The 111420-nt window shown below is 71.1% G+C and carries 111 protein-coding genes and 5 pseudogenes; 55 read left to right on the forward strand and 61 right to left on the reverse strand.

Features of this window, described 5'->3' with window-relative positions; all coding sequences use genetic code 11:
- From GEV07_08490 to GEV07_08505, 4 genes are all read left to right on the forward strand, one after another.
- Nucleotides 1–116, forward strand: a 116-nt coding sequence (locus GEV07_08490; GenBank protein ID MQA02741.1) for an IS982 family transposase, incomplete at its 5' end; no start/stop codon positions are given.
- A 213-nt stretch (nucleotides 117–329) separates the two neighbouring features.
- Nucleotides 330–659, forward strand: a complete 330-nt coding sequence (locus tag GEV07_08495; GenBank protein ID MQA02742.1) for a hypothetical protein — start codon at nucleotides 330–332, stop codon at nucleotides 657–659.
- A 37-nt stretch (nucleotides 660–696) separates the two neighbouring features.
- The gene (locus tag GEV07_08500) at nucleotides 697–1854 is read left to right on the forward strand and encodes a methyltransferase domain-containing protein (protein ID MQA02743.1); all 1158 of its coding nucleotides are present in this window, start codon (nucleotides 697–699) and stop codon (nucleotides 1852–1854) included.
- Nucleotides 1838–2335, forward strand: coding sequence for a DUF1348 family protein (locus GEV07_08505; protein MQA02744.1), 498 nt, complete (start codon nucleotides 1838–1840; stop codon nucleotides 2333–2335). Before GEV07_08500 ends, GEV07_08505 begins: the two co-directional genes overlap by 17 nt.
- A 122-nt stretch (nucleotides 2336–2457) precedes the next feature.
- On the opposite strand, the gene purE is transcribed toward GEV07_08505, so the two are convergent.
- Genes purE through GEV07_08520 form a run of 3 tightly spaced genes read right to left on the reverse strand, consistent with a single transcriptional unit; the run spans nucleotide 2458 to nucleotide 5288 of the window.
- A complete protein-coding gene (purE, locus tag GEV07_08510) occupies nucleotides 2458–2967 on the reverse strand; it encodes a 5-(carboxyamino)imidazole ribonucleotide mutase (GenBank protein MQA02745.1) in 510 nt (169 codons plus the stop codon).
- Nucleotides 2964–4106, reverse strand: coding sequence for a 5-(carboxyamino)imidazole ribonucleotide synthase (locus GEV07_08515; GenBank protein MQA02746.1), 1143 nt, complete (start codon nucleotides 4104–4106; stop codon nucleotides 2964–2966). The genes purE and GEV07_08515 overlap by 4 nt, the downstream gene beginning before the upstream one ends.
- Before the next feature lie 27 nt (nucleotides 4107–4133).
- Entirely contained in the window at nucleotides 4134–5288 is a 1155-nt protein-coding gene (locus GEV07_08520; protein ID MQA02747.1) for an acyl-CoA dehydrogenase, read from the reverse strand.
- Between the two features lie 152 nt (nucleotides 5289–5440).
- Between GEV07_08520 and GEV07_08525 the strand changes: the two genes are divergently transcribed.
- Nucleotides 5441–5932 (forward strand): GtrA family protein, encoded by a 492-nt coding sequence (locus GEV07_08525; GenBank protein ID MQA02748.1) that lies wholly within the window; start codon nucleotides 5441–5443, stop codon nucleotides 5930–5932.
- Here GEV07_08525 and GEV07_08530 read toward each other — a convergent pair.
- The 10 genes from GEV07_08530 to GEV07_08575 form a co-directional block, all read right to left on the reverse strand.
- A complete protein-coding gene (locus GEV07_08530; GenBank protein MQA02749.1) occupies nucleotides 5929–6300 on the reverse strand; it encodes a hypothetical protein in 372 nt (123 codons plus the stop codon). The genes GEV07_08525 and GEV07_08530 overlap by 4 nt on opposite strands.
- A gap of 23 nt (nucleotides 6301–6323) precedes the next feature.
- Nucleotides 6324–7595, reverse strand: coding sequence for a HAMP domain-containing protein (locus GEV07_08535; GenBank protein MQA02750.1), 1272 nt, complete (start codon nucleotides 7593–7595; stop codon nucleotides 6324–6326).
- Between the two features lie 16 nt (nucleotides 7596–7611).
- Nucleotides 7612–8280, reverse strand: coding sequence for a response regulator (locus GEV07_08540; protein ID MQA02751.1), 669 nt, complete (start codon nucleotides 8278–8280; stop codon nucleotides 7612–7614).
- 136 nt (nucleotides 8281–8416) lie between these two features.
- Complete coding sequence (locus tag GEV07_08545; GenBank protein ID MQA02752.1) at nucleotides 8417–9925, reverse strand: acyl-CoA carboxylase subunit beta; 1509 nt, start codon at nucleotides 9923–9925, stop codon at nucleotides 8417–8419.
- A 144-nt stretch (nucleotides 9926–10069) separates the two neighbouring features.
- Entirely contained in the window at nucleotides 10070–11938 is a 1869-nt protein-coding gene (locus GEV07_08550) for a hypothetical protein (protein MQA02753.1), read from the reverse strand.
- 4 nt (nucleotides 11939–11942) lie between these two features.
- Nucleotides 11943–12725 carry an enoyl-CoA hydratase gene (locus GEV07_08555; protein ID MQA02754.1) on the reverse strand — a complete coding sequence of 261 codons (783 nt, stop codon included), beginning with the start codon at nucleotides 12723–12725 and terminating at the stop codon, nucleotides 11943–11945.
- 23 nt (nucleotides 12726–12748) lie between these two features.
- Nucleotides 12749–13258: a PH domain-containing protein gene (locus GEV07_08560; GenBank protein ID MQA02755.1), complete on the reverse strand. Its 510-nt coding sequence runs from the start codon at nucleotides 13256–13258 to the stop codon at nucleotides 12749–12751.
- A 61-nt stretch (nucleotides 13259–13319) separates the two neighbouring features.
- Complete coding sequence (locus GEV07_08565) at nucleotides 13320–14129, reverse strand: biotin--[acetyl-CoA-carboxylase] ligase (protein MQA02756.1); 810 nt, start codon at nucleotides 14127–14129, stop codon at nucleotides 13320–13322.
- Nucleotides 14130–14131: 2 nt separating this feature from the next.
- Entirely contained in the window at nucleotides 14132–16723 is a 2592-nt protein-coding gene (locus GEV07_08570) for a phosphoenolpyruvate carboxylase (protein MQA02757.1), read from the reverse strand.
- A gap of 95 nt (nucleotides 16724–16818) precedes the next feature.
- A complete protein-coding gene (locus GEV07_08575; protein ID MQA02758.1) occupies nucleotides 16819–17922 on the reverse strand; it encodes an alpha/beta hydrolase in 1104 nt (367 codons plus the stop codon).
- 134 nt (nucleotides 17923–18056) lie between these two features.
- Between GEV07_08575 and GEV07_08580 the strand changes: the two genes are divergently transcribed.
- Nucleotides 18057–19697: a methylmalonyl-CoA carboxyltransferase gene (locus GEV07_08580; protein MQA02759.1), complete on the forward strand. Its 1641-nt coding sequence runs from the start codon at nucleotides 18057–18059 to the stop codon at nucleotides 19695–19697.
- A gap of 28 nt (nucleotides 19698–19725) precedes the next feature.
- Nucleotides 19726–19962, forward strand: a complete 237-nt coding sequence (locus GEV07_08585; protein ID MQA02760.1) for an acyl-CoA carboxylase subunit epsilon — start codon at nucleotides 19726–19728, stop codon at nucleotides 19960–19962.
- 10 nt (nucleotides 19963–19972) lie between these two features.
- On the opposite strand, the gene GEV07_08590 is transcribed toward GEV07_08585, so the two are convergent.
- Complete coding sequence (locus GEV07_08590) at nucleotides 19973–20611, reverse strand: hypothetical protein (protein MQA02761.1); 639 nt, start codon at nucleotides 20609–20611, stop codon at nucleotides 19973–19975.
- Nucleotides 20612–20797: 186 nt separating this feature from the next.
- On the opposite strand from GEV07_08590, the pseudogene GEV07_08595 reads away from it, so the two are divergent.
- From GEV07_08595 to GEV07_08620, 6 genes and pseudogenes are all read left to right on the forward strand, one after another.
- Nucleotides 20798–21417, forward strand: a pseudogene (locus GEV07_08595) (septum formation inhibitor Maf).
- A 55-nt stretch (nucleotides 21418–21472) separates the two neighbouring features.
- Complete coding sequence (locus GEV07_08600; protein MQA02762.1) at nucleotides 21473–21895, forward strand: hypothetical protein; 423 nt, start codon at nucleotides 21473–21475, stop codon at nucleotides 21893–21895.
- On the forward strand, nucleotides 21892–22200 hold the full coding sequence (locus tag GEV07_08605) for a transcriptional regulator (GenBank protein MQA02763.1): 309 nt from the start codon (nucleotides 21892–21894) through the stop codon (nucleotides 22198–22200). The genes GEV07_08600 and GEV07_08605 overlap by 4 nt, the downstream gene beginning before the upstream one ends.
- Before the next feature lie 90 nt (nucleotides 22201–22290).
- Nucleotides 22291–24042, forward strand: coding sequence for a biotin/lipoyl-binding protein (locus tag GEV07_08610; GenBank protein MQA02764.1), 1752 nt, complete (start codon nucleotides 22291–22293; stop codon nucleotides 24040–24042).
- A gap of 227 nt (nucleotides 24043–24269) precedes the next feature.
- Nucleotides 24270–25625 carry a hypothetical protein gene (locus tag GEV07_08615; protein ID MQA02765.1) on the forward strand — a complete coding sequence of 452 codons (1356 nt, stop codon included), beginning with the start codon at nucleotides 24270–24272 and terminating at the stop codon, nucleotides 25623–25625.
- Between the two features lie 15 nt (nucleotides 25626–25640).
- Nucleotides 25641–25967, forward strand: coding sequence for a hypothetical protein (locus GEV07_08620; GenBank protein MQA02766.1), 327 nt, complete (start codon nucleotides 25641–25643; stop codon nucleotides 25965–25967).
- A gap of 6 nt (nucleotides 25968–25973) precedes the next feature.
- Here GEV07_08620 and GEV07_08625 read toward each other — a convergent pair whose 3' ends face one another.
- Entirely contained in the window at nucleotides 25974–27356 is a 1383-nt protein-coding gene (locus GEV07_08625; protein MQA02767.1) for an NAD(P)H-quinone dehydrogenase, read from the reverse strand.
- Nucleotides 27357–27513: 157 nt separating this feature from the next.
- On the opposite strand from GEV07_08625, the gene GEV07_08630 reads away from it, so the two are divergent.
- The gene (locus GEV07_08630) at nucleotides 27514–27954 is read left to right on the forward strand and encodes a gamma-glutamylcyclotransferase (protein MQA02768.1); all 441 of its coding nucleotides are present in this window, start codon (nucleotides 27514–27516) and stop codon (nucleotides 27952–27954) included.
- 3 nt (nucleotides 27955–27957) lie between these two features.
- Here GEV07_08630 and GEV07_08635 read toward each other — a convergent pair.
- Nucleotides 27958–29167 (reverse strand): annotated as a pseudogene (locus GEV07_08635) (M20/M25/M40 family metallo-hydrolase).
- A pseudogene (locus tag GEV07_08640) lies at nucleotides 29167–30405 on the reverse strand (MFS transporter). Before GEV07_08640 ends, GEV07_08635 begins: the two co-directional pseudogenes overlap by 1 nt.
- A gap of 112 nt (nucleotides 30406–30517) precedes the next feature.
- Here GEV07_08640 and GEV07_08645 point away from each other — a divergent pair.
- From GEV07_08645 to GEV07_08655, 3 genes are all read left to right on the forward strand, one after another.
- Entirely contained in the window at nucleotides 30518–31222 is a 705-nt protein-coding gene (locus GEV07_08645) for an FCD domain-containing protein (protein ID MQA02769.1), read from the forward strand.
- A 68-nt stretch (nucleotides 31223–31290) separates the two neighbouring features.
- Nucleotides 31291–32115, forward strand: a complete 825-nt coding sequence (locus tag GEV07_08650; GenBank protein MQA02770.1) for a purine-nucleoside phosphorylase — start codon at nucleotides 31291–31293, stop codon at nucleotides 32113–32115.
- The gene (locus GEV07_08655; GenBank protein ID MQA02771.1) at nucleotides 32018–33820 is read left to right on the forward strand and encodes a phospho-sugar mutase; all 1803 of its coding nucleotides are present in this window, start codon (nucleotides 32018–32020) and stop codon (nucleotides 33818–33820) included. The genes GEV07_08650 and GEV07_08655 overlap by 98 nt, the downstream gene beginning before the upstream one ends.
- Before the next feature lie 355 nt (nucleotides 33821–34175).
- On the opposite strand, the gene GEV07_08660 is transcribed toward GEV07_08655, so the two are convergent.
- Entirely contained in the window at nucleotides 34176–34844 is a 669-nt protein-coding gene (locus tag GEV07_08660; protein MQA02772.1) for a hypothetical protein, read from the reverse strand.
- Nucleotides 34845–34901: 57 nt separating this feature from the next.
- Here GEV07_08660 and deoC point away from each other — a divergent pair, with 57 nt between their 5' ends.
- Both deoC and GEV07_08670 read left to right on the forward strand, forming a co-directional pair.
- Nucleotides 34902–35849 carry a deoxyribose-phosphate aldolase gene (gene deoC, locus GEV07_08665; GenBank protein ID MQA02773.1) on the forward strand — a complete coding sequence of 316 codons (948 nt, stop codon included), beginning with the start codon at nucleotides 34902–34904 and terminating at the stop codon, nucleotides 35847–35849.
- 128 nt (nucleotides 35850–35977) lie between these two features.
- On the forward strand, nucleotides 35978–36490 hold the full coding sequence (locus GEV07_08670) for a hypothetical protein (GenBank protein ID MQA02774.1): 513 nt from the start codon (nucleotides 35978–35980) through the stop codon (nucleotides 36488–36490).
- Nucleotides 36491–36499: 9 nt separating this feature from the next.
- Here the strand turns inward: GEV07_08670 and GEV07_08675 are convergent, their stop codons facing one another.
- Together GEV07_08675 and GEV07_08680 are read right to left on the reverse strand one after the other, a co-directional pair.
- Entirely contained in the window at nucleotides 36500–36694 is a 195-nt protein-coding gene (locus GEV07_08675; protein MQA02775.1) for a DUF397 domain-containing protein, read from the reverse strand.
- Entirely contained in the window at nucleotides 36691–37542 is an 852-nt protein-coding gene (locus tag GEV07_08680) for a helix-turn-helix domain-containing protein (GenBank protein ID MQA02776.1), read from the reverse strand. The genes GEV07_08675 and GEV07_08680 overlap by 4 nt, the downstream gene beginning before the upstream one ends.
- A gap of 142 nt (nucleotides 37543–37684) precedes the next feature.
- On the opposite strand from GEV07_08680, the gene GEV07_08685 reads away from it, so the two are divergent.
- The 6 genes from GEV07_08685 to GEV07_08710 all read left to right on the forward strand — a co-directional run bounded on the left by GEV07_08685 (nucleotide 37685) and on the right by GEV07_08710 (nucleotide 44273).
- The gene (locus GEV07_08685) at nucleotides 37685–37948 is read left to right on the forward strand and encodes a hypothetical protein (protein ID MQA02777.1); all 264 of its coding nucleotides are present in this window, start codon (nucleotides 37685–37687) and stop codon (nucleotides 37946–37948) included.
- Nucleotides 37949–38170: 222 nt separating this feature from the next.
- Nucleotides 38171–39607: an aldehyde dehydrogenase family protein gene (locus tag GEV07_08690; protein ID MQA02778.1), complete on the forward strand. Its 1437-nt coding sequence runs from the start codon at nucleotides 38171–38173 to the stop codon at nucleotides 39605–39607.
- Nucleotides 39597–40478 (forward strand): aldehyde dehydrogenase family protein, encoded by an 882-nt coding sequence (locus tag GEV07_08695; GenBank protein MQA02779.1) that lies wholly within the window; start codon nucleotides 39597–39599, stop codon nucleotides 40476–40478. Before GEV07_08690 ends, GEV07_08695 begins: the two co-directional genes overlap by 11 nt.
- A gap of 91 nt (nucleotides 40479–40569) precedes the next feature.
- Entirely contained in the window at nucleotides 40570–41760 is a 1191-nt protein-coding gene (locus GEV07_08700; protein ID MQA02780.1) for a hypothetical protein, read from the forward strand.
- 838 nt (nucleotides 41761–42598) lie between these two features.
- Nucleotides 42599–43963, forward strand: a complete 1365-nt coding sequence (locus GEV07_08705; GenBank protein MQA02781.1) for an MFS transporter — start codon at nucleotides 42599–42601, stop codon at nucleotides 43961–43963.
- Nucleotides 43964–44087: 124 nt separating this feature from the next.
- Entirely contained in the window at nucleotides 44088–44273 is a 186-nt protein-coding gene (locus GEV07_08710) for a PspC domain-containing protein (protein MQA02782.1), read from the forward strand.
- Nucleotides 44274–44276: 3 nt separating this feature from the next.
- Here the strand turns inward: GEV07_08710 and GEV07_08715 are convergent, their stop codons facing one another.
- The 9 genes from GEV07_08715 to GEV07_08755 form a co-directional block, all read right to left on the reverse strand.
- A complete protein-coding gene (locus tag GEV07_08715; GenBank protein MQA02783.1) occupies nucleotides 44277–44636 on the reverse strand; it encodes a cupin in 360 nt (119 codons plus the stop codon).
- A gap of 39 nt (nucleotides 44637–44675) precedes the next feature.
- Nucleotides 44676–45941, reverse strand: a complete 1266-nt coding sequence (locus GEV07_08720) for a thymidine phosphorylase (GenBank protein ID MQA02784.1) — start codon at nucleotides 45939–45941, stop codon at nucleotides 44676–44678.
- Nucleotides 45942–45954: 13 nt separating this feature from the next.
- Nucleotides 45955–46347 (reverse strand): cytidine deaminase, encoded by a 393-nt coding sequence (locus GEV07_08725; GenBank protein MQA02785.1) that lies wholly within the window; start codon nucleotides 46345–46347, stop codon nucleotides 45955–45957.
- Between the two features lie 2 nt (nucleotides 46348–46349).
- On the reverse strand, nucleotides 46350–47678 hold the full coding sequence (locus GEV07_08730) for an ABC transporter permease (protein MQA02786.1): 1329 nt from the start codon (nucleotides 47676–47678) through the stop codon (nucleotides 46350–46352).
- The gene (locus GEV07_08735; GenBank protein MQA02787.1) at nucleotides 47678–48847 is read right to left on the reverse strand and encodes an ABC transporter permease; all 1170 of its coding nucleotides are present in this window, start codon (nucleotides 48845–48847) and stop codon (nucleotides 47678–47680) included. Before GEV07_08735 ends, GEV07_08730 begins: the two co-directional genes overlap by 1 nt.
- A gap of 85 nt (nucleotides 48848–48932) precedes the next feature.
- On the reverse strand, nucleotides 48933–50528 hold the full coding sequence (locus tag GEV07_08740; GenBank protein ID MQA02788.1) for an ATP-binding cassette domain-containing protein: 1596 nt from the start codon (nucleotides 50526–50528) through the stop codon (nucleotides 48933–48935).
- A gap of 91 nt (nucleotides 50529–50619) precedes the next feature.
- The gene (locus GEV07_08745; GenBank protein ID MQA02789.1) at nucleotides 50620–51702 is read right to left on the reverse strand and encodes a BMP family ABC transporter substrate-binding protein; all 1083 of its coding nucleotides are present in this window, start codon (nucleotides 51700–51702) and stop codon (nucleotides 50620–50622) included.
- A 228-nt stretch (nucleotides 51703–51930) separates the two neighbouring features.
- Nucleotides 51931–53184 (reverse strand): amidohydrolase, encoded by a 1254-nt coding sequence (locus GEV07_08750; GenBank protein ID MQA02790.1) that lies wholly within the window; start codon nucleotides 53182–53184, stop codon nucleotides 51931–51933.
- A gap of 159 nt (nucleotides 53185–53343) precedes the next feature.
- Nucleotides 53344–54921: a methylmalonyl-CoA mutase gene (locus GEV07_08755; GenBank protein MQA02791.1), complete on the reverse strand. Its 1578-nt coding sequence runs from the start codon at nucleotides 54919–54921 to the stop codon at nucleotides 53344–53346.
- 70 nt (nucleotides 54922–54991) lie between these two features.
- Here GEV07_08755 and GEV07_08760 point away from each other — a divergent pair, with 70 nt between their 5' ends.
- Both GEV07_08760 and GEV07_08765 read left to right on the forward strand, forming a co-directional pair.
- Complete coding sequence (locus GEV07_08760) at nucleotides 54992–56473, forward strand: D-alanyl-D-alanine carboxypeptidase (GenBank protein ID MQA02792.1); 1482 nt, start codon at nucleotides 54992–54994, stop codon at nucleotides 56471–56473.
- 166 nt (nucleotides 56474–56639) lie between these two features.
- Nucleotides 56640–57089 carry a lamin tail domain-containing protein gene (locus GEV07_08765; protein ID MQA02793.1) on the forward strand — a complete coding sequence of 150 codons (450 nt, stop codon included), beginning with the start codon at nucleotides 56640–56642 and terminating at the stop codon, nucleotides 57087–57089.
- 21 nt (nucleotides 57090–57110) lie between these two features.
- On the opposite strand, the gene GEV07_08770 is transcribed toward GEV07_08765, so the two are convergent.
- Genes GEV07_08770 through trpS form a run of 3 tightly spaced genes read right to left on the reverse strand, consistent with a single transcriptional unit; the run spans nucleotide 57111 to nucleotide 59881 of the window.
- Nucleotides 57111–58322 carry a hypothetical protein gene (locus tag GEV07_08770; protein ID MQA02794.1) on the reverse strand — a complete coding sequence of 404 codons (1212 nt, stop codon included), beginning with the start codon at nucleotides 58320–58322 and terminating at the stop codon, nucleotides 57111–57113.
- Nucleotides 58323–58346: 24 nt separating this feature from the next.
- Nucleotides 58347–58853 (reverse strand): 2'-5' RNA ligase family protein, encoded by a 507-nt coding sequence (locus GEV07_08775; protein MQA02795.1) that lies wholly within the window; start codon nucleotides 58851–58853, stop codon nucleotides 58347–58349.
- Between the two features lie 2 nt (nucleotides 58854–58855).
- Nucleotides 58856–59881, reverse strand: a complete 1026-nt coding sequence (trpS, locus tag GEV07_08780) for a tryptophan--tRNA ligase (protein MQA02796.1) — start codon at nucleotides 59879–59881, stop codon at nucleotides 58856–58858.
- A gap of 201 nt (nucleotides 59882–60082) precedes the next feature.
- On the opposite strand from trpS, the gene galK reads away from it, so the two are divergent.
- A complete protein-coding gene (gene galK, locus GEV07_08785) occupies nucleotides 60083–61246 on the forward strand; it encodes a galactokinase (protein MQA02797.1) in 1164 nt (387 codons plus the stop codon).
- Nucleotides 61247–61307: 61 nt separating this feature from the next.
- Here the strand turns inward: galK and GEV07_08790 are convergent, their stop codons facing one another.
- Complete coding sequence (locus tag GEV07_08790; protein ID MQA02798.1) at nucleotides 61308–61844, reverse strand: hypothetical protein; 537 nt, start codon at nucleotides 61842–61844, stop codon at nucleotides 61308–61310.
- 310 nt (nucleotides 61845–62154) lie between these two features.
- Here GEV07_08790 and GEV07_08795 point away from each other — a divergent pair, with 310 nt between their 5' ends.
- Nucleotides 62155–62991 carry an aldo/keto reductase gene (locus GEV07_08795; protein ID MQA02799.1) on the forward strand — a complete coding sequence of 279 codons (837 nt, stop codon included), beginning with the start codon at nucleotides 62155–62157 and terminating at the stop codon, nucleotides 62989–62991.
- 9 nt (nucleotides 62992–63000) lie between these two features.
- Here GEV07_08795 and GEV07_08800 read toward each other — a convergent pair whose 3' ends face one another.
- Entirely contained in the window at nucleotides 63001–63945 is a 945-nt protein-coding gene (locus GEV07_08800) for a methyltransferase domain-containing protein (GenBank protein ID MQA02800.1), read from the reverse strand.
- Between GEV07_08800 and GEV07_08805 the strand changes: the two genes are divergently transcribed.
- Entirely contained in the window at nucleotides 63845–65503 is a 1659-nt protein-coding gene (locus tag GEV07_08805; GenBank protein MQA02801.1) for a BCCT family transporter, read from the forward strand. The genes GEV07_08800 and GEV07_08805 overlap by 101 nt on opposite strands.
- Nucleotides 65504–65505: 2 nt before the next feature.
- Nucleotides 65506–65967 (forward strand): Hsp20 family protein, encoded by a 462-nt coding sequence (locus GEV07_08810; protein MQA02802.1) that lies wholly within the window; start codon nucleotides 65506–65508, stop codon nucleotides 65965–65967.
- Between the two features lie 185 nt (nucleotides 65968–66152).
- On the opposite strand, the pseudogene GEV07_08815 reads toward GEV07_08810, so the two are convergent.
- The 11 genes and pseudogenes from GEV07_08815 to GEV07_08865 form a co-directional block, all read right to left on the reverse strand.
- Nucleotides 66153–66929: pseudogene (locus GEV07_08815) on the reverse strand (ABC transporter permease subunit).
- The gene (locus tag GEV07_08820; GenBank protein ID MQA02803.1) at nucleotides 66779–67714 is read right to left on the reverse strand and encodes an ATP-binding cassette domain-containing protein; all 936 of its coding nucleotides are present in this window, start codon (nucleotides 67712–67714) and stop codon (nucleotides 66779–66781) included. Before GEV07_08820 ends, GEV07_08815 begins: the two are co-directional and overlap by 151 nt.
- Nucleotides 67711–68232 (reverse strand): TetR family transcriptional regulator, encoded by a 522-nt coding sequence (locus GEV07_08825; protein MQA02804.1) that lies wholly within the window; start codon nucleotides 68230–68232, stop codon nucleotides 67711–67713. The genes GEV07_08820 and GEV07_08825 overlap by 4 nt, the downstream gene beginning before the upstream one ends.
- A 93-nt stretch (nucleotides 68233–68325) precedes the next feature.
- Entirely contained in the window at nucleotides 68326–68934 is a 609-nt protein-coding gene (locus GEV07_08830; GenBank protein ID MQA02805.1) for a peroxidase-related enzyme, read from the reverse strand.
- Nucleotides 68935–69009: 75 nt separating this feature from the next.
- Nucleotides 69010–70224 carry an NADP-dependent isocitrate dehydrogenase gene (locus GEV07_08835; GenBank protein MQA02806.1) on the reverse strand — a complete coding sequence of 405 codons (1215 nt, stop codon included), beginning with the start codon at nucleotides 70222–70224 and terminating at the stop codon, nucleotides 69010–69012.
- A 49-nt stretch (nucleotides 70225–70273) separates the two neighbouring features.
- Nucleotides 70274–71230: a malate dehydrogenase gene (locus tag GEV07_08840; protein MQA02807.1), complete on the reverse strand. Its 957-nt coding sequence runs from the start codon at nucleotides 71228–71230 to the stop codon at nucleotides 70274–70276.
- Between the two features lie 127 nt (nucleotides 71231–71357).
- Nucleotides 71358–71699, reverse strand: a complete 342-nt coding sequence (locus tag GEV07_08845) for a DUF3017 domain-containing protein (GenBank protein MQA02808.1) — start codon at nucleotides 71697–71699, stop codon at nucleotides 71358–71360.
- A 93-nt stretch (nucleotides 71700–71792) separates the two neighbouring features.
- The gene (locus GEV07_08850; protein ID MQA02809.1) at nucleotides 71793–72914 is read right to left on the reverse strand and encodes a citrate synthase; all 1122 of its coding nucleotides are present in this window, start codon (nucleotides 72912–72914) and stop codon (nucleotides 71793–71795) included.
- Nucleotides 72915–73299: 385 nt separating this feature from the next.
- Nucleotides 73300–73908 carry a pentapeptide repeat-containing protein gene (locus tag GEV07_08855; protein MQA02810.1) on the reverse strand — a complete coding sequence of 203 codons (609 nt, stop codon included), beginning with the start codon at nucleotides 73906–73908 and terminating at the stop codon, nucleotides 73300–73302.
- Entirely contained in the window at nucleotides 73905–74552 is a 648-nt protein-coding gene (locus GEV07_08860) for a hypothetical protein (protein MQA02811.1), read from the reverse strand. Before GEV07_08860 ends, GEV07_08855 begins: the two co-directional genes overlap by 4 nt.
- Nucleotides 74553–74578: 26 nt before the next feature.
- The gene (locus GEV07_08865; protein ID MQA02812.1) at nucleotides 74579–75304 is read right to left on the reverse strand and encodes a maleylpyruvate isomerase family mycothiol-dependent enzyme; all 726 of its coding nucleotides are present in this window, start codon (nucleotides 75302–75304) and stop codon (nucleotides 74579–74581) included.
- Between the two features lie 119 nt (nucleotides 75305–75423).
- On the opposite strand from GEV07_08865, the gene GEV07_08870 reads away from it, so the two are divergent.
- The 4 genes from GEV07_08870 to GEV07_08885 all read left to right on the forward strand — a co-directional run bounded on the left by GEV07_08870 (nucleotide 75424) and on the right by GEV07_08885 (nucleotide 80394).
- Nucleotides 75424–76146, forward strand: coding sequence for an AIM24 family protein (locus tag GEV07_08870; protein ID MQA02813.1), 723 nt, complete (start codon nucleotides 75424–75426; stop codon nucleotides 76144–76146).
- 182 nt (nucleotides 76147–76328) lie between these two features.
- On the forward strand, nucleotides 76329–77648 hold the full coding sequence (amt, locus tag GEV07_08875; protein MQA02814.1) for an ammonium transporter: 1320 nt from the start codon (nucleotides 76329–76331) through the stop codon (nucleotides 77646–77648).
- Nucleotides 77645–77983, forward strand: coding sequence for a P-II family nitrogen regulator (locus GEV07_08880; protein MQA02815.1), 339 nt, complete (start codon nucleotides 77645–77647; stop codon nucleotides 77981–77983). The genes amt and GEV07_08880 overlap by 4 nt, the downstream gene beginning before the upstream one ends.
- On the forward strand, nucleotides 77917–80394 hold the full coding sequence (locus tag GEV07_08885) for a [protein-PII] uridylyltransferase (GenBank protein MQA02816.1): 2478 nt from the start codon (nucleotides 77917–77919) through the stop codon (nucleotides 80392–80394). The genes GEV07_08880 and GEV07_08885 overlap by 67 nt, the downstream gene beginning before the upstream one ends.
- A 17-nt stretch (nucleotides 80395–80411) precedes the next feature.
- On the opposite strand, the gene GEV07_08890 is transcribed toward GEV07_08885, so the two are convergent.
- The 7 genes from GEV07_08890 to GEV07_08920 all read right to left on the reverse strand — a co-directional run bounded on the left by GEV07_08890 (nucleotide 80412) and on the right by GEV07_08920 (nucleotide 86741).
- Entirely contained in the window at nucleotides 80412–81203 is a 792-nt protein-coding gene (locus GEV07_08890) for an ABC transporter permease (protein MQA02817.1), read from the reverse strand.
- Nucleotides 81200–82063, reverse strand: a complete 864-nt coding sequence (locus GEV07_08895; protein MQA02818.1) for an ATP-binding cassette domain-containing protein — start codon at nucleotides 82061–82063, stop codon at nucleotides 81200–81202. Before GEV07_08895 ends, GEV07_08890 begins: the two co-directional genes overlap by 4 nt.
- Nucleotides 82064–82086: 23 nt before the next feature.
- Nucleotides 82087–82941: a DUF4097 family beta strand repeat protein gene (locus GEV07_08900; GenBank protein ID MQA02819.1), complete on the reverse strand. Its 855-nt coding sequence runs from the start codon at nucleotides 82939–82941 to the stop codon at nucleotides 82087–82089.
- Between the two features lie 39 nt (nucleotides 82942–82980).
- Complete coding sequence (locus tag GEV07_08905; GenBank protein MQA02820.1) at nucleotides 82981–83490, reverse strand: toxin-antitoxin system HicB family antitoxin; 510 nt, start codon at nucleotides 83488–83490, stop codon at nucleotides 82981–82983.
- Between the two features lie 128 nt (nucleotides 83491–83618).
- Nucleotides 83619–84530 (reverse strand): hypothetical protein, encoded by a 912-nt coding sequence (locus GEV07_08910; GenBank protein MQA02821.1) that lies wholly within the window; start codon nucleotides 84528–84530, stop codon nucleotides 83619–83621.
- Between the two features lie 46 nt (nucleotides 84531–84576).
- Complete coding sequence (gene purH, locus GEV07_08915) at nucleotides 84577–86136, reverse strand: bifunctional phosphoribosylaminoimidazolecarboxamide formyltransferase/IMP cyclohydrolase (protein ID MQA02822.1); 1560 nt, start codon at nucleotides 86134–86136, stop codon at nucleotides 84577–84579.
- Complete coding sequence (locus tag GEV07_08920; protein MQA02823.1) at nucleotides 86133–86741, reverse strand: phosphoribosylglycinamide formyltransferase; 609 nt, start codon at nucleotides 86739–86741, stop codon at nucleotides 86133–86135. The genes purH and GEV07_08920 overlap by 4 nt, the downstream gene beginning before the upstream one ends.
- Nucleotides 86742–86903: 162 nt before the next feature.
- On the opposite strand from GEV07_08920, the gene GEV07_08925 reads away from it, so the two are divergent.
- Nucleotides 86904–87356 (forward strand): hypothetical protein, encoded by a 453-nt coding sequence (locus GEV07_08925; GenBank protein MQA02824.1) that lies wholly within the window; start codon nucleotides 86904–86906, stop codon nucleotides 87354–87356.
- Here the strand turns inward: GEV07_08925 and GEV07_08930 are convergent, their stop codons facing one another.
- On the reverse strand, nucleotides 87357–88598 hold the full coding sequence (locus GEV07_08930) for a hypothetical protein (GenBank protein MQA02825.1): 1242 nt from the start codon (nucleotides 88596–88598) through the stop codon (nucleotides 87357–87359).
- A gap of 86 nt (nucleotides 88599–88684) precedes the next feature.
- On the opposite strand from GEV07_08930, the gene cpt reads away from it, so the two are divergent.
- Nucleotides 88685–89206, forward strand: coding sequence for a chloramphenicol phosphotransferase CPT (cpt, locus tag GEV07_08935; protein MQA02826.1), 522 nt, complete (start codon nucleotides 88685–88687; stop codon nucleotides 89204–89206).
- Between the two features lie 75 nt (nucleotides 89207–89281).
- On the opposite strand, the gene sucD is transcribed toward cpt, so the two are convergent.
- Together sucD and sucC are read right to left on the reverse strand one after the other, a co-directional pair.
- On the reverse strand, nucleotides 89282–90163 hold the full coding sequence (gene sucD, locus GEV07_08940) for a succinate--CoA ligase subunit alpha (GenBank protein ID MQA02827.1): 882 nt from the start codon (nucleotides 90161–90163) through the stop codon (nucleotides 89282–89284).
- Nucleotides 90160–91347 carry an ADP-forming succinate--CoA ligase subunit beta gene (sucC, locus tag GEV07_08945; GenBank protein MQA02828.1) on the reverse strand — a complete coding sequence of 396 codons (1188 nt, stop codon included), beginning with the start codon at nucleotides 91345–91347 and terminating at the stop codon, nucleotides 90160–90162. Before sucC ends, sucD begins: the two co-directional genes overlap by 4 nt.
- 218 nt (nucleotides 91348–91565) lie before the next feature.
- On the opposite strand from sucC, the gene GEV07_08950 reads away from it, so the two are divergent.
- Complete coding sequence (locus GEV07_08950; GenBank protein ID MQA02829.1) at nucleotides 91566–91991, forward strand: DUF1707 domain-containing protein; 426 nt, start codon at nucleotides 91566–91568, stop codon at nucleotides 91989–91991.
- On the opposite strand, the gene GEV07_08955 is transcribed toward GEV07_08950, so the two are convergent.
- Both GEV07_08955 and pcrA read right to left on the reverse strand, forming a co-directional pair.
- Nucleotides 91988–92419: a methylmalonyl-CoA mutase gene (locus tag GEV07_08955; protein ID MQA02830.1), complete on the reverse strand. Its 432-nt coding sequence runs from the start codon at nucleotides 92417–92419 to the stop codon at nucleotides 91988–91990. The genes GEV07_08950 and GEV07_08955 overlap by 4 nt on opposite strands.
- A 51-nt stretch (nucleotides 92420–92470) precedes the next feature.
- Nucleotides 92471–94843, reverse strand: a complete 2373-nt coding sequence (gene pcrA / locus GEV07_08960) for a DNA helicase PcrA (protein MQA02831.1) — start codon at nucleotides 94841–94843, stop codon at nucleotides 92471–92473.
- A 131-nt stretch (nucleotides 94844–94974) separates the two neighbouring features.
- On the opposite strand from pcrA, the gene GEV07_08965 reads away from it, so the two are divergent.
- The 5 genes and pseudogenes from GEV07_08965 (at nucleotide 94975) to GEV07_08985 (ending at nucleotide 98584) form a co-directional block, all read left to right on the forward strand.
- A complete protein-coding gene (locus GEV07_08965) occupies nucleotides 94975–95661 on the forward strand; it encodes a PIG-L family deacetylase (GenBank protein ID MQA02832.1) in 687 nt (228 codons plus the stop codon).
- Nucleotides 95662–95765: 104 nt separating this feature from the next.
- Nucleotides 95766–96860 carry an amidohydrolase family protein gene (locus GEV07_08970; protein ID MQA02833.1) on the forward strand — a complete coding sequence of 365 codons (1095 nt, stop codon included), beginning with the start codon at nucleotides 95766–95768 and terminating at the stop codon, nucleotides 96858–96860.
- Nucleotides 96850–97227 (forward strand): Rieske 2Fe-2S domain-containing protein, encoded by a 378-nt coding sequence (locus tag GEV07_08975; protein ID MQA02834.1) that lies wholly within the window; start codon nucleotides 96850–96852, stop codon nucleotides 97225–97227. The genes GEV07_08970 and GEV07_08975 overlap by 11 nt, the downstream gene beginning before the upstream one ends.
- Nucleotides 97228–97252: 25 nt before the next feature.
- Nucleotides 97253–97659 (forward strand): annotated as a pseudogene (locus GEV07_08980) (SAM-dependent methyltransferase).
- 142 nt (nucleotides 97660–97801) lie between these two features.
- Nucleotides 97802–98584 carry an alpha/beta hydrolase gene (locus GEV07_08985; GenBank protein MQA02835.1) on the forward strand — a complete coding sequence of 261 codons (783 nt, stop codon included), beginning with the start codon at nucleotides 97802–97804 and terminating at the stop codon, nucleotides 98582–98584.
- 5 nt (nucleotides 98585–98589) lie between these two features.
- On the opposite strand, the gene pip is transcribed toward GEV07_08985, so the two are convergent.
- Nucleotides 98590–99534, reverse strand: coding sequence for a prolyl aminopeptidase (pip, locus tag GEV07_08990; GenBank protein ID MQA02836.1), 945 nt, complete (start codon nucleotides 99532–99534; stop codon nucleotides 98590–98592).
- Nucleotides 99524–100285 (reverse strand): helix-turn-helix domain-containing protein, encoded by a 762-nt coding sequence (locus tag GEV07_08995; protein ID MQA02837.1) that lies wholly within the window; start codon nucleotides 100283–100285, stop codon nucleotides 99524–99526. Before GEV07_08995 ends, pip begins: the two co-directional genes overlap by 11 nt.
- Before the next feature lie 71 nt (nucleotides 100286–100356).
- Here GEV07_08995 and GEV07_09000 point away from each other — a divergent pair, with 71 nt between their 5' ends.
- The 10 genes from GEV07_09000 to GEV07_09045 all read left to right on the forward strand — a co-directional run bounded on the left by GEV07_09000 (nucleotide 100357) and on the right by GEV07_09045 (nucleotide 107745).
- Complete coding sequence (locus GEV07_09000) at nucleotides 100357–101520, forward strand: aminotransferase class I/II-fold pyridoxal phosphate-dependent enzyme (GenBank protein MQA02838.1); 1164 nt, start codon at nucleotides 100357–100359, stop codon at nucleotides 101518–101520.
- A 77-nt stretch (nucleotides 101521–101597) separates the two neighbouring features.
- Nucleotides 101598–102353 carry a UTRA domain-containing protein gene (locus GEV07_09005; protein MQA02839.1) on the forward strand — a complete coding sequence of 252 codons (756 nt, stop codon included), beginning with the start codon at nucleotides 101598–101600 and terminating at the stop codon, nucleotides 102351–102353.
- A complete protein-coding gene (locus GEV07_09010; GenBank protein MQA02840.1) occupies nucleotides 102350–103279 on the forward strand; it encodes a hypothetical protein in 930 nt (309 codons plus the stop codon). Before GEV07_09005 ends, GEV07_09010 begins: the two co-directional genes overlap by 4 nt.
- Complete coding sequence (locus GEV07_09015) at nucleotides 103276–104127, forward strand: BtpA/SgcQ family protein (protein ID MQA02841.1); 852 nt, start codon at nucleotides 103276–103278, stop codon at nucleotides 104125–104127. The genes GEV07_09010 and GEV07_09015 overlap by 4 nt, the downstream gene beginning before the upstream one ends.
- Nucleotides 104124–104846 (forward strand): hypothetical protein, encoded by a 723-nt coding sequence (locus tag GEV07_09020; GenBank protein MQA02842.1) that lies wholly within the window; start codon nucleotides 104124–104126, stop codon nucleotides 104844–104846. The genes GEV07_09015 and GEV07_09020 overlap by 4 nt, the downstream gene beginning before the upstream one ends.
- Nucleotides 104839–105027 (forward strand): hypothetical protein, encoded by a 189-nt coding sequence (locus GEV07_09025; GenBank protein ID MQA02843.1) that lies wholly within the window; start codon nucleotides 104839–104841, stop codon nucleotides 105025–105027. The genes GEV07_09020 and GEV07_09025 overlap by 8 nt, the downstream gene beginning before the upstream one ends.
- 118 nt (nucleotides 105028–105145) lie before the next feature.
- On the forward strand, nucleotides 105146–105916 hold the full coding sequence (locus tag GEV07_09030; GenBank protein MQA02844.1) for an ATP-binding cassette domain-containing protein: 771 nt from the start codon (nucleotides 105146–105148) through the stop codon (nucleotides 105914–105916).
- Nucleotides 105913–106971, forward strand: a complete 1059-nt coding sequence (locus GEV07_09035; protein ID MQA02845.1) for an ABC transporter permease — start codon at nucleotides 105913–105915, stop codon at nucleotides 106969–106971. Before GEV07_09030 ends, GEV07_09035 begins: the two co-directional genes overlap by 4 nt.
- 121 nt (nucleotides 106972–107092) lie before the next feature.
- Nucleotides 107093–107479 (forward strand): substrate-binding domain-containing protein, encoded by a 387-nt coding sequence (locus GEV07_09040; protein MQA02846.1) that lies wholly within the window; start codon nucleotides 107093–107095, stop codon nucleotides 107477–107479.
- A complete protein-coding gene (locus tag GEV07_09045) occupies nucleotides 107401–107745 on the forward strand; it encodes a substrate-binding domain-containing protein (protein MQA02847.1) in 345 nt (114 codons plus the stop codon). Before GEV07_09040 ends, GEV07_09045 begins: the two co-directional genes overlap by 79 nt.
- Before the next feature lie 42 nt (nucleotides 107746–107787).
- Here GEV07_09045 and GEV07_09050 read toward each other — a convergent pair whose 3' ends face one another.
- Nucleotides 107788–108453: a response regulator gene (locus GEV07_09050; GenBank protein ID MQA02848.1), complete on the reverse strand. Its 666-nt coding sequence runs from the start codon at nucleotides 108451–108453 to the stop codon at nucleotides 107788–107790.
- Nucleotides 108446–109648 carry a PspC domain-containing protein gene (locus tag GEV07_09055; protein MQA02849.1) on the reverse strand — a complete coding sequence of 401 codons (1203 nt, stop codon included), beginning with the start codon at nucleotides 109646–109648 and terminating at the stop codon, nucleotides 108446–108448. The genes GEV07_09050 and GEV07_09055 overlap by 8 nt, the downstream gene beginning before the upstream one ends.
- A 47-nt stretch (nucleotides 109649–109695) precedes the next feature.
- Here GEV07_09055 and GEV07_09060 point away from each other — a divergent pair, with 47 nt between their 5' ends.
- Together GEV07_09060 and GEV07_09065 are read left to right on the forward strand one after the other, a co-directional pair.
- Nucleotides 109696–111057, forward strand: coding sequence for a PspC domain-containing protein (locus GEV07_09060; GenBank protein MQA02850.1), 1362 nt, complete (start codon nucleotides 109696–109698; stop codon nucleotides 111055–111057).
- The gene (locus GEV07_09065; GenBank protein MQA02851.1) at nucleotides 111047–111253 is read left to right on the forward strand and encodes a hypothetical protein; all 207 of its coding nucleotides are present in this window, start codon (nucleotides 111047–111049) and stop codon (nucleotides 111251–111253) included. The genes GEV07_09060 and GEV07_09065 overlap by 11 nt, the downstream gene beginning before the upstream one ends.
- Nucleotides 111254–111420 lie beyond the last annotated feature (167 nt).

The raw sequence follows: 111420 nt of genomic DNA on the forward strand, positions 1-111420 counted from the left end.
CCACCGGAGTCTTCACCCGCATCGCCCAGCGACTCCTCGCCCTCACCTCCGGCATCTGGACCAACTGGACCACCGGCGTCACCAGCAAACGATCACTAACCGCCTACGACCACTGACCAAGGAATCAACCATCTAGGGGCGACGTCGCCGCCGCGGACCTCGCGGCGCGCCGCCTCGCCGCCGTCGCCGAGCAGACCGGGAATCGCCGGGCGACCGGCCGGGCGTGGTCCGGCCGCGCGCGGGTGCTGGTCGCGCGGGGGGAGCGCCACGAAGCGGTCGTGGCACTGGAAACGGCCCTGGATGCCCTGTCCGTCTCCGCTCCCGGCGCGATGGAGACAGCGCACGCACACCTGGACCTGGCGCGGTTACGCGTCGACGACGCGCCCGCGGCCCGGCCGGCCAATGCCGCCGCCGCACTCCTGCGCGTCCTCGGCGACCGCAGCCGCGTGGGTGCCAAGGGCGGCGGCGTGTTGACCGGCCGTGAGCAGGAGGTCCTCCGGCTGGTCACCCAGGGGCTCACCAACGCCGAGATCGGCGGGCGGCTCTACATCTCGACCAAGACGGCCGGGAACCACGTCAGCAACATCCTCACCAAACTCGGGGTGCGCAGCCGCGTCGAGGCAACTGCCTACGCCGCCTCGTACCCCGTCGAGAAATAGGGAACGTTCCCCATGCTCGGCATCGGTTGCTGGTCGCATGCTCGAAGCTCAACCGAACGATCCATGGAGCAGAGGAACGGTCATGACAACCACTGACACCTCACAAGTCGACGAGCACACGCTCGAACAGCAGACAGGTGCGTTCGTCGAACGCGTCTTCGGGTCACTGAACGGCGCCTTGGACCTGTACGTGATCGACATCGGCGTGCGGCTGGGCCTGTACGAGGCGCTGTCAGCTGGTCCGGCAACCTCGTACGAGCTAGCCGAACGCACGGGGTGCGCAGAACGGTACGTCCGCGAATGGCTCGAGCAGCAGACGGTCAGCGGCGTCATCGAGGTGGCGGACGCCACCGCGGACGCCGCCGACCGGAAGTACGCGCTGCCGCTCGCGCACCAGGAGCCGTTGTGCGACCACGACAGCCCGGCCTTCGTCGGAGCTCTCGCAGGTTGCGCGACCGAGCTCGGCCCGGCCGTCACCTGGCTGGCGAAAGCGTTCCGTGACGGCGAAGGCGTTCCCCTCGAGCGCTATGGCGAGAGCTTCGTACGGCTACAGGGCGCGATGACCAGGCCGATGTACACCCACGCCCTGACGGAGGTCTGGTTGCCTGCCCTCGCGGACATCGACGCGCGCCTGCGCGCCGACCCGCCCGCCAGGATCGCCGACCTCGCGTGCGGCGTCGGGCTGGCCGCGGTCGCCATGGCGAGGCACTACCCGGCCGTCACCGCCGACGGGTTCGACAACGACGAGACGTCGATCGCGATCGCCAGACACAACGCCGCCGAGGCCGGTGTCGCCGACCGGGTCAGGTTCCAGGTGCGGAACCTGTCCGACAACGGCACCGACGACGGAGTGTACGACGTGGTCACGATTCTCGAGGCGGTCCACGACATGGCCAGACCGGTCGACGCCCTGCGCGCGGCCAAGGGCATGCTCGCGGACGGCGGCAGGCTGATCGTCGCCGACGAGCACGCTGGGGACAGCTTCGCCGAGCCTGGGCCCATCGACGGGTTCCTCTACGCGGTGAGCATCCTTGCCTGCCTGCCCCAGTCCATGGCCGAGCAGCCCTCGGCAGCCATCGGGGCCGTCATCCGGCCATCCACCATGTCCGCCCTGGCCGCCGAGGCGGGGTTCTCCGCCACCACCAACCTGCCCATCGAGGACGACTTCTGGCGGTTCTATGAGCTCGTCCGTTGACTCCGACGAACCGTCCCGCCGGACCGCGCTCACCCGCGCGGTCCGGTTACGCCTCCCCCACACGTCTGCGGGCGGGGAGAGGCTCATGATGACCTGGGACGAGGCGACCGAACTGGTCAAGTCGGTGGAGGCCGCGTTCGGCGCCGCCGACCTGGCGGCGATCGCCGAAGGGTTCACCGAGGACGCCGTTGCCCGCTTCGCCGACTTCCCCGAGCTGCGCGGCCGTGCCGCGATCATGGAGTTCCTCACCGCCAGGTTCGCCCGCACCAAATGCTACCGGCTGACGAAGACGCCGCGCGTGCTGATGGGCGACCTGCTCGCGAACAGCTGGGACGCGAGCTGGGAGGATGCGAAGACGGGCAAGGCCATGCTCGGCCGCGGCACCGAAATCTGGCAGCTACGCGACGGGAAGGTCGCCGTGTGGGACGCCACCTTCAACGCATGGGAGGAAGGCGGACCACCGACCACCCCGGTGATATGAGCGCCGACCCGCGTCACCCGGCCTGGCGCCGGCACCTCGTCCCACGTGCCGTAACCGGCCGTCCGCCGATGCCTTGTCCAGATCGATCGCCGGCGCGTCGGAGATCCTCGACGACCCGAGCGCTAGCCGTCGGCGAGCTCGTCGCGCAGCCGGGCGCCCTTCGCCTCCGCCGCGGCCTTCAAGTCCGCCTGGAAGTCGACCATCCTGGCCCGTAGCTTCTGGTCCGCCGCGGCGAGGATACGCACGGCGAGCAGGCCGGCGTTGCGGGCGCCGCCTACGGAGACCGTCGCGACCGGCACCCCGGCAGGCATCTGCACGATGGACAGCAGCGAGTCCATGCCGTCCAGGTGCGCGAGCGGCACCGGCACGCCGATGACCGGCAGCGGGGTCACCGACGCGAGCATGCCGGGCAGGTGCGCGGCGCCGCCGGCGCCCGCGACGAGCACCTGCAGGCCGCGGTCCGTCGCCGTCGCGCCGTACTCGATCATCTCCCGCGGCATCCGGTGCGCGGAGATCACGTCGACCTCGTACGGCACCTCGAACTCGTCCAGGGCCTCGCCGACGGCGCTCATCACCCGCCAGTCGGAGTCGGACCCCATCACCACGCCGACCACCGGCGTACCTTCGCTCATCCGTCCCCCCTGAGGTAGTCGCATGCATCCTTGGCTCGCGCGCGGACGTCGTCGAGGTCGTCGCCGACGGCGGTCACGTGGCCGATCTTGCGGCCAGGCCGCACCTCCTTGCCGTACAGGTGCACCTTCACCGCCGGGTCCTTGGCCAGCACGTGCACGTACCTGTCGTAGACGTGCGGGTCGGCGCCGCCGAGCAGGTTGGCCATCGCCGTGTACGGCGCGACCGGTGCCGGTGACCCGAGCGGGAGGTCGAGCACCGCGCGCAGGTGCTGCTCGAACTGCGACGTGCGCGCGCCGTCGATGGTCCAGTGCCCGGAGTTGTGCGGCCGCATCGCCAGCTCGTTCACCACCACCCCGTCGGCGGTGTCGAACAGCTCCACCGCGAGCACGCCGACGACGCCGAGCTCGCCGGCGATCCGCAGGGCAAGCTGCTGCGCGAGCAGCGCGTGGTCCTCGGCCAGGCCGGGCGCCGGCGCGAGCACCTCGACGCAGATGCCGTCGCGCTGCACGGTCTCCACCACCGGGTACGCGACCGCCTGCCCGTGCGGCGAGCGTGCCACCAGCGCGGCCAGCTCGCGGCGGAACTCCACCCGCTCCTCGAGCAGCAGCGGCACCTCGGGCAGGTCGGCGAGGTCGTCCGGGCCGTCGAGCACCCACACCCCCTTGCCGTCGTAGCCGCCGCGTGGCGTCTTCGCGATCACCGGCCAGCCGTGCTCCTCGGCGAACGCGCGCACCTGCTTGTCGGCCGCACCAGGGTCGGCGTTCGCGTAGGCGGGGCATGGGATGCCGAGCGGCGCCAGCCGGTCGCGCATCACCTGCTTGTCCTGGGCGTGCAGCAGCGCCGCGGACCCCGGCCGCACCAGGTGTCCGTCCGCCTCGAGCGCACGGAGGTGCTCACCAGGCACGTGCTCGTGGTCGAACGTGACCACGTCACAGCCGGCGGCGAACCCGCGGAGGTCGGCCAGCGACGTGTGCTGGCCGACGGTGACGTCGCCGCAGACGAGCACCGCACCGTCGGACGGGTCCGCGGCGAGCACCCGGAAACCCACGCCGAGCGGGATGGCCGCGGCGTGCGTCATCCGCGCCAGCTGACCGGCGCCGACCATGCCGACCGAGGGGAAACCAGAGGGACTCTGCACAGCCCGAGCCTAGCGACGCCGGGTCGGTCAGGAGAGGCCGAGGTCGCGGGCGATCAGTATCCGCTGCACCTCGCTCGTGCCCTCGCCGATCTCCAGGATCTTCGCGTCGCGCCACATCCGGGCGACGGGGAACTCGTTCATGAAGCCGTACCCGCCGTGCACCTGGGTGGCTTCCCGCGCGTTGGTGACCGCGCACTCGGACGCGTGCAGCTTCGCGATCGCCGCGGCCCGCTTGAACGGCTCGCCGCGCAGCATCAGCTCCGCCGCCCGGTAGTACGCCAGCCTGGAGGTGTGCGCACGCACCTCCATGTCGGAGATCTTGAACTGCATCGCCTGGTACGCCCCGATCGGCTTGCCGAACGCCTCGCGCTGCTGCGCGTACTTCAGTGACTCGTCCACGCAGCCCTGCGCCAGCCCGGTCGACAGGGCCGCGAGCGCGATCCTGCCCTCGTCGAGGATGCGGAGGAACTGGGCGTAGCCGCGGCCGCGCTCGCCGAGCAGGTTCGCCGCGGGCACCCGGCAGCCGCTGAACGCGAGCTCCCTGGTGTCGGACGCGTTCCAGCCGACCTTCGAGTACCGCTGGCCGACGGTGAACCCGGGTGTGCCCGAAGACACGATGATGCTCGAGAGCTCCTTGCGGCCGTCCGCGTCCACGCCGGTCACGGCGGTCACCGTCACCAGGCCGGTGATCTCCGTGCCGGCGTTGGTGATGAACGCCTTGCTGCCGTTGATCACCCACTCGTCGCCGTCCAGCTCGGCGGTCGTGGCGGTCGCGCCGGCGTCCGAGCCGCCGCCCGGCTCGGTGAGCCCGAAGCCGCCGAGGATCTCGCCGCGGCACAGCCGCGGCAGCCAGGTGCGCTTCTGCTCCTCGGTGCCGAACCGGTAGATCGGCATGGCGCCGAGCGAGACGCCGGCCTCGACGGTGATCGCCACCGAAGAGTCGACCCGCGCCAGCTCCTCCAGCACCAGGCACAGGGCGAAGTAGTCGCCGCCCATGCCGCCGTGCTCCTCGGGGAACGGCAGGCCGAACAGGCCCATCTCGCCCATCTGCCTGACGATGTCGAGCGGGAACTCGTCGCGCTCGTAGAACTCGGCTATCCGCGGCGCCACCACGTCGCGGGCGAACTCCGCGACGGTCGCACGCAGCGCCTCGTGTTCGGCGTCGAGTCGGTAGTCAAGCACGGGATCCTCCGCACGTAGGACGGCTTCGTACCCGGGTCACGGGCACCACGCCGGACGCTACACCCACCCGGCACCGGCCGACCGTTAGCCTTGGGCCGGTGGCCAGCAGCGCTGAGGGGGCCGAGGGCGCCCACGACGACCCGCGGTCCGGCATCCTCGGGAAGGCATACCGCCGGTTCCGGCAACTCCTGCACGAGGCAGCGAAGTTCGGCACCGTCGGCGCGGTCGCCTGGGTGGTCGACACCGGCGTGTTCAACCTGCTCTACGGGCTCGGCCCGCTCACCGCGAAGGTGCTGGCGACCGCCGTGGCGACGACGTTCGCCTTCGCCGGCAACAGGTTCTGGACGTTCCGGCACCGGAAGAACTCCGGGCTGGCGAAGGAGTACTTCCTCTTCTTCGTGTTCAACGGCATCGGCCTGCTGATCCAGATGCTGGTGCTCGGCCTGAGCTACTACTGGCTCGCCGACATCTGGCCGGACATCTTCGGCACCCGGCTGGCCAGCAACATCGCGAGCAACGTGGTCGGCGTCGGCCTGGCCACGCTGTTCCGGTTCTGGTCCTACCGGCGCTGGGTGTTCCTACCGCCGGACGCGCCTCCGGTGGACCCGCACTCCGGCCTGCCGACCCGCGACGACGACCGCTAGCCGCGGGCCACGACCCGCCGGCCGCGGCGCAGGGCGGCGACCCCGACCGCGGTGAGCGCCCAGAAGCCGCTGGCCGGCATCGCCGCGGCGCATGCCAGGCCGGTCGCGGTGAGGGCGACGCCCGCCGCGCGCTGGGCGGCGTGGTCGTCGTTCGCCTCTGCGGACCGCAGCAGCCGGCCGCCCAGCCAGAGCGCCGGCGCGGGCGCGAGGAACCAGAACGCCGTCGCCCGGCCGCCACGGTCGGGCACGGCGTTCACCACTCCGGCACGCGCGATCTCCGCGAGCTCGGTGCGGTAGAGCGCTACCCCGACCCCGACGTGCACGGCGCCGACCACCTGCAGCCACCATCCGGGCGAACGTACGTCCATGCCCCGACGGTAAGGCAACGCGCTCACGCCGGGCCGCCCACGACCCGCCGTGGCGCGGGCTCGTCGCGGATCGGGCGGAGGAACAGTGCGAACCGCGCCGGGCGTTCCCGCGCAAGCAGTAGCCGGCCGCCGTCGGCTTCGGCCAGCGACCTGGCCAGGGCGAGGCCGAGCCCGGTGCCGTGGCCGCCTGAGACGTGCTTGTCGAAGACCTGCTGGCCGAGCCCGGGCGGCACCCCCGGCCCCTCGTCGGTGACCTCGACGACCACCGACTGTGCCGTGGACGACACCCTTACGGTGGTCGTGCCGTCGCCGTGCACCAGGGCGTTGTCCAGCAGCGTCGCGATGACCTGCGACAACGTGGACGCCGAGACACGCGCCCGCAGCCCGCGGTCACCGGCGATACGCAGCTCCCGGTTGCCGCGCCGGAACGCCGGCTCCCACTCGGCGCGCTGCTGGTCGACGACGTCGTCGACGAAGACCGGCTCCATCACCTCGTCGCCGCCCGACCGTGCCGCGGCCATCAGCTGCTCGACCACGTCGGCCAGCCGGCTCACCTGCGCGAGCGCCGCCTGCGCCTCCTCCTGCACCACGTCAGGGGTGTTGGCGGCGCTCTCGATCTCCTCCAGCCGCATCGACAGCGCCGCGAGCGGCGTACGCAGCTGGTGCGACGCCTCGCTGGCGAAGGCACGCTCGGCCTGCAGCAGCTTGGCGATGCGCGCCGCGCTCTTGTCGAGTACCTCGGCGATGCGGTCCACCTCGGCGGTGCCGTAGTGCCTGCGGGCGGGCAGCGACTCCCCCGAGCCCAGCCGGTCCGCACGCCAGGCCAGGTCGCGCAGCGGCCACGCCAGCCGGCGGGCCTGCAGGTACGCCAGCCCGACGGTGACCCCGACGGCGAGCACGCCGATCGCCGCGACGACCAGCACGCCGAGGATGCTCGTACGCTCCACCACCGCACGGGGCGTGGCGACCGTCACCAGGATGCCGTCCGTGGTCCTGGCCTGCGCGGTGAGCTGTGCGCCGGAGACCCGCGGGCCGACCCTGATCACCCGCCCGTTCGGGTAGCGGATGATCGCCCGCACGTCCTCCTGGGTCTTCGGGATGTCGCTGGACGTAACCCGCTCGTCGCGCTCGGCCCTGATCTGCACCGACGTCGCGATCGCGTCTGCCGTACGTTGCAGTCGCCGCACCGTCTCGTCGTGCACCAGCCGGTACGCGGCGACGGCCAGCGGCACACCGAACACGGTGACGGCCACCAACGAGAGCACGAGGGTCGAGACGACGAGGCGGCGGCGCATCGAGATCAGCGGGCGGTCAGTCTCGCTCGAACCGGAAGCCGACCCCACGGACCGTGGTGATGTAGTGCGGGTCGGTAGCGTCGTCACCGAGCTTGCGGCGCAGCCAGGAGATGTGCATGTCCAGGGTCTTCGTCGACCCCCACCACTTGCTGCCCCACACCTCCTGCATGAGCTGGTCGCGGGTGACGACCTTGCCCGCGTCGCGCACGAGCACGCGCAGCAGGTCGAACTCCTTCGTGGTGAGCACCAGTTCCGCGTCGCCGAGCCAGGCGCGGCGGCTGTCGCTGTCGATCCGGACGCCGTGCACCTGCGCGTGCTCGCTGGCGCCGCGGCGCAGCAGCGCCCGCACACGGGCGAGCAGCTCAGCCAGCCGGAACGGCTTCGTCACGTAGTCGTCGGCGCCGGCGTCCAGCCCGACGACCGTGTCGACCTCGTCGGCACGCGCCGTCAGCACGAGGATCGGCAGATCGCGCCCTTCGGCACGCAGCTTGCGGCAGACGTCCAGCCCGTCGAGCTCGGGCAGCCCGAGGTCGAGCACGAGCAGGTCGACGCCTGCGTCGTGTGCGGTATGCAACGCCTCGACGCCGCTCTCGGACACGTCGACCTCGTACCCCTCCCGCCGGAACGCGCGGGTCAACGGCTCCGCGATCGACGCGTCGTCTTCGGCCAGCAACACCCGTGTCATGAGGAGGCCTCTCGCGTGAGCATCGTAGCGAGTACGCTACCCGGCGCGCGCGAGCCAGGCGCAGGTGAGCGAGGAGCGGAGCGCGGGAGGCCGACGGGAAGCACAGTCATACGACGATCGTACGCCCGTCGGCCGGTCAGACCGGTGTGACACCGTGTCGGCGGCGGGAGAAGGTGCGGTCCTTGCCGCCGCTGGCGGCGTACCTGCGCACCAGCTCGCCGCGTAGCCGCGAGGCGGGGAGGACGTCGTCGACCACCAGCTCGCTGGCCAGCCGCACCACGTCGATGTCGTCCTCGTACTCGCTGCGGAGGCTGGCGACGTAGTCGGCGCGCTCCTGCTCGTCCTCGATCGCCTGGATGCGGTTGAAGTAGACGGCGTTTACCGCCGCCTCCGCCCCCATCACCGCGATCTTCGCCGTCGGCAGCGCGATGGTGGCGTCCGGCTCGAACCCGGGGCCGCACATGGCGTAGAGCCCGGCGCCGTACGCCTTCCGCACCACCACGCAGATCTTCGGCACGGTCGCCTCACTGATCGCCGTGATCATCTTCGCGCCGTGCCTGATGATGCCCTGCCGCTCGACGGCGGTGCCCACCATGAAGCCGGGCACGTCGGAGAGGAACAGCAGCGGGATGTTGAACGCGTCGCACAGCTGGACGAACCTGGTCGCCTTGTCCGCGGAGTCGACGAACAGCACCCCGCCCTTGAACATCGGGTTGTTCGCCACGATGCCGACCGGCTGGCCGTCCAGCCGGGCGAACCCGACCAGCAGCTCCTTCGCCCACTGGGCGTGGATCTCGAAGAACGAGCCGTCGTCGACCAGCCCGCGGACGAACCTGCGCATGTCGTACGCCTGCCGGTCGTCGGCGGGCACCAGGGCGTCCAGGTCGACCTGCTTCGGCTCCGCGGCCGGCGCGCTCGGCGGCTGCTGCGTCCAGTTCGAGGGCAGGTACGACAGGTAGCCGCGGACGAACTCGATCGCGTCCGCCTCGTCCTTGGCCAGGTGGTGCCCGCAGCCGGAGACCGAGCAGTGCACCTTCGCGCCGCCCATCTCCTCCAGCGTGGTCTTCTCCCCGACGACCATCTCCACCATCCGGTCGCTGCCGAGGTACATCGACGCATTGCCGTCCACCATGGCCACCACGTCGCAGAACGCGGGGATGTACGCGCCACCTGCGGCGGACGGGCCGAACAGGGCGCACACCTGTGGCACCGAGCCGCTGGCCCGCACCTGGGTGTGGAAGATCCGTCCCGCACCACGCCTGCCGGGGAACATCTCCACCTGGTCGGTGATGCGCGCACCTGCGGAGTCGACCAGGTAGACCATCGGCATGCCGCCCCGGTACGCGGTCTCTATGATCCGGACGATCTTCTCCACCGTCCGCGCGCCCCAGGAGCCGGCCTTGACGGTGGAGTCGTTCGCCATCAGGCACACCGGGCGGCCGCCGACGGTCGCAGTCCCAGTGACCACCGCGTCGGCGGGCAGGTCACCGGCGAGCACGTTCGCGTACACGCCGTCCTCGGTGAACGAGCCCTCGTCGACCAGCAGCCGGATGCGTTCCCTGGCGAACAGCTTGCCCTTCGCCGCGTTCGCCTCGTGGTACTTCGGTGCACCGCCGGCGAGGACCCGGTCGCGCAGCTCGTCCAGGTGCGGGTGTCCCGGCTCGTCCGGCGCCGGCGTGGTGCTGTCGTCGATCGTCACGTCAGCGAGGTTACCCGCAGAGGCAAGTGGCCACCGTCACACTAGCCAACGCGGCTGTCGAGGAAGCACCAGCGCCAGTGCTCACCGCGCTCAGCCGAGCCCATCACCGGGTGGCCGGTCTCGGTGAAGTGCGCGGCCGAGTGCCTCCCAGGCGACGAGTCGCAGCACCCGACGTGCCCGCAGCTGAGGCAGGCGCGCAGGTGCACCCAGTCGTCGCGGCCGTCGTGGCGGCAGGCCTCGCACTCGCGCGGCTCGGCGTCCGGCACCTCGACCGGCGCGACCTGCAGATGCTCGCAGGTACGGGCCTGCGGGCCCGGCAGCACGTCCTGGTGGCCCTCGGCCTCCGACTCGACCGGGTCGGGCAGCAGCGACTCCTCCAGGTCGAGCCGGTGCTGCAGCTCGCGCAGCAGCTCCTCCTCGAGCTCCCCGGTGTCGCGCAGCTCGACGAACACCTCCCGCTCGGCCGCCACGATCTCCCTGCGCAGCCGCTGGTACGTCTGCATGGGGGTCTCCGCCTGCTGGTCGCCGAGCTGCTCCCAGGCGGAGAACGCGCGCAGGTCGAGCTGCTTGTGCATCAGCTGCACCAGCCGCGGCGGCAGCCCTTCCTCCTCGCCGATCTCCTCGATCCTGCGCTTGGCGGCGTCGGTGGCCCGCTGCTGCGCCTGCGCGACCTGGAAGGCGTCCTGCCGGCGGGTCGGGCGCCTCGACGCCGACCCGCCGGATCAGCGCAGGCAGCGTCAGCCCCTGCAGCCCGAGCGTGCCGAAGATGACCACCATGGTCGCCAGCAGGAACAGGTCGCGGTGCGGGAGGTCGAGCGGCAGCGTCTGCGCGGCCGCGAGCGACACCACACCGCGCATGCCGGCCCAGGAGATCACCGCGAGCCCGCCCGGCTTGGGTCGTTCGCTGCGCGTCCACGGCAGCACCCGCGCGACGTACACCAGGCCGAACACCCACAGCGGGCGGACGACGAGCACGGTGAGCAGCACGACACCCGACAGCAGCGCGACCGTCGACCAGGGGCTGGTCACCCCGGCCACGATGCTGGTGAGCTGCAGCCCGACGAGCGCGAACACCACGCCCTCGAGCAGCAGCTGGCTGGTCGCCCACACCCCGTTCTCGGTCAGCCGCGCGGCCGGCGACTGGTCGACCGGCGAGCGGTGCGCGAGGACCAGCCCGGTCACCACCACCGCGATGACGCCGGACAGCGTCGCCTCCTCGGCGGCGACGTACACCGCGAACGGGGTCAGCAGCGAGAGCCCGGTGGTGAGCAGCGCCGACGTCATCCGCGCGCGTACCCAGCTCAGCAGCAGACCGGCGACGGTGCCGAAGGCCAGCCCGCCGACGGCCGCGACGAGGAACTGCAGCACCGTGTCGCCGAGCGCGAACGTTCCACCGACGGCCGCTGCGATGCTCACCCGCAACGTCACCAGCGCGGTGGCGTCGTTGAACAGGCTCTCGCCCTCGAGGACGGTCACCAGCTTGCGCGGCAGCCCGGCACGCCTGGCCACCGCCGTCGCGGCCACCGCGTCCGGCGGGCCGACGACCGCCCCGAGCGCAATCGCGGCTGCCCACGACACGTCGGGGACGATCAGGTGCGTCACGACACCGACCGACAGGGCAGTCACGATGACCATGCCGACGGCCAGCATGCCGATCGGGCGACGCAGCTTCTGGACGCCCAGATACGAGTTGCCGCGCGCGGCGGCGTAGAGCAGCGGCGGCAGCAGGACGAACAACACCAGGTCGGGGTCGAGCTGGAATGCCGGCACCCCGGGGACCAGCGAGACGGCCACCGCGACGCCGACGATCAGCAGCGGCGCGGAGAACCGGATCCGCTGGGCGAGCGCCGTGATGGCGACGACGCCGATGCCGACGGCGATCACCGCGAGCAGCGTGCTGACCGTGGTGGACTCCCTGTGACCGCCGCCCTCCGCCGCGAGCTGCACTACCCCGGACACGAGGTCACCCCGGCCACTGCGGCGCGCGCTTCTCGTTGAACGCGCGCACGCCTTCCACCCGGTCGGCGGAGAACGCGGTGTCGCGCCAGGCGGCGTCCTCCAGCTCCAGCCCGGCCGACAGGTCGACGTCGTAGCCCAGCCGCATCGCCCGCTTGGCCGCGCGTACGCCAACCGGGGAGTTCTTCGCGATCTGCTGCGCCAGCTCGAGCGCCGTGTCGCGGTGCTCGACTGCCGCCGTGCGCCGGTCGACCAGCCGCAGCCGCTCCGCCTCGGCCACGCCCACCCGGCGGGCGGTGAACACCAGGTCGGCGGCGCGGGACCAGCCGACCCTGCGGGTCAGCAGCTGGGTGCCGCCACCGCCGGGGATCACGCCCACCGACACCTCGGGCAGACCGACGACCGCGGTCTCGTCGGCGACGATCAGGTCGCACGACAGGGCGAGCTCGAAGCCGCCGCCGAGGGCGTAGCCGTGCACCGCAGCGATGGTCGGCACCGGCAGACCGAGCAGGGCGCCGAACGCGGCGCGGAACACCGGCCGCTGCGCACGTAGCTGCTCGTCGGTGTACGAGTTCCGCTCCTTCAGGTCGGCGCCGACACAGAACGCCTTCTCCCCGGACGAGGTGAGCACGACCGCGCGCACGGCGCGGTCGTCGGCGAGCTCGCGGCACACCCGGGCCAGCTCGTCGGCCATGGCCGTGGACAGCGCGTTGTGCGCCTCCGGCCGGTCGAGCACTACCTCGGCGACGTGCGGGCCGGCGGCGCCGGTGCGGCAGGCGATGTGTGTCATGCCGCCGAGAATAGCCGCGCGCGTCAGTACGACTCCTCCTCGTCGGCGTCGCTGTCCAGGGCGGCCGGGTCGAGCAGGGTGTAGATGTCGCGCTGGACGGTCTCGACCGAAGGGACGTTGGTGAGCACGGCCTGGCCCTGCTCGCCGGCCGACTCCAGGATCAGCGTGCCGGTGCGCAGCATCCGCTGCCACAGCGTGTGCCTGAACGCGACGTCGGTGACCCTGGCCAGCGGAATGTCGCGCCCGCTCCTGGTGAAGATGCCCTCGCGGATCAGCACCCGCCGGTCGGTGAGCGTGTACGTGGTGGTGTACCAGCGCAGGAACGGGCGGAGCACCCAGAGCAGCACGACGAGCAGACAGATGACGGCGATGGCGGCGCGCATCCAGGTCTCCGGCAACACGGCGGCCAGGAACCCGCCGGCACCGACGCACACGAGGAACAGGAACACCGGACCGACCAGCACCTGCCAGTGCGGGTGCAGCTGGTGGTAGATCTGCTCACCGGGCGCCAACCGCCTGTCGACCTTCGCCATGCCCAGATCGTCCCACGTGAGCACGGCCCCCACCGCACGTAGCGACCCCGGCGCGCCGTGGTCAGGGTGGGGTGGGGCGGACGTGTACGACGTCGCCGGCGGCCAGCTCGTGCTCGCTGCCGGCGGGGTCGGTGACGAGCAGGGCACCGGACGGTGCGACGTCGATGGCGGTGCCGTCGAGCACCTGGTCCCCGGGGAGCTGCACCCGCACCGCCCGGCCGAGCGTGACGCACCGCTGCCGGTACCGGTCGAGCAGGCCGCTGGCCGTGGCGTCGCCGGCCGCTCGGCGCCACGCCACGTACTCCGCCGCCAGCCGGTCGAGCAGCGCGGCCAGCAGCGCCGTCCGGTCGACGTCGGCGGCGCCGGCGAGCAGCAGCGACGTCGCCGTGTCCACGGGCAGCTCGTCGGCACGCAGCGAGACGTTCAGCCCCATGCCGAGCACCAGCGCGCCGCCCACCCGCTCCGCGAGGATCCCGGCGACCTTGCGGTCGCCGACCAGTACGTCGTTCGGCCACTTCAGCCCGGCGCCCTGCGGCAGCACGTCGGCGAGCGCGTCCACGGCGGCGACGCCGGCGAGCAGCGGCAGCCACGGCCACCGGTCCACCGCCACGTCGGCTGGAGCGAGCAGCACGCTGAACGTCAGCGCCGAACGCGGCGGCGCCTGCCAGGTGCGGTCCAGCCGGCCGCGGCCGCGTTCCTGGAACTCCGCGACCTGGATGAGCCCCTCCGCCTCGGTGCCGGCGACGGCCGCGAGGTCGGCGCTGGTCGACGCCGTGCTCGGCGTGACGCGCACCGCACGCCACAGCGCCCCGCCGCGCACGATCGCGGCCGTCAGCTCGTCGGCGCGCAGCGGCGCCCGCTCGTCGCCCATGGTCAGCCGGTGTTCTGCAGGCCGGCCGCCACCCCGTTCAGGGTGAGCTGCAGCAGCCGCTCGTAGCCGGCGTGCTCCTCGTCGGTGGGCTCGCCCAGGCGCAGGGCGCTCAGCGCGCGCAGCTGCAGGTGCGACAGCGCGTCGACGTACGGGTTGCGCAGCTGCACCGCCCGCGACAGCACCCGGCTCGCCTCCAGCAGCCGGGTGCTTCCGGTCACCTGCAGCACCCAGTCGACGGTGCGGTCGTACTCGGCGAGGACCTGCTCGGTCAGGTCGGGCCGGTCGCCGAGCGCGAGGTAGCGGGCGGCGATCTTGCGGTCGGTCTTCGCCAGGCTCATCTGCGCGTTGTCGAGCAGCGACCGGAACAGCGGCCACTGGGCGTACGCCTCCCGCAGCTGCGGCAGGTCGTCCGCGGCGGCGAGGCCGCTGCCGAGGCCGTACCAGCCGGGCAGGTTGATCCTGGCCTGCGACCAGGCGAACACCCACGGGATCGCCCGCAGCCCGGCGAGGTCCTGCGCGGCACCGGCGCGCCGCGACGGCCGGGAGCCGATGCGCAGCGAGCCGATCTCCGGCAGCGGGCTGACGGCGGCGAACCAGGCCGCGAACCCGTCCGCGTCGACCAGCGCCTGGTACGTCTCGTGCGCGGCGGCGCTGATCCGGTCGGCGAGCCCGCGGAACCGCTCGGCCGCGTCGATCGCACGCCGCTCCACCTCCTCGGTGGACGCCATGAGCACGGCCGACGACACCTGCTCGATGTGGCGGCTGGCGATCGCTGCGTTCCCGTACCTGGCGAAGATCACCTCGCCCTGCTCGGTCACCTTGAACGTGCCGGCCACCGAGCCTGGCGCCTGCGCGAGCACCGCCCGGTTGGCCGGGCCGCCGCCGCGGCCGAGCGCGCCGCCGCGACCATGGAACAGCGCGAGCCTGATGCCGTGCTTGCTCGCCCACGCGGCCAGCGCGCCCTGCACGTCGTACAGCAGCAGCGTCGCGGCCACCGGGCCGATGTCCTTGGCGGAGTCTGAGTAGCCGAGCATCACCTCGAGCCGCGCTCCGGTCGCGTCCAGCCGGCGGCGGACGGGCGGCAGCTGCACGACCTCGCTCAGCACCTCGACGGCGCCGCGCAGGTCGGCGCCGGTCTCGAACAGCGGCACGACGTCGAGCACCGGCGGCCGGCCGCTGGTTGCGTGGTCGGCGAGCTCGTAGACGGCCGCGACGTCGTCCGCGCGGCGGGTGAAGCTGACCACGTAGCGGCGGCAGGCCCGCACCCCGAAGCGCTCCTGCACCCAGGCAACGACGCGCAGCGTCTGCAGTACCTCCTCGGTCTGCTCGCTGAGCTCGCCGCCGGCGCGCACCTCGGCCAGCGCCCGCTCGTGCACCTCGCTGTGCTGCCTGATCTCCAGCTCGGCGAGGTGGAAGCCGAACGTACGCACCTGCCAGACCAGGTGCTGCAGCTCGCCGTACGCCAGCCGCACCGCGCCCGCGGCGGCCAGCGACTCCTGCACCAGCGCCAGCTCGGCGAGCAGCTCGTCGGCATCGCGGTACGCGAGGTCGAGGTCGCGCTCCCTGGTCGCCCGGATCCGGCGCGCGGCGATCAGCAGCGCCTGCCGGTGCGACTCGCTCGGGGACCGCTTGGCCAGCTCCGCCATCCGGTCCGGGTACGCGGCGCGACTGCGCCTGAGTAGCGCACGCAGCTGGTCGGACGGCGGCGTGGTGGCGTCGCCCGCGGTGAGCGTGCGGCCGAGCCGGGTCGCGGCGTTCTCCAGCGCGCGCAGCACGTGCTCCGCCTGGATCAGCGCCGCCTCCCTGGTCACCTGCGCCGTGACGTGCGGGTTGCCGTCCCTGTCGCCGCCGACCCAGCTGCCGAGCCTGAGGAACGGCGGCGCGAGCGCCGGGCGCCGGCCCGCGTCGTCCGGCGAGAGCGCGGTGTCGAGGCCCCGGTAGAGCACCGGCACGGTGCGGAACAGCGTCTCGTCGAACACCGCCATCGCCGTACGCACCTCGTCGAGCGGGTCGGGCTGGCTCTGGCGCAGCAGCGCCGTGCGCCACAGCCCGTCGACCTCCTCGTACAGCCGCCGACTGGCCTCGGCCGCCTCGCTGCCGGTCGGCCCGGCCGCGTGCAGCCTGGTGAGCTGCTCGCCGACCCGGCGGATCGCCGCCACCACGGCCCGTCGCCGCGCCTCGGTCGGGTGCGCGGTGAGCACCGGGTGGAACCACAGGTCACCGAGCAGCGCCGCGACGCGCTCGCCGTCGTACTGCTGCTGCAGCGTCGTGACCGTGGCGGCCAGCGACTCCGGCACCGGCTCGCCGGACCGGTCGCGTTCCGCGATGGTGCGGGCGCGCTGGTGCTCCTCGGCGAGGTTGGCCAGGTGGAAGTAGCAGGTGAACGCGCTCGCGACCTGCTCCGCGCGGGAGATCGGCCACGACTCCACCAGCCGCCTGGCCTCCCGTTCGGCGGCCGGGTCGGAGTGTGCGGCGATCACCGCGCGGCGCAGCCGCTCGACGTCGTCGAGCAGGTCGGCGCCACCCTGCTCGCTGATCACACGCCCGAGCGTGTCGCCGAGCAGCCGTACGTCGCGGCGCATGGCCTCCGGCATCTCCAGCCGCGCCGCGTCACGCACGTCGCTGGGGCGCTGCACATCCTCCGCGGGGTCCGACACGTGCTGCAGCCTAACGAGCGGGCCACCCTCGGTCAGGGCTGCGGGTGCACCTCGGGGAAGCGCTCGCTCGGCCCGTCGAGCAGCGAGCCGCCGGCGCCGCGCAGGTGGCGGTCGAGGAACGCCCCGACGTACGCACGGGTGATCGCCGTGGTCCGCGTACCCGGCAGCGGCGCCGCCGGGTCGGTCAGCCCCATCTGGTCGGCGAGCACCGCGGTGTCGGTGAACGACAGGTGCCCGGTGTCCTCGACCGTGAACCAGTACTTCGCACCGTGCAGCCGGGCCCAGGCAGTGTCCCAGCTCTCGTCGTCGCCGCCGGGACGGTGCCGCTGGGTGCCAAGCATGAGGAACGGCTTGCGCAGACCGGCCGCCGGCAGCGGGTCGAAGAACGTGCCGTCGAGGTTCACGCCAGCGTCGATCCGGTCGTCCGCGGCGAGCGCCGTCGCGGCGGAGGCACCGCCGATCGAGTGCCCGACCATGGCGACCCGGTCGGCGTCGACCAACCGGTTACGGGTGAGCCGGTCGAGCACCAATGACATGTCCGCGGCCCGCACCGGCGGGACCGCGGTCGCCTCGCCCACCTCGCAGGCGACGCAGGTCTTCAGCCCGCTGGGGAACGAGGTGCCCGACGACTCGTACGCGTGGTCGACTGCGGCCACCAGGTAGCCCCGGCTGGCGAGGCCGGTGGCGAGGCCGGTGAGGGTGGCGCGCGGCAGCGTGAACCCGGGCGAGAGCAGCACCAGCGGACGTCCACCTGGCCTGGGCAGCGGCGGTACGCCCGCGGTGGCGTGCGTGCGGGTGCCGGTCAGCACGTCGTCCGGCAGGTCCTCCGGGATGGGCGAACCCTGGTCACGCTGGAAGTCGAGGAACGCCTCGGACTCCGCCGCGGTCACGTACTCGACGGACGCACCGTGCGGCACGGCTGTCGGGTACCACATGGTGACCATCAGCTCCCGGTTCCCTGACACCGGCCGCCAGGGGTCCGTGCGCGCCTCGTCGACGAGGTGGAACGCGGTGGCGCCGACCGAGTGCCGGCCGATGGGCTCGGGCAGCGCCAGCCGCGGCGTCGTGCTCGCCGCGGCGGCTGGCGCGGCGCAGAGGGTGAGGCCGGCGACCAGGCCGGCGACGAGGATTCGCATGCTCAGCAATCTAGGTACGGCGGCGGGCCGCGCACATCCGCCGACCGTCGGGTGCCGCGTACGACTTTCGGCAGTACCGGGGAAGTGGCCGACGTCACCCGGATCGCGGTCGTGGCACTACTAGGCTGACCGGCATGGCGGAACCGCATCCGGAGGCACCGAGCCCCGGCACCACGGAACGACCAGACGCCGGTGACCTCGACGTCCACACCTCGGCCGGCAAGCTCGCCGACCTCGAACGGCGGCACGAGGAGGCCGTGCACGCCGGGTCGGCGCGCGCGGTGGAGAAGCAGCACGCGAAGGGCAAGAAGACCGCGCGCGAGCGCATCGCCATGCTGCTCGACGAGGGCTCGTTCTTCGAGCTGGACGAGCTGGCCAGGCACCGGTCCACGAACTTCGGCCAGCAGCAGAACCGGCCGTACGGGGACGGCGTGGTGACCGGCTACGGCACGGTCGACGGCCGCCCGGTGGCGGTGTTCGCGCAGGACTTCACCGTCTTCGGCGGCAGCCTCGGCGAGGTGTTCGGCGAGAAGATCGTCAAGGTCATGGAGCACGCGCTGAAGACCGGCTGCCCGATGATCGGCATCAACGACTCAGGCGGCGCCCGCATCCAGGAGGGCGTGGTCAGCCTCGGCCTGTACGGCGACATCTTCTACCGCAACGTCAAGGCCAGCGGCGTCGTACCGCAGATCTCGCTGGTGATGGGGCCGTGCGCCGGGGGTGCGGTGTACTCGCCGGCGATCACCGACTTCACCGTGATGGTCGACCAGACGTCGCACATGTTCATCACCGGGCCCGACGTTATCAAGACCGTCACCGGCGAGGACGTCGGCTTCGAGGAGCTCGGCGGCGCGCGTACCCACAACGAGCGAAGCGGCAACGCGCACTACCTGGCCAGCGACGAGGACGACGCGGTGGAGTACGTGCAGGCGCTGCTCGCGTACCTGCCGAGCAACAACATGGACGACGCGCCGAGCTACCCCGCGGACGCGCCGCTCGAGGTGACCGCCGAGGACACCGAGCTGAACACACTGGTGCCAGACTCGGCCAGCCAGCCGTACGACATGCACACGGTCATCGAGCACGTGGTGGACGACGGCGAGTTCCTCGAGGTGCAGGCGCTGTTCGCGCCGAACATCGTGGTGGGCTTCGGCCGGGTGGACGGGCAGAGCGTCGGCGTCGTCGCGAACCAGCCGATGCAGCTGGCCGGCACCCTGGACATCGACGCCAGCGAGAAGGCCGCGCGCTTCGTGCGCACCTGCGACGCGTTCAACATCCCCGTGCTCACCTTCGTGGACGTGCCCGGCTTCCTGCCAGGCACCGACCAGGAGTGGGGCGGCATCATCCGCCGCGGCGCGAAGCTGCTGTACGCGTACGCCGAGGCGACCGTGCCGAAGGTGACGGTGATCACCAGGAAGGCGTACGGCGGGGCGTACGACGTGATGGGCTCCAAGCACCTCGGCGCGGACGTCAACCTGGCCTGGCCGACCGCACAGGTCGCGGTGATGGGCGCGCAGGGCGCGGTGAACATCCTGTACCGCGGCCGGCTCGGGCAGGCGGCGCAGGAGGGCGGCGACGTCGAGGCGCTGCGGCAGGAGCTGATCACGGATTACGAGGACACCCTCGCCAACCCGTACGTCGCCGCAGAACGCGGGTACCTGGACGCCGTGATCCAGCCGGCGGAAACCCGCGCGCAGGTGGTGCGGGCGCTGCGTGCGCTGCGCACGAAGCGCGTCGACGCGCCGCCGCGCAAGCACGGCAACATCCCGCTGTGACCGCCGACCCGCGAGAGGTACCGACCCGATGAGCGACCGTCAGGACGCCGCCGGCGAGCGGCCGGTGCTGCGGATCGTGCGCGGCGACCCCACCCCGGACGAGGTCGCGGCGCTGGTGGCCGCGCTACGCGTGCGGTCGGCCCGGCAGGCGGCGGGGACGCCGGCGCAGCCACGGGTGTCGGCCTGGGCGGACCGGGCGAACGCACTGCGCCGACCGCTGCCGCACGGCCGCGACGCCTGGCGGCGCTACCGCCGGCCGCGCTGAGGTCGGTGCGTCACTCGGCCTTCGGCAGCTTGCACTCCGGCGCCATCTTGTACTTGCCGTGTGCGCCCTCGAACTTGCCCAAGGCCTTCGGCGCCTTCTTGACGGCCTTCACCCACATCCGGTGGTAGTCGTACGAGGGGATGTTGTCCTTGTTGCGCTCGGCCAGCACGTGCTTCATCCAGTCGTTGCCGACCTGGATGCCGGCCTCCATGGTGGTGCTGATCGCCTTCGCGCGTTTCTGGCAGCTGCCGACCGCACTGTCGTACTTGTCAGGCACGGAGTCTGGCACCTTGCCGCAGGCGCCCTCCTGGCGCTCGTAGACGATGCGCTGGGCGTCGAACGCGTTCATGTCCGAGCTGCCCCTGGCGTGCGTCTCGTCCCAGATCTCGTACGCCTTGTCGAGGGTGATCTTGCCCTTGTCGAGGTCCCACTGCGCCTTCACGTGCCGGTACCAGTCGCGGTACGACTGGTACGCCTTGGCGACGGCCAGGTCGCCGGCCTGCACCGACTCCTTGCAGTCGAGCACCGACGCGGGCACCGGCTTGGGGGTGGGCGAAGAGGTCGCGGCAGCCTGCTTGTCGCCGCCTGGCAGCAGCGCCCGGCCGAACGCCCAGGCGGTGCCGCCGCCGACGAGGACGAGTACAGTCACGACACCGAGGACGACGAACAGAGGTCTGCGTCCGCGCCCGTTCTTCGGCGCTGAGTGGCGTCCGGCCACCTGGGACCTCCCCCTAGCCTCGGCATCCCCCGCAGGGACACCGGCAGACTGCCAGCTATGGACTGGTAACTGGAACGAGGTTGGACGGAGAGCAACGATTTGGTCACACCGGTCGTAGTGGATACATACACACCACTGCTCGTACTCGCCTCTGCGTCGCCAGCACGGTTGGTGCTGTTGCGTAACGCGGGGTTCGCCGTCGAGGTGACCGTCTCTGACGTGGACGAATCGGCGTACGCGGCGGCGACAGCCGCCGAGCTGGCCGCAATGCTGGCACAGGCGAAGGCGACGGCGGTCGCTGCCCGCTACGCCGAGTCACCCGCCTTGGTCGTCGGCTGCGACTCGGTGCTCGACTTCGCCGGCGAGATCCTGGGCAAACCGGGCGACGCCGCCGACGCGGCGCGGCGCGGCGCACCATGCGTGGCCGCAGCGGCACCCTCGTCACCGGCCACTGCGTCGTGGACACGGCCACCGGCCGGCAGCAGGCCGCCGCCGCGTCTACCACCGTGCGGTTCGCGGACCTCACCGACGACGAGATCGACGCCTACGTAGCCACCGGCGAACCCACCCGAGTGGCCGGGGGCTTCACCCTCGACGGCCTGGGCGGCCCCTTCGTCGAAGCCATCGACGGCGACTGGTCGAACGTGGTGGGCCTCTCCCTGCCCACCTTCCGCCACCTCCTGGCCGCGCACGGCTACACCGTCCCCGACCTCTGGCGCAGCCCCACCCCGGCCTGACCCGCCCGCTGGCAAGTATTTGACACATTGGAAAATACTTGCCAAGATGGCGGACATGGAGAGCACTCAGGCACGCAAGGAGCTGGCCCGCGCCGACCGGTTGGGGAGCACGTCCCGGTCTACGGCGGCTCGCTGGTATGCGCGGTATCTGGTCATCTACGGCATCGCGTCGTTCGGGCTGGCGAGCACGTTCGGGTTCGTCGACCCGCGGTTGGCCACCGCGGTCACCATGCCGATCTGGCTGGTCATCATCATCGGCCTGTCGGTCTGGTCGATGCGGCAGCGCACCGCCATCCGCGGGTTCGGGTCGCTCCACGGCGCGGTCATCGGCACCTGGGCGGCCGCATGGGCCATCACCATCGGGCTGGGCACCAGCGTGTTCGCCGGCAGCTGGCCGTGGTTCGTCGGCGGCGGCGTCGCCATGGCCATCCCGGCGTTCGTCGGCGCGTACGTGACCCACCGCAGGGGTCGGGCATGACCTCGGGCACGCACCCGCGGCACCGTATCGACGATGTCATCCACTCGCCCGTGCGGTTCTCCGTCGCCGCGACGCTCGCCGGCCTCGACAACGCGGAGTTCCGGCACGTACGCGACACCGTGGAGGTCAGCGACTCCGTGCTGTCCAAGCACGTGACGGCCCTCGAGACGGCCGGCTACGTGAAGGTGAAGAAGGGCTACGTGGGCAAGCGCCCCCGCACCTGGCTCAGCCTCACGGCGAAGGGACGGGAGGCGTACGAGCGCCACCTCGCAGCGCTGCGCGACATCGCCGACAACGCCGGCTAGGCGTGGCATCCGTCACGCAACCGGGACGGACGCGACCGCGCACGCCCTACACTGCGAACCGGCGGGGATCACTGGGCGGAGGGAGACCGCGTGCGGAAGGTGCTGATCGCGAACCGGGGTGAGATCGCCGTCCGGGTGGCCAGGGCGTGCACCGACGCCGGGCTGGCCAGCGTGGCGGTGTACTCGGAACCGGACCGCGGCGCAGTCCACGTGACGGCGGCGGGCGAGGCGTTCGCGCTCGGCGGCAGCACCCCCGCGGAGAGCTACCTCGACATCGCGAAGATCCTCGACGTCGCCAAGCGCGCCGAGGCGGACGCGGTGCACCCCGGCTACGGCTTCCTCGCCGAGAACTCCGAGTTCGCGCAGGCCGTCCTGGACGCCGGGCTCACCTGGATCGGCCCGCCGCCTGAGGCGATCAGGTCGCTCGGCGACAAGGTCGCCGCCAGGCACATCGCCGCCCAGGTCGGCGCGCCGCTGGTTGCCGGCACGAAGGACCCGGTCGGCAGCGCCGACGAGGTCACGGCGTTCGCCCGCGAGCACGGCCTGCCGATCGCCATCAAGGCGGCGTTCGGCGGCGGTGGCCGCGGGCTGCGGGTCGCGTACGAGCTCGACGACGTCACGAACCAGTACGACTCCGCCGTACGTGAGGCGGTCGCGGCGTTCGGCCGCGGCGAGTGCTTCGTGGAGCGCTATCTCGCCAGGCCCAGGCACGTCGAGACGCAGTGCCTGGCCGATAGCCACGGCAACGTTGTGGTGGTGTCGACCCGCGACTGCTCACTGCAGCGGCGGCACCAGAAGCTGGTCGAGGAGGCACCCGCGCCGTTCCTCACCGACGAGCAGGTCGCCACCCTGTACGAGTCCAGCAAGGCGATCATGCGGGCGGCGGGCTACGTCGGCGCGGGCACCTGCGAGTTCCTCGTCGGCGAGGACGGCACCATCTCGTTCCTCGAGGTCAACACCAGGCTGCAGGTCGAGCACCCGGTGTCCGAGGAGGTCACCGGCATCGACCTGGTGCGCGAGCAGCTGCGCATCGCCGACGGCGAGCCGCTCGGCTACGACGACCCGCCGATCCGCGGCCACGCCATCGAGTTCAGGATCAACGCCGAGGACGCCGGCGCGAACTTCCTGCCCGCTCCCGGCACGGTGACCGGGTGGCAGCCGCCGTCCGGCCCCGGCGTACGCCTCGACGCCGGCGTCCAGCTCGGCACCGTGGTGCCGCAGATGTACGACTCGATGCTCGCCAAGCTGATCGTCACCGGAGCCGACCGCCGGCAGGCGCTCGCGCGCAGCCGGCGCGCGCTGGCGGAGTTCCGCGTCGACGGCATGCCCACGGTGTTGCCGTTCCACCGCTCGGTGCTCGCCGACCCGGCGTTCACCGACGAGCCGTTCCGGGTCCACACCAGGTGGATCGAGACCGAGTTCGAGAACCACATCCCGCCGTACGCGGGCACCGCCGACGCCGAGGCCGAGGCCGAGGCCGAGGCCGAGGAGCGGGAGCTGATCGTCGTCGAGGTGGCCGGTCGCCGGCTCGAGGTGAGCCTGCCCGCCGGCGGCACCGGCGCGGGCCAGGCGCCGCAGCCGCGCCGCCGCAGGTCCGGTAAGAAGAACGCCGGCGGTGCCGCGACCGGCAACTCGCTGACCAGCCCGATGCAGGGCACGATCGTGCAGGTCCTCGTCGAGGACGGCCAGCAGGTGGCGGCCGGCGACCCGGTCGTCGTGCTCGAGGCGATGAAGATGGAGCAGCCGCTGTCTGCGCACCGCAGCGGCACCGTCAGGGGGCTGGACGCGACCGTCGGCGCCACCGTCAGCAACGGCGGGCTGATCTGCGAGATCGTCGACTGACGCGACCACGCTGAGCCACGGGTGACCTGCGCCACGTGACCGGGAACCCCGACCCGCCGCCGTTCGTACCCAGAAGGACGGGCACCCTCTACTAGAGTGCCCACTCAACCTGATCTTGGCTGATGATCACGCGCAGACCGTGGTCGGGCGTGAGAGATTGGGAGAAGCAATTGGCTGTCTTGGACGGCGCTCCCCCCGGCGTCGATGTCATGAGGAGAACCGAGCCGATGCGTGCTCTGACGCGAACGACCGCCATTTCGCTCGTGGCGTTCCTGCTGGCGCTCGCGGCTGCGACCGGCATCGCCACGGCGCAGGCGCAACCGGCCGACGCCGCGACCGACATCGGCAAGATCACGGCCGCCTGGGACGCCGGCAAGCCGGTCTACCAGGACCCCTCGGCGGGGGTCCTGTCCGCCGACGACGTCGAGGGGCTCACCGCCCAGGTCCAGGACGACGCCACCGGCACGCCGATCTTCGTCGCCGTGCTCCCGCAGGACGAGGTGGATAACGGCGGCAAGAAGCTGGTGCAGCGGCTGGCGGAGAAGCACGGCGGCCCTGGTACGTACATCACGCTCGGCGAGAACACCATCCACTCGTACTCCACCGAGGTGCCGGACAGGATCGACGCGCTCACCGAGTCCGCCATGAACGAGGGGGACGGTGACCCGCAGAGCATCGCTTCGTTGCTGATCGACAAGGTCGCCGAGGCGGCCGCCTCGGCGGAGCAGAACGACCAGCAGGACTCGGGTGCGGGCGTCGGCTCGGTCATGCTGGTGGGCCTCGGCCTGCTGCTGCTGATCGCGTTCGCCGGTGGCCTGGTGGCCGTCTCGTCGCGCCGGAAGCGGCAGCAGCGGGAGGCCGAGCAGTTCGCGGCCGTGCACGACACCGCGGAAGAGGACGTGACCAAGCTCGGCGAGGACATCGCGGAGCTCGACCTGGACGTCCAGGGCGCGGACCTCGACCCGGCTGCACGTACCAACTACGAGAACGCGCTCGACGCGTACGACAGGTCCAAGGACGCGCTGGTCGCCGCCCGGCGGCCGGACGACCTGCGCAGGGTGACCGAGGCCCTCGACGACGGCAGGTACGAGATGACCTGCGTGCGGGCCAGGCTGACCGGCGAACCGGTGCCGGCCCGCCGGGCGCCGTGCTTCTTCAACCCGCAGCACGGCCCTTCGGCCGCCGACCGGCCGTGGACCCCGCCGGGCGGCTCGGTGCGCGACGTCCCGGTGTGCGCCGCGGACGCCAGCATCATGGACCACGGCCACGAGCCCGCCGCCAGGCACGTCATGGTCGACGGCGTACGCCGGCCCTACTGGGAGGGCGGCCCGGCGTACGCCCCGTGGTACGGCGGGTACTACGGGGCGTACGGCGTCGACGGCTTGCTGACCGGCATGCTGCTCGGCTCGGTGCTCGCCGGCGGCTGGGGCGGCTTCGGGGACTTCGGCGGCGGCGACTCCGGCGGCTTCGGCGGCGGCGACTCCGGCGGCTTCGGCGGCGGCGACTCCGGCGGCTTCGGCGGCGGCGACTTCGGCGGCTTCGGCGGCGGCGACTTCGGCGGCTTCGGCGGCGGCGACTTCTGACCGTAGCCTCGAGGCATGCCGCGGCTGCCAGGTGACCCCAACCTGTTCCGGAAGCTCCTCTACACACTCGGCGTGCGGTTGACGCCGAGGTACGCGGACTGGGTGCGGCACGACCTCACCGACGCGGACTGGCGGTGGCGGCTGGTCGGCCGCCACATGCTGGTGCTCGTGCCGTTCTGCCTGCTGTTCCTGCTGCTGCCAGGGCCGTGGGTGTTGCGCATCCTCGCCGGCGTCCTGCTGTGGGTGAGCAGCATGTTCGTGATGGTGCTCTACGCCGGCCCGATCCGCGACCGTAAGCTCCGCCAGCACGGCCTAGCGCCGCCGGACCAGCCGACCAGGTAGCCGGCGTCAGTCCAGCGGGGTCATCAGCTGGCGGGCGGCCTCCGTGACGCTGCCGGTCAGCGACGGGTAGACGGAGAACGTGTGCGCGATCTGCCCGACGGTCAGGCCGAACTGCACGGCGATCGACATGGTCAGCACCAGCTCGCTCGCCCGCGGCGCGGCGATGACGCCGCCGAGCACGGTGCCGGTGCCCGACCGGCAGAACAGCTTCACGAAGCCCTCGCGGATGCCCTGCATCTTCGCGCGCGGGTTGGTGGCCAGCGGCAGCATCACCTGCTGCGCGTCGACCGCGCCTGAGTCGACCATCGCCTGGGTGACGCCGACGCTCGCGATCTCCGGGTCGGTGAACACGTTCGCCGCGACGGTGGACAGCCGTAGCGGCGCCACCGCCTCACCCAGCGCGTGCCACATGGCGATCCGGCCCTGCATCGCGGCGACCGACGCCAGCATGAGCACGCCGGTGCAGTCGCCGGCCGCGTAGACCCCGGGCAGCGACGTACGCGACACCCGGTCGACCTCGATCAGGCCGCCGTCGGTCAGCCGTACGCCCGACTCCGCCAGGCCGATCCCCTCGGTGGCAGGCACCGAACCGACGGCGAGCAGGCAGTGCGAGCCCTCGACGACCCGGCCGTCCACCAGCCGTACGACGACGCCGTCGCGGGTACGTTCGACCCGTTCCGCGCGGGCCTTGCTCACGACGTTCATCCCGCGCCTGGCGAACACGCCTTCCAGTACGGCGGCTGCGTCCGGGTCCTCGTGCGGCAGCACCCGGTCGCGGCTGGACACCAGCGTGACCGCCGAGCCGAGGCCGAGGTAGCCGCTGGCGAACTCCGCCCCCGTCACGCCGGAGCCGACCACGACGAGGTGCTCGGGCAGCTCGTCCAGGTCGTACACCTGGCGCCAGGTGAGGATGCGCTCGCCGTCCACCTCCGTGCCGGGCAGCGTCCGCGGCTGCGCGCCGACGGAGAGCAGCACCACGTCGGCCGCGATCTCGGCGTCGTCGACCACTACCCGGCCGTTGTCGGCCAGCCGCCCGACGCCGTCGACCAGGTTCACCCCCGCGGCCGCCAGCCGCTTGCCGATGTCGGCCGACTGGGCGGCGGCCAGGTCCTGCACCCGGCGGTTCACCTGTCCGATGTCGACGCTCAGCGCGCTGGTGGGGTCGCCTTCGTGGTCGGTGAGCTGCAGGCCAAGGCCGGCGGCCTGCTCCAGCCCGTGCGCGGTCTCCGCCGTGGCGATCAGCGTCTTCGACGGCACGCAGTCGTTGAGCACGCACGCGCCGCCGGCGCCGTCGCGTTCGACCAGCGTGACCTCGGCGCCGAGCTGCGCCGCGACGAGCGCCGCCTCGTAGCCGCCAGGGCCACCTCCGACGATCGCTACCTTCGGCACCGTGCGCCCCCTCGTCCGTCGACCGTTCTGCGTGTCACGGGCGCATTCTCCCGCATCTGCCTGGCCCGAGGTCGTACCCTGGTGCCGCCATGCCCCGACACTGTCCGCTCTCCCCGTTGCCGCCGTCCGCCGTGCCCCGCGTCCCGGAGGCCCTCCGTTGACCGTCTACGCAGCCTACGGAAGCAACCTCGACCCGAAGCAGATGCTGCAGCGCGCACCGCACTCCCCCGCGCGCGGCACCGGCTGGCTCACCGGCTGGCGGCTCGGCTTCGGCGGCGAGGACCGTAGCTTCGACGGTGCGCTCGCCACGGTCGTCGAGGACGACGCGAGCCAGGTCTTCGTCATGCTGTACGACCTGTCGCCGGCCGACGAGGCCAGGCTGGACCGCTGGGAGGGCAGCGAGCTCGGCCTGTACAAGCGGATCCGGGTGCGGGTGGACACCCTGGACGGCCAGGCGCTCGCCTGGATCCACGTGCTCGACGGCTACGAGGGCGGCCTACCGTCCCGCCGGTACGTGGACATCATCGCCGACGCCGCAGCCAGCGCCGGCGCCCCCGACGACTACGTCGCCGCGCTCCGCGCACGGCCCTGCCGCTGATTCTCAGCCGGTCAGGCCGCAGAGCCGGCCGATGGTCAGCATGTGGATGCGGACCATTTCCAGGTAGTCGGTCACGGCCACCCGCTCGTCCGGCATGGTGTTGTACTTCCCGCCAGGTCCGCACACCACGCCGGGCATGCCGGCGTGGTGCTGCAACAGCGACGCGTCGCTGCCGTAGAAGCAGTACGGCCGGATCGCGCCGGTCGGCTGCGGCTCACCGCGCACCTGCCGGTACGCGTCATTGACCGCGGCGACCACCTGGCTGTCCGGCGGACGGCGAACGGCTCGTCCATGACCGCGCCGCCGACGTCGTCGGTACGGCGCACGCTGCCGGTGATGCCGGGCAGCCCCGCACACACCTCGGTCACCAGCTGGCGCAGGTCGGCCAGCGCGGACGCCGGCGTCTGGCCGGGCCCGTAGCGCAGCGAGCCGAGCAGCCGCGCGCAGTCGGCGACCTGCGGCGGCCGGGTGTCGAGCAGCTCCCGGCCGAGTCCCGCCCGCACGACGCCGACGTGCGCGCGGTTCGTACGCCGCGCGTCCTCGTCCGCCGCACCGGACAGCGCCATCTCGTTGATCCGCGGCGCGAGGACGGTGGCCGCGGCGAGGGCGTCCGCGGCCTCCTCCCGCTTGGACATGTGCCGGGTGTCGCCCACCAGCTCCACCTCGAACGCGAGCGCACCGGCGTGGGTGGTGAGCGCGGCGAGGTCGGTGGGCTCGCAGTTGACGAACCAGTCAGCCCGGTAACCCTCCTCGACCAGCGCCCGGGTGCCGACGCCGTTCTGCAGCTCGCCCACCACGAAGGTGAGCGTGACGTCGCCGTCTGGCCGCGCGCCTGCGGCGAGCAGCGTACGTACGGCCTCCAGGTACGACGCGCAGCCGGCCTTCATGTTCGAGACGCCGATGCCGTAGACGAACCCGCCGCTGACCAGGCCGCCCCACGGGTCGACGGTCCAGCCCTCGGTGACCGGGTTGGTGTCGACGTGCCCGTTGAACATCAGCGACGGGCCGCCGCCGGTCCCCCGCCAGACGCCGATCGCGTTCGCGCGGCCTGGACCGACCGGCTGCTGCCTGGCGTCCAGGCCGAGCGCGGCGAGCTCGTTGACCAGCCACGCGACGACGGCGCTCTCCTGCGGCGTCTCGGTCCTGCTGTCGAACTCCGCGATACCAGATCTACGGCCCTGCCCTCGTCGAGGGGGACGGTCGACGGGTCCATCACACCTCCTCGAGCTCCGGGGGTAGCGACCGCGCCTCGCGCACGCGCGGCGCGGTCTCGGGCAGCGTGGTGACCAGGATGAGAAAGGAGACCACGGCGATGCCCATGATGTAGAACGGCGGCGCGAGCTTGCTGCCGGTGGCGTCGACCAGCCAGATCGCCACGTACGGCGCCGTGCCGCCGAAGATCGCGTACGCGATGTTGTAGCCCATGGTCGGCCCGCTGTACCGCACCCTCGGCGGGAACAGCTCCATGCCGAGGCAGGCGGACAACGCGCTGGTCGGCGCCGCCGCCAGCACGAACAGCAGCTCGCCTAGGTAGATGGACCCGAAGCTGCCGCTGCTGGCGATGAAGAACGCCGGCAGGCTGGTGACGAACAGCCCGCCCACCGCGAACAGCAGCACCGGCCGCCGCCCGATCCGGTCGGCGAGCAGGCCGTACAACGGCTGGATGCAGATCATCGTCAGCGAGATGAGCGCGGACACCCACAGCGCGGTCACCCGCTCGACGCCCGCGGTCTCGGACAGGTAGGTGGGCAGGTACGTGTTCAGCACGTAGAACGCCACCGAGTTGATCATGATCAGCCCGATGAACGTGATCAGCCGCCGGCGCTGTGCGGTCGATCCCGCCGTGCTCCTTCAGCTGCTGGAAGATCGGCGACTCGGCGATCCGCAGCCGCAGGTAGAGGCCGGTCACGCCCAGCGGGAACGCGACTGCGTGACGAGCGCGGCGAGGCCGAGCGCGCTGAGGCTGGAGACGTACGACGACACGTTGTGCAGACCGAAGATGAAGCCGCGCCGCTTGGCGCCCATGAACTCGTGGATCATCGAGCCCACGCCCATCTCGCCGCCGGCGGAGAACCCCTGCACCAGCCGCAGCACGAGCAGCAGCGGCGCGGCCACGCCGACGGCCTGGTAGGTCGGCTGCAGCCCGATCAGGCCGGTGGCGACGGTCATGAGCGTCACCACGACCGCCGCTGTGCGCGCCCGCCCGACCCGGTCGCCGAGGCTGCCGAAGTACATCGCGCCGAGCGGCCGGACGAGGAACGACACCGCGAAGATGGCGAACGTCGACAGCAGCGCGGCGACCTCGTCACCTTCGGGGAAGAGCCTGGTCGCGATGACCGGTGCGAGCACGCCGTAGATCGCGTAGTCGAACCACTCCACGGACGCGCCCAGGGTGGCGGCGAAGAAAACCCGGCGCTTCTCCCGGTCGGAAACCTGCGTGGTGGTCGCCACGACGGTACCGTCCTCTCAAGTCCTGCACGGCAGAATGATCGTTGATTTGTTCAACAATCACTCGCCGACGCCAAGGACCCTCCCGGGATGAAGTAACCAGAGAGCGGACGAGATGTCACCGAACGTAGCCGGTTGGGTCGCCGAGCTCCGGTCCCGCGCCACCGCCCACGGCCCCGCGAGCACCGCGGACCGGGCGGCGGCGGCACTCCGCGCCCTCATCGCGGACGGCCACCTGCCGCCGGGCACCCAGGTGCCGGAACAGGTGGTCGCCGACGCCCTCCAGCTCTCCCGCAATACGCTGCGGGAAGCGTTCCGTCTGCTCGCCGGCGAGCAGCTGCTCGAGCATAAGGTCAACCGCGGCGTGTTCGTCTGCCAGCTCGACCGCGCCGACATCGTCGACATCTACGCGACCCGTACGTTCCTCGAGTGCGCGGCGTTGCGCTCGGCCGACGGGCCGAGCGAGGCGCAGCTCGCCACGCTGGACACCGCGGTGGCCGAGGCCAGGCGGGCCCGCGACGCCGGCGAGGGCACCGCGATGGGCAGCGCCGACCTGGCGTTCCACCAGGCGGTGATGGCGCTCGCCGGCAGCAGCCGGCTGGACGCGTTCATCACCTCCCTGTTCGCCCAGCTGCGGCTGGCTTTCCACGTGATGGCCGACCCGCACGCCTTCCACGCCGCGTACGTCGAACGCAACGCGGACATCCTGCAGCTGCTGCGGGACGGCGACCAGGCGGCGGCGTCCGCCACCATGCACGCCTACCTGCACGACGCCTGCGAACAGATCCTCACCGCCCTTCCGGAGGACCCGTCCGACTGACGGTGTCTGCTTACCCGTTGATGTGCGGGTTTGCGCAGCTGGCGCGGTCCCGTACTACGCTCTGCAGAATGGGAGAGCAGAACTGGCCCGACCCGCACACCACGGCGAGGGCCGCCGCCAAGCGTCTGCACGAAATGACGGATATTCCCGCCTTCGATGTTGCTGTCGTCTTGGGCTCCGGGTGGCGACCTGCCGTGGACATGCTCGGTGAGACCGTGCGGGAGTTCCTCGCCACCGAGCTGCCCGGCTTCGTCGGCCAGTCGGTGTCCGGCCACGCGGGAACCATCCGTGCGGTACGTGCGGACAGCCGGGCGGTTCTCGCCTTCGTCGGCCGCACGCACCTCTACGAGGGCCACGGCGTCGACCCGGTCGTGCACAACGTACGTACGGCCGTCGCCGCCGGGTGCCGGATCGTGGTGCTCACCAACGCGGCCGGCGCGGTGCGGGAGACGTTCCTCGTGGGCGAGCCCGTCCTGGTCCGCGACCACATCAACCTGACCGCGCAGTCCCCGCTGCGGGGCCCGCGGTTCGTCGACCTCGCCGACCTCTACTCGGCGCGGTTGCGCGAGGTCTGCCGGGAGATCGACCCGTCGCTGGGCGAAGGCGTCTACGTGCAGCTGCCCGGGCCGCACTACGAGACCCCCGCGGAGGTCAGGATGCTCCGCGGAATGGGCGGTGATCTGGTCGGCATGTCGACCGCGCTCGAAGCGATCGCGGCACGAGAAGCCGGTGCCGAGGTGCTCGGCATCTCCTTGGTAACCAACCTCGCCACCGGGCTCGGCGAGGATTTCGACCATGACGACGTGCTGCAGACCGGCAGGCGCGCATCCGCGCGGATGGGCCGGCTGTTGGCCGAGGTGGTGCGTTGTGAACACCCAGATCTCCCCCTCTGAGCAGACCGACCCCGACCAGGCGCTCATCGACCGCGCGCGCACCTGGCTCGACGACGATCCGGACCCGGACACCAGGGCCGAGCTGCGCGAGCTGATCGTCATGGACGACCTGACCGAGCTGCACAGCCGCTTCGACACCGGGCTCAGCTTCGGCACCGCCGGGCTGCGCGGCGCGCTCGGCGCCGGGCCGAACCGGATGAACCGCGTCGTCGTCCAGCGCGCGGCCGCCGGGCTCGCCGGTTACCTGCGGCAGGCAGGCGAGCAGGGCGGCACCGTGGTGATCGGCTACGACGCGCGGTACAAGTCGGAGGCGTTCGCTTCCGACACCGCCGACGTCCTCGCCGGCCTCGGCCTCACGCCGGTGGTGCTGCCGCGCCCGCTGCCCACCCCCGTCCTCGCGTACGCGATCCGCCACCAGCAGGCGGTCGCGGGCGTCATGGTCACCGCCAGCCACAACCCTGCGGCGGACAGCGGGTACAAGGTCTACCTCGGCGACGGCAGGCAGATCGCACCGCCGGCCGACGCGGAGATCGCCGCGATGATCGAGAAGGTGCCCCAGGTCACCAACCTGCCGAAGAACTCCGACTGGGCCCACCTCGACGACACCGTCGTCGACGACTACGTGGAGCGGGTGGCGGGCCTGGTCGCCGACGAGTCGCCGCGCCGGATCAGCGTGGCGTACACGCCGATGCACGGCGTCGGCAAGGACGTGCTGCTCGCGGCGCTCAGCGGCGCCGGGTTCGCCCCACCCACCGTCGTCGCGGAACAGGCCGAGCCTGACCCCGAGTTCCCCACCCTCGACTTCCCGAACCCGGAGGAGCCCGGCGTGCTCGACCTCGCGCTGGCGACCGCGGACCAGGTCGACGCGCAGCTGGTAATCGCCAACGACCCGGACGCCGACAGGTGCACGGCCGCCGTCCGGTGCCGGGACGGCAGCTACCAGCAGCTCACCGGCGACGAGATCGGCGCGCTGCTGGCCGAGCACCTGCTCCGCCGCAGCGACCTGCCGACGTCGGCCGCGCCGGACGAGCCGCCGCGCGACACGTTCGCGACCACCATCGTGTCGTCGACGCTGCTGTCGCGGATGGCCGCGGCGCACAGCGTGCCGTACGCCGAGACGCTCACCGGCTTCAAGTGGCTGACCAGGGTCGACGGTGTGCGGTACGCGTACGAGGAGGCGATCGGGTACTGCGTCGACCCGGCGGCGGTCGCCGACAAGGACGGCGTCAGCGCAGCCGTGCTGCTGTGCGAGCTGGCCGCGACGCTCGCGGCCGAGGGCCGCAACCTAGTCGACCTGCTCGACGACCTCGCCGCGGAGCACGGCGTGCACGCCACCAGCCAGCTGTCGGTGCGGGTGCAGCAACCGGCCGAGCGGGAGGAGCTGCTGAAGCAGCTGTCCGCCGACCCGCCGCAGACCCTCGCCGGACTCACCGTAGAGGCGATCGACAACCTCGAGGACACCTCGACCGGCCTACCGGCGACCCCGGGCCTGCGCTTCCGCCTGGCCGAGGACGCCAGGATCATCGTCCGCCCGTCAGGCACCGAGCCGAAACTGAAGTGCTACCTGGAAGCCGTCGTACCAGTAAGCGAGGACACCGGCGTCGCCGCAGCCAGGAAACTAGCCGCCGACCGCCTAACCGCATTGGCCGACGACCTAGCCACCGCCGGCGGCTTCCCGGCCCATGACGGGGGCCGAGGCCACTAGCCGCTGACGCCTGCCAGGCCTTCCCGACCACCCTGGCACCGGCCGGAAGCCACTACCGCATGCGTGTCTCTTCCCCACCCCGGCCCCGGCCCCGGCCCCGGCCGGAGGCCACCAGCCACTGACGCCTGCCAGGCCTTCCCGACCACCCTGGCACCGGCCGGAAGCCGGTAGCCGCAGACATCCGCCTGCCGTTCCACCACCCCGACACCGCCAGCCACTGACGGCTGCCTGTCTTCCCGTCCCCTCGCGCCCGACCGGAGGCCTAGCCCGCCGGCACCTGCGCGGCCCCTGACGCGGCCGGAGGCCGCTAGCCGCATGGCTGTCGCTTCCCCATCCCGACGCGGGCCGGAGGCCGTTAGCCGAGGACCAGGCTGGCGACGAAGAGCAGGGTCGGCACGACGAGCGCCACCACGGCGGGCCACGACCACTTCACGGTCACCTCGGTGTGGCCGGCCTCGGCGGACTTGCGGCCGAACTGGTCGGCCATGCCGGTCAGCCGCTGCGCGAGGTACTCGGTGGTGGTCGCCTGGGCGGCGGCGGCGAGGTGTTCCTTGTCGCTGGACTGCTGCGCGGACGTCCGGCCGGTGCGGTCCATGGTCAGCTCCGCGGCACGGCCCTGCACCTGCGACCTGGTGAACCAGGCACGGCGCCGGTTCGACACGTGGCCGACCCAGGAGTGGTAGTGCCTGCGTGCCGTCCTCACTCTGATGGTGTCGCGGGACTCGATCTCCTCCACGGCACCCCAGGGGATCTCCACGTCCCGCAGCGGGTTGCGCAGCAGCATCCGGTCCGCGTCCGCGCGCAGCCGCGGCCGCAGCGCGATCACCCAGACGACGCCGCTGACCACCAGCAGCACCGAGCCCGCGTACGCGCTCCCCCTGGTCCAGTCGTGCCGGAGGATGTCGACGGCGTTGACGGCCGCGAACAGCATCCACCCCCAGCCGAACACCCATCCGACCCGGGCCTTCTCGTCCACCTTGTCCGCCAGGGGCGCGCTCTTGTCCACGCGGTGATTCTGCCTCATCGCCCGGATCCAGGCGATGAGTGCTGTGGAACCGCGCGACGACGTAAAGTGGCCGGCATGGCGACCACTGCGGACCCGCTCGCCGGCGTCACCGCGTCGGCGTCCTCGCTGCGCCAGTTCCTGCTCGGCCTGCCCGGCGTCGACCAGGTCGGCGTCGAGGAACGCGCCGCGCAGCTGGCGACCAGGTCGATCAAGACCACCGCGAAGGCGTACGCGATCGACCTGGCGATCTCCATGGTCGATCTGACCACGCTGGAGGGCCAGGACACCCCGGGCAAGGTGCGGTCGCTCGCCGCGAAGGCACGCCGTCCGGACCCAAGCGACCCCGAGGTGCCCGCGGTCGCCGCGGTGTGCGTGTACCCCGACCTGGTGTCGGTCGCCAAGGAGGCGGTCGCCGGCAGCAACGTGGCGGTGGCCAGCGTCGCGACCGCGTTCCCTTCCGGGCGCACGGCGCTGCCGGTGAAGCTCGCGGACGTGGAGCAGGCCCTCGCCGCCGGCGCCGACGAGGTGGACATGGTCATCGACCGCGGTGCCTTCCTCGCCGGCGACTACCAGCGGGTGTTCGACGAGATCGTCGCCGTGAAGCAGGCCTGCGGCGACACCCACCTGAAGGTCATCTTCGAGACCGGCGAGCTCGCGACGTACGACAACGTGCGGCGGGCCTCCTGGCTGGCGATGCTGGCCGGCGCCGACTTCATCAAGACCAGCACCGGCAAGGTCCAGCCCGCCGCGACGCTGCCGGTGACGCTGGTGATGCTGCAAGCCGTGCGTGACTTCTATACCGCCACGGGCCGGCAGGTCGGCGTGAAGCCCGCCGGCGGCATCCGCACGTCGAAGGACGCCATCCGCTACCTGGTGACCGTCAACGAGATCGCCGGCGAGCAGTGGCTGGCGCCGCGGTGGTTCCGGTTCGGCGCGTCCAGCCTGCTGAACGACCTGCTGATGCAGCGCGCGAAGCTCCACACCGGCGCCTACGCCGGCGCGGACTACTTCACCGTCGACTGAGCTCCGGCCCGCGAACGGCCCACCGCCACTGCGACAGCACCTACACTTCGAAGCTGCGCACTTCGACTGAAGACGGAGCAGCAGCTGGTGACCAGTACGCCCAACCCGAACAGCGCCGCCCCGGACCCGTGTTCCAGGCTTATAGCAGCGGACGCTCCAGCGGCAGGTTGTCCGGCTGGGTCGGCACCGCGGCAGCAACATACGCCGCGTACCGAGGACTGCATCCGGTCGACAGCACCGTGGCCGGCCTGATCGCTGGTGCAGCCACGGCTTTCGCCAAGGACGTCGTCCAGCGAGTGCGCGGCGACCGCGCGAGGCAGGGCGGGCGCAACGACCACACGGTCCGCAGCCCTGCCTTCCGTGCCCGTGTCATGGGCTACTCGCTCCGCCGCGTGAGCGCTGCGATCGGTACGCCGACTGCGGTAGCTGCCCTGCAAAGCGGCGCACATCCGGTGGCGAGTCTCGGCGCCGGGCTCCTGGCCGAGAGGCTCGTGCACAAGGTTCCCGATGCCCGCGCCATAAAGAGCATCGGCGAAGGCCGCTACGGCACGCCAGGCACGATCACACTGCGGGCATCGGTGCGCACGGACGCCCGCCCCGACGACCGCAGAAGCGGTGGCCAGGACGGGCGCTCGCGCTAGCACCGGGAGTCAGTCGAACTCGCCGGCGCACAGCGCTGCGGTGAACGTCGCGAACGCGGCGGCCGGGAAGACCAGCATGGCCGCGTCGGGACTCTTGCTGTCGCGCACGCCGCAGCGGTCACCCAGGCGCGCCACCTCGACGCAGTCTCCCTGGTGATCGGACGCCGTCGCCTTGTGCCAACGAGCGGTATTGAAATCAATCATGTCGCGAACTCCTTCCGTTGTCGTTCGATGAGTGCTACGGACGTGGCCGCGGACAGCGCCGCCTCCCTGAGGTAGTCGAACGCCACCTGGAACGCGCCGACGGCGCTCGCGTCGGCACGGTGTGCCTGCCCACCGGTCAGCGTGTCCACGTACACGTGATCGGCGTCGCCGGGAATCGACAGGAGGGTGAAGCTGGTGCCCATCGCCGGGCTGGTCGCCGCGGCGAACGGCAGGACCTGCACGGTGATGGTGTGCGAGGCCAGCAGGCCGAGCAGGTGATCGAGCTGGCTGCGCATCACCTCGACGCCGCCCAGTGCCCGGTGCAGCACGGCCTCGTCGATGACGGCCCACAACCACGGCGGGTCGTCGCGGGCGAGGACCTCCTGCCGCGAGGTGCGGAACGCCACCCGCGCCTCGACCTCGGTGGCTGGCAGCGGCGGGCGGTGGCTGGCCATCACCGCTCTGGTGTACGCCGGGTGCTGGAGCAGACCCGGCATCAGGTGCGCCTGATACGTGTGGATCGAGCTGGCCACCTCCTCCGCGGCGAAGAAATCGGCGACCGGTCCGGACGGCATCACCTGGTCACGCGCCAACCGCCACAATCCGAGCAGAATCTCGCGTCCGCCGAGGAGTTCTTCCGCCGCACGGACGAATGCCTCCTGCGGCATTCGCCGACCGGTTTCCAGGTTGCTGAAATGCGCCGCCGAATAGTTCAGCCGCGCAGCGCACTCCTCCTGGGTCAGGTCGGCCGCGAACCGCAGGCGGCGCAGGTGTTGCGCGAACAGCAGGAGCGCGCTCCTCTGCTCGCTCTTCGGCTCGACGGCAAATCCTTCAGTTATTCCTCCCATCCTTCAATTTCCCGTCCTTTCCTTCACATCCGGCTGAAGAGTTCAGAACCCTGTTCGCTGACTTGCTTGCTGGGCATCGTAAAGGGCACCGACGACAACAAAGTCCGCCCCGAGCGACCCGAGCAGAAAGCAGGTGCGAGCGATGGAAGAACGAGAACCCACAGCAGCCGACGACGCACCCGGCGACGCATCCACCGACCACGAGCCACCCGACCCGGCCCCATCCGACGACGAACCGCCCCAACCCGCGGACCCGGAACAGCGCGCCGACCCCGGCCCGCGCGGCGGCGAGCCGGACCTGGCGCGTTACGGGTCCGATGGCCGGTGCCGGCCACACGGGAATCCGTGGCGGTGCCCGCGGTGTCTGGCCGACGTCAGCGACGTCCCCGTCTTCAACAACACCTGAGGAGGAAAGATGGAACGACGGGACTGGATCGGCCTGGCGGTCGTCGCGGCGTGTCTGGTGGTAGCGCTGGTCATCTGGGCGCTCACCGATGGTCAAGGCTGACGTGGGGAGCCCCGATGACCGGCGCAGCGGCTATCGTCGACGGGTGAGATGTCCTGGGGACACGGCCCGCCGGCGCTACCCGCGGCCGGCAGCAACGGCGCTGCCCGGGGAGGTCATCCGATGACAGCGTTCGAATACGCACCGGCGCCCGAGTCGGCGGCGGTCGTCGACATCGCGTCCCACTACGGCCTGTTCATCGACGGCGAGTTCGTCGAAGGCGCGGAGGGCAGGTCGGCGAAGACGCTGAACCCGGCGACCGAAGAGGTGCTCGCCGAGGTGACCGACGCCGGCCAGGAGGACGTGGACCGCGCGGTGGCGGCCGCCAGGCGTGCCTACGAGCAGACCTGGCGGGCGCTGCCCGGCAAGGAACGCGCCAAGTACCTGTACCGGATCGCGCGGCTCGTACAGGAGCGCGCCCGCGAGCTGGCCGTACTGGAGAGCATCGACAACGGCAAGCCGATCAGGGAGTCGCGAGACACCGACCTCCCGCTCGTAGCGGCCTGGTTCTTCTCCTACGCCGGCTGGGCGGACAAGCTGCCGTACGCGGGCTTCGGCCCGGACCCGCGACCGCTGGGCGTCGCCGGCCAGGTGATCCCGTGGAACTTCCCGCTGCTGATGCTGGCGTGGAAGATCGCGCCCGCGCTGGCGTGCGGCAACACGGTGGTGCTGAAACCGGCGGAGACCACGCCGCTCACCGCGCTGGCGTTCGCGGAGATCTGCCGGCAGGCCGAGCTGCCGCCCGGCGTGGTGAACATCGTCACCGGCGCAGGCGACACCGGCGCGGCACTGGTGGCGCACCCGGGCGTCGACAAGGTGGCGTTCACCGGGTCGACGGCGGTCGGCCGCGAGATCGCGAAGACGGTGGCGGGCACCGGCAAGAAGCTCACCCTGGAGCTCGGTGGCAAGGCCGCCAACGTGGTGTTCGAGGACGCGGCCATCGACCAGGCGGTGGAGGGCATCGTCAACGGGATCTTCTTCAACCAGGGGCACGTGTGCTGTGCCGGATCGCGGCTGCTGGTGCAGGAGAACGTGTACGCGGACGTGCTCGACCGGCTGAAGCACCGGATGGGCACGCTGCGCGTCGGCGACCCGCTGGACAAGAACACCGACATCGGCGCGATCAACAGCGCGGCGCAGCTTGAGCGGATCCGCCAGCTGAGCGCCGTCGGCGAGAGCGAGGGCGCGCAGGCCTGGTCGCCGGCGTGTGAGCTGCCCGAGCACGGCTACTGGTTCCCGCCCACCGTCTTCACCGGGGTGTCCCAGGCGCACCGCATCGCGCGCGAGGAGATCTTCGGCCCGGTGCTGTCCGTCCTCACCTTCCGCACGCCGGCGGAGGCGGTGGCGAAGGCGAACAACACCCCGTACGGCCTGTCCGCCGGGGTGTGGACGGAGAAGGGCTCACGCATCCTGTGGATGTCGCAGCAGCTGCGCGCCGGGGTGGTGTGGGCGAACACCTTCAACAAGTTCGACCCCGCGTCGCCGTTCGGCGGCTACCAGGAATCCGGATACGGCCGCGAAGGCGGCCGGCACGGGCTGGAGGCATACCTTGCCCAGTGAGCACGCGGCGCGCCTCGAGGTGCGCAAGACGTACAAGCTGTTCATCGGGGGCGCGTTCCCGCGCAGCGAGTCCGGCCGGTCGTACGTGGTCAACGACGCGCGCGGCCGGTTCCTCGCGAACGCGTCGCTGGCCTCGCGCAAGGACGCAAGGGACGCCGTCGCCGCCGCCGGCAAGGCGTGGCCGGCCTGGTGGGGGCGCACCGGTTACAACCGCGGCCAGATCCTCTACCGGGTCGCGGAGCTGCTGGAGGAACGCCGCGAGCAGTTCGTCGGCCAGGTCGCCGCGGCCGACGGCATCGACGCGGCGGACGCGGACCGGCAGGTGTCGGACGCGATCGACCGCTGGGTCTGGTACGCCGGATGGGCGGACAAGCTCGCCAGCGTGCTCGGCTCGAGCAACCAGGTCGCCGGCCCGTACTTCGACTTCAGCACGCCGGAGCCGACCGGCACCGTCGCGGTCGTCGCACCGCAGCGGAGCAGCCTGCTCGGCCTGGTGAGCGTCATCGCGCCGGTGATCGTCGCCGGCAACACGGTCGTCGTCCTCGCCGCCGAGGACCGGCCGCTGCCGGCCGTCACGCTCACCGAGGTGCTCGCCACCAGCGACGTGCCAGGCGGCGTGGTGAACGTGCTCACCGGCAAGGTCGCCGAGGTCGCGCCCTGGCTCGCCTCGCACGCGGACGTCAAGGCGCTCGACCTCACCGGCGTCGACGACGCCACCCTCGCCGCGGGCCTGGAACGGTCCGCCGCGGACACCCTCACCCGCGTCGTACGGCCGCCCGCGCAGGACCCGGACTGGCCCGCCGACCCCGACCTCACCCGGCTGAAGGCGTTCCTGGAGACGAAGACCGTCTGGCACCCGATCGGCAGCTGAAGGGAGCGGCAGTCCCGCCGACAGGCGGTACGGACGGTAGCTGTGGCTGCTGACCGTCGATCATGGTTGCGTTAGGTCGCAATGTGACGGGATGATCACTGACGGTGCCTGCTACCGGGAAGGATGCCTCCTCATGTCTCGGTTCCTTCGTAAGCTCACCGCCGCCACGGGGGCGGCCTTCCTGCTCACCGGCCTCTTCGCACTTCCGGCGCATGCCGCGGAAGCGCCGACGGCGATCGTCTCGCTCGGTGACAGCTACATCTCCGGGGAGGCGGCCGGCGATTACGAGGAGGGCACCGACCAGGAGGGCAACTTCTGCCACCGGTCCAACCGCGCCGAGATCCACAGCACGGGCATCGACGTGGACGAGTCGATCAACCTGGCCTGCTCCGGCGCCACCACCGACAACGTCCGGCTCGGCGGCACGCCGCAGAACGGCGAGGCGCCGCAGGCCGAACGGCTGCGCGAGGTGGCCAAGTCGCACGACGTGCAGCTGGTGGTGTTGTCCATCGGCGGCAACGACGTCGGGTTCAGCGACCTCGTGCTCGACTGCATCAAGGCGTACTTCCGGCTCGGTGAGCGCTGCCAGGACAAGTGGGCGGACAAGCTGCCCGCCGAGCTGGAGCAGGCCGCACCGAACATCGCGCGCAGCCTCGCCGACATCAGGACGGTGATGAACGACGCCGGCTACGCGGACGGCGACTACCAGCTCGTGCTGCAGTCGTACCCGTCGCCGGTCACCGAGAAGAACCGGTACACGTTCACCAAGGCGTTCGAGGGCTGCCCGATCCGCGACGACGACGCGCAGTGGGCCAGGACGCGGGTCGTCTCCCAGTTCGCCGGCACGCTGAGCGGCGTAGCCGCGGACGCCGGCGCACGCTTCCTCGACCTGTCGCATGCGTTCTACGACCGGGAGGTCTGCGCCGAGGGCATCGACCACAGCCAGGAGTGGGCAAAAGGCGTCGACATCGACGTCGGCCAGATCCAGAACGGCGCCGGCAGCAACATCGTGCAGCAGTCGATGCACCCGAACGAGCTCGGCCACGCCCAGTTCGGCACCTGCGTCGGCGGGTTCTTCGGCATGTCCGGCTCCGCCGGCCGGTGCCTGCGCGGGCCCGACGGCAACCTGGCCGCGGAGCCGATCACCACGGCCACCGTGCAACAGCAGGAACGCTCGGACACGGTGCCGCGGATAGCGGAGCCGGAACCGGTCAGCGACAAGAAGCGCGCATACGCCAAGGAGGCGAAGCAGCGCCTACTCGACCGCATCCACGGCAACTGACCCGGCAGCGAGGTAGCCAGCCGACGGCGATCACCGCCAACGCACCCGCGCGGCACCCGGTCGCGGCCCGGCGCCAGCTAGCGACCACCAAGCCGCACCGTGCCTTAGCCACCCGCCGACAGGGTCGCCCGCGCCGCGCCCCGTTGCCGCCAGACAGCAACCGCCAAGCCACAGCGTGGCCGTTGCGGCCGCTGACGGGGTCGGCTGCGTGCGCATCCGCGCGGCGCACTGTAGCCGACAGCAACCGCCACGCCGCACCGTGCCCCAGCCACCCACCGACAGAGGTCGCCACGGACACACCCGCGCCGCGCACCGTTGCCGCCCGCCTGCCGCCCGACAGCAACCGCCACGCCGCACCGTGCCCCAGCCACCCACCGACAGAGGTCGCCACGGACACACCCGCGCCGCGCACTGTTGCCGCCGGCCGCCAGACAACAACCGCCACCCGCACCGTGCCCCAGCCACCCGCCGACAGAGGTCGCCGCGGACGCATTCGCGCGGCGGGCTGCCGGATGGTGACCGCGAGACCTCGCCGTGTCCTCTACTGCCGACGGGGGGGGCGCCGCGGACATACCCGCGCGGCGCCGGATTGCGGCCTGCCGCCCGTCGCCTGTCGGCAGGCAGCGACCACCGAGCCGGGCGGTGCCCAGGATGCTGCCTGCCGCGAGGGCAGCGGCCCGGGTGCGGCCTGCCGCAAGGGCAGCGGCCACCGGGCCGCACCGAGGGTGTCGGCATGTCGCTGTGGGGGTCGGTGGCTTCTTGCCGGCGGGGCGATGAGTTCCTTGGCGGTGGGTGGTCTCTATGCGTGACAGCCATGCATACCACCGAAGGACGCATCATGAGCGAGACGACGATCGCACCGTCGCGGTTGTTGCGGGGGCCGTTGCGGCCGCTGCGCATCCGGCAGTACCGGCTGCTGGTCGGGTCGGTCACCCTTGCGGTGCTCGCCGCTGGTGTGTGGCTGGTCGCGCTCGTCTGGCAGGTCATCCAGCTCGGGGGCGGGGCGCCACAGCTGTCCGTCGTGGCGACCGCGTCCGCGGTTGGGATCATCGCGACGAGTCTGTTCGGTGGGGTGCTCGCCGACCGGATACCTGGCAGGCACATCCTGCTCGCCGTGACCGGCGTTCGTACGATCGCGATCGGCGTCGTCGCCGTGTTGGCGCTGACCGGGGCGTTGCGGCTGTGGCAGCTGGTCGTCGTCGCCCTGGTGATCGGTGTGGGCAACGGGTTCACCTACCCGGCGTACTCCGCGCTGCTGCCCGCGGTGCTCCCGGAGCGCGACCTGATGGCCGCGAACGGACTCGAGCAGACCATGCGGCCGACGGTCATGCAGGCCGCCGGGCCAGCGCTGGCCAGCACGGTGATCGCCGCGTCGTCGCCGGCCGCCGCACTCGCGGTCGTCGCCGCCGTCGAGCTCGCCGGCATCGGCTGCCTCGTGGTCATGCGGCACGTGCCGCTGCGGCGGAGCCTCGACGCCGAGCAGGGCCACGGCGCGCGGGCCGTCGTCCGCGACCTGCGGGACGGGTTCACGTACATGGCACGGACACCGTGGCTGCTCGCCACCCTGCTGTTCGCGTCGATGTTGGTGCTGCTGGTGATCGGGCCGATCGAGGTGCTGCTGCCGTTCGTGGTGAAGGACCGCGCGGGCGGCGGGCCCGGCGCCCACGCGATCGTGCTCGGCGCGTTCGGTGTCGGCGGTGCGCTCGGCTCGCTGGTGATGGGTTCACTGAAGATGCCGCGCCGCTACCTGACGGTGATGGTCGCCATGTGGGGTGTCGCCTGCGTGCCGCTCACGATCGTCGGCGTGGCCCGCGACGTGTGGCTGGTCGTCGTCGCCGTGTTCGTGGTCGGCGTGCTCTTCAACGCGCCGATCGTCATCTGGGGCACGCTGCTGCAGCGGCGGGTGCCGCCGGAGCTGTTGGGACGGGTCTCCAGCCTGGACTTCTTCGTCTCGCTCGCGTTCATGCCGATGTCGATGGCGGTCGCCGGTCCGGTCAGCATGGTGATCGGGCTGGGCGCGACGTTCGTCATCGCCGGCCTGGTGCCCCCGGTGCTCGCGGTCGCCGCGATCCTCGTCGCCCGGCTGCCGCACGACGAGCGGACCCACCCGCTGGACGACACGGCCCCTGAACCGGTCGTGCTCCCGCAGCGCGAGCCGGCCGCCGCCGACCTGCCGGACTGCTGCCCGGAGCTGGCCGCGTGACGCGGCCTCCGGGTCACCCGGAGCCACCCCCGAGTACGCCCTGGTTTCGGCCGCGCCGCCCTGCAACCGGGTCGGATGACAGGCAGAGTGGGGAGAAAGACCCACGCAGAGAGGAACGACCGTCATGGCAGCCCGTCTGGTACGCCCGAAGAACGGCCGGATGATCGCCGGTGTCTGTGCGGCCATCGCACACCGGTTCGGGGTCTCCCCGTTCCTCGTCCGGCTGATCTTCGTACTGTCGTGCCTGCTCCCCGGCCCGCAGTTCATCATCTACCTGGCGATGTGGATCCTCGTGCCGAACGAGAACTGACCGTCAGCCGTCCTCGCGGTGTGCGGTGTCCGGCGTGAACGCCGGCAGGCACACGGCGACGTACCTGGCGCCCTCCACGCTCGGCGTGCTGTACCTGATCCGTTCGCCGGCGCGGCACAGCACCGCCTGGCCAGCGGTCACGTCGAACACCCCACCGTCGTGCTCGACCCGCACCAGCCCGTCGATGACCACGGTCACCTCGTCGAACTCCGGTGCCTGGAACGGTTCCTCCCAGCCGCCCGGGGCATGCATGTGCGCGACGCTCACCCGTTCGCTCGGCACGCTCGCGCGACCCACGTACTCGTCGATGATCTTGCCGCCGGGAACGGGGATCCTGGTGGGTTTCGTGATGTGTTCCGGCATACCGCCAGCTTGCCACTTCGCAGCTGGCACCGACACGCCCTAGCTGCCGACGCGGTCCACGAGCAGCGGCAGCGGCGTGCGGGGGCCGTCGATCTCGATCGCCGTACGTACGGCGTCGACGGCGGCGTCGAAGCGGGACGCGTCGTCGGTGTGCAGGGTGAGCACCGGCTCGCCGGCACGCACCTGCTCCCCCGGCTTCCTGTGCACGACGACCCCGGCGACCGCAGACACCGAGTCCTCCTTGCGCTCCCGGCCGGCGCCCAGCCGCCACGCGGCCAGCCCGGTGGCGTACGCGTCGAGCCAGGTCAGCGTGCCGCTTGCCGGTGCAGTCACGTCCAGCCGCTGCGCAGCCTGCGGCAGCGGCGCGTCCGGGTCACCGCCCTGGCCGCGTACGACCTGCCGCCAGACGTCCATCGCGGAACCGTCGGCGAGCGCGTCCGCAGGGTCCTTGCCGTTGCCGCCCGCGACCATCTCCCTGGCCAAGGCGACGGTCAGCGCCACCACGTCGGCGGGCCCGCCGCCGGCGAGCACCTCGACGCTCTCCGCCACCTCGAGCGCGTTGCCCACCGCCGCTCCGAGCGGGGTGTCCATCCCGGTCAGCAACGCGGTCGTCGCGACCTGGTGGGCGGCGCCGATCTGCACCATGGTGGTGGCGAGCTCGCGCGCGTCGTCGACGGTGTGCATGAACGCGCCGCTGCCCACCTTCACGTCGAGCACCAGCGACGAGGTGCCCTCGGCGATCTTCTTGCTCATGATCGAGCTGGCGATCAGCGGGATCGACTCGACAGTGCCGGTCACGTCGCGCAGCGCGTAGAGCTTGCGGTCGGCCGGCGCGATGAAGTCCGCAGCGGCGGCGACGAACGCGCCAGGCCCGGCGAGCTGCGCGCGCATCTCGTCCTGGCTCAGGCCGGCACGCCAACCGGGGATCGACTCCAGCTTGTCCAACGTGCCGCCGGTGTGCCCGAGGCCGCGCCCGGACAGCTGCGGCACGGCGACGCCGCACGCGGCGACCGTGGGGGCGAGCGGCAGCGTGATCTTGTCGCCGACGCCGCCGGTGGAGTGCTTGTCGGTGGTCGGCGTCGCCAGCCCGGACCAGTCCATCCGGTCGCCGGACGCGATCATCGCGTCCGTCCACCTAGCGGTCTCCCGCGGCGTCATGCCGCGCAGCAGGATGGCCATGGCAAGCGCGGCCATCTGCTCGTCGGCCACCGCGCCGGTGACGTACGCGTCGACGACCCAGTCGATCTGCTGGTCGGTCAGCTCGCCGCCGTCGCGCTTCGCCCTGATCACGTCGATGGTGTTCAAGCGTGCTCCTCACTCACCGGTCCAGGTCGCCGGCGTCGAAGGCGTCCGGGAGGATCTCGCGCATCGGCCGGACGCCGCTCGCCGTGGCCAGCGCGAGCTCCGCGCCACCGTGCTCCCACAGCAGCTGCCGGCAACGCCCGCACGGCATCAGCAGCTCGCCGGCGCCGTCCACGCACACCACCGCGACCAGCCGGCCACCGCCGCCGGCGTGCAGCGCCGACACCAGGCCGCACTCGGCGCACAGGGTGAGCCCGTACGACGCGTTCTCCACGTTGCAGCCGACGACCACCCGGCCGTCGTCCACCAACCCGGCCACGCCCACAGGGAACCGCGAGTACGGCACGTAGGCATGCGTCGCGGCCTCCCGCGCAGCAGCGCGCAGCGCTGCCCAGTCGATGTCGGTCACCGTCAGTCCTTCGTGTAGGGCTGGCCGTCGGCTGCCGGCGCCTGCACGCGCCCGACCAACCCGGCCACCGCGAGCAGCGTAGCGATGTAGGGCAGCATGGCGAGGAACGACGACGGGATCGGCACCGGGGTCTGGGTGTACGAGAGCACGGTCTGCAGCCCGTCCGCGAACCCGAACAGCAGCGCGGCACCAAGCGCGCCCACCGGGCTCCAGCGGCCGAAGATCAGCGCGGCGAGCGCGATGAAGCCCTTGCCGGACGAGATGTCCTTGCTGAACGCGCCAACCGTCCCGATGGTCAGGTAGGCACCCGCCAGCCCGGCGACCATGCCGCCGAGGATGACATTGCGGTAGCGCACGAACAGCACGTTGATGCCGACCGTGTCGGCCGCCTTCGGGTGCTCGCCCACCGCCCTTGTACGCAGGCCCCACCGGGTACGGAACAGGGCGAGCTGGAGCACGACCAGCAGGACGTACGTGGCGTAGACGATCACGTTCGCCTGGAACAGCAGCGGCCCGAGTAACGGCAGGTCGCCGAGCAGGGGGATCTTTATCTGCCCGAAGAAGCCGGGCTCGTTGTACTTCGCCGCCTGGTTCTTCATGAACGTGTCGTAGGCGAACCCGGTGAGCCCGAGCGCGAGGACGTTCAGCACCACGCCCACGACGATCTGGTTCACCAGGTAGCGGATGGAGAACACCGCGAGCAGTGCACCCATCAGCCCGCCGCCGAAGACGGCGGCGAGCACGCCTGCGCCCAGGTTCTGGGCCATCGACGCCACCAGCGCGCCGAGGAACGCACCGGTGAGCATCTGGCCCTCGATGGCGATGTTGATGACGCCGGACCGTTCACACAGCACCCCGGCCATCGCGCCGAGCAGCAGCGGCGTGCCGAGGAAGATGGACTGCTGCAGCAGGCTCAGCAGGTCGAGCCTGGCGTCCGGGTCACCGGTCGCCGCCCAGCAGAGGAACGACAGCACGAACCCGAAGACCGCGGCGAGTGCCACCCACTTCGTCGCCCGCTTCGGGAAGCCGCGCACCAGCTGCCAGCCGCCGAGCGCGATGATCACGACGCCGAGCAGGATGGCCGTAGGCCGCGCCGGCAGCACCAAGTCGGGCACCTGGAACAGGTCGGTGCGGGAGCTGAGCCTGAACGCCGCGTCGAAGCCGGACTCCGACGACACCCCGAACAGCGCCGTGACGAGCGCGCCGACGACGACGAGCACCGCGCCGGTCACCAGCCGCTGCCGGCGCGCCGACGGCGGCTCCACCACGCGGTGGACGATCAGGGCCTCCTCAGGCACCTGCTCGGCGGGAGCTTGCGACGGGGTGGTCATCAGCCGTTCCACCCCTTCGCGAGGTCCTGCCGCACACCGCCGCGGGCGGCCCGCAGCCGGAAGATCGCCCGGATGAGCGCGGGCGCGGCGATGAACAGCACGATCACCGCCTGCACGACGATCACCAGGTCGATGGACTGCCCGGTCGACGACTGCATCTGCACGCCGCCGGCGCGCAGTGCGCCGAACAGCAGCCCGGCCAGCACGGTGCCACCTGGCTTGGCCCGGCCGAGCAACGCGACGGTGATCGCATCGAAGCCGATCTCGCCGCCGATGTCCTTCGTCATCGCGTCGTTGGTGCCGAGGATCTGGGTGCTGCCAGCGAGGCCGGCGAGCCCACCGGCGAGCAGCATCACGATCAGGTAGCTGCGCCCGACGCGCATGCCCGCCGTACGCGCGGCGACCGGGTTCGCGCCGACGGCGCGCAGCTCGAACCCGGTGGTGCTGCGGTTCAGCAGCCACCACACGGCGGCGGCGGCCAGCAGCGCAAGCAGGAACCCGGCGTGCACGCGCAGCGCCGAGCCGAGCAGCGGCGGGAACTGCGCGGACTCCAGCACGTTGCGCGAGATCGCCTGGCTGTATGGCGGTCGCTGGATCGGCCGGATGGTCAGCAGGAAGGTGAGCAGGTTGAGCGCGACGTAGTTGAGCATGATCGTGGAGATCACCTCGTGCGCACCCGCCCGCGCCTTGAGGAAGCCGGCGATGCCGCCCCACAGCGCCCCGCCGAGCAGCCCACCGAGGACCGCGAGCAGCAGGTGCAGCCCGGGCGGCAGCGGCCAGGCGAACCCGATGTAGCCCGCCAGCACGGTGCCGATCAGCAGCTGGCCCTGGCCGCCGATGTTGAACAGGCCGGCACGGAACGCCAGGGCGAAGCCGAGACCCGCGAGGATCAGCGGCGTCGCGGCCACCAACGTCTCCGACAGCGGGTAGAGCGCGGCGTTGAACCCGCTGCCGGCCGTGATCGGGTTGAAGACCGCGCCGTAGAACAGCGAGCTGTACGCCGTGCCGACGGCCGAGAACGCCGCCGCGAACATGTCCTGCGGACGCGCGAAGAAGTACCCGGCCGCCTCCCGCGTCGTCGGGTCACCGATGGCGATCAGGACCGCCGCGACGACCAGGGCGCAGACGAACGCGAGCACGGTGACCACGGCGCTGTGGCCGTAGACCACCGCGTCGACGAGCGCGCGGCCGAACGACGGCCGCGCGTCGTCGGGCTGCTCCGTCGGCCGGTCGGGCTCCGGTGCCTTGGACTCGTCAGTCGCCACTGCGCCTCCCCGCAGCCTGGTCGGGGTCCTCGGTACGCACCGCGCCGTCGGCTGAGGCTGCGTCGGACGCCAGCCACTCCTGCGCCGCGTCGACGGACCCGGTCATCAGGCACCCGATCGCGTCCACAGGCGCGTCCGCCGACACCTCGCCGACGACGGCGCCGCGGTACATGACGCCGATGCGGTCGGCGAGCCCGAGCACCTCGTCCAGCTCGGTGGAGACCAGCACGACTGCGGCGCCGCGGTCGCGCTCCTCCACGATCCTGCGGTGCACGAACTCGATCGAGCCGACGTCGAGGCCGCGGGTGGGCTGCGCGACGACCAGCAGCCGCAGCGGCCGGGACAGTTCGCGTGCCAGCACCACCTTCTGCTGGTTCCCGCCGGACAGCGTCGTCACCGGATCCTCGACTGAGGTGAGCCGCACGTCGTACTCGGCGGTCCGTTCGCCTGCGTTGCGCCGCACGGCGGCGACGTCAATGGACAGCCTCTTGCCGTACGGGGCGCGCTTGTACTGGTCGAGCACCAGGTTCTCGGCGATGGTGAACGGCCCGACCAGGCCGTCGTGCAACCGGTCCTCGGGCACGTAGCCGACCCCCAAGGCGAGCACGGTGTCGACGTCGGCGTGCGTGATGTCGCGACCGTCGAGCGTGATCCGCCCGGTCGACGGCCGGGTGAGCCCGACGAGCGCCTCGGTGAGCTCGTTCTGCCCGTTGCCCTGCACCCCGGCGAGCGCGTAGATCTCGCCGGCCCGCACGGTGAACGAGACGTCGTCGACGAGCACCTCGCCGGAGTCCGCGATCACGTTCAGGTTCGCCACGTCGAGCACAGGCTCGCCGACCTCAGCGGGCGACTTGTCGATGCTCAGCTCGACCGGGCGCCCCACCATCATCGACGCGAGCTCCGCCGACGACGCGGTGGGCGCGGCCTCGCCGACGACCTTGCCGCGCCGTATCACCGTGATGCGGTCGGCGACCTCGCGCACCTCGCGCAGCTTGTGCGTGATGAACACGATCGAAGTGCCCGCGTCGCGCAGCGTGCGCATCACGGTCATCAGGTCGTCGGTCTCCTGCGGCGTGAGCGTAGCGGTGGGCTCGTCGAGTACGAGCACCCGCGCCTCGCGCACCAGGGCCTTCACGATCTCCACCCGTTGCCGCACGCCGACGGCCAGGTCGGCGACGAGCGCATCCGGCGGGACGTCCAGGCGGTACTCCTGCGAGATCTCCGTGACCCGGCGGCGGATCCGCCTGCGGTCGAGGAACCCCAGCGCCTTCGTCGACTCGTTGCCGAGCGCGACGTTCTCCGCGACGGTGAAGACGGGCACCAGCATGAAGTGCTGGTGCACCATGCCGATGCCTGCCCGCATCGCGTCGCCAGGGCTGTCGAAGGTGACCGGCTCGCCGTCGACCACGATCTCGCCCTCGTCCGGCCGGTACAGGCCGTAGAGCACGTTCATCAGCGTGCTCTTACCTGCGCCGTTCTCACCGAGCAGCGCGTGGATCTCGCCGGGCTCGACGGTCAGGTCGACCTGGTCGTTCGCCACCAGCGAGCCGAAGCGCTTGGTGACACCGCGGAGCTCGAGGCGCACCGCTCCCCTCCCCTCGGATCGGAGGCCGTAGGCGAGCGTCAGCGTCCCGAGGACGCATCGCGTACCCGAGACGCTGGCCCGTGTTCGAGTGTTAACCCGCCTTCGGCTGGGACGGCGACTTGAGCTCGATCTTGCCGGCGATGATGTCCTTCTCGATCTGCTCGAGGTCGGACTTCACGTCGTCCGGCACGTCGTCCTCGGACTCGTGGAACGGGGCGAGCCCGACGCCGCCGTTCTCCAGCGTGCCGACGTAGTCACCGGTCGGCGGACTGCCCTTGGCCGCCTTCAGGGTGTAGTCCTTCACCGCCTTCGTCATGTGCTTGGTGACGCTGGTGAGCATGAAGTCGCAGTACTCCTTGGCGCTGACGCAGCCGTCGGTGTCGTACCAGATCATCTTGGCGTCGCCGCCGGACTCCTGGATCGCCGCGCCCGCGCCGAGACCCGCGCCGCCGGACGGCGGGTGGATCATGTCGACGTCCTGCTTGAGGAACGACTGCGCGATCGACTTGCCCTTGCCCTTGTCCGTGAACGAGTTGGTGAAGGTGCCACCCTTCTGCTTGTCCACGTTCCAGCCGATGACCTTGACGTTCTCATCGTTCTGCTCGTTGAAGTACTGCACGCCCTCGTAGTAGCCGTCCATGAAGATGGTGACCGGCGGGATCGCCTCGCCACCGAACGTGCCGACCTTGCCGGTCTTCGACATCGCCGCCGCGAGGTAACCCGCCTGGAACGCCGGCTGCGCGGTGTTGAACTGCATGCCGTAGACGTTCTTGCCGGACGACGGGGCGTCGACCTCGGCGAAGTGCGTGTCCGGGTGCTGGCCGGCGACCTTCTTCGTCGCGTCGGCCATCAGCCCGCCGACGGAGATGACGACCTCGCAGCCCTTGTTCACCTCGGCGTTCAGGTTGGGCTCGTAGTCGGTCTGTGACGACGAGGACACGTAGGAGATATCGATGTTCGAGTTCTCCTTCTTGGCCTCCTGCAGCCCGGCCCAGGACGCCTCGTTGAACGACTTGTCGTCCACGCCGCCCACGTCGAGAACCATGCACGCCTTGAGGGCGTCGCCACCCTTGTCTTCGTTGTCGGACTCGGCTGGCGGCTCGCCGCACGCGCTGAGTACCAATCCTGCGATGAGGCCGATCGAGGCCACTTGGAATCCACGGCGCACGGACATCTCCTCCCCTCGGCCCGCGCGGCTTGCGCGGGTCCCCGTCACTCGCGTGCCTCCGCCCATCCGCCGGGATCCGCCGGTGGATAGAGGGAAGAGCGGACGGGTGGACGATAGCCCTTCACCCAACCAGGTGGGAATCTTCGACACCTGTCCGTTACGAATCCGACCTGGTGGGCACCGCGCGTGCCGCGCCACGGATGGCCGCGACGAAACGGCGTGACCCGGCTCGGCTCAGCTGGCCGGGGGTACCGGCGGCACGCTCACGGCCGGTTGGCTGGCGCGGAACGCCGTGGTGGCCAGCAGCCGGATGCCCATGCCGATCGCGTGCTCGTCCACGTCGAAGGTGCCGCGGTGCAGGTCGAGATCGAGATCGGCGTCCGGGGCGCGGGTGCCAAGCCTGGCCATCGCGCCGGGGACGTGGTCGAGGTACCAGGCGAAGTCCTCGCCGCCGAGGCTCTGCTGCGTCGGCACGACGGCGTCCGACCCGATGCCCTGGGTGGCGCCGGCCTCCAGCATCCGCACGCACCCGGCCTCGTTGACGACCGGTGGGACGCCACGGTGGTAGTTCAGCTCCACGCCGACGCCGAACGGCGCCACGATCGACTCGACGATCGACTTCACCAGGTCCGGCGCGATGTGCCACGCCTGGTCGTCCAGGCAACGCAGCGTGCCCTCGAGCTCGCCCTGGTCGGGGATCGCGTTCGCCGCCCGGCCGGACTCCACCCGGCCCCACACCAACGCGACGCCCGCGCGGGGGTCGACCCGCCGCGACAGCGCGGCGGGCAGACCGGTGATGAGCGCGCCGAGCGCGTACACCAGGTCGGCGGTCATGTGCGGGCGCGAGGTGTGGCCACCGGGACCGGTAAGGCGGATGTGCACCCGGTCGGTGGACGAGGTGATCGCGCCGACGCGCACACCCACCTTGCCTACCGGCAGGCTCGGGTCGCAGTGCACGGCGAAGATCCGCGTGACGTCGTCGAGCACGTCCGACGACGCGATCGGCTCGGCGCCGCCGGGGATGATCTCCTCCGCCGGCTGGAACAGCAGCCGTACCCCACCGGGCAGCGCGCCGGCGGCGGCCTGCTCGGCGAGGAACAGGCCGGTGCCGAGCAGCGCCGTCGTGTGCACGTCGTGACCGCAGGCGTGGCAGACGCCTGCCACGGTCGAGCGGTACGGCACGTCCTTCTCGTCCTGCAGCGGCAGCGCGTCGATGTCGGCGCGCAGCGCCACGCGCGGGCCCTCCGGGCCGACGTCGCAGACGACGCCGGTGCCGGTGGGCAGCACCACGGGGTGCAGGCCGGCGGCGCGCAGCCGGTCGACGATGAGCGCGGTGGTACGCCGCTCCGCGTCGCCCAGCTCGGGATGCTGGTGCAGGTCACGACGGAGCGTGACAAATTCCTGATCGTGTCCCTCGACGAACGCAGCCAGGTCGGCGAGGACCTGCTCGGGGACAGTCGTCGTCGAGTGAACCGGGGCGTGGTTCATCTCACACATTCTGCCAGGTCAGCAGGCAGCGCCGGCAGCCGACCCCCTCGGCCGTGCACGAACAGCGCCGATGTGTTCCCGTCCGGTCACCGTCGGCGCCCGTCGTCGACCCGGGTGAGCGCGCCGCGTCTCGGACGACACAGCGTGAGGACCGCGGCGCTACAGCGGCGGCTGGTAGGTGCCCCAGGTCTCGCGCAGCGCGTCGCATACCTCGCCGACCGTCGCGCGGACCGCGAGCGCCTCCCGCATCGGGTACAGCACGTTTTTCCCGTCGCCGGTGGCGGCCTTGCGCAGGTCGTCCAGCCGGTGCTGCACCTCCGCGTCGTCGCGCTCGGCGCGCAACGTGGCCAGCCGCTGCGCCTGCTGCCGCTCGATCGCCGGGTCGACGCGCAGCGGCTCGTACGGCTCCTCGGTCTCCAGCCGGTAGCTGTTCACGCCGACGACGAGCCGCTCGCCGGACTCCTGCTCCTTCGCGATGTCGTACGCGGACCGCTCGATCTCGTCCTTCTGCAGCCCGTGCTCGATCGCCGCCGCGGCACCGCCGAGCTCCTCGACCTTCGCCATCAGGTCGTCCACGCCCCGCTCGACCTCGTCGGTCATCGACTCGATCGCGTACGACCCGGCGAACGGGTCGACGGTGCGGGTCACGTCGGTCTCGTACGCGAGCACCTGCTGCGTGCGTAGCGCGAGCCGCGCGGCCTTCTCCGTCGGCAGCGCGATCGCCTCGTCGTAGGAGTTCGTGTGCAGCGACTGGGTGCCGCCGAGCGTAGCACCGAGCGCCTGCAGCGCCACCCGGATCAGGTTGACCTCGGGCTGCTGTGCGGTGAGCTGCACTCCTGCGGTCTGGGTGTGGAACCGCAGCATCTGCGACTTCGGGTTCTCGCTGCCGAACCGCTCACGCATCATCCGCGCCCACACCCGCCGCGCCGCACGGAACTTCGCCACCTCCTCGAGCAGCGTCGTGCGCGCGACGAAGAAGAACGACAGCCGCGGCGCGAACTCGTCCACCGCGAGCCCAGACCTGATCGCCGCCTCCACGTACGCGATCGCGTTGCTCAACGTGAATGCGACTTCCTGCACGGGCGTCGCGCCGGCCTCCGCCATGTGGTAGCCGGAGATGGAGATGGTGTTCCAGCGCGGCAGCTCCTGCTGGCAGTAGCGGAACACGTCGGCGACCAGCCGCAGCGACGGCTTCGGCGGGTAGATGTACGTGCCGCGCGCGATGTACTCCTTGAGCACGTCGTTCTGCACGGTGCCGGACAGCTTCGCCTTGTCGACGCCCTGCTCCTCGGCGACCAGCTGGTACAGCAGCAGCAACACCGCGGCGGGGGCGTTGATGGTCATCGAGGTGGAGACCTCGCCAAGCGGGATGCCGTCGAAGAGCCTGCGCATGTCGTCGATCGAGTCGATCGCCACGCCGACCTTGCCGACCTCGCCGGCGGCCAGCGGCGCGTCCGAGTCGTACCCCATCTGGGTCGGCAGGTCGAACGCCACAGACAGGCCGGCGGTGCCGGCCTCGATCAGCTGGTGGTAGCGCCGGTTCGACTCCTCCGCCGTGCCGAAGCCGGCGTACTGCCGCATCGTCCACGGCCGGGACGTGTACATCGTCGGGTAGACGCCCCGGGTGTACGGGTATTCGCCTGGTTGCCCCAGTTTGACCGCCGGGTCGAAGTCGGTGAGCGCGTCCGGCCCGTACACCGGATCGACGGGGAAACCCGATTCCGCCTCGCCGCGCATTTGTCCACCCTTCGGTACAGGCCGTTGTACTGCCAGTATCCCAGGGTGACGACACGGACATCGGTGTGCAATGCGTCGCACCGTAACATTCCGTATCCGATGGGTCTATCGTAGGCCTTCCATGAACACCAGAGCGCGCACGCGAACGGCCGGCAGGCACCGGATCCTGTCCTGGCTCGCCACGCTGCTCACCGCCGCGTTGGTGCTGGGCACGCCGGCGCCGTACGCGGCCGCCACCCAGTCCCCGGTCGGTGGCGCACTGCTCGGCTCGAAGGGCGTCGTCCGGCCGGAGGGCATGGACGTGCCGCGCCTGCCGAAGGTGCGCGCCGCGTCGTACGTGGTGACCGACCTGGACAAGGGCAAGGTGCTCGCGGCCAAGAACGCGCACGGCACGTACGCGCCGGCGAGCACGATCAAGGTGCTCACCGCCCTGGCCACGCTGCCCCACCTGAAGGCCGGCGAGCAGGTGAAGCCCAACCTGTCGGACATGTCGGTGGACGGCACGAAGGTCGGCGTGGACCGCCGCCGCAGCTACCCGGCGCGCTCGCTGTACCAGGCGATGCTGATGATGTCGGCGAACGACGCGGCCGAGGCGCTGGCGCGCGCCGCCGGTGGCAAGGGCGGCAAGGCGAAGACGATCGCCCGGATGAACGCGATCGCGAAGCGGCTGCAGGCCGGGGACACGGTCGCCAGAAAGCCCAGCGGGCTGGACGCGAAGGGCCAAAGCAGCTCCGCGTACGACCTGTCGCTGATCTTCCGCGCCGCCATGCAGAACGAGGACTTCCGCAAGTACACGGCAACCAAGCAGGCCAGGTTCCCCGACCTGAAGAAGAACAAGACCTTCCAGATCTCGTCGCACAACCGGATGCTGTTCGACTACCCGGGCACGGTCGGCGGGAAGAACGGATTCACCAGCAAGGCGCTGGCCTCGTACGTCGGCGCGGTGAAGGACGGCAACCGCACGATCGGCGTCGCGGTCATGAAGACGCCGGGCGCGGCGCTGTGGAGCGACACGAAGAAGCTGCTCGACTGGGGTGTCGCGGCACGCAGCAAGGCGGTACCCGTCGGCGACCTGGTGGCGCCCCGGGGCGAGGCGAAGCCGTCCGCGTCGGCCAGTGCGGAGAAGGAGAGGCGGCAGGCCGTCACGCCGGTCGAAGACTCCACCGGCCTGCCACCGTGGCTGATGCCGGTGGCGCTGGCCGCCGCCGTCGTCCTGTGTGCGCTTGTGGCCGGCATGGCGATCAGCAGCCGCCGACAACCGGCGCCGGCCCGCGCCGGCAGAGCCGGCGGGTCGCGAAGGCGCGGGTCGGGCAACCGGGCGCGGCGCTCCTCGCACGGCCGGCGGGCCGCCCGTCGCCGCGCACAGCCGCAGCCGATGCAGCCACAGCCGGTACGGCCGCAGGCTGTGCAACCGCAGCCCGCGCAGCCGGTACGCACGCGCGGCCACGGGCGCCGCACGCAGAGCCGGCGGACGATGGCCGCACCGCGGCGGGTCGCCCACGAGAGCTCGGTGACCGTTACGTACCCGATGTGGCCGAGTGGCCAGGATTGACCGGCGAGCCGTACGGCAATTTCTGCGCCGGGCTTTCGTAGCCCAGAGCCGTCAACGATCACTCCCCGTAACCGACCGTCGACAAGTGCATCACCGGACCCGCTGCGCACTCAACTGAGGCGTCGGGTCGCCGATCGCGGCGACACAACGTTCGTTGAGGAGTCTCATGCGCAGGAGAATCGTGTCGGCTGCCGCGGCGTGCCTCGTCGCACTCGCGGCCACGCTCGCCGTGCCGGCCCAGGCGTCCGCCGCCGGTCCCATAAAGATCACCGGCGTGAAGTACGACCCGCCGGGCAGGGACACCGGCTCGAACACGTCACTGCGGGCCGAGTGGGTGCGGATCAAGAACACCGGGAACCGCGCGGTCAGCCTCAGCGGCTGGCGGGTGCGCGACCGCGCCGGGCACGTGTACGTCTTCGGCACCTACCGGCTGCCCGCCGGCGAGCGCGTCTACGTCCACACCGGCCGCGGCTCCGACACCGCGCACCACAAGTACTGGGACCGCGACTGGTACGTCTGGAACAACACCGGCGACACGGCGACGCTGAAGAACAGGTCGCTGACCGTGATCGACCGCTGCAAGTGGGGCAACGGCGACGGCTTCCGCCGCTGCTGACGCCGGGCCGGCCGGCTGTGGTCAGTTGGTGTAGCGGCGGGCCCGGTTGGCCACCCGGTACTGGTGCAGCAGGTCGCGGACGGTGCCCGGCCGGGTCGGTGAGACCAGGTCGTCCGCCTCGAACCCGGCCTCCTGCAACCGTTCCACCAGGCTGCGGACGTAGTTGCCGCGCACCTGCGCCGTCTGCTCGGCCGGCCACTGCTCGTCGATCGCATGCTTGGCCAGCCAGGCCTGCTCGCGGTAGAGCAGCGCCTCGCAGTCCAGCCGGCGGCGCAACTGGTCGACCGGCAGCTCCTCGAGCCTGGCCGCCACCTCGGCCGGCAGCTGCTCCTCGTCCTCGGCCTCCGCGGGCAGCGCGGTCGCCGTCCAGGCGGCGGCGAACACGGTGACCCTGGCGACCAGGTTGATCCACACCAGCAGGCCGACGGTGAGCGCGAACGCCCCGTACACCGGGTTGCTCGTGGTGCGCCCGATCAGGAACGTGCCGAGCAGCTTCAGCACCTCGAACCCGACGGCGCCGAGCACCGCACCGCGCACCAGCACCGGCAGCGGCGTACGCACCCCGGGAAGCACGACGAACAGCACCGCGAGCAGGGCGGCGTCGAAGGCCACCGCGACGACCACCGCGAGCACCCGCAGCGCGACGTCCAGCCCGGGGAGCGTGTGCAGATCGACGGCGGTGAGCGCCCACCGGGTCGCTGACGTGGCGAGGCTGGAGAACGACACCGACGCGACGAGCGCAACGCCGAACACCGCGAGGACCACCAGGTCCCAGGCCTTCTTCAGCAGGATGTTCGGCGCCTGGTGCCGCGGCTGCAGCCACATCGTCCGCAGCGCGTCGCGCAGCGCGTCGATCCACCCGGTGCCGGAGTACACCAGGCCGAGCAGCCCGACGACCCCCGCCCCGATGCCCGCGCCGGCGATCCGGGACAGGTCGATCTTGCCCGGCCCGGAGCCGATCAGCCCGGGGAAGCTCGCCTCCACCGCCTCGGTGACCTGCTGCCTGGCCTCCGGGTAGACCACCACGACGTACGCGAGGATCGCGAACGCCACCGCGAGCAGCGGGAAGAACGACAGGAAGCCGAAGTACGTGACCGCGCCGGCGAGCCGGTCGCCCTGCTGCTCGCTGTACCGCGAGAGCGCACGCACCAGGTGGTCGAACGGCTGGCTGGCCGCGCGAGCCGCGGCGAACCACGCCTCGACCTTGCGCTTGATGCTGGCTATGACGGCCACCGGACGCCCCCTCGCCGCCGTCGATCAACCGGTCAGCTCATACTCCCTGTGTACCCGCCAGGTGTCGTCGACATGCTCGTAGAGCGTGAACCCGGTCACGGGGAACTGCGCCTCGAAGTCGGCGAGCTCCGCGAACGCGTGGTCGAGCACGTCATCGGGCAACTCCTGGGCCACCGTGATGTGCGGGTGGTACGGGAAGTCGTGCTCGCGGTGCACGGGTCCGGACCGCACCGCCGCGGCGAGTTGCTCGCAGCTGCTGATGCCCTCGGCAAGCGCGACGAACACGACCGGCGATACCGGCCGGAACGACCCGGTGCCGCGCAGGTGGATGCCGAACCCGGTGTTCGCCTTCGCCACCGCGGCGAGATGGTCCTCGTACGCCCGCAGCTGTACCTGGTCGATGTCGGTGGGGCCGAGCAGCGTCACGTGCGTCGGCGTGCCGAGGGCTTCGGGGTCGCCGAAGCCCTGCCTGGCATCGCGCAGCTGCGAGGCGTACGGCTCGGGCACCGGGATGGCCGTCGCGACGGTCAGTGTCACCGGGTCACATCCGCTCGCATAGGCACGAAGCCCACCAGGTCGCGTACCCGCTCCATGGTCTGCGCGGCGACCGCGCCGGCCCGCTCCGCGCCGGCCGCGAGGACGGCGTCCACCGCGTCGTCGTCGGCGAGCAGGGCCTGTACGCGCTCCTGGAACGGCGTGACGAACGCCTCCACCTTCGCGGCGAGGTCCTTCTTCAGGGCGCCGTAACCACCGCCGTCATACTTCGTGACCAGGTCCTCGACCGGCGTGCCGGAAAGCGCGGAGAAGATGCGCAGCAGGTTGCTCACGCCCGGCTTCCCGTCGTCGTCGTAGCGGATCCTGGCATCAGGGTCGGCGTCCGTGACGGCGCGCATCACCTTGCGCCGCAGCGCTTTCGGCTCGTCGAGCAGGTCGATGATGCCCTGCGGCGAGCTCGTCGACTTGCTCATCTTCACGTCCGGCTCCTGCAGGTCGGCGATCCTGCCGGTCTCCGCGAGGATGTACGCCTCCGGCTGCACGAACGTCTGGCCGAACCTGGTGTTGAACCGCTGCGCGAGGTTCCTGGTCAGCTCCAGGTGCTGCCGCTGGTCCTCGCCGACCGGCACCTGGTCGGCCTGGTAGAGCATGATGTCCGCCGCCTGCAGCACGGGGTACGTGAACAGCCCGACCGACACCTGTTGCTGCTTCACCGACTTGTCCTTGAACTGGGTCATCCGGCTGGCCTCGCCGAACCCCGTCAGGCAGCCGAGGACCCAGCAGAGCTCCGCGTGCTCGCGCACGTGGCTCTGTACGAAGACCGTGCAGCGGTTGGGATCGAGGCCGGCGGCCAGTAGCTGCGCCACCGCCACTCGGGTCCGCTGCCGCAGCAGTTCCGGTTCGTACTCGACGGTGATCGCGTGCAGGTCGACCACGCAGTAGAACGCGTCGTGACTGTCCTGCAGTGCCACCCACTGCCGTACCGCGCCGAGGTAGTTGCCGAGGTGGAACGAGTCTGCAGTCGGCTGGATGCCGGACAAGACGCGTGGACGCTGGGTGGACATGCGCTGATTGTGACAGCCTGCCCGTCGCGCCCCTTCACCACCCGGCACCGGTGCGCGTCGCGCGTGAGCACCGACACCCGCATTGTCTGGACACTGACGGTAAGTACGGATTGCGGCGGTGTGGTCGGGCTGGTCCGCGCCCCCGTTCGGATGGTTTGCTCACCCGTATGGCAGTAGACAGCGGGCGGTTAAGGTGACGGCGTGACCCTTCCCGAGAAGACGAGTGCGGGTGACGTCGCCGCCGCGTTCGAGGAGCGCTTCGGCTTCCCGCCCGCGGGAGTGTGGGCGGCGCCCGGCCGGGTGAACCTGCTCGGCGAGCACACCGACTACGTGGGCGGCTTCGTGCTGCCGGTGGCGTTGCCGCAACAGACCTACGCGGCCGTGGGACTGCGCTACGACGGCATCCTGTCGTGCGCGTCCACGCTCACCGACGAACGCGTCGAGCTGCCGGTCAGCGAGCTGGCGCCGGGCAGCGTACGCAACTGGGCCGCGTACCCCGCCGGCGTGGTCTGGGCGCTGCGCTCCGCGCGGCACGACGTCGGCGGCGCGGACGTGCTCATCGGCGGCGACGTACCGCTCGGCGCCGGCCTCTCGTCGTCGGCCGCCCTGGAGTGCGCACTCGGTCTGGCGCTGGACGAGCTGCACGGGTTGCACCTCGGCCGCGCCGAGCTCGCGCTGATGTGCCAGCACGCGGAGAACGCCTTCGTCGGGATGCCCAGCGGCGTGATGGACCAGATGGCGTCATTGTGCTGCCAGGAGAACTACGCGCTGTACCTCGACTGTCGCTCGCTGAAGGGCGAGCTGATCCCGTTCGCACTCGCCGAGCACGACCTCGAACTCCTGGTGATCGACACCCGCGTCGCGCACAAGCTGGTGAGCGGCGCATACGCGGACCGCCGGATGTCCGTGGAGGAAGCGGCGATGGCGCTCGGCGTGCGCTCGTTGCGCGACGTCACCACCGGCGAGCTGGGCAGCGCGCTGGACAAGGTGGACGAGCGGCTGCGGCCGCGCACCAGGCACGTCGTGACGGAGAACGCCCGCGTCGGCATCGCCGTCGACCTGATGCGGGGCGGCTACTACGCCGCACTCGGGCAGCTGATGACCATGTCGCACGCGTCCCTGCGCGACGACTACGAGGTCTCCTGCCCGGAGCTCGACACCGCGGTGGACACCGCGATGCAGGCAGGCGCACTCGGCGCCCGGATGACCGGCGGCGGGTTCGGCGGCTGCGCGATCGCGCTCGTACCGAGCGCCCAACGCACATCGGTCGAGCAGGCCGTCACCGCCGCGTTCGCGGAGCAGGGTTTCCGCGCACCGCACGTCTTCTCGGTCACCGCCAGCGCAGGCGCCCAGCGGGCGCAGTGACGTACGAAGAGAAGTGCGGCCCGACAAGTTGTCGGGCCGCACTTCTCTTCGGTGCGTTCGATCAGCCGGTAACCGGGTGGTCGGTGCGGACCGGCGACGGCGTCGGTGCGCCCGTCTCCGACTCGCTCGGTGACGGCTCGCTCGACGGTGTCTCACTCGGCGAGGTCACGCATTCGGTCCAGAAGACCTTCTGCTTCGCCCTGCCGTTCTCTCCGGCGAAGTTCCAGTACAGCTTGTAGTGGCCGGAGTCGAGTTCCATGTCCTCGCTGCGGCCATGGCCGTTCTCGTCCATCTGCAGCGTGCCTTCGCCGACGACGGTACGGTCACCGGTCGGCGGCCAGGACTTGATCTGCCACCACACGTCCTGGCCCGCGTCGAAGTTGTTCCCGACGACGTAGAACTCGCAGACATGCGGCTCGTTGCGCGGATCCTCCTCCGAGGTCTCCGCCTTGTGCACCTTGACGGTGCCGTTGTCGCCGTTGGTAGTAGTGGATGCGGCGGCTCGATCGAGCCCTGCATAGGTGACGAACGCGCAGGCGGCGAACATGAACCCGACAATCGCCGTCCCGAGACCTACGCGCAATGCGTTGCTGCGCAAATCACTCTCCTGATAATTCAGGACGGCCAGCGCAACGGGGCAAGGAGAAAACGCCCGGTCACCGTGCCGTCTCGATCCCCGTCATGTGGCGGCATAAACCTAGTACGCGGCGAGGCCGGCTACCACTGTCGCGGCGTTGAGTGCCCGTGCTATACGAGGAGTGAAGAACGCAGGTCAGGCAATATCGCAGCGTGCGCAAACCGGAACAGAACCACCCTACGCATACGGCCGCCGTAACTGAAATGATGAGTGAGCTTCACAACACAGCGATGTCGGAAGTCAACCAGTTGCCGGGGAGTTCTACCCACATATGAGTATCGCGTTCACGAAGACCATTCGAGGCGTTGCGGTGCCGACCCTGGGCATCGGCACGTGGGAGGTCGAGGGGCCAACAGCCACCGAGACCGTCGCAGACGCAATCGCCGCGGGTTACCGCCATGTCGACACCGCGGTCGCGTACGGCAACCATGCCGAGGTCGGCGAGGGCATTCGCCGCAGTGGCATCGCCAGGGACGAGCTCTGGCTCACCACGAAGATCTGGCTCGACTCGTACGCGCCCAAGCGGCTGCGCGAGAGCGCCGAGCAGGCACTCAAGGACCTCGGTGTCGACTACCTCGACCTGCTGTTGCTGCACTGGCCGGCCGGCGACGACGCGGAGACAGAACCGGCCCTGCGCGCGCTGCAGCAGCTCCGCGACGACAGCCTGATCCGCGAGCTCGGCGTCTCGAACTTCCCCGACTACCTGCTGCGTCCCGCGCTGCAGATCGCGCCGGAGATCTTCGCCGACCAGGTGGAGTACCACGCCCATCTCGCGCACGAGAAGCTCACCGCAACCGCGCTCGAGCTGGACCTGATGATCACCGCGTACTCACCGCTGGCACACGGCGAGGGCCTGACCGCCGAGTCGGTCGTCACCGAGGTCGCCGCGAAGCACGGTGTCTCGCCGGCACAGGTGTGCATCGCCTGGCTCGCCAGGCAGGGCAACGTCACGGTGCTACCGCGGTCGACGAACCCGGACCGGCGGCGAGAGAACCTGGCTGCGCTCGAGGTCGACCTCACCGCCGGTGACGTCGCCGAGCTCGACGAGCTGTCCCGTCCGGGCAAGCGCTACATCAACCCGCCGTTCGCCCCGCGGTGGGACGACTGACGCGCTCGGTCACGGCGGGCTCGGCTTCCCGCATTGCCAGATGGTGAGGCGCCAGAACATCCGGCTGCCCTTCCGGGTGAGTCGGATCACGCCCTCGGACGCCAGCCGTGCGACCTCGCGCGCGCGGACGACCGCGTCCGGTAGCGGGAAATCGCGGACGGAGGCGTTCTGGATGCGGTCACCGAACACCCGTTTGGCGGCGCGCAACACCGCCGACTCGTCCTGCAGTGAGGCCGTCGGGAGGTAGACCCGCCCGGTAGGAGCGACATGCCTGCCGATGTCGTCCAGCATGGCCACCGGCAGCTCCGCGCCGGTGGGCCCGCCGCCCCGGCCCCCGGGGAACCACCCGGATGCCTGGGCGATCGCGTCCGGCACCCCGCTGATATCGGCGATGACGACGTCCGCACGTACATCGTGCACCGGCTCGAACAACGATCCCTGCCGGAACTCGGTGGTGTCGGCCAGCCCGAGCTCCTCGGCATTCTTCGTGGCGCAGTCCACCGCGGCCTGCGACACGTCACAGCCGATGACCCGGCCGGCACCGAGTTTGGCTGCCACGAAGCTCAACACCCCACTGCCGCAACCGGCATCCAACACGGTCTCCCCCGCGTTGATACGCATGGCGTCGCCCAGCACCCTGGTCGTGCTGCTCGGCGCGAACACTCCGTCCGCCACGGTGAGCGTGAACGGTCCGCCCGCGCCCTTCCATGTGTATGACGCTTGCTCGACCATTCGAATCACATCCTCCACCCAATCTTCTCCCAGCTTCTCGCACCCGCCCCCGCACCGCCAGGTTTCCGTGCGGTCCGTGCTGGGAAGACGACAGGCGACAACCGACGAGGAGCGTATGCTCATGTCCACAATAGGCAAGGCAGACGAAGCGGGTAACCCGGTCAGCAGGTACCTGCGCACCCACACCAATCCTCCGGTATTCTTCATCTCCGGCGCCGTCATCCTGGCGTTCCTGATCGTCGGCGTCGCCTTCACCGACACGACCAGCAAGGTCGCGAGCGGAGCGCTCGGGTTCATCAGCACGAACTTCGGCTGGTTCTACGTCCTCGTGGCGACGTTCTTCCTGGTGTTCGTCATCGCCGTCATGCTCAGCCGCTACGGGCGGCTACGGCTCGGCCCGGACGACTCGCGGCCGGAGTACCGGACGCTGCCGTGGTTCGCCATGCTGTTCACCGCCGGTATGGGAATCGGACTGGTCTTCTACGGCGTCTACGAGGCCCCGTTCCACCTGGAGGAGGGGCCGATTGCCGGCCGCGGGATGCGCGGCGCGATGGAAGCGCTCGGCATCACCATCTTCCACTGGGGCCTGCACCCGTGGGCGATCTACATCGTGCTCGGCATGTCGATGGGCTACTTCTGCTTCCGCAAGAACCTGCCGCTGCGGCCGGCGGCGGCGCTGTACCCGCTGATCGGCGACCGGATCTACGGGTGGGTCGGCCACGTGATCGACATCCTCGCCGTCTTCGGCACGCTGTTCGGGCTGGCGACGTCCCTCGGTCTCGGCAGCCAGCAGGTGAACGCGGGGCTGGCCGAGGTGTTCGGCATTCCGGTGAACCAGACCGTGCAGATCGTCATCGTCGCGTTGATCACCGCGGTAGCCGTACTCAGCGTGATGCTCGGCATCGACAAGGGCATCCGCCGGCTGTCGGTGATCAACCTGTGGTTGGCACTGCTGTTGATGGTGTTCGTGTTCGCCGTCGGGCCGAAGCTGTTCATCCTCAGCGGGCTGGCCGACGCGACCGGCAGCTACCTGCAGAACCTGGTCAGCAACAGCCTCTTCGTTGCCGACCCGCAGTTCGAGGCGACGGCAGCCGGGTGGCAGGCGGACTGGACGTTGTTCTACTGGGGCTGGTGGATCTCCTGGTCCCCGTTCGTCGGCATGTTCATCGCCCGCATCTCCTACGGCCGGACACTGCGGCAGTTCATCAGCGGCACGTTGCTGGCTCCCGTCGGCGCGTCGATCCTGTGGTTCTCCGTGCTCGGCGGCACCGGCCTGTACTACCAGCTCACCAACCGGGTCGACATCGCCGGCAGCGCGCCTGAGACGGCTCTGTTCACGCTCATCGGCGAGCTCCCGGTCGGCACCGTGCTCGCTACGGCGGCGGCGCTGCTCACCGTGCTCGTGGTGGTGGTCTTCTTCGCCACCTCGTCCGACTCCGGTTCGCTCGTCGTCGACATGCTCACCAACGGCGGCGATCCGCACCCGAGCAAGCCACAGCGGTTCTTCTGGGCCGTCACCGAGGGTGCCGTCGCAGCCGTCCTGCTGTGGATCGGCGGCTCCACGGCGCTCGCGGCACTGCAGGCGGCGTCGATCACCGCAGGGCTCCCGTTCGCGCTCGTCCTGCTGGTGCTCTGCCTCGGTCTGGCGCGCGCGTTCCGTGCCGAGGGTCTGCCTGCGGTCGCGACCGCAGGCCGTCTCGCCGGGCCGGACCGACGCGACCGCGAACCCGCAGAACCGGCCGACCGCCGTCGGGCGGAACCACAGCAGAGGGGGTCATGACAATGCCCACACGCCGGACGAAGAGAGGCAACCCGTTCCGCGGAGTGCTCGACGTGGTCAGCGAGATGAACCGGATCTCGGACCGGATGACGTCGTCGGAGTCGTCCACGGTGCAGCAGCCGCATGGCCACTCCGACGCCTGGAGTCCGACCATCGACCTGCTTGCGGACGGTTCCGACCTGCTGATCCGCTGCGAGCTGCCCGGCGTCGCCAGCGAGGACGTCGAGGTCAGCCTGTCCCGCGGCACCCTCACCATCGCCGGTCTGCGGCGCCGCGGCAAGGAGAGCGACGACGCCTTCTACGTCCAGGAACGCCACTACGGCCAGTTCCGCCGCGACATCACGCTGCCGGAAGGGGTACGCGAGGACCACATCGAAGCGGAGTTCGTCGAGGGGGTGCTGAACGTACGCATCAGCGACGCGGCCGGCGCACCGGGCCCCGCCCTGATCACCATCAAGGCCTAGCTTCACTCGGCGCGGTACCACCACCACACGGTGGCCAGTGCGCCGCCGACTGCCGTCACGGCGACGAGCGCGTAGCCGACGGCGCCCACGGCGCCCATGTCCTGGCCGCCGGCGCCGACGGCCAGGGCGGGCACGGCCCACGGGAACCAGCCGCCCGCGCCGACGGAGGCGAGCGCCTGGGCGAGCACGACCACGACGAGCACCAGGCCGACGGCGGGCAGGTAGCCGCGCCCGGCGCTGGCGGCAAGGGCCACCGGCGTCTGCAGCACGACGCTCAGCGCGTAGCAGACGGCCAGGTCGCGTACCGCCGCCAGCACCACCGCGGCGGACCAGCCGGGCAGCGTCAGCGCCGCGCCGACGAGCAGACCGCCGAGCATCATCAACGCCGTGAGCGCCGCCGACCAGGCGATCCCCACGGCGAACTTCGCCAGCACAACCGCCGAGCGCCGTACCGGCAGGGCGAGGATGTCCACCGCGGTGCGGTCGCTGAACTCCCGGCCGAACAGCCACGCAGTGAGGATGCCGAGCACCACCAGGCCACCGGCGGCGTAGATCGTCGTCAACAGCCCGAGGTAGCCCGGCCAGTCCGGGGTGCCACCCAACGCCGCCATCTTGTCGCGTACGGCGGCGGAGCCGCCGGGCGCCCGCTGGGCGAGCAGGAACACGCCGCCCATCAACGGCGCCAGGCAGATCCCGCCGGCGGTCAGGGCGGGCACGAGCGAATGCCGCAGCTTGCTGACCTCGGCCCGGCAGGCGACGACCAGCCCGGTCGGCCACGACAGACCGCGCCCCAGCGGGCCGCCACGCGCGCTCACTCGACCACCTGCTCCACGGCCCGGTGCTCGTCGAGCAGCCGCAGGAAGAACGCCTCCAGGTCCTCGTGCCAGACGGACAGGGCCGTCGGCGGCGTCGCCGCCTCGGCCAGCAGGGCAGCCACGGCTTCCGGGTGAGCGAGCGCCCAGCCGTCGTCCAGCTCCAGCCCGCCCGGGCCGGCCGTGACGACGGACAGCCCACGGGCCGCCAACGCCGCGCGGGCGGCCCGCCGGTCGCGTGCGTCCACCCGCAGCCTGCGACGCGCCCGGCTCGGCAGCTCGGTGCCGTCGAGCTCGGTCAGCAGCCGGCCGCCGTCGATGATCCCGATCCGGGTCGCCAGCCGCGCCACCTCGGCCAGGATGTGGCTGGACACGAAGATCGCCACGCCGTCCTCGGCGGCCACCCGGCGCAACAGGTCGCGCAGCTCGACGATGCCGGCCGGGTCCAGCCCGTTCGCCGGCTCGTCGAGCACCAGCAGCTCCGGCCGGTGCAACAGCGCCCTGGCCAGGCCGACCCGCTGCGCGTTGCCCAGCGACAGCTGGCCCGCCCTGCGGTGCTCGGAGTGCTGCAGGGCGAGCAGCTCGAGCACCCGGTCGACGGCACCCGCGTCGCGGACGCCGTAGCACCACCTGGCGATCTCCAGGTTCTGCCTGACGGTCAGCCGCGGGTACGCGTGCGCGCCGTCGAGCAGGTAGCCGACGCGGTGCCACGGCGCGCCGTCCGGCGCCACCTGGGTGCCGTACAGGTATGCGGCGCCCGCAGACGGACGTGTCATGCCGAGCACCATGCGCATGGTGGTCGACTTGCCCGCCCCGTTGAGCCCGAGGAACCCGTAGATCTCGCCCGGCCGCACCTGGAGGCTCACCTCGTCGACGGCGAGCACCTGCCCGTAGCGCTTGGTCAGTCCGCGTGCCTGCAGCACGGGCGCGGTCATCGCGCCACCTCGTCGGTGAGCGCGGCGAGCGCCTCGCGCAGCAGCTCGGCCAGGTCGGTCGCGCCGTCCTCGTCCACCCAGCGGAAGATCGCCGTGCTCGCCGCCGCGAGCGCGGCGTCGGCAGCCACCTGCGCTCGGAACCGCGTCGCTGGGTCCGGCTGCTCGCCGAGCAGACCGTCGACGATCGCGCACCTGGTCTGGTACTGCGTCTCCCAGTGCCTGGCGCGCAGCGCGGGGGTGTCGCGCACCAGGCGCACCCGGGCGAGCATCAGCGCGCGCTGCGCCTCAGGCAGCTCGGCGACCCCGTCCGCGAGGCTGCCGAGGATGCGGCGCAGCAACGGCTCACCGGCCGGCCTGCTCGCGATGCGCGCGACGATCGCCGCGTCGTAGTCGTCGGTGAGTACCAGCGCTTCCTTGGTCGGGAAGTGCCGGAACACGGTCATCGACGACACCTCGGCCGCGGCGGCGACGTCGGCCACCGTGGTGTCGGCGTAGCCGCGCTCGAGGAAGAGGCGCATCGCCTGCTCCTGGATCCGTTGCCGCAGCTGGCTCCGCTGCCGCTCCCGCAGTCCGGTCATGCGTTAGAGACTAACAATTGTTAGCGACTAACGCTAGGACTCCTTCGGCAGCCGGCCCATCAGGTAGAACTCCTCGTTCGGCGCGATGGCGGCGAAGTGCGCCAGCCGGTTCGAGAGCGCGAACAGCGCGGTGATCGACCCGATGTCCCAGATGTCGTCGTCGGTGAACCCGTACGCCGCCAGCTCGGCCTGGTCGTCCGCGGTCACCTCCGCCGGGCGCACCGCCAGCTTCACCGCGAAGCCGAGCATCGCCCGCTGCCTGTCGTCCAGCTCCGCCTTGCGCCAGTCGGTCGCGACCTGGTCGGCGATCCGCGGGTTGCGGCTGCGGATGCGCGCGATGGCCCCGTGCGCGACGACGCAGTAGAGACAGTCGTTCTCGGCACTCGTGGCCACCACGATCAGCTCGCGGTCCGCCTTGCTGAGCGCCGGGCTCTCCTTGTCCATCAGCGCGTCGTGGTACGCGAAGAACGCCCGCCACTCCGCCGGCCGGTGCGCCAGCGCGAGGAAGACGTTCGGCACGAACCCGCTCTTCTCCGCCACCTCGCGCACCCGCTCGGCGAGGTCCGCGGGGAGGTCCTCGACCGCAGGCACGGGGAACCGGCTCACCCCTGCCTGGACGGCCGCGTCCGTCGAATCCGTCATCTGGCCACTCTAGGCGAACGTACGCGGCCCGCCCCAGCCTTCGCCGGGACGGGCCGCGTGCAGAACGTGTGGTGCCTAGCCCCCCATCTTCGCCTGCAGGCCCTCGTCCAGCGCCGCGAGGAACTCCTGGGTGGTGAGGAACGGGGTGTCGCCGCCGACGATCAGCGAGAGGTCCTTGGTCATCTTGCCGTTCTCCACGGCCTCGACGCAGACCTGCTCGAGCGTGCGGGCGAACTCCACCACGGCCGGCGTGTTGTCCAGCTTGCCGCGGTGCTCCAGACCGCGCGTCCAGGCGAAGATGGACGCGATCGGGTTGGTCGAGGTCGGCTTGCCCTGCTGGTGCTGGCGGTAGTGCCTGGTGACCGTGCCGTGCGCGGCCTCCGCCTCCACCTTGCCGTCGGACGTCATGAGCACGCTGGTCATCAGGCCGAGCGAGCCGAAGCCCTGCGCGACGGTGTCGGACTGCACGTCACCGTCGTAGTTCTTGCACGCCCAGACGTAGCCGCCTTCCTGCTTCATCGCCTGCGCGACCATGTCGTCGATCAGCCGGTGCTCGTAGGTGAGGCCGTTCTTCTTGAACTCCTCGGCGAACTCGTTCTCGAACACCTCGGCGAAGAGGTCCTTGAAGCGCCCGTCGTACGCCTTGAGGATGGTGTTCTTCGTGGACATGTAGACCGGGTAGCCGCGCTCCAGGCCGTACTTGAACGAGGCGCGCGCGAACTCGCGGATCGACTCGTCGAAGTTGTACATGCCCATCGTGACGCCGCCGCCTGGGAACTTCGCGACCTCGAACTCCATCGGCTCGCTGCCGTCGTCCGGCGTGTACGTGATGGTCACCGTGCCCGGGCCGGGCACCACGAAGTCGGTCGCCTTGTACTGGTCGCCGTGCGCGTGGCGGCCGATGATGATCGGCTTCGTCCAGCCGGGTACCAGCCGCGGGATGTTGGAGACCACGATCGGCTCACGGAAGACGACACCGCCGAGGATGTTGCGGATGGTGCCGTTCGGCGACCGCCACATCTTCTTCAGGCCGAACTCCTCCACCCGCGCCTCGTCCGGCGTGATGGTGGCGCACTTCACGCCGACGCCGTGCCGCTGGATCGCGTGCGCCGCATCCACGGTCACCTGGTCGTCGGTGACGTCCCGGTTCTCGATGCCGAGGTCGTAGTACTCGAGCTCCACGTCCAGGTACGGGTGGATCAGGCGTTCCTTGATGAACTGCCAGATGATCCTGGTCATCTCGTCGCCGTCGAGCTCGACGATGGCGTTCTCGACCTTGATCTTGGTCATGCGGCGTTTCCTTCTTCCTGCCTGTTCGCGTCTCGTGGACGCCTGCGACCTAGAGGTCCTGGACGTCGGCCTGCTTCGCGCGGACGGCCTCGGCGGCCTCGCGCAGCCCGGCGAGCTCGGTCTCGCTGAGGTCGCGCTCGACGACCTTGCGTACGCCGGCGCGGCCGAGCTCGGCCTCGACGCCCAGGTACACGCCCTCGATGCCGTACTCGCCCTGCACCCAGGCGCACACCGGCATGACCGCGCCGGAGTCCTCGACGACCGCGCGAGCCATCCGCGCGGCCGCGGCGGAAGGCGCGATGTACGCCGAGCCGGTCTTCAGCAGCGCGACGACCTCGGCGCCCCCGTCGCGGGTGCGCTGCACCAGCTCCTCGATCTTGTCCGCAGGCAGCACCTCGGCCAGCGGCTTGCCGTCGACGGAGCACGCGCTCGGCACCGGGACCATGGTGTCGCCGTGCGAGCCGAGGGTGAGGGTGGTGACCGAGCTCAGCGGCACACCGAGCTCCTCGGCCACGTTGTGGGTGAAGCGTGCGGTGTCGAGCATGCCCGCCTGGCCGAGCACCCGGTTCTTCGGGAAGCCGGTGGCGATCTGCGCGAGCGCGGTCATCTCGTCGAGCGGGTTCGAGACCACGATCACGACGGCTTCTGGCGCGTGCTTCGCGACGTTCTCCGCGACCTGCCTGACGATCTTGGCGTTGGTGTCGATCAGGTCCATCCGGCTCATGCCGGGCTTGCGCGGCAGGCCCGCGGTGATCACCACCACGTCGGCGCCCGCGATGGCCTCGTAGCCGTCGCCGTCGGCCGTCGTGGTCTGGCCGACGACCTTCGTCTCGAAGCCCTCGATCGACCTGGACTGGTTGATGTCGAGGGCGAGCCCGGCCGGCCGACCCTCGATGATGTCGGTGAGTACGACCGTCTCGAAGACGTCGTACTCGGCAAGCCGCTGCGCCGTCGTCGAGCCGTAGAACCCGGCTCCTACGACCGCGACCTTGCCCTTGCGCGCCATGGCTCGCCTCCTCGCCAGCGTGCCGGGTACCGGTCCCGGCGAAATCTCGTCATCAAGATATGTCTGGTGCCGAGGTTACCCCTTCCCGGCCTCCCAGACCGGGTCGCCCCTGCCGTTGTGGCCGGCCTCACTGGCCGCCCGGATGCGGGACGACGACGGTGATGATGGCCAGTGCCAGGCCGAGGATCAACAGGCTCAGCACGTCGACCACCCGGCTGCGTACGGCCAGTAGCCCCACCGTACGTTCCGGCAGCACGATCCGAAGGAACGCGGCGAGGCAGACGAACACAGCCACGATCATCGACCCTTGCTTGAAGTCGACCAGCCCCAGATAGGCCAGCCCGCCGCCGATGCCGAGGCAGACGGTGAGGAGCGGCCATTCCCTGAACCCGCGACGGCGGGCCACCACCGGCCGGGACGCGACCTCGGGCTGCGTACCCTCCACGTCGTCGGAGTCGTGGACGGTCATGTCACCTGTTCTCTCGTCTGCTCGGACACCTGAGCAAACGCTACCGCCAGCCCGGGTGGACACCACCGGCCCACCCGGGATGCACCGACGCGACTAACGGTCGCCCAGCGGCACGAACTTGCGGTCGTGCTCGCCGATGTACTCGCTCTCCGGGCGGATCAGTCTGTTGTCCGCATGCTGTTCGAGCACGTGTGCCGTCCAGCCCGCCATCCTGCTCACCGAGAAGACCGACGTGAACAGGTCGGTGGGGATACCCAGGTAGTGGTAGACGCTCGCGGCGAAGAAGTCGACGTTCGGGTACAGACCCTTGGTCTCGAGTACGACCTCTTCCATCCGCTTCGACATCCGGTAGTACCTGTCGTCCCCGTGGATGCCGGCGAGCTCCTCGGACATCGAACGCAGGTGCGTCGCGCGCGGGTCCTCCACCTTGTAGACCCGGTGCCCGAAGCCGGAGATCTTGTTGCCCGCGCCCAGCTCGGCGTTGGTCCACTCCTCGACCTTGTCGACACTGCCGATCTTGTCCAGGTTCGCCATCACGGCCTCGTTGGCGCCGCCGTGCAACGGACCCTTGAGCGCGCCGATGGCGCCCACGATCGCGGAGTGCATGTCGGACAACGTCGCCGCGATCACACGCGCGGTGAACGTGGACGCGTTCATCGTGTGGTCGGCGTGCATGACCAAGCACGAGTCGAAGATCTCGATCTCGCGCTGCTCCGGCCGCCGGCCGGTGATCTGCAGCAGGAAGTTGCCCGCGATGCCCAGCTCCGGGTCGGCATCCTGCGCCGTCTCGCCGCGCCGTGCCGCGTGGTACTTCGCGACGAGCACCGGCTGCTGTGCCACCAGGCGCACGGCCTTGCGGTGCTCTGCCTTCGCGTCGCCTGCCCCCTTGTCCGGGTCCCCCGCCGATCCCAGCGACACCAACGTGCGCAGGGCCTCCATCGGCGCGGCCGCACGGGCCACTTCCTCGATGTTGTCCTCGACGATCGCACCGAGCGTCCGAGCCTCGGTCAGCTCCTCGCGCAGTTCGTCGAGCTGCTGCCGGTTCGGCAGGTCGCCGCTCTGGAGCAGGTAGACGCACTCCTCGAACGAGATACGTTCGGCGATGTCATGGATGTCGTAACCGCGGTAGACCAGCTTTCCCACCTGGCCGTCGATGTCGCTCAATGCGGTAGACGCCGCGACGATGTCGGCTAGACCCTTCGACTCGTCCGCCATTCGCACTCCCTCCGGTCACTGACCACGACTTGCACTCCCGCACCGGTGGTTCGCACCGGTCCGGAGTCGTCGCGTCGTCCGGTCAGGCAACCCTCGTTGGTTGGTACCTCTGCCCCGATCGCACGCGGAACTCTCGGAGATTCCGACCCTACCCGCTGGTATACGCCGGAGTGCAGACCCAACTCGCGCGGGTTACCGCCGATCTCGCCGCTTCGTGAACGCAATGTGACCGCCCCTGAACTGGTGAGTTCCGGTGCGATGGACGGATACCGCGCCGACGTCTCATCTGGTGGGCGGGGCCCGTAGCCAAGATCACACCGCCGCTACTACTGATCGCAGCCGCCCGGTAGCACGAGTGGCGCCGGGGTGCCCGCCATGTGGGAAGTCAGCCGTCCCAGTCGACGTCCGCGCCGTGGCACATGGCGAGCTGCACCGCCTGCGTGGCGTCCAGCCGGACGTCGGTGAGCTCGATCGCGGTGAGGTCGACGCCGTGCAGCCGGGCACCGCGCAGGTCAGCGCCGCGCAGCTTCGTGTCGTGGAACGTGGCCTTCTCCAGGTCCGCGCCGGCGAGGACGGTGGTGCCCAGGTTCGCGCCGGTGAAGTCCGTGTCGCGCAGCCGCACGCCGGTGAGGTCGAGGCCGCGCAGGTCCTGGTACCGCAGCGACACGAACGACCAGTCGCCGCCGACCACGGTCAACGGGCGCAGCACGGCCGTCTCCTCGAAGGTCGACCCGGTCAGCTTGCAGCCGCGCAGCGTCGCGCCGAACAACGACGAGCCGCGGAACCGGCAGCGCAGGAACGCGGCGTCGGTCCAGGTGGAGCTGTTCAGCCGCACCTCGGTGAGGTCGCACTCCTCGAACACGCACGCGGTGGCCGTCACCTCTTCCAGGCTCGCGCCCGTGAGGTCGCAGTCGACGAACCGCCGGCCGTCGAGGTCGGCGCCGTACCAGTCGACGTACCGCAGGTCGGCGCCGATCTCGCCCTCGTCGGTCACCGGCGGTCCGCATTGGTCAGGATCCTGCGCGCGATGCCCGCATAGTCGAGCACGAGGCCGTCGTCGTCGAAGACGATCTCCGCGGTGAAGCCGTCGTCGAGCCCGTCGAACTGCACCACCTGGCCCTCGGGCGCGGCGCCCATCACCGTGTAGCGCTGGCGCGACGGGCGCACCTGGAGGTCGGGGAGCGAGACCCACGCCATCACCAGGTCCACGGACGCGCCGTCGTCGACCAACCGGTGCCGCAGCAGCGGCAGCGTGTTGAACAACGGCGAGACCTCGACGTCCGGGTCGACCGCCTCGGCGATCGCCTCGGCGTCACCGCCAGGCGGCGGGAACGCACATTCCCCCTCCGCCGCCGTGGTCAGCTGCCAACCCGCGGACGCCGAACGCCGCAGCTCGAGCGTGCGCGACCAGCCCGAGCCGGTCACCGTCAACGACAGCTCGGTGGTGGCCAGGTCGGCGTCGGTGACCAGCCGGTAGTCCAGCCGGTACGGCTCAGGGTCGGTGCCGAGCGCGACCCCCGACGCGCTCAACCCCTCGCCGGTACGCCGGACCTCGGCGAACTCCGTGCCCGCCGGGTCGTCCTTCGCCCAACCGACGAACGTGTGCCGCTCCGCCGTCTCTTCGATGGTGACAGCCATGTCCCTCCATCGCAGGTCAGTGTTCTCTACTGGGTGGCGATGGCCAACCGGGCGCGCAGCGCGGCGACCGCATCCGCGTCGCCCTCAGGGCGCACCGCCTCGTACGGCACCCGGCCCCACAGCCAGAGCAGCAGCTGGGTCGGTGGTGCCGCCAGGTCGGCCGGCCCCGCCCCGGCCGGCTCGTCGGTCACGGTGACCTCATCGGGCGCGAGCTCCACCAGCCACGCACGATCGCCACCGGCCACCCGCACCTGCCTGGCGCGGCCCGGCTGTGGCTCCTCGGACCAGTCGCCCGCGACCATCACGTGCAGCACCTCGTCCACACCGTCGACGGCCAGGTCGTCGGGCACCGGCCCGTGCTCCCCGACCGCCTCCTCGGCGTCGACCCTGTGCACCGCGGTCTCCTGCGCCATCCGCCGGTACCAGAAGCCCACCGTCTGGTCCGGTGGGAACCAGGTGAACGAGGGCGCGGCCGGGCCGCGTTCCTCGAGCTCGGCGAGCAGCTCGTCGCGGGTGCGTACGAGCCAGTCCACCGGGTCGGCCGCCGGTGGTTCCGGCGGCCACGGCGACGGTTGCCGAAGTTCCCGCATGCACGTGACCTTGTGGGCGTAGACCATCGCCACGTGCTCCACCAGGTCTCGCAGCGTCCAGCCGGGGCAGGACGGCACGGCCGGGTCCAACCGGTCGCGCGCGACCTGGATCAGGCGATCGGAGTCGGCCCGCAACAGCTGCAGGTAACGAGCGGGTTCCATGCGCGCCTACGCTACTTCCCCGCCCCGACACCCGCCCAGACCCCACGACGATCATCGTGGCCGGTAGCTTTCCGTGGTACGGAACGACGAAACGCAACCGACGACGAAGGGGACACGGCGTGCGCGGCGACATCTTCAACTCCGAGAACACGGTGCAACCGCCCAGCCAGGCCGGGATGTCGCTGCAGAACCCGTACTGCGTGCGGTACGCGGTCAACGGCGACATGATGGCCAGGCAGGGCGCGATGGTGGCCTACCGGGGCAACCTGCAGATCCAGACCCAGTCGCAGGGAGTCGGCAAGTTCCTCAAGCGTGCCGTGACCGGTGAAGGCGTCGCGCTCATGAACGTCTCCGGCCAGGGCGAGATCTGGTTCGCCGACGAGGCGAAGAACGTCTTCGTCGTGGGCATCGACAGCGGCGACAGTGTCTCCGTCAACGGCAAGAGCGTGCTCGCGTTCGACTCCTCGCTCAACTACGACATCCAGATGGTCAAGGGTGCTGGCATGGTCGGCGGCGGCCTGTTCAACTGCGTGTTCAACGGCCAGGGCCAGTTGGCCGTCACCGCGCACGGCACCCCGATGGTCATCCCCGTGTCGCCGCAGCTGCCCGTGCTCGTCGACACCGACGCGGTGATCGCCTGGTCGTCCTCGCTGCAGACGTCCATCAACCGGTCCGAGGGCTTCAAGTCGTTCATGAAGGGCGGCTCGGGCGAGATGTTCCAGCTGGTGTTGCAGGGCCAGGGTTTCGTCGTGGTGCAGCCGAGCGAGGGCCCGACCGTCCCGGCGGCCAGCAGCGGCAGCAGTGGCGGCGGCGGCATCGGCAGCCTCCTCGGCGGCGACTGAAAGCCGCAGCCGAAACACCCTCGTAACACGCGGCGCGAATCGGTGAAACATCACCGGGGCAGCATCGGTGCTGGCACCTCGATGACGCGGCGCCGACGATGTCCGAAGGTCCGGTCACCGCCTGCGGCAATGTCCGCCGGTCCAGCACCGGGTCGTGGCAGTAGGGGTTTCGACACATGGAACTGAACTCAGGCGACACCGCCTGGATGATGATAAGCGCGGCAATCGTCCTGCTCATGACGCCCGGCCTGGCGCTCTTCTACGGCGGCATGGTGCGTGCGAAGAGCGTCTTGAACATGATGATGATGAGCTTCGGCGCACTCGGCCTCGTCACCATCTTGTGGGTGTTCTACGGGTACTCCGTCGCATTCGGCAACGACGTGGGCGCCGGCCTGCTCGGCAACCCGGCGGAGTTCTTCGGGTTACGCGGGCTGCTGGCCGAGGACGCACTCGCCGGCACCTTCCCCGCGACCGTCTTCGTCGTCTTCCAGGGCGTGTTCGCGGTCATCACCGTCGCACTGATTTCCGGCGCCATCGCGGACCGCGCGAAGTTCGGCGCCTGGATGGTGTTCGCCGGTCTCTGGGCCACGCTCGTGTACTTCCCGGTTGCGCACTGGGTGTTCGCGTTCGACGGCGACGGCGGTGTGGTCGGCGGCTGGATCGCCAACGACCTCGCGGCGATCGACTTCGCCGGCGGCACCGCGGTGCACATCAACTCCGGCGCGGCGGCACTCGCGCTCGCGCTCGTACTCGGCAAGCGGATCGGCTGGCGCAAGGACCCGATGCGCCCGCACAACCTGACGCTGGTGATGCTCGGCGCCGCACTGCTGTGGTTCGGCTGGTTCGGCTTCAACGCGGGTTCGGCGGTCGCCGCCGACAACATCGCCGGTGTGGCGTTCGTCAACACGTTCGCCGCCGCCGCCGCGGCCTGCCTCGCCTGGCTGCTCATCGAGAAGATCCGCGACGGGCACGCCACCACACTCGGCGCCGCCTCGGGCATCGTGGCCGGCCTGGTGGCCATCACGCCGGCCTGTTCCGCGGTCAGCCCGGTCGGCGCGATCGTCGTCGGCCTGATCGCCGGTGCGCTCTGCGCGGGCGCGGTCGGCCTGAAGTACAAGCTCGGCTACGACGACAGCCTCGATGTCGTCGGCATCCACCTGGTGGGTGGCCTGTGGGGCACCATCAGCGTCGGCTTCCTCGCCACCGCGGCCGCTCCCGCTGCGGTCGACGGCCTGTTCTACGGCGGCGGCGTGGACCAGCTCTGGCGGCAGGCGGTCGGGGCCGTCGCGGTGATGGTGTTCTCCTTCGTCGTGGCCTGGATCCTAGGGTTCATCATCGACAAGACGATGGGCTTCCGGGTGTCCAAGGAGGTCGAGGTCGAAGGTGTCGATCAGGCGGTGCACGCCGAGACGGCGTACGACCTGCTCACCTCCGGCGGCGGCAGCTACAGCCCTGACCCGGCCCGTACGTCGGCCACCAAATCGGAGGAGGTGTCCGCATGAAGCTGGTCACCGGTGTCGTCAAGCCACACGTGCTCGACGACGTGAAGAAGGCGCTGGAGTCGTTCGGTGTGCAAGGCATGACCGTCTCCGAAGCCAGCGGCTACGGCAGGCAACGCGGCCACACCGAGGTCTACCGCGGTGCGGAGTACCGGGTCGACCTGCTGCCCAAGATCCGCATCGAAGTACTCGTCGACGATGGCGACGCCAAGGACGTGGTGGACGTGTTCGTCACGGCCGCGCGTACCGGTAGCATCGGTGACGGCAAGGTGTGGATCACTCCCGTGGACGACGTCGTCAGGGTTCGGACCGGCGAGCACGGCGTAGCCGCCCTGTGACGGGCTCACGCAAGTCGCCGGCTCCGCGTCGGAACCAACCGAAGAGGGGGCGGGGCTCGCACGCCGAGCCCACCGCCCCCTCCGGGCGGGACCTCACCCTGGCGCGCCGGCGGCTCGCGGCCGACGGCAACACGCTGCGGGCCTGCAACGAACGGGGCAGGTTGCTCGCCGACCACGCGGACAACTACCTCACCGGCCTGTGGCAGAACGCGGTGGCCGAGGTGCTGCCGGGCACCGACGGCGACCAGATCACGGGGGTCGCCCTGGCCGCCGTCGGCGGGCTTGGCCGTAGGGACGCCGGGCCGACGAGCGACTTCGACCTGGTGCTGCTGCACGACGGCCAGACGCTCGACGCCGACCAGCTGGCGGCGTTCGCGGAACGGCTCTGGTACCCGATCTGGGACGCCGGGATGGCGCTCGACCACTCGGTACGCACGCCCGCGCAGTGCCGTGAGGTGGTGGAGACCGACGTCGCCGCGACCGTCGGGCTGCTCGATCTCCGGCTGGTCGCCGGCGACTCCCACCTGGCCGAGGCGACCAGGTCGCGGCTGCTGTCGCGCTGGCGGTTCGGCGTGCGCCAGTGGCTGGCCCGGCTGGAGGACGACCTCGCCGCCAGGGAACGGCGCAGCGGCGAAGCCGCGCACCTGCTCGAACCGGACCTCAAGGAGAGCCGCGGCGGCCTGCGCGATGCGCTCGTGCTGAAGGCACTCACCGCGACCTGGCTGGTGGACCGTCCGCACGCGCCCGTGGACGAGGCGTACGAACAGCTCGTCGACACCAGGGACGCCCTCCAGCTGGCCACCGGACGCCGCGGCGGCCGGCTGGTGCAGAGCGAGCAGCAGGCGGTCGCGTCGCTGCTCGACCTCGCCAGCGCGGACGACGTGCTGCGCATGGTGTCCAGCGCCAGCCGCAGGATCGCGCACGCGCTCGACGCGGCGATGCGCAAGGCACGGCAAGCCGTAGCGCCACCGCAGCGACGCAACGGCCGCGGCCCGAAGGTGCGGCTGCTCGGCTACGGCGTCGCGGAGCACGACGGTGAGATCGTGCTCGGCACCGACGTGCGCCCGGAGACCGACGCCGCCCTACCGTTACGGGTGGCCGCGGCCGCCGCACGCCGTGGCCTGCGGCCGGCAGAGGCGACGCTGGCACAACTGGCCAAGCGCTGCCCGCCGCTGCCCGTACCGTGGCCGGCGGCCCCGCGCGAGGCGCTGCTCGACCTGCTCGCCACCGGGCCGTCGTTGATCGGCGTCTGGGAGGCGCTCGACCAGGCGGGCTTCCCCGGCCAGTGGCTGCCGGAGTGGTCCGCGATCAGGTGCCGCCCGCAACGCAACCCGGTACACCGCCACACGGTCGACAGGCACCTGATCGAGACGGCCGTCTACGCCCGGGCGCACCTGCGCGACGTGGACCGCCCCGACCTGCTGCTGCTCGCGGCGTGGCTGCACGACATCGGCAAGCTGCCGCGCAGCGCGGACCACTCGATCGCCGGTGCGCCGCTGGCCGCGACCATCTGCCACCGGATCGGGCTGCCCGCGCAGGACGTCGCCGTGGTGACGATGCTCGTCCGCGAGCACCTCACCCTGGTGGAGCTGGCGACCCGCCGCAACCTGGACGACCCGCGCACCCTCGACAGCCTGCTCGCGGCCGTGGACCGCAGGCCGGACGTGCTGGAGCTGCTCCGCGCACTCACCGAGGCGGACGCGTCCGCGACCGGACCGCAGGCGTGGACGGCGTGGCGGGCCCGGCTGATCGAGGACCTGACCAACCTGGCCAGGGGCGCACTCGCCGAGGACCGGCCGGTGCCCGCGGAACCGGCGCCGCCGATCCAGGTCTCGGCGGCGGGCGTCGGTCCGCAGGTGCAGGTCGACACCGACGACACCGGCCACCTGGTCACCGTCGTGGCGGCCGACCGGCCCGGCCTGTTCGCCGACGTCGCGGGGCTGCTCGCCGCACACGGCCTGACGGTGCTCGAGGCGCGGGTGACCACCACCGACGGGGTCGCGGCCGACACCTGGCGCACCGAGTCGAGCGACGGCCGCCCGCCGGACGCGAAGCTGCTCGCCGAAGAGCTGCGGCGGCTCGCCACCGGCGACCGCTCGCCGCTGCGCCGGATGCGGCACCGCGACTCGTCCGGGCAACCGACCGCCGGGCCGCCGCCGCGGGTGTTCCTTGTGCCAGGCGCGTCGGACGTGGCGTCGGTGCTCGAGGTTCGGGCGAGCGACCGGCCCGCGCTGCTGCACGACCTCGGCGCGGCGCTGCACGGCCAGGACGTGCGGATCCGCTCGGCGCACGTCGAGACGTTCGCCGGGCAGGCGGTGGACACGTTGTACGTCACAGATGCCGGCGGGCGCACCCTGCACCCGTCGAAGGCCGCGAACGTCATCGCCGCACTCCTGGATACCTGTGAGTAACGCCCGCCGGCCGGCGGTCAGCGCAGGGACTTGCGGTTGTACAGCGACCGCGCCCAGAGGTAGCCCGCGGCGCTGAGGGCGACGCACCAGGCGATCGCGAGCAGCCATGCGTTGCCGACCGGCGTGCCCATCAGCAGCCCGCGTACGGTCTCCATGACCGGCGTGAACGGCTGGTACTCGGCGAACCACCGGAAGGCCGTCGGCATCGAGTCGGTCGGGACGAAGCCGCTGCCGAGGAACGGCAACAGGATCATCGGCATCGGCAGGTTGCTCGCCGACTCGACGGTCTTGGCCGCCATGCCGAGCGCCACCGACACCCAGGTGAGCGCGAGCGCCACCAGCACCAGCATGCCCGTCGCGCCCAGCCACTCCAGCGGGCCGGCGGACGGCCGGAAACCGACGAGGAGGGCGACCGCCATGACGACCACCAGGGCGAGCATCGTCTGGATCACGGCGCCGAGTACGTGCCCGGTGAGCACCGACGCCCGCGCGATCGCCATGGTGCGGAACCTCGCGACGATGCCCTCTGTCATGTCCATCGCCACGGCGATCGCCGTGCCCTGCGCCGATCCCGCGACGCCGATCAGCAGCACGCCCGGCACCACGTAGTTCGCGTACTCGGTGCGGCCGCCGCTGACGCCGCCGAGCCCGGCGCCCATCGTCTCGCCGAACACGTAGACGAACAGCAGCAGGAGGATCACCGGCATACCCATCAAGAGCAACGTCATCGACGGGTACCTGATCATGTGCTTCATGTTGCGCCGCAGCATCGTCGCGGAGTCGGCCACCGTGTATTGCAGTGCGCTCATCGCACTGTCTCCTTCCGTGCGTCGTCGCCGGTGAGGGCGAGGAAGACGTCGTCCAGGTCGGGCGTGTGTACCGCGAGCTCCTCGGCGTCCTTGGCGGTCGCGTCGAGGCTCGCCGCGGCCGCCTCGAGCGCGTCCGCGTCCGCGAACCTGAGGCTCACGTGGCCGCCAGGCACCAGCTGCTTGAGCTCCGCCGGCGTACCATGGGCGACCAGCTTGCCCTGGTCGAGTACGGCGATCCGGTCGGCGAGCTGGTCGGCCTCTTCGAGGTACTGCGTGGTGAGGAAGATGGTGACGCCGTCGGCGACCAGGTCGCGCACGATCTGCCACATCACCCGCCGGCTGCGCGGGTCGAGGCCCGCCGTCGGCTCGTCCAGGAAGACGATGCGCGGCGAACCGACCAGGCCCATGGCGAGATCCAGCCGCCTGCGCATGCCACCGGAGAACGTGGCCACCGACTTGCCGGCCGCCTCGACCAGGTCGAAGCGCTCGAGCAGCGCGGCCACCCGCTGCCGGCCGGCCGGCCTGCCCAGGTGGTAGAGGTCGGCCATCAGCTGCAGGTTCTCCGCCGCCGTGAGCAGGTTGTCGACCGCGGCGAACTGCCCGGTGACGCCGATCAGCGCGCGCACCGCGTCCGGGTCGGCCCCGGGGTCGTGCCCGCCCACGCGCACCTCCCCCGCGTCCGCGGCGAGCAGCGTGGACAGGATGTGCACGGTCGTGGTCTTGCCCGCGCCGTTCGGGCCGAGCAGCGCGAACACACTGCCCTCGGCCACCTGGAAGTCGATGCCGTCGAGCACGACCTTGTCGCCGAACGACTTGTGCAGGCCGCTGACCGTGACGGCCGGTTGCCTCGGTGTGTGCATGGTCCCTCGTTTCTCGAAGTGAGTCAGGCGCGGCGGACGATGACGTCGCCGTATTGAGTGCGGGCGCGGATCTCGACGGTCTCGCCGTCGGCCGGCGGTTCTCCGGTGGCGTCGAGCGCGCTGCGCACGACGCCGTACTTGGAGCTCACGTCGAGCCAGGCGGCGGTGCCTGCGGCGATGCCGACCTCCAGGTCCCCGTGCCCGGTGTCGAGGACGATCGCGCTGCGCACCGCCTCGCCGACCCGCACGCTGCCGTACGCCGTCTTCGCGCCGACGGTGGCGAGCACCCGGTCGACCCTGATGTCCCCGTACGCCCCGTGCAGCCGCAGGTCCGCGGTCACCTCGCCGACGGTGACGCCGCCGGACGACACCTTCGCGACCGTCGGCCCGGCGACCTCGTCCATCCAGACGGCGCCCACGGCCGCGTCCACGTCGCCGCGGCCGTCGATGCGCCCGACGGCGATGTCGCCGGCCGCGGTCTTCGCGCGCAGGCCCGCGGCGTGCTCGATCCTGAGGCTGCCGGCCGCGGACTCCACGGCGACGTCGCCGAGTCGCCCCTCGCAGGTGCAGTCGCCCCAGGTGGAGACGGTCAGCGCGCTGCCCGCGGGCAGGGCGATGTCGACGTCGATCGACGCGGTGGGGCCGATCAGCGAGCGCAGCCAGCTCTTCGGCGCGCGCACGGTGAGCCTGCCCCGTACGTACTCGACCTGGGTCTCCTCGGCCGCCTGCACGTCCTTGTCGCTCAGCTCGTTGCTCGGGCGCACCTCGACCACGGTGTCGGTGCGCTCGGTGGCGGTGACCCGGATGCGGCCGCTTGGCACGTCCACGCTCGCGGCGATCGGGGCCGACGTCTCGTAGGCGGGCATCAGCGGACCCATCCGGTAAAGTGCTGCCCGACCTGAGAGCCGGTGCGGCTCTCAGGTCGGCTGGGTCTGCGCGCCGAGCTCCAGCGCGCTGCTGACCGCCCGGACGAGCCACGCGTTGACCGACAGGCCGGCACTGCTCGCGGCCGCCTCGATGCGCGGTTTCAGGTGTTCTGGCAGCCGCAGGGTGATCCGCGACGTGCCGCCCTCGCCCTCGTCGGCCTCCGCAGGCGGCCGGACGCCCATCGTGACCTCGATGGCGCCGGCGAGCGCGGACTTGAGGCTGGCGGGCTTCGTGTCGTCCGGCAGCGCCCCCTCGGCCGGCGGCGGGGTCACGACGAAGGCCGGCTCGTGCCCGCGCAGCCGCAGCTCCACGGAGCCAGGCGCCAGGTCGCGGGTGATCTCCTCGGCGGCGCTGGACAGGATTTCGAGCATGGCGAGCCGGACGGCCGAGTCGAGCGGTGCGGTGAGCCGTTCGGCCAGCGCCCGCGCGTCCTCGCCACCGGCCTCGGCGGCGACGGCGAGCTGCTGCCTGAGCTGGGTGACATGCGGCGTGAGGTCCATGACGTCGTGGTGACATCATTTTGACGTCATGGCAAGTGGCAGTTCTGCCCACACGAAGAAGGACCTCGCCGATGAACGGCGAGGTCCTTCACATGGTGAAGGGTGACGTCACGATGACGCCAGCTGGTTTACAGCAGGGCCGGCAGGATGCCCAACAGCAGTACGACGACGACCGCGGTGATCATGAGGGCCAGGCCGATCGCCATGCCCGGATACCCGCCTGGCTGGGAGTCGAGCGCGCCGGCCGACCAGATCATCACCGGCGCCTTGTAGTAGAGCACCGTCTGCTGTCCCGCCTGCACCGGCACGACGGTCAGCGCACGCCCGACCGGCCAGAGGTACTTCACCACGACGTCGACGTTGTGCTGCCCCTCGGGCAGGTCGACGGTGTTCGGGCCCCACTGCGCCGGTATCGTGCCGCCGTTGATGGTGATCTCCGGCTTGCCGATGACCCGCAGCATCCAGACCAGCCAGCTGCAGTTCGCGTCGATGACCAGCCGCCCCATCCCCGCGCCGGCCTGAGCCGGCAGCGCAACCTGCTGCTGCGGCGGGTAGCTAGGCGGTGCCTGCTGCCCCGGCGGCGGTGGCCCGGCGCCCGGCGGCCCACCGGGCCACGCCGGTGGCGGCGGCGGGTACGGCTGCTGCCCACCCTGGGACGGCGGTGGCCCGGCGCCCGGCGGCGGGTACGGCTGCTGCCCACCCTGGGACGGCGGCGGGCCCTGCGGCGGGTACGGCTGCTGCCCACCCTGGGACGGCGGTGGCCCGGCGCCCGGCGGCCCACCGGGCCACGCCGGTGGCGGCGGCGGGTACGGTTGCTGCCCACCCTGGGACGGCGGCGGGCCCTGCGGCGGGTACGGCTGCTGCCCACCCTGGGACGGCGGCGGGCCCTGCGGCGGGTACGGCTGCTGCCCACCGGGCGGCCGCTGCCCTGGCGGCGGGCCTTGCGGGTAGTGCGCAGGAGGGCCGGGCGGCGGGCCGCCGCCTGGTGGCGGGCCCTGCTGCCAACCGGGTGGACCGTGCTGGCCACCGGGTGGTTGCATCGCGTCGACCTCCCTTGTCGTCCTGTTGGCTGCACGACACGACGGGTCAGTGGAAGAAGTGCCGCGCCCCGGTGAAGTACAGGGTGCCACCAACCGCATCCGCGGCGGCAACCACCTGGTCGTCTCGCACCGACCCGCCGGGCTCGACGACGGCGCGCACCCCGGCGTCCAGCAGCACCTGCAGGCCGTCGGGGAACGGGAAGTACGCGTCGCTTGCCGCGACCGCGCCGGTCACCCGGTCGCCGGCGCGGCTGACCGCGAGCCGTGCGGAGTCGACCCGGTTCACCTGGCCCATCCCGATGCCCACCGTCGCGCCGTCGCGGACCAGCACGATTGCGTTCGACTTCACCGCACGCACCGCACGCCACGCGAACGCGAGGTCGGCCAGCAGCTGCTCGCCGGCCGGCTCCCCGGCCCGCAGCGTCCAGCCGGCGGGGTCGTCGCCCGGCGCGTCCAGCCGGTCCGGGGTCTGCGCCAGCAGCCCGCCGGAGATCGCCCGCAGCTCCACCTGCTGCCGGTCCTCGTCCGGCCCACAGCGCAGCAGCCGGATGTTCTTCTTCTCGCTCAGCAGCTCGACGGCTCCGGGCTCGAAGTCGGGGGCTACGACCACCTCGGTGAAGATCTCCGCGACCTGCTCAGCCATGGCGCCGCTGACCGGCCGGTTGGCGGCGATGACGCCCCCGAACGCGGAGACCGGGTCGCACGCGTGCGCCTTGCGGTGCGCCTCAGCCACGTCACGCCCGACGGCGATGCCGCACGGGTTGGTGTGCTTCACCACGGCGACCGCCGGCTCGGCGAAGTCGTACGCCGCGCGCCTGGCGGCGTCGGCGTCCACGTAGTTGTTGTACGACAGCTCCTTGCCGTGCAGCTGCTCGGCGTACGCGATGCCGCTCGTGGTGCCGCCGGCACGGTACACGGCGGCGCGCTGGTGCGGGTTCTCGCCGTACCGCAGCACCGCGGAACGTTCCCAGCTCGCGCCGGTCCACGTACCGAACCCGCTACCGTCGCCGTCCGCGGCGAGCACCTCGGCGAACCAGGAAGCCACGGCCACGTCGTACGACGCGGTGTGCGTGAACGCCTCGGCGGCCAGCCGGCGCCGCTGCTCCAGGCCGAAACCGCCGGCCTCGACGGCGGCGAGCACGTCCGCGTAGCGGTCCGGGGTCACCACGACGGCCACGCTGCCGTGGTTCTTCGCGGCCGCCCGGACCATGGCCGGGCCGCCGATGTCGATCTGCTCCACGCACTCGGCGGGCGCGGCGCCGGAGCGCACGGTGTCGGTGAACGGGTACAGGTTCACCACCACCAGCTGGAACGGGGCGACGTCGAGGCTCTCCAGCTGCCCCACGTGCTGGTCGTTGGCCAGGTCGGCGAGCAGCCCGGCGTGCACCTTCGGGTGCAGCGTCTTCACCCGGCCGTCGAGGCACTCGGGGAAGCCGGTGACGTCCTCGACCCTGGTGACCGGCACCCCGGCGGCCTCGATCCGCGCCGCCGTCGATCCGGTGGAGACGACCTCCACCCCATGTGCGGTGAGCCCGCGGGCGAGGTCCTCGACGCCCGTCTTGTCGTAGACGCTGACGAGAGCGCGCCGTACCGGATACACGGTCATGGGATGGTGACCTTCCTGCCCTCGATCGTCCAACCTTCGCGCACCATCCGGCCGACGGTCTCGACGACGACGCTGCGCTCCACGCTCTTGATCCGCTCGTGCAGGGAGTCCTCGTCGTCGCTGCTCAGCACCGGTACGGCCGCCTGCTCGATGATCGGACCGCCGTCGACGCCCTCGTCCACGACGAACACCGTGCACCCGGTCACCTTCACCCCGTGCGCCAGCGCGTCCCGCGGGCCGTTCATGCCGGGGAACGACGGCAGCAGTGCCGGGTGCGTGTTGATGGTGCGGCCGTGGAACCTGGCGAGGAACTTGCTGCCGGTGAGCTTCATGAACCCGGCGAGCACCACGAGGTCGGGGTCGTACGCGGCGACCGCGCCGGTGAGCGCGAGGTCCCACGACTCCCGGTCCTCGTAGTCCTGCACCCGGCGGACGAACACCGGCACCCCGGCGGCCTCGGCCCGCTCCAGGGCGGCGACCCCGGGGCGGTCGGCGCCGACGGCGACCACCGTCGCGCCGTACGCAGGGTCGGCGCATGCGTCTAGCAGCGCCTGCAAGATCGTGCCAGTGCCAGAAACGAGCACGATGAGCTTCCCGGACACCAGCGAATCTCCTCGGACGAGCCTCTCCTGACCCCAGCCTAGTGCCGGCACCGTCCCGGCCGGTCGCCGACTTCGACTACCCTCGGCGGCACGCGGATCCGGCGGGCGCGAAGGCGATGAAAGACTGGGCCGGCAGCGGGCGTGTGCCACGAAACGGAGGACCAGGTGACCGGACCGGACGACGAGCGGCCGGCCAAGTCGCAGCGAGCCGACGGAACCGGCTCGAGCGACAAGCAGCGGCACGGGGCGGTAGCCGTCGTGTTCGCCTGCGCGACCCCGCTGGCGGTGCTGCTCCTTCCGACGGTGCCGATGCTCATCGCCACCCCGATCCTGGCCGCCGGCGCGCTGATCGCCGGCATCGGCGCACGGCGCGCGGCGAAGCGCACCGGCGGCACCGCCCCCGGCACGATCACCGCCATCGCCATCGGGACGGTCGGACTCTGCACGGCGCTGCTGATGGCACCGATCATCGGCCCGCTGGCGCGCTACGAGTCCTGCCTCACCAGCGCGAACACAGTCCAGGACGAGCGCACCTGCGAGCGCGCGCTCGACCGGGGCCTGCAGGCCAAGCTGCCGTTCGCCTCGCTCGACCTGGTGAACCGCCTCACCCGCGGCTGATCACTCGGCGGTCTCTGCGCTGTCGTCCGGCACCGTACGGCGACGGGCGACCAGCGTGGCGAGGACCGCGGTGACGACGGCCGGTACGGCCACCTCGACCGCCACGGCCGCACTGGTGAGCAGCGGGGAAGGGCCGAGCGCGGCCAGCCGGTGGCCGCCGAGCGAACCGCCCGCGAGCAGGCACGCCAGCAGCGTCAGCAGCCCGACCAACGCGCCCGCGGCCAACCCGGCCAGGGCAGCGCGCGGCAGCGACCTGGGCAGCGTGTGCCGTACCAGCAGCGTGCCCGCCACCACGCCGGCGAGGGCGGGGCCGGCGAGCACCGCCCACGCCCACGGCGGCGCGCTCGTCGGCACCGCGGCGAGCAGCGGGAATGCAGGCACCGGGCCGGCCGTGACGCCACCGGGCGCGAACAGCGTGCCGGCGCCGAGCGAGAAGCCGGGCCCCGCGGCGTACCCGATGGCGAAGACCACGGCGTTCGGCACGTAGGCAGCGCCGACGACGAACAGCAGCGCGCCGGCGAGACCGCCGGCGTGCAGCGACGTGGTGATCTCGTGCACCTTGATCACCTGCACGGCGAGCATCGCGGCGACCAGCAGCGCGCCAACCGTGACCAGGGTGGCCATCGCCCCGACCACGCCTACCGCGACCGGCCACCAGCCGGTCGGCACCAGCCCCGCGACCCGTAGGCCGAGGTCTGCGCCACGCAGCACGCCCGCGCCCCCGGCGAGGACGGCGAGCAGCCCGGCGGCCAGCGGCGCCCAGAGCACCGAGCCGTGCTCCGGCTGCGTCAGCGTGGCCAGCGAGACCAGCAGCCCGGCCCCCGCGTACGGCAGGACGAGCGCGGCGAGCGCCAACGCCGCGCTGCGCAGCCCGCGGACCCGTACGTCGCGGGCCAGCCGGTTGCCGGCGCGGAACAGCAACAGCAGCGGCACCAGGGTGCCGCCGAGCGGCAGCAGGCTCACCGGTCCGTGCGGGAACAACAGCGGCACCTGATGCGCGGCCAGCCACAGGTCGCCACCGAGCGCGACCACCGCGGGGATACCCGGCCGGGCGGCGCCCGTCGCCGCGAGCAGCGCCCCACCCACCAAGCAGGCGACGAGACTCGTCACCGACGCCCGCAGCGCGGCGAGCAGGCCGGCGAGCAGCAGGTGCCCCCAACCCCCCGGCGGCCCCGCCCGCAACCCGGCCATCCGCCCGGTGCGCTCGGCCCGAGCCCCCGACGAGTCCGCGACAACGGTCATCCCGTCATCGTCGCAACCAATCCCCACCCGACCGAGCAGACGCGCCGCGCAGCGGGCGGCTCTAGGGTATGGACGTGGCTACCCAGGTGATCGTGCTCAACGGGGGTTCCAGTTCCGGCAAGTCCGGTATCTCGCGGGGCTTGCAGGCGGTGCTGCCTGAGCCGTGGCTGGCCACCGGGGTGGACGTGTTCGTCGACGCGTTGCCGCCGGAGCTGCAGGCGTCCGACAGCGGCATCGAGTTCGCGGACGACGGCCAGGTCGCTGTCGGCGGGACGTTCCGGGAGCTCGAGCACGCCTGGATGCTGGGGGTGGCCACGACGGTACGGGCGGGCGCGCCGACCATCGTCGACGACGTCTTCCTCGGCGGTGCCGAGTCGCAGCAGCGCTGGCGCACGGCGCTCACCGGCCTCACCGTGCTGTGGGTCGCAGTGCGCTGCGATCCCACGGTGGCCGCCGCCCGCGAGGCCGCCCGCGGCGACCGGATCACCGGCATGGCGGCGTCGCAGGCCGAGCTCGTGCACAAGGGCGTGACGTACGACCTCGAGGTGGACACCACCGCGTCCGAGCCGATCACGTGCGCGCGCCAGATCGCCGCGCACGTCGACTGACCGGCGGCAGACAGCAAGACGCCGCAGGGCGCACCCGCACCTGGCGGGGCTCCTGCGGCGTCCGCAGCGCGCCTGTCAGCTCGCGGTCATGACCTCGCGCATCAGCGTCGCGGTCTCGCTCGGCGTCTTGCCGACCCGTACACCGACCTCGCCCAGTGCCTCCGCCTTCGCCTGCGCCGTGCCCGAGGAGCCGGACACGATGGCGCCCGCGTGGCCCATCGTCTTGCCCTCGGGCGCGGTGAACCCGGCGACGTACGCGACGACCGGCTTGGTGACGTTGTCCGTGATGTACGCGGCCGCACGCTCCTCGGCGTCGCCGCCGATCTCGCCGATCATCACGATCGAGTCGGTCTCCGGGTCCTCCTGGAACGCCTGCAGGGCGTCCACGTGGGTGGTGCCGATCACCGGGTCGCCACCGATGCCGACGCAGGTGGAGAACCCGACGTCGCGCAGCTCGTACATCAGCTGGTAGGTCAGCGTGCCGCTCTTGCTGACCAGGCCGATGCGGCCGGAGTTGGTGATGGTCGCGGGAATGATGCCCGCGTTCGACGCGTCCGGGCTGGCGATGCCGGGGCAGTTCGGCCCGATCAGCCGGGTCTTGCTGCCCTGGCTGTGCGCGAACGCGTACGACGTGTCGTGTACGGGGATGCCTTCGGTGATCGCGACGCACAGGTCGATGCCCGCGTCGACGGCCTCGATCATCGCCGTCCGCGCGAACTTCGCCGGCACGAAGATCACCGAGACGTCCGCGCCGGTCTCGGCCATCGCGTCCGCGACCGAGTCGAACACCGGCACCTGGGTGCCGTCGAAGTCGACCGTCTGGCCGCCCTTCTTCGGTGTCACGCCGCCGACGATGTTCGTGCCCGCGGCCAGCATCCGCCTGGTGTGGTTGCTGCCCTCGGAACCGGTCATGCCCTGGACGATGACCTTGCTGTTCTCGTCAAGCCAGATACTCATGCGTGGCTCCCCTCGGCCGCGAGCTCCGCGGCGCGGTCGGCCGCTCCGTCCATGGTGTCGACCCGCTCCACGCCGGGCAGGTTGGCCTCGTCGAGGATGCGCCTGCCCTCGTCGGCGTTGTTGCCGTCCAGCCGCACGACCAGCTTCTTGTCCACCGGCTCGCCCCGGCTCTCGAGCATCCGGAACGCCGCGACGACGCCGTTCGCCACCGCGTCGCAGGCGGTGATGCCGCCGAACACGTTCACGAAGACGCTGCGCACGCCCGGGTCGCCGAGCACGACCTCGAGGCCGTTGGCCATGATCTCCGCCGACGCGCCGCCGCCGATGTCGAGGAAGTTCGCCGGCTTCGCGCCGCCGTGCTTCTCCCCGGCGTACGCGACCACGTCCAGCGTGCTCATCACCAGGCCCGCGCCGTTGCCGATGATGCCGACGGACCCGTCCAGCTTGACGTAGTTCAGGCCCTTCTCCTTGGCCTTCACCTCGAGCGGGTCGGTCGCGGCGATGTCCGCGAACTGCTCGTGGTCGGGGTGCCTGAAGTCGGCGCTCTCGTCGAGGGTGACCTTGCCGTCCAGCGCGACGATCCGGCCCGCCTCGGTCCGCACGAGCGGGTTCACCTCGACCAGGCTGGCGTCCTCGCCGACGAAGCACTCCCACAGCTTGACGATGACGCCGGCCGTCTCGTCCACGACCTCGTCGGGGAACTTCGCCGCGACGGCGATCTCGCGCGCCTTGGCCTCGTCGACGCCGGTCACGGCGTCCACGGGCACCTTCGCGAGCGCCTCCGGCTGGGTACGGGCGACCTCCTCGATGTCGACGCCGCCCTCCTTGGACGCCATCGCCAGGAAGGTGCGGTTGCCGCGGTCCACGAGGAACGAGAAGTAGTACTCCTCGGCGATCTCCTCCGCGGGCGTAACCAGGACCTTCCTTACGATGTGGCCCTTGATGTCCAGGCCGAGGATCTCCCCGGCCTTCTGTGCTGCGTCATCCGGCGTCTCGGCCAGCTTGACGCCACCGGCCTTGCCACGACCACCGGTCTTGACCTGTGCCTTGACGACGACGGTGGTGGTGCCGAACCGCTCCGCCGCTTCCTTCGCGGCATCGGGTGTGGCCACGACCTCCTGGGCCATGGTCGGTACGCCGTGCTTCGCGAAGAGCTCTTTGGCTTGGTACTCGTAAAGATCCACTGGGTGTCCGTTCCGACGTCCACGTCCGTGTCCGCGCACCTCAGCCGCACGCGGCCCTTCGTGAGGGTAACGGGTCGCCGCTGCGGTGCCGAGAGTGGCATCCGGGTCAGCGGTGTGTTCTCCCTCGCATTGCGCTCTCCGGTTCAGGGTGCCGTCAGGGTCGTTCCCGGACGCCAGGACGGCCCGCCACCGCGAGACTGGCACCGGAGGAGGTCGAGATGACGATGAGGGAAGCCACCGCAGGCGCGCAGTCCGGATTGCGTGCATCGGACGCCGAACGGGAACGGACCGTCGAGGCGCTGCGCAAGCACTATGAGACTGGCCACATCGGCTACGCGGAGTTCAACCATCGGATGGAGCGCGCGTACGCGGCGACGTACCTGCACGAGCTGACCGCGCTGGCGGCTGACCTGCCAGGCGCGGCGTCGCCGGGGAACGCGGTCGCCCCGGCCCGGCAGGCGCAGAAACCCAAGGAGCGCACGGGTGCGGTCAAGGTGCTCGCCATCATCGCGCTGGTGATCGCGTCACTGGTCGGGCTGTCCTGGCTGGGGAACCTGCTCACCGCGCACCCGCTGATCACGATCCTCGCCGCCGCGGCGGTCATCTGGATCGTGCTGAAGAAGCCGTACCGGAGGAAGGGCTAGGCCTGGGCGTGCTGCGGGTCGGCCGGGGCCGCGCCGTCGACGTGTGTGCGTACCCAGGTGACGATGTCGTGGGTGGTGGCGCCGGGGCCGAAGACCTTTGCCACGCCGAGCTGCTCGAGCTCGGGGATGTCCGCCTCGGGGATGATGCCGCCGCCGAAGACCACGATGTCGGCGGCGTCGCGCTCCTTCAACAGTTCGACGACCCGGGCGAACAGCGTCATGTGCGCGCCGGAGAGCACGGAGAGGCCGATGCCGTCGGCGTCCTCCTGGATGGCCGCCTCGACGATCTGCTCCGGTGTCTGGTGCAGACCGGTGTAGATGACCTCCATGCCGGCGTCGCGCAGCGCACGGGCGACGACCTTCGCACCCCGGTCGTGCCCGTCCAGCCCGGGCTTGCCGACGACGATCCGCAGCCTGCTACTGGCCATCTTCGCCTCCTCGCACCCCGTCCGCAGACCAGGGTAGCTGCCGGGCGGCGGTCAGAGCTTCTGGATCGGGGCGTAGCGGAGCACGAAGGTCTTCTCGCCGACGTCCGCGCCGAAGTCGATCTTCGCCTGCGCCTTGTCGCCGCCGCCGGATACGCCGACGACCTTGCCCATGCCGAACCGGTCGTGGTTGATCCGGTCGCCGATGGACAGCTCGGGCACCTGCCGGTTGCCGAGCGTACGGACTCCCGGCTGGCTGGCCAGCCCGGCACTCGCCGGCTCCCTGGGCCGCCGGTCGGTCGAACGGCCACTGCCGCCGGTGCGCTGCCAGTCGAGCAGGTCCACCGGCAGCTCCTGCAGGAACCGCGACGGCGGGTTGTACGACGGCGAGCCCCACGCCGTACGCACCTCGGCCCGCGAGACGTACAGCCGCTGCCTGGCCCGGGTGATGCCGACGTACGCCAGCCGCCGCTCCTCCTCCAGCTCCTTGCTGTCGCCGAGGCTGCGCTGGTGCGGGAACACCCCGTCCTCCAGGCCGGTGAGGAACACCACGGGGAACTCCAGCCCCTTGGCCGTGTGCAGCGTCATGAGCGTGATCATGCCGCCGTGGTCCTCGCCCTCCGGGATCTGGTCGGCGTCGGCCACCAGCGACACCCGCTCGAGGAGTCGAGCGAGGGTGCCCTCCCCCTCGCTCGACTCCTCGAACTCGCGCGCGACCGACACCAGCTCCTGCAGGTTCTCCACCCGGGTCTCGTCCTGCGGGTCGCGCGACTCGCTCAGCTCGGTGAGGTACCCGCTCTTCGCGAGCACCTCCTCGGCGATGCTGGACGGCGACTCACCGGTCTCGACCATCGCACGCAGCTCGGCTATCAGCGCGGCGAACTCCTGCACTGCATTCATCGACCTGGTGGCCAGCCCGTACACCTCGCCGGCGCGCTGCACCGCCTGGTAGAAGCTGATGTCCTGCTGGTTCGCGAACGCGTCCAGGCAGGCCTCCGCCCGGTCGCCGATGCCGCGCTTCGGTACGTTCACGATGCGGCGCAGCGACACCGTGTCGTCGGGGTTGGCGAGCACCCGCAGGTACGCGAGCAGGTCGCGCACCTCCCTGCGCTCGTAGAACCGCACCGCGCCGACCACCTTGTACGGCAGCCCGACCCGGATCAGCACTTCCTCGAAGACACGCGACTGGGCGTTCGTGCGGTAGAACACCGCCACGTCGCCGTACTTCGCCTTGCCCTGGTCGTTGAGCTCGTCGATCTCGCGCGCGACGAACGCCGCCTCGTCGTGCTCGCTGTCCGCGACGTAGCCGACGATCTGGTCGCCCTTGCCGGCGGCGGACCAGAGGTTCTTCGCCTTCCGCCCCTCGTTGCGGGCGATGACTGCGTTCGCCGCGGTGAGGATGGTTTGGGTGGAGCGGTAGTTCTGTTCGAGCAGCACGGTCTTCGCGTTCGGGAAGTCGCGCTCGAACTCCATGATGTTGCGGATGGTCGCGCCGCGGAACGCGTAGATCGCCTGGTCGGCGTCGCCGACCACGCACAGCTCGGACGGCGGCGCCTGCACGGCCTCCGCGTCACCGACCGGGTCGCCGTCGGCGGTCCGCCGTTCGGCGTGGTCGACGTCGCCGCCGGTCAGCTCCCGTACGAGCACGTACTGGGCGTGGTTGGTGTCCTGGTACTCGTCGACCATGACGTGCCTGAACCGCCGCCGGTAGTGCTCCTTGACGTCGGGGAACGCCTGCAGCAGGTGCACGGTGGTCATGATCAGGTCGTCGAAGTCGAACGCGTTCGCCTGCTGCAGCCGCTTCTGGTACATCGTGTAGCACTCGGCGACGGTGCGCTGCCAGTGCGTCTCGGCCTTGGCGGTGGCTTCCTCGTAGTCGATCAGCTCGTTCTTCAGGTTCGAGACGGCGTTCACGACCTGCCGCGGCGGGTAGCGCTTCGGGTCGAGGTCGAGGTCACGGCAGACAAGCGTCATCAGCCGCTGGCTGTCGGTGGCGTCGTAGATGGAGAACTGGCCGGAGAACCCGAAGTGCTTCGCCTCCTTGCGCAGGATGCGCACGCAGGCGGAGTGGAACGTCATCACCCACATCGCCCGCGCGCGCCCGCCGACCAGCGCCTCGACGCGCTCGCGCATCTCCCTGGCCGCCTTGTTGGTGAAGGTGATCGCGAGGATCGAGCCAGGGTGCGCGCCGCGCTCGCCGAGCAGGTACGCGATGCGGTTGGTGAGCACCCGGGTCTTCCCCGACCCGGCACCGGCGATGACCAGCAACGGCGAGCCGACGTGCGTGACCGCCTCCCGCTGCTGCGGGTTGAGCCCGACGAGCAGCTGCTCCACGTCGACGCGCCCCCGTCTGCCGGCCGACGGCGTCTCGGCGTCGGCCGTCGCGGGCTGGTGTTCTGGCAGCAGGTCACCGAAGAGCGTCGACATCACGCCCGAGTCTAAGCCGTCGCCGGGACAGCCCCCGGCTTCCCTTGCCGAGGCCTAGGACCATCGTCCGGTCCGGTTGGCGGGTTTCGCTCCTAGGATGAACGGCGTGGTGTTCCGAGATCAAGCGGGCCCTGTTGGTAGCGGCCCATCCCGACGACATCGACTTCGGTGCGGCCGGCACCGTGGCGACCTGGACGAGCAGCGGCGTCGACGTGGCGTACTGCATCGTCACCGACGGCGACGCCGGCGGCTTCGACCTGGACTTCCCGCGCGCGGAGATGGGGCCGCTGCGGCGCCGCGAGCAGACCGACGCGGCCGCCGAGGTCGGCGTGGACGAGCTGCACTTCCTCGGCTACGCCGACGGCTACCTGGAGGTGTCGCTCGAGCTGCGCCGCGACATCGCCAGGGTGATCCGCCAGGTGCGGCCGGACCGCATCCTGATCCCCAGCCCGGAGATCATCTACGAGCGGATCTACCCGTCACACCCGGACCACCGCGCGGCGGGCGAGGCCGCGCTCAACGCCATCTACCCGGACGCCCGCAACCCGTTCACCTTCCCCGAGCTGCGCGCGGAGGGCCTGGAGGCGTGGACGGTGCCGGAGACCTGGATCATGGCGCACCCGAAGACGAACCACGCGGTGGACATCACCGAGGTCTTCGAGCGCAAGCTCGCCGCGCTGCGGGCGCACAAGAGCCAGACCGCGCACCACGACGACCTGGAGGGCATGCTGCGCGGGTACCTCGGCACCCTGGCCGAGGAACACGGCCTGGGCGAGGACCGGCTGGCCGAGGCGTTCTACGTCATCGCCACCGGCTGAGCTCGACCCACGCCGCCCCGTCTTGACAAGCCCGCGGCACGCCCACGACGCTAGTGTTGCCATATAGCGCTTGTGTTGCCGAAATGGCACGACTGGGTGGCGTGATGATCGACTGCGACGTACACAACAGCTGGAGCTCCGCGGAGGTGCTCCTGCCGTACCTGGAGCCCACGTTCAGGGACTACCTGGACCGCGGCGAGCTGCCCGGCCCCAAGGGCGCGTTCCCGCACACGCACCGGGCGTGGCTGCACCCCGAGGGCTTCATGCGCTACGACACGCTGCCCGCGGACGGTTCGACGCCGGGCTCCGACTACGACCTGATGCGCGACCAGCTGCTCGACAGGTACGACCTGGACTACGTCGTGCTCACCGGCGACGAGGGCGTCGAGGTGTCCACGCTCGCCAACCCATACTACGCGCAGGCTCTCGCCACGGCACACAACGACTGGCTGGTCGACCAGTGGCTGTCACTCGACCAGCGGCTGCTCGGCTCGATCGTGGTCGCACCGCAGAACCCCGAGGGCGCTGCGGCGGAGATCCGGCGGCTCGCCGGCCACCCACAGCTCGTGCAGGTGCTCGTCTCCAGCGGCTCGCAGCGGCCGTTCGGTGACCCGTTCTTCCACCCGATCTGGGAGGCGTGCGCGGAGACCGGGCTGCCGTTCGCCGCGCACCTCGGCGGGCAGGGCGGGCTCAACGCCAACCCGACCGGCTGCGGGCCGCCGACGTTCTTCTGGGAGGCGCACTCGCTGCTGTGCGAGACCGGCATGGGGCACCTGGCGAGCGCGATCGCGCACGGGGTGTTCGAGAAGTGGCCGAACACCAGGTTCGTCCTCGTCGAGTGCGGGATCGCGTGGGTACCCGCCCTGCTGTGGCGGCTCGACTCGGACTTCAAGGCGCTGCGCAAGGAGACGCCGTGGCTGCGCCGGCTGCCCAGTGAGTACGCGCGCGACCACATCAGGCTGACCACCCAGCCCCTTGAACAGCCGCGCAAGCCGGCGAACATGTGGCCCGCGCTCGAGGACATCGGCGCGAAGGACATGCTGATGTTCGCGTCCGACTACCCGCACTGGGACTTCGACGACCCGACGTACCTGCGCATCCCGCCGGACTGGCGCGACCAGGTGCTCGACACGAACGCCCGCCAGGTCTACGGCCTGCCGGCACGCGCCGAGGCCGCGGAGCCCGCCGATGTCCACTGACGCCGCCGCCCCTGCGACGACCGGGCACGTGGTCTGCCCGGTCAGCGAGCTGCCACCAGGCACCCGCCGGGTGGTCTCCGTCGGCGACACCCAGATCGGCGTGTTCAATGTCGCCGGCGAGTTCTACGCGCTGCGCAACCGCTGCCCGCACAAGGGCGGCGCACTCTGCGAGGGCCCGATCACCGGCACCACGCTGCCGACCAGCAACCGCACGTACACCTACGGCCGGTCCGGCGAGATCGTGCGGTGTGCGTGGCACGGCTGGGAGTTCGAGATCGCCACCGGTGTCGCCATCGTCGACCCGCGGATCCGTACGAAGAGCTACCCGGTGACCGTCGACGACGACCAGGTGGTCGTCCACCTCTGACGGCGGTGCGTGGTTGACTCTGCGCATGGCCGGACTCTCCCCGCGGCTCGCGGCCGTCGTGGACGCGCTGCCGCTGCGCCCCGGGCTGCGGGTGCTCGAGGTCGGCGGCGCGCCAGGCGCTGCGGCCAGAGCGGTCGCGAGGGCGACGGGCACGTCCTGGTGATCGACCGCTCCGCGAAGGGCGTCGCCCTGACCGAGCGGAACGCGGCGGCGGAGATCGCCGCCGGGCGGCTGAGCGTACGCCAGGTCGCCGCCGAGGACTTCGAGCTGCTCCCCGGCGAGGCGCCGTACGACCTCGCGTTCGCCGTACGGGTCGGCGCCCTCGACGGCCGGAACCCCCGTGCAGGCGTGCTCGCGCGACGGCGGATCGCCGCGGCGCTCACCCCCGCAGGGCGGCTGTTCGTCGACGGCACCGAGGTCGACCTCGGCTGACCGTTGCTGCGGCCGCGGCAAAGGTCTTGCCTGGCACCGGTGCGCCAGTAGCATCCAGACCGCCGGAGCAGACGGGGGTGGCGCAGTGGCCGCGGGCAAGATACGCGATCCGAAGCTGTTCTACGAGACAGGTGCGACGACGATGTTCGCGTCGCGCACCGACCAGCGGTTCAGCTACTGCCTCTACGTGCCGCACCACCGCGACGGCGACCCACAGCGGTACCCGCTGATCGTGATCCAGCACGGCACCGGGCGTACCGCCGGCCAGTACCGCGACGCGATGGCCGACTTCTGCGAGGCACACAGGTGCGTGGTGCTCGCGCCGTTGTTCCCCGCGGGCATCGTCGACCCGGACGACCTGCACAACTTCAAGTTCATCGCGTACCGCGACATCCGCTTCGACCTGGTGCTGCTCGACATGGTGGACCAGGTGGCGGACCGGTTCCCCGTCGACGCGGGCAGGTTCCTGCTGCACGGCTTCTCCGGCGGCGGCCAGTTCACCCACCGCTTCCTTTACCTGCACCCGCACCGGCTCGCGGCCGCGTCGATCGGCGCCCCCGGCCGGATCACCGAGCTCGACGACGGCAAGCCGTGGTGGCTGGGCACCCACGGCTTCGCCGACCGCTTCGGCGCACCGCCTGACCTCGACGCGATCCGGCAGGTGCCCGTGCAGCTGGTCGTCGGTGCCGAGGACGTGGAGACCTGGGAGATCAACAACCCCAGCGATACCAACTGGATGGACGGCGTCGAGCAGACCGGCAGCACCCGTATCGAGCGGCTACAGACGCTACGCAGGAACTACGAGGGGCACGGCATCGCGGTCCGCTTCGACCTGGTCGACGGCGTCGCGCACGAGGGCACGCTGGTGCTCCCCACGGTGAGCGCCTTCTTCGCCGACGTGCTGGCCACCACCGCACCCCGCTGACCGGTTCAGGCCGGCGCGACGAACGAATCCACAGCGGCAAGCAACGCACCGCTGAAGCCACCGCCGCCGTGCCCGGCGTCGCCCACTACGACGAGGCGGCTGGTCGGCCACGCCTGGTGGAGGCGCCACGCGGTGTCCAGCGGGCTCGAAACGTCGTGCCGGCCGTGCACGAGCACGGCCGAGATGTCCGCCAGGCGGTGCATGTCGTCGAACACCTGGTTCTCCGCCAGGAAGCAGTGGTTGCCCCAGTAGTGCGTGACCAACCGGGCGAAGACGCTACGGAACTCCGGGTCGTCGTACCTGGCGTTCGGCGTCCAGCCGGGCATCAGCGCCACGTAGGTGTCCTCCCACGTGCACCACTGCCTCGCGGCGCGCTCGTGCACCCGCGGGTCGGGGTCGGCAAGCAGCCGCGCGTAGGCCGCGGCGAGGTTGTCGCGCTCGGCGGCCGGCACGGCCGCGGCGAACTCCTGCCACTCGCGCGGGAAGACCCGCCCCATCTCGCGGGTGATCCAGTCGATCTCGCCGCGGGTGCCTGCGGTGACCGCGCCGAGCGCCATGCCGAGCACCCGCTCCGGGTGCGCCTGCGCGTACACCAGGGCCAGGGTGACACCCCAGGAGATGCCCACGACCACCCAGCGGTCGATGCCCAGGTGCTCACGCAGCCGCTCGATGTCCGCGACGAGGTGTGAGGTGGTGTTCGTGGTCAGGTCGGCGTCCGGTCCGCTCGCCAGCGGCGTGCTCCGGCCACAGCCACGCTGGTCGAACAGCACCGCGCGGTACCTGTGCGGGTCGAAGTACCGCCTGGCGAACGGCTTGCTGCCACTACCCGGCCCGCCGTGCAGGTACACCGCAGGCGTTCCTGCGGGGTCGCCGACGGTCTCCCAGTAGACGCTGTGGCCGTCGCCGACCGCCAGCATGCCGGACTCGTACGGCTCCACGTCAGCGGTCATCGGTGGCCTGCGGCACGTAGCCCAGCGTGGCGGCGACCTCGTCGGCGGCCGTACGTACCTGGTCACCCAGTACAGGCAACCGCTCGGCCGGCAGCCGGTACTCGGGCGCCGACATGCTCAGCGCCGCCACGCAGCCGCCCTGGTGGTCCCTGATCGGCGCCGCCGCACCGTTCAGGCCGCTCTCCATCTCGCCTTCCGCGCCCGCCCAGCCACGCGCACGCACCCGCTGCACCTCGGCCTCCACCTCGGCCCGCTCGGTGATGGTGCGTTCGGTAACCGCGGTCAGCGGCACGAGATCGAGGTCGACGGCGCAGAAGGCGAGGAATATCTTGCCGTCCGACGTCGCGTGCAGCGGCGAGCGCTGGCCGACCCACTGCTTGGCGCCGATCAGATGCGAGCCGTCGACCTGCGCGACGTCGACGGCCTCGTGGCCGTCGAGCACCGAGAGCACCACGGTCTCGTCGACCCGGTCCGCCAGCTTGGCCATCACCGGCCTGGCGGCCGCCACCAGGTCGCTTGACGCCACCGCGAGCATGCCGAGCCGCCGCAGCTGCGGCCCCAGCCGGTACGCGTCGCTGTGCGGTGACCGCTCGAGGAACCCGCGCTCGGCCAGCGTGCCGGCCAGCCGCGACGCACCGCTGCGGTGCACACCCAGCTTCGCCGCGAGCGCACCAACGGTCAGCTCCTGGCGTGGCTGCTCGAACAACGCGAGGAGTTGCAACGCACGGTCGACCGTCTCCAGCGTTCGCACGACGCTCCATCCCAATGACCGCGACCATGGTAGAAGCCGCGGTACCCGGCGCCTGTGAGTAGGCTCCCCGTATGGAACTTGCGGCGCGGATGGACAGGCTGGGCACCGAATCGGCGTTCGAGGTGCTGGCCAGGGCGAAAGCGATGGAAGCGGCCGACCGGTTGGTCGTGCACCTGGAGATCGGCGAGCCCGACTTCGACACCCCCGCGCACGTCGCCGACGCCGCGGCCGAGGCGCTGCGCGCCGGTGAGACGCACTACGTGCCCGCGCCCGGCATCCCCGCGGCGCGGGAGGCGGTGGCCGAGTTCCTCGAACGCACCGGGCGGCTGCGTACGAGCCCGGACCGGGTGATCATCACGCCGGGCGCGAAGCCGATCATGTGGTACACCATGCTCGCGCTGTGCGACACCGGCGACGAGGTCATCTACCCCGACCCCGGCTTCCCGATGTACGAGTCGATCGCGTCGTTCGTCGGCGCCACCCCCGTACCGGCGCCACTGCGCGAGGGGAACGGGTTCCGGCTGGACCCGGCGGAGCTGGAGTCGCTGGTCACCAGCCGGACAAAGCTGTTGATCCTGAACTCGCCGCACAACCCGTGCGGCGGCGCGCTCACCCGCGCGGACTGCGAGGCGATCGCCGAGATCGCCATCAGGCACGACCTCACCGTGCTCTCCGACGAGGTCTACTGGGCGATCCGCTACGACGGTGAGCACGCCAGCGTCCTCGACGTGGACGGCATGGCCGACCGCACCATCCTGCTCGACGGCTGGTCGAAGACGTTCGCCATGACCGGCTGGCGGCTCGGCTTCGGCGTCTTCCCGCAAGCGCTGGTCGAGCCGCTGACCAGGCTGGTGGTGAACTCGGTGTCGTGCACGTCGGCGTTCAGCCAGCACGCGGCCATCGCCGCGCTGAACGGCCCCTGGCAACCGGTGGACGCGATGGTCGAGGAGTTCCGCACCCGCCGCCAGGTCGTCGTCGACGGGCTGAACGAGATCCCCGGCATCTCCTGCGTGGCCCCGGCGGGCGCGTTCTACGCGTTCCCGAACGTGCGCGCACTCGGCGTCGACGCCAAACACCTGGAGGAGCGGCTACTCGACGAGGCCGGCGTCGCCTGCCTCTCCGGCAGCTCGTTCGGCCGCTACGGCGAGGGCTACCTACGCCTGTCGTACGCCAACTCGGTCGCCAACATCCAGACGGCACTGACCGCGATCGCCGACACCGTCAGCTCTCTGTAAACCACCGCGGTACCGACACCGTTCGACTTCTATCCGTCATCGTGGGTTGACAAATGACATGACATTGCGACGATGCGATGATGCGATGGGCGGAGACAGACCTCGAAGAGGGACCGGTGCCACTGTGGTTCCAGATCAGTGATCGGCTCCGCTCTGCGGTGACCGCAGGTGAGTTCGCACCCGGCGACACCTTGCCGCCGGAGTCCGCATTGATCCGGCGCTTCGGAGTCAGCCGCACAACCGCGCGTTCGGCGCTTGACCAGCTGGAACACGAGGGGTTGGTCAAACGCAAGGCTGGCCGCGGCTCGATCGTGCTGCCGCCGAAGGTGGATCAACCGCTGAACCTGCTGGCGTCGTTCGCCGAGGACATGAAGGCGCGCAACCTGACGCCCAGCTATCGCACTCTCGATGTCAGCGTCGTCCGTGCACCCGCGGAGGTCGCGGCCAAGCTGGACATCAAACGTGGCACCAGGCTGGTCCATATCGAGCGGCTACTCCTTGCCGACGGCCAGCCTCTTGCCTCCAGCCGATCCTGGCTCGAACCGTCGGTCGTACCCACCAGCGACCGGCCGACACTCGAAACGATGGACTCGACGTCGCTCTACCGCTGGCTCGAGGACACGGCAGGAGTGCGTATCGCCCTGGGTGAGGAGTACATCGAAGGGGGCGTCGCGCAGCCTCCGATCGACGAGCAACTGAGGATCGAACGGGGCGCGCCGGTACTGATCGCACGCCGGCTGGCGAGCACCGCAGACTCCAGGCCGGTCGAGTACGTGGTTCTGCACTACCGCGCAGATCGCTACCGGTTCAGGATGGAGCTGGCCCGCCCATGACCAGCACAGCGACCGTGCTGGTGGTCGGCGACGCCAGCCTGGACACGACCGTGCTCGTCGACCAGGTGCCCGCCCCGGACGAGAAGGTCCTCGCGCACCGGCTGGTCGAGGGTGTCGGCGGTGTGGCCGCCAACTCAGCGATCGCCGCGGCCGTCGCCGGAGCACCGGTCCGACTGGAGACGGCACTAGGCCAGGACACGGCGGCCGCGGAATGCCTGCGCGGTCTGCGCGCCGCCGGCGTGGACGTACGCGCCGAACACGACTCGGACCGGACGGCACGTGCGTTGATCCTGCTCGACGGGCACGGCGAGAAGCGCCTGGTCCTCGCGCCCGGCTCACAGTTCTACCCGAGCGTCCAGCGGTGCGGGACGCTGCGGCTCGACGGGGTCGGCTGGATGCACACCGCGGCCTACGACGCCGTCGCCGCCCGACGGCTCGTCGATCGCTGCCGGCAGGCGGCGATCCCATGGTCGGTGGACCTCGAGCCGGCGACGCTCGGTAACGGGCTCGCGGTCCTGGCGGACGTACTCCGCGGCGCCGCGGTGGTCTTCTGCAACACCCGTGCCGCTGCGCTGCTCGGTCAGGACGCCGCGGAACAGCTCACGGCAGCCGGTGCGCAGCACCTCGTCATGACCGCGGGACCCGCCGGCGCCACGCTCGTGACCGCCGGGACGTCGATACGGGTCGAGCCGCCGGCCACCGCCGTCGACGTCGTGGACACAACCGGTGCGGGTGACTGCCTCGCCGGCTCGTACGTGGCGCGAACCCTGCACGGGGACGCTGCCCCCGACGCCCTCGCCTACGCGGTAGCCGCGGCTTCACTGAGTTGCGCCGGCCTCGGCGCGCATCCGGCGTACCCGACGCCGACGGCCGTGAAGGCGAGGCTCTCCCAACCCACAGAACAGCGAGGAGCGGTTGGTCCATGACAATCCAGGGGGTACTCCCGCCCAAGCCGGACGCGTTGTGCGCTCTGTTCGCACAGCCGAAACCGGTGATCGGGGTCATCCATCTGCCACCGCTACCCGGCGCACCACGTTACGGCGGCGAGCCGGTCGCCGACATCTACGCGGCAGCGGCACGGGACGCGCGGGTACTGAGCGAGGGCGACATCGACGGCATCATGGTCGAGAACGCCAGCGACATGCCGTTCGCCCGCCCGGATGACGTCGGCCCCGAGACCGTTGCCGCACTCACCGCCGCCTGCCTCGAGATTCGCTCGGTCAGCGACGTCCCGATCGGTATCACGTGCGTCGCCAACGCCGTGATTCCCGCACTTGCGGTCGCGAAGGCGGTGGACGCCCGGTGGGTCCGTGCCAACCAGTGGGTGAACGCGTACGTCGCGAACGAGGGCTTCCTCGACGGTCCCGCACCGCGGGCGATGCGGTACCGCAAAGCCATCGGCGCACACGACGTACACGTGTTCGCCGACGTACACGTCAAGTTCGGCGCGCACGCGATCACGTCGGATCGCAGCGTCGACGAGCAGGCGACGGACGCGGAGTGGTTCGATGCCGACGTTCTCATCGCCACGGGCACGAGAACCGGGTCACCGACCTCACCCGAGGAGGTCCACGAAGTACGCAAGGGCACGGTGCTGCCGGTCATCGTCGGCTCCGGGCTCGACTCCGACCAGGTCGATCGGCTCTTCGGTGTGGCCGACGGCGCGATCGTCGGCCAGTGGCTGAAGCACGAGGGCAGGTGGTGGAACCCGGTCGATCCTGCGCGGGTGGAACGGCTGATGACGGCCGTCGACAAGTACCGGACCCGGGAATGACGTCCCTGACCGACGCGACGGACGTCTTCGCCGCAGCCGGCGGCGAAGCCTGCGTCGTGCTGTTTCTGGCCCGCCGCCAACACGGCGTATCGCGGCGCAGCCGCCTCACCGCAGTGGCCGGTGTTCACACCGCGCTCGACCAACTGGCGGCGGACGGGTGGTCGCTGTCGGTCCGGCACATGTTCGGCGAGAGCAACTCGCCCGCCTGCTACGCGACCGGGTTCGCGCACGACATCGACTTCGCCGGCGCGTTCGAAGCGCCAGATTCCCAGCAGGCACTGCAGGGCACCATCGCACTCGAGGAAGCCGGTTGGGGGACGCTCGCCCGCACCGAGTGGCTGCTCGGCATCCGCGAGTTCGCCCCTGTCGCACCGACCACGGAGCCGACCGACCATCCCTGGGGGTTCATCGCACTGTGGCAGTGGAACGACGCCTGGCAGGCAGCGACCGCTGAGGAACGCAGCGCATACGACGCCGAGTGCGATGTGGCGTTCACGCACGACGTACAAGGCGGTGCCCGCATCGCCGGCCGGCACCGGCTCGACTGGTCGAGCCGGTGGCACCACGTGGGTCTCTGGGAGGTGCCGAGTGTCGAGATGCTCGATCGCGCGATGCGCGAACACGAGCGGGTCGCCGACTTCAAGTTCGGCACGTCGCGTCACTACGTAGGCCGGCGCAGGCCATTGCTCGCACTGCTCGAGGAGGACACCGATGTCTGATCTCGTATGGATCCACTACAGCCGCCCGAGAACAGCCTGGTACGAGCTCGACGAGCAGCAGCGTACCGGCGAGCGCGCCAAGTTCCTGGCCGTACGCGAGGCCAGCCATCAGCGCGGCGGCTCGTCCCAGGGAACTTTCTCCGTCCGCGGGCAGAGCGACTACTCCACGGTGGAGATCTGAAACTTCCCCGACGCGGAGACCGCCTTCGACCACTGGCGGCGACTCGTCGACGCCGGCTATGCGGAGTGGTTCGAGGCCGCGAACAACATCGGTCTCGGCACAGCGCAGGAGACCACTCATGGCTGAGACCGCCCTGCTCGAGGCTCGCGGGATCGGCCGCAGCTTTGGTCACGTACACGCCTTGGAGAACGCGAACTTCAGCGTCTACCCCGGCGAGATCTGCGCGCTCATCGGTGACAACGGTGCCGGTAAGTCCACGTTGGTGAAGATCCTGTCCGGCGCGGACGGACCGGACGCGGGACAGCTCTTCCTCGACGGCGAGCCGATCGAGCTCACCAGTCCCTCGCACGCACAGCAGCTCGGCATCGCCACGGTCTACCAGGACCTCGCGCTCGCTCCCGAGCTCGCCGCCGCACAGAACCTCTTCCTCGGCAACGAGACGCTCCGCAGCGGCCTGCTCGGCAAGCTCGGGTTCGTCGACCGCAGGAGCATGCGCAAGGTCGCTACCGTACAGTTCGCCAGACTCGGCATCACACTGCGCTCCCCGGACGTACCGGTGGCGTCCCTGTCCGGTGGACAACGGCAGTCGATAGCCATCGCCCGGGCCGCGATGTGGGCGGACAAGGTGATCTTCATGGACGAGCCGACGGCCGCCCTCGGCGTCGTGCAGACCGGACGCGTGCTCGACCTCATCAAGTCGGTCAGGGACGACGGCATCGCGGTGGTGCTCGTCAGCCACAACATGCCCCAGGTACTGGACATCGCCGACCGCATCGAGGTGCTCAGGCTGGGCCAGCAGGTCGCCACCTTCGACAGCGGCGAAGCCGAGGTCGAGGACCTGATCAAGGCGATGACCAGCGGCACGATCGACCAGGGAGCCGCGGCATGACCACGACCCAGAAGCAACCACAGCCATCTGCCGTCATCGAGGCACCGGTGGAGAGCGCACGAACCCAGTGGACACGCCGGCTGACCCGCGGCTGGATATTCGTCCTGCTGCTACTCCTCGGCGGCATCTTCACCGTGCTGCGTCCGGAACAGTTCGCCACGGCATACAACCTGTCCACGTTGGCGGTCGACGCGGCGATCCTGCTCGTGCTCGCCATCGGGCAGACCTTCGTCATCATCACCGCGGGCATCGATCTCTCGGTCGGCTCGGTGCTCGTGTTCTCCTCGGTCGTCGGCGCGAAGCTGATGCTGGCGCTGTCGGGCGCCCAAGGCACGACGTACGGCACCACTGACGCAAACTGGGGGATCATCGCCGTCGGCGCTGTCGCGGCGATCGCCGCCGGTGCGGGGTGGGGTCTGCTCAACGGCCTGCTCGTCGCGTTCGTGCGCATCCCTGCGCTCGTCGTCACGTTGGGCACGATGGGCATGGCACTGGGATTCGCGCAGATCATCACCGACGGCGAGGATGTCAGGGCGGTCCCGGAGCGACTGGTCGGCATGATCGGCACGGGGAAGTTCGCCGGCATCCCGACGCTCATCGTCATCGGTGTGGTCATCACGGTCCTCGCAGCGGTCTGCCTGCACATGACCAGGTTCGGTGAACGCACCTATGCGGTCGGCTCCAACCGGGAGGCCGCCAGGCGCGCGGGCATCCCCGTGCGGTCCCAACTGCTGCGCGTGTACGTCCTGTGCGGCGCACTCGCCGGGGTGGCCGGTGTGATGTCCATCGCGAGGTTCGCCACGACCACCATCGGTGGCCACGCGACCGACAACCTGTCCACGATCTCCGCCGTCGTGCTCGGCGGTACGAGCCTGTTCGGGGGCGTCGGCGGGGTTCTCGGCACACTCGTCGGGGTCTTCATCCCCATCACCTTGTTGAACGGCTTCGTCATCCTCGGAGTACCGCCGTTCTGGCAGACGGTCGCGATGGGGGCCGTACTCATCCTCGCCGTCTTCATCGACCAGCTCAAACGTCGCCGCTATCTCCGCACGTAGCCCTTCCCCCAACCGACTGGAGAAACCCGTGAGACGTTCTGTACTCGTCCTTGCCACCGTGTCCGCCCTCGGCCTCACCGCCTGTACCTCGGGCTCCACGACCCCGGGAAACGAAGCGAAGATGCCGGACGACAGGAATGTCGCCCTCGTACTCGGTGTGAAAGGCAGTCCCTTCTACCAGGCCCTGGCCTGCGGGGCGAAGGCCGAGGCGAAGAAGCTCGACCTCTCGTTGAAGGTATCCGCCCCGGAGCAGTTCGCCGCGGACTCACAGGTGCCTGTCGTCAACGCTGTCCGCGCCCAGAACCCGGCGGTCGCGGCGGTCGTACCGACCGACGCGCAGGCGCTCGTGCCGCCGGTGCGGCAGCTGACCCAGGCAGGCACGCGGGTCGTCACCGTCGACCAGACGCTGAGCAATACCAAGCTGCCCGAATCCCAGGTCATCACCAGCAACGTGCACGGCGGGGAACTCGCCGCGGACAAGCTCGCCAAGGAGCTCGGCGAGCGGTGACCGGTCTCAAGCAGGCGAACGCCACCAAGAAGGTCAAGCTGATCGCGTACGACGCGGCCCCGGCCGAGGTCAATGCGCTGAAGAACGGCACCATCTCCGCGCTCATCGCGCAAAACCCGGCGCAAGAGGGACGGGTGACCATGCAGCTCGCCGACAAGCTGATGAAGGAGGCGGACGTGCCCAAGCGGAAGCTCACCGAGCTCGTGGTCATCGACAGCAAGCAGCACGAGCTGGCCGACAAGTACGAGTACAACTCGACGTGCTGACCTCGCCGCCGGTGGGCAGCGGCGCGCTGCCCACCGGCCGCCTCAGACGAGGCGGCGGTCTGCGGCCCAGCGGCTGAGCTCGTGCCGGTTGGACAGCTGCAGCTTGCGCAGCACGGCGGACACGTGCGTCTCCACGGTCTTCACCGAGATGAACAGCTCCTTCGCCACTTCCTTGTACGCGTAGCCGCGGGCGATCAGCCGCATCACCTCGCGTTCGCGCGGGCTCAGCCGGTCCAGGTCCGGGTCCACCGGCGGCACCTCGGTGGACGAGAACGCGTCCAGCACGAAGCCGGCCAGCCGCGGCGAGAACACCGCATCGCCCTCGGAGACCTGTTTGATCGCCGCGGCCAGCTCGGCGCCGGAGATCGACTTCGTGACGTAACCGCGCGCGCCGGCGCGGATGACCGCGATGACGTCCTCGGCGGCGTCCGACACCGAAAGCGCGAGGAAACTGACGTCAGGCAGCTTCGGCTGCAGCCGCTGCAGCACCTCGCGGCCGCCGCCGCCCGGCATGTGCACGTCCAGGAGCACCACGTCGGGCTGCTTCGCCTCGATGACGACGCAGGCCTCCTCGACGTCGCCCGCCTCGCCGATGATGTCGACCTCGTCGCCGAGCTCGGCACGCACGCCGGCACGCCACATCCGGTGGTCGTCGACGATGACCACCCGCGGCGGTCCCGGCACCTCGTTCTGCTCGACGTCACTCATCCTCAGGTCCCCTCTCTCGCTTCATCTCGAGGCGCACCTCGGTGCCCTCGCCGGGCGAGCTACGGATCACCGCGCGGCCCCCGTTGCGTTCCATCCGTCCCACGATCGACTGGCGCAGGCCCATCCGGTCGGCGGGTACGGCGTCCTGGTCGTACCCCTTCCCGCGGTCGCGCACGAACAAGGTCACCTGGTCAGGCTCGACCTCCACGTACACCGACAGTGTCTCCACTCCGGAGTGCTTGGCGGCGTTGACCATCGCCTCGCGCGCGGCCTGCAGCTGCGCGGCGAGCTTCTCGTCCAGCGGGCAGTCGCCGACCACCACGACGTCGATCGACACGGCATGGTGGTCTTCCACGTCCGCCGCCTCCGCCTCGACGGCCGCGGCGAGGTTGGTCTCCTTGTCCTGCGGCGGCTTGTACAGCCAGCCCCGCAGGTCTCGTTCCTGCGCCCGCGCGAGGCGTTGCACCGCGCGCGCGTCGCCGGCGTTGCGCTGGATCAGGGTCAGCGTCTGCAGCACGGAGTCGTGGACGTGCGCGGCGAGCTCGGCGCGCTCCTCCTGCCTGATCCGCTCCCTGCGCTCCACCGAGAGGTCGCGGGTCAGCTTGGTGACGAACGGCGCGGCGATGACGATGATGCCGGCGGCCGACACGGCGGCGAAGAGCACACTGTTGCCGAGCTGGCTGAAGTTGCCGCGCAGCGAGAGGAAGCCGATGAGGCCACCGACGACCAGCAGGATGCCCGCGCCGATACGTACGACCGCCGCACGGCCGCTCGCCGCCTTGCGCAGCCGCACCCGCTGCGCGTCGTCGGCCTGCTGCCACAGGAACGCCGCACCCACGCCGACGACCACGATCGGCCACAGGATCTGGCTCGGCACGCTCCAGCCGACCATCTGGAGGAAGACGACCAGGCCGAGGGTCAACGCAATCAGGCCGGCGATCTGCCCCAGGTCCTTCTTCTTCCGCCGTGGCTGCTCCACGACGCCTTCCGGCTCGGGCGCCAGCGGCACGAAGTACCACAGCGCCGCGTAGACCACCACGCCGACGAGGCTGGTCACCGTGAGGAGCACGAACGCGATGCGGACGATCGTCACGTCCAGCCCCAGGTGGGTGGCGAGACCACGGCAGACGCCCGCGAGCAGCCGGCGGTCCGGCTCGCGGTAGAGCTTGCGCGGCTTGCGCGCCACGGTTGCCACACACCGATACTCACACGAATTCGCCCAGCACACATCGGGGACCACCCGTGACCGGCTCCCGGACCGGTCAGGGTGATCCCCGATGCCGCCGCCGCGGCGGCCAGGCCAGGATGGGTGTCATGGAGGAGCCGGCGCGGCAATCGGGGCGGTCGGACCCAGCGCCGCCTGGGCCCGACCTGCCGCTGCAGCGCAGCGCCGAGAACCGGGTGATCGGCGGGGTGTGCGGCGGGCTCGCCGAGTACACCGACATCGACCCGATCATCTACCGCGTGCTGACCGTCGTGCTCACGGTGGTCGGCGGCGCCGGGCTGGTGCTGTACGGCGCAGCCGTGCTGCTGATCCCGGACGCCCGCACCGGCACCGCCCCGCTCGGCCGGCTGCTGGCCGGCTCCCGCGCACGCGGGATGCGGACCGCGGGCCTGCTGCTGGCCATCGTCGGCCTGCTGGTCGTGCTCGGTGGGCTGTCCGGCGTGTTCGGCGGCGGTTCGCTGAGCATCGTGGTGATCGCCGGGCTGGCCGTCCTGGTCGCGCACCGCCGCGGCGTGACGTTCAGGGACCTGTGGCGCGATGCGGACGGCCGGCCAGCGCCGGCCCCGGACGCCGCCGCCCCACCGGCCCAGCCGACCGAGGTACCACCGGCGCCACCACAGCCGGGCCCACCGCCGTCACCCGCGCCGACGCCACACCTGGCCGCGCCGGCGGCCGCGACACAGCAGGCGTACGTCGACTTCGCCACGTTGCGGCAGCCGCAGCCGCAGGCGCCGGACCCACCGCGCATCCGGTCGATCACCGGGGTCGTCTGGCTGCTCGCCGTCGCCGTCGGCGGCGGCCTGGCCTGGCTGCAGCACACCGGGCACGTCGCCGGCGACGTCCGCGTGCCGCTGGCCGCCGCGCTCGGCACGCTGGGGCTAGGGCTGGTGCTCTCGGCCTGGGTGGGACGGGCCAGGGTGCAGTTCTGGGGCGTGCTGCTCGTGCTCGCGCTCGGCGCGGCGACCGTCGTCACCGGGCCGGCCGCCGACGTGGAGTGGGCTCCCGTCGTCTGGCGCCCGACCTCGCAGGCGCAGCTCGCCGCACAGCACCCGTACACCGCCGGCGTGGGCATGGCGCGGCTCGACCTCACGAAGGTGCCCATGCAGGCCGACCAGGCCTACCCCGCGACGGCCCGGATGGACGCCGGTCGGCTCGTGGTGCGCGTCCCGCGAACCGCACACGTGGAGCTGGCCGTGCAGTGCGACAGGTGCAGCATCCAGGCCTTCGGTGAGGAGCTCGGCGGCAACGGCGCGCGGGTACGCCGTGACTACCCGGCGCAGAGCGGCCCCGGACCGGCCCGCGCGCAGCCGGAGGCGCCGGTCGTGGCGCTCGACCTGACCCTCGACACCGGCGTGGTGGAGGTGCGGCGTGCTGCATAGGACGAACTGGGGCGCGCTCGTCGGCGGCCTCGTGCTGCTCGCGATCGCCGGCATCTTCCTGCTGGACGTGGTCACCCGGCCGGTGCCGCTGCTCGCGGTGATCCCGCTGCTGCTCGTCGGGCTCGGCACGGCCGCAGTGCTCAACCGGCGCTTCGAACGCAACCGCCGCGCCCGGCCCCCGCACGCCCCCGACTAGCCGCCAGGCGTCGCCCGGGACGCAGAGCTAGTGGGCATCTCCGTTAGTTCGTCGGGGTCATGCGGCCGGTCGGCTCACTGGTGGGGATGTGACTGGGTCGTGTAGCCGCAGGTGGGCCAGGAATTGGTTGAGGTCGTCGCGGGTGTAGGTCCAGTTGAACGATTGCG

This window comes from Streptosporangiales bacterium (genome assembly GCA_009379825.1).
Taxonomy (GTDB): domain Bacteria; phylum Actinomycetota; class Actinomycetes; order Streptosporangiales; family WHST01; genus WHST01.

What these genes read in the sequence shown, in the direction of transcription:
- GEV07_08900 (MQA02819.1), bottom strand. Translation starts at nt 82,941, where the DNA reads ATGGGTCCGCTGATGCCCGCCTACGAGACGTCGGCCCCGATCGCCGCG.
- GEV07_08910 (MQA02821.1), bottom strand. Translation starts at nt 84,530, where the DNA reads ATGCAACCACCCGGTGGCCAGCACGGTCCACCCGGTTGGCAGCAGGGC.
- GEV07_09035 (MQA02845.1), top strand. Translation starts at nt 105,913, where the DNA reads ATGACCACGACCCAGAAGCAACCACAGCCATCTGCCGTCATCGAGGCA.
- deoC (MQA02773.1), top strand. Translation starts at nt 34,902, where the DNA reads ATGGCGACCACTGCGGACCCGCTCGCCGGCGTCACCGCGTCGGCGTCC.
- GEV07_08970 (MQA02833.1), top strand. Translation starts at nt 95,766, where the DNA reads ATGATCGACTGCGACGTACACAACAGCTGGAGCTCCGCGGAGGTGCTC.
- GEV07_08500 (MQA02743.1), top strand. Translation starts at nt 697, where the DNA reads ATGCTCGAAGCTCAACCGAACGATCCATGGAGCAGAGGAACGGTCATG.
- GEV07_08755 (MQA02791.1), bottom strand. Translation starts at nt 54,921, where the DNA reads ATGCGCGGCGAGGCGGAATCGGGTTTCCCCGTCGATCCGGTGTACGGG.
- GEV07_08825 (MQA02804.1), bottom strand. Translation starts at nt 68,232, where the DNA reads ATGCGCCTCTTCCTCGAGCGCGGCTACGCCGACACCACGGTGGCCGAC.
- GEV07_09005 (MQA02839.1), top strand. Translation starts at nt 101,598, where the DNA reads ATGATGCGATGGGCGGAGACAGACCTCGAAGAGGGACCGGTGCCACTG.
- GEV07_08700 (MQA02780.1), top strand. Translation starts at nt 40,570, where the DNA reads ATGATCACTGACGGTGCCTGCTACCGGGAAGGATGCCTCCTCATGTCT.
- GEV07_08810 (MQA02802.1), top strand. Translation starts at nt 65,506, where the DNA reads ATGCCCACACGCCGGACGAAGAGAGGCAACCCGTTCCGCGGAGTGCTC.
- GEV07_08715 (MQA02783.1), bottom strand. Translation starts at nt 44,636, where the DNA reads ATGCCGGAACACATCACGAAACCCACCAGGATCCCCGTTCCCGGCGGC.
- GEV07_08865 (MQA02812.1), bottom strand. Translation starts at nt 75,304, where the DNA reads ATGGAACCCGCTCGTTACCTGCAGCTGTTGCGGGCCGACTCCGATCGC.
- GEV07_08805 (MQA02801.1), top strand. Translation starts at nt 63,845, where the DNA reads ATGTCCACAATAGGCAAGGCAGACGAAGCGGGTAACCCGGTCAGCAGG.
- GEV07_08845 (MQA02808.1), bottom strand. Translation starts at nt 71,699, where the DNA reads ATGACCGTCCACGACTCCGACGACGTGGAGGGTACGCAGCCCGAGGTC.
- sucD (MQA02827.1), bottom strand. Translation starts at nt 90,163, where the DNA reads ATGAGTATCTGGCTTGACGAGAACAGCAAGGTCATCGTCCAGGGCATG.
- GEV07_08730 (MQA02786.1), bottom strand. Translation starts at nt 47,678, where the DNA reads ATGACCACCCCGTCGCAAGCTCCCGCCGAGCAGGTGCCTGAGGAGGCC.
- GEV07_09000 (MQA02838.1), top strand. Translation starts at nt 100,357, where the DNA reads ATGGAACTTGCGGCGCGGATGGACAGGCTGGGCACCGAATCGGCGTTC.
- GEV07_08565 (MQA02756.1), bottom strand. Translation starts at nt 14,129, where the DNA reads ATGGGCGACGAGCGGGCGCCGCTGCGCGCCGACGAGCTGACGGCCGCG.
- GEV07_08795 (MQA02799.1), top strand. Translation starts at nt 62,155, where the DNA reads ATGAGTATCGCGTTCACGAAGACCATTCGAGGCGTTGCGGTGCCGACC.
- GEV07_09010 (MQA02840.1), top strand. Translation starts at nt 102,350, where the DNA reads ATGACCAGCACAGCGACCGTGCTGGTGGTCGGCGACGCCAGCCTGGAC.
- GEV07_08750 (MQA02790.1), bottom strand. Translation starts at nt 53,184, where the DNA reads ATGAACCACGCCCCGGTTCACTCGACGACGACTGTCCCCGAGCAGGTC.
- GEV07_08880 (MQA02815.1), top strand. Translation starts at nt 77,645, where the DNA reads ATGAAGCTGGTCACCGGTGTCGTCAAGCCACACGTGCTCGACGACGTG.
- GEV07_08680 (MQA02776.1), bottom strand. Translation starts at nt 37,542, where the DNA reads ATGGGAGGAATAACTGAAGGATTTGCCGTCGAGCCGAAGAGCGAGCAG.
- GEV07_09025 (MQA02843.1), top strand. Translation starts at nt 104,839, where the DNA reads ATGTCTGATCTCGTATGGATCCACTACAGCCGCCCGAGAACAGCCTGG.
- GEV07_08895 (MQA02818.1), bottom strand. Translation starts at nt 82,063, where the DNA reads ATGCACACACCGAGGCAACCGGCCGTCACGGTCAGCGGCCTGCACAAG.
- GEV07_08535 (MQA02750.1), bottom strand. Translation starts at nt 7,595, where the DNA reads ATGCGCCGCCGCCTCGTCGTCTCGACCCTCGTGCTCTCGTTGGTGGCC.
- GEV07_08555 (MQA02754.1), bottom strand. Translation starts at nt 12,725, where the DNA reads ATGACACACATCGCCTGCCGCACCGGCGCCGCCGGCCCGCACGTCGCC.
- GEV07_08650 (MQA02770.1), top strand. Translation starts at nt 31,291, where the DNA reads ATGGGAGAGCAGAACTGGCCCGACCCGCACACCACGGCGAGGGCCGCC.
- GEV07_08890 (MQA02817.1), bottom strand. Translation starts at nt 81,203, where the DNA reads ATGAGCGCACTGCAATACACGGTGGCCGACTCCGCGACGATGCTGCGG.
- GEV07_08745 (MQA02789.1), bottom strand. Translation starts at nt 51,702, where the DNA reads ATGTCCGTGCGCCGTGGATTCCAAGTGGCCTCGATCGGCCTCATCGCA.
- GEV07_08835 (MQA02806.1), bottom strand. Translation starts at nt 70,224, where the DNA reads ATGACCAAGATCAAGGTCGAGAACGCCATCGTCGAGCTCGACGGCGAC.
- GEV07_08620 (MQA02766.1), top strand. Translation starts at nt 25,641, where the DNA reads ATGCCGCGGCTGCCAGGTGACCCCAACCTGTTCCGGAAGCTCCTCTAC.
- GEV07_08570 (MQA02757.1), bottom strand. Translation starts at nt 16,723, where the DNA reads ATGCCGGAGGCCATGCGCCGCGACGTACGGCTGCTCGGCGACACGCTC.
- purH (MQA02822.1), bottom strand. Translation starts at nt 86,136, where the DNA reads ATGACCGTGTATCCGGTACGGCGCGCTCTCGTCAGCGTCTACGACAAG.
- GEV07_08605 (MQA02763.1), top strand. Translation starts at nt 21,892, where the DNA reads ATGACCTCGGGCACGCACCCGCGGCACCGTATCGACGATGTCATCCAC.
- GEV07_08580 (MQA02759.1), top strand. Translation starts at nt 18,057, where the DNA reads ATGGCGGAACCGCATCCGGAGGCACCGAGCCCCGGCACCACGGAACGA.
- GEV07_08575 (MQA02758.1), bottom strand. Translation starts at nt 17,922, where the DNA reads ATGCGAATCCTCGTCGCCGGCCTGGTCGCCGGCCTCACCCTCTGCGCC.
- GEV07_08850 (MQA02809.1), bottom strand. Translation starts at nt 72,914, where the DNA reads ATGGCGGACGAGTCGAAGGGTCTAGCCGACATCGTCGCGGCGTCTACC.
- GEV07_08975 (MQA02834.1), top strand. Translation starts at nt 96,850, where the DNA reads ATGTCCACTGACGCCGCCGCCCCTGCGACGACCGGGCACGTGGTCTGC.
- GEV07_09050 (MQA02848.1), bottom strand. Translation starts at nt 108,453, where the DNA reads ATGAGTGACGTCGAGCAGAACGAGGTGCCGGGACCGCCGCGGGTGGTC.
- GEV07_08540 (MQA02751.1), bottom strand. Translation starts at nt 8,280, where the DNA reads ATGACACGGGTGTTGCTGGCCGAAGACGACGCGTCGATCGCGGAGCCG.
- GEV07_08760 (MQA02792.1), top strand. Translation starts at nt 54,992, where the DNA reads ATGCGTCGCACCGTAACATTCCGTATCCGATGGGTCTATCGTAGGCCT.
- GEV07_09015 (MQA02841.1), top strand. Translation starts at nt 103,276, where the DNA reads ATGACAATCCAGGGGGTACTCCCGCCCAAGCCGGACGCGTTGTGCGCT.
- GEV07_08600 (MQA02762.1), top strand. Translation starts at nt 21,473, where the DNA reads ATGGAGAGCACTCAGGCACGCAAGGAGCTGGCCCGCGCCGACCGGTTG.
- pip (MQA02836.1), bottom strand. Translation starts at nt 99,534, where the DNA reads ATGACCGCTGACGTGGAGCCGTACGAGTCCGGCATGCTGGCGGTCGGC.
- purE (MQA02745.1), bottom strand. Translation starts at nt 2,967, where the DNA reads ATGAGCGAAGGTACGCCGGTGGTCGGCGTGGTGATGGGGTCCGACTCC.
- GEV07_08985 (MQA02835.1), top strand. Translation starts at nt 97,802, where the DNA reads ATGTTCGCGTCGCGCACCGACCAGCGGTTCAGCTACTGCCTCTACGTG.
- GEV07_08860 (MQA02811.1), bottom strand. Translation starts at nt 74,552, where the DNA reads ATGGCTGTCACCATCGAAGAGACGGCGGAGCGGCACACGTTCGTCGGT.
- GEV07_08705 (MQA02781.1), top strand. Translation starts at nt 42,599, where the DNA reads ATGAGCGAGACGACGATCGCACCGTCGCGGTTGTTGCGGGGGCCGTTG.
- GEV07_08560 (MQA02755.1), bottom strand. Translation starts at nt 13,258, where the DNA reads ATGGCGAAGGTCGACAGGCGGTTGGCGCCCGGTGAGCAGATCTACCAC.
- GEV07_08655 (MQA02771.1), top strand. Translation starts at nt 32,018, where the DNA reads ATGACGACGTGCTGCAGACCGGCAGGCGCGCATCCGCGCGGATGGGCC.
- GEV07_08765 (MQA02793.1), top strand. Translation starts at nt 56,640, where the DNA reads ATGCGCAGGAGAATCGTGTCGGCTGCCGCGGCGTGCCTCGTCGCACTC.
- GEV07_08660 (MQA02772.1), bottom strand. Translation starts at nt 34,844, where the DNA reads ATGAGGCAGAATCACCGCGTGGACAAGAGCGCGCCCCTGGCGGACAAG.
- GEV07_08495 (MQA02742.1), top strand. Translation starts at nt 330, where the DNA reads ATGGAGACAGCGCACGCACACCTGGACCTGGCGCGGTTACGCGTCGAC.
- GEV07_08840 (MQA02807.1), bottom strand. Translation starts at nt 71,230, where the DNA reads ATGGCGCGCAAGGGCAAGGTCGCGGTCGTAGGAGCCGGGTTCTACGGC.
- GEV07_08690 (MQA02778.1), top strand. Translation starts at nt 38,171, where the DNA reads ATGACAGCGTTCGAATACGCACCGGCGCCCGAGTCGGCGGCGGTCGTC.
- trpS (MQA02796.1), bottom strand. Translation starts at nt 59,881, where the DNA reads ATGTCCACCCAGCGTCCACGCGTCTTGTCCGGCATCCAGCCGACTGCA.
- GEV07_08905 (MQA02820.1), bottom strand. Translation starts at nt 83,490, where the DNA reads ATGGACCTCACGCCGCATGTCACCCAGCTCAGGCAGCAGCTCGCCGTC.
- GEV07_08800 (MQA02800.1), bottom strand. Translation starts at nt 63,945, where the DNA reads ATGACGGCGCCGGAGATGAAGAATACCGGAGGATTGGTGTGGGTGCGC.
- GEV07_09040 (MQA02846.1), top strand. Translation starts at nt 107,093, where the DNA reads ATGCCGGACGACAGGAATGTCGCCCTCGTACTCGGTGTGAAAGGCAGT.
- GEV07_08615 (MQA02765.1), top strand. Translation starts at nt 24,270, where the DNA reads ATGCGTGCTCTGACGCGAACGACCGCCATTTCGCTCGTGGCGTTCCTG.
- GEV07_08710 (MQA02782.1), top strand. Translation starts at nt 44,088, where the DNA reads ATGGCAGCCCGTCTGGTACGCCCGAAGAACGGCCGGATGATCGCCGGT.
- GEV07_08820 (MQA02803.1), bottom strand. Translation starts at nt 67,714, where the DNA reads ATGACCGCGCCCGTGCTGCAGGCACGCGGACTGACCAAGCGCTACGGG.
- GEV07_08505 (MQA02744.1), top strand. Translation starts at nt 1,838, where the DNA reads ATGAGCTCGTCCGTTGACTCCGACGAACCGTCCCGCCGGACCGCGCTC.
- GEV07_08685 (MQA02777.1), top strand. Translation starts at nt 37,685, where the DNA reads ATGGAAGAACGAGAACCCACAGCAGCCGACGACGCACCCGGCGACGCA.
- GEV07_09030 (MQA02844.1), top strand. Translation starts at nt 105,146, where the DNA reads ATGGCTGAGACCGCCCTGCTCGAGGCTCGCGGGATCGGCCGCAGCTTT.
- GEV07_08585 (MQA02760.1), top strand. Translation starts at nt 19,726, where the DNA reads ATGAGCGACCGTCAGGACGCCGCCGGCGAGCGGCCGGTGCTGCGGATC.
- GEV07_08530 (MQA02749.1), bottom strand. Translation starts at nt 6,300, where the DNA reads ATGGACGTACGTTCGCCCGGATGGTGGCTGCAGGTGGTCGGCGCCGTG.
- GEV07_08930 (MQA02825.1), bottom strand. Translation starts at nt 88,598, where the DNA reads ATGACCGTTGTCGCGGACTCGTCGGGGGCTCGGGCCGAGCGCACCGGG.
- GEV07_08675 (MQA02775.1), bottom strand. Translation starts at nt 36,694, where the DNA reads ATGATTGATTTCAATACCGCTCGTTGGCACAAGGCGACGGCGTCCGAT.
- GEV07_08950 (MQA02829.1), top strand. Translation starts at nt 91,566, where the DNA reads ATGACGATGAGGGAAGCCACCGCAGGCGCGCAGTCCGGATTGCGTGCA.
- GEV07_09020 (MQA02842.1), top strand. Translation starts at nt 104,124, where the DNA reads ATGACGTCCCTGACCGACGCGACGGACGTCTTCGCCGCAGCCGGCGGC.
- GEV07_08955 (MQA02830.1), bottom strand. Translation starts at nt 92,419, where the DNA reads ATGGCCAGTAGCAGGCTGCGGATCGTCGTCGGCAAGCCCGGGCTGGAC.
- pcrA (MQA02831.1), bottom strand. Translation starts at nt 94,843, where the DNA reads ATGTCGACGCTCTTCGGTGACCTGCTGCCAGAACACCAGCCCGCGACG.
- GEV07_08645 (MQA02769.1), top strand. Translation starts at nt 30,518, where the DNA reads ATGTCACCGAACGTAGCCGGTTGGGTCGCCGAGCTCCGGTCCCGCGCC.
- GEV07_08830 (MQA02805.1), bottom strand. Translation starts at nt 68,934, where the DNA reads ATGACGGATTCGACGGACGCGGCCGTCCAGGCAGGGGTGAGCCGGTTC.